This window comes from Celeribacter naphthalenivorans, from assembly GCF_020524585.1.
GTDB lineage: Bacteria > Pseudomonadota > Alphaproteobacteria > Rhodobacterales > Rhodobacteraceae > Celeribacter > Celeribacter naphthalenivorans.
On record NZ_JAIVLK010000011.1, the window covers coordinates 56,511 to 169,339 of the forward strand.

Consider the following 112,829-nt stretch of genomic DNA (forward strand, 5'->3'; position numbering starts at 1 on the left):
ATCCACGGCTCGCCGACCTGTGTCATGGCCTATGAGGGGGCCAAGGGCTGGCTCGTGGGCGAAGAACATCAAGGCATGAAATGCATGTTCACCATGATGAACAACGCGCGTCTGGGCGTCGGTGTTCAAGGCGTCGGCATTGCAGAAGCCGCCACGCAAAAGGCGCTGGCCTATGCGGAAGACCGCGTTCAGGGCAAATCGCCGCTGGGCCGCGAGGGCGCGGGGATCATCGACCACGCCGATGTGCGCCGGATGCTGGCCTCAATGCGCGCGGATACCTATGTGGCGCGCGCGATTGCACTGGCCTGCGGTGTGGCGCTGGACCTTGGGCGCACGGACCCGGACCAACAGGCGCGCGGCGCCTTTCTCATTCCGATCGCCAAAGCCTTCTCCACCGACATCGGGCACGAAGTGGCCCAGATCGGCGTGCAGGTGCATGGCGGCATGGGGTTCATCGAAGAGACCGGCGCGGCGCAATATGCTCGCGACGCGCGGATCACCTCGATCTACGAGGGCACGAATGGCATTCAGGCGATGGACCTCGTGGGCCGCAAATTGATGGACGGCGGGGACGCGGCCTTTGGGATTTTGGACGAGATCGAGGTCTTTGCCGAAGCCGCGCGGGCGACGTTGCCGAACCGCGCGAAAGCCGTCTGGAACGCCGCCGAGACGCTGCGCGAAGGTGTCGAGGCGATGCTGGCGCTGCCGATGAACGACCGATTTGCGGGCGCCGTCCCCTTCCTGCGCGCCTTTGCCCGCGTGTTGGGCGGCTATTATCACCTCAAGGCCGCGATTGCCGAGGGTGGCGATGGTCCGCGCGCGCGGCTTGCAGCTTTCTACATCAACCGTATGCTGCCCGAGCACACCGCTCTTCTGGCGCAGGCGCGTTTGGGGGCGGAGGATATTTATGCCTTGGCCCCAGAGGACCTGACTGCCTGATGACTGACCCGATCCGCACGCCCTTCGAGCCACCAGAACTGGGGGGCGTGGTCGAGATCGAACCCGGCGTGCTCTGGACCCGGATGCCATTGCCGGTGCCGCTGGCCCATGTGAATGTCTATGCCTTCGATGAGGGTGACGGCTGGACCGTGGTGGACACCGGTGTCGACACCCGCAAAAGCCGTGGGCTTTGGGAGGCCTTCATGGCGGGGCCTCTCGGCGGACGACCGATCAAGCGGGTGATCGTGACGCATCACCATCTCGATCATGTCGGTCTCGCGGGCTGGCTGATGACCGACCATGGCGCGGAATTGCTCACAAGCCGGACCTCCTATCTCATGGCACGTATGTTGCGGCTTGATATTCAGGACGCTCCTACGCCTGAAATGTGTGATTTTTGGCGGTCCTGCGGCATGTCGGAGGAAGTCTACGCCAAGCGTCTTTCCGAGCGCCCCTTCAACACCGCCGACGCGGTCAGCTCGCTGCCCTTGGGCTACACGCGGTTGCAGGACGGCGATGAGATTGAGATTGGCGGGCAGATTTGGGATATTCGCACCGGCGACGGCCATGCGCCCGAACATCTGACATTCTGGCGTCGTGACGGGGCTTTGGTCATCGGCGGAGATCAGCTTTTGGGTGGGATTTCTCCGAACCTCGGTGTCTCCGCGACCGAACCCTTGGCCGATCCGGTGGGCGATTGGATTGCCTCTTGCGAGCGTTTCGTGCCCCATGCGCGTGACAGCCAGTTGGTGCTCACCGGGCACAAGCTGCCCTACACCGGCCTGCCCGCAAGGCTCAGCCATTTGATCGACAACCACCGCCACGCTCTGGCGCGTTTGACCGAAGTGCTGTCGGAACCGCGCACCGCTTGCGACTGTTTCGATGTGCTGTTCAAACGTCCGATCAAAGAGGGCGAATACGGGCTCGCGATGGTCGAGGCCATGGCGCATTGTCGTCACCTCGAACGTCAGGGCGTTGTGACTGGACGCCTGCGCGAAGATGGTGCCATCCTGTGGCAAACAGGAGCTTAAACCATGCCCACGCACACATCAGACGAGATTCGCACCACCGCCGAAGCCCATGAAGAGGCCGCGCTGCCGCAGGCCCGTGTGGTCCATGCCGACCCGGAGACCTGCACGGCGGAACAGAAACCCCTGCCCAACGCCATGGTGCGCAAGCCGGTCGAGGAGAAAAGCGCCGCCGAATGGGCCTATGAGCGTCTGATCCTTTATATCCAGAATTTTGAGGAACAACTCGACAGCGAACATGAGATCGCCATGGGCTTTGCCGGTTCCGACACCGGCGTGATGCGGATCGAAGGCATTGGCTTTTTCGATCCCGACATTGTGACCTTTTACGGTTCGGACGAGGCGGGGACCAAGACCCAGCTCATTCAACACGTCACCCAACTGAACGTCATGCTGCGCGCGCTGCCGAAACAGGCGCCGATGGCGCCGCCCGCGCGGATTGGCTTCCGTCTTGTGGCCGATCTGGAACAGGAGCGCGATGTTGAAGAGGCAGAAGGTGACGCCAAGGCGTGACAGGTGTTTGTGAATCGTCTAATTCATAAGAAAACACCCAAACCGGGAGGAGAAACGCACAATGTCAGACCACAAACACGGCGAAATGGATATTTCCGTACAAGAAAAGACCTTTGATGGCTTCATCAAATGGTCGATCGGGGTTGCAGCCGCGTCCATTATCGTTTTGATCATCGCTGCCGTCTTTAACGGCTAAGTTACCACATAGGCCAGGAGCCGAAACTTTGCACATCTTGCATCGAGCCTTTTGGCTCCTGTCGCTTGTCGTTCTCACTGCATGTGGGGCCGCTGAACCGAAATGGGCGCCCGATACGGAGGTCGCGCGGTCGCATTACGTCCACGGCGCGCCCTATCAACTGACGCTTTTCACCGTGATCAACAACCGCCATGGCGGCGGGGGGCATTCGGCACTCATGGTCAATGCGCCGTCCGAGCGGTTGATTTTTGACCCGGCGGGCACGTTTTATCACCCGCATCTGCCGGAGCGGAATGATGTGCATTTCGGCATGAGCGATCCGGCTGTTGCCTTTTACATCGATTACCATGCGCGGGTGAGCTGGCATGTGGTCGAGCAGACCATCGAGGTCAGCCCCGAGGTTGCCACTCTGGCGCTCGCGAAGGTGCAGGCCTACGGCGCCGTGCCCAAGGCGATGTGCGCCAGCAGCGTCTCGGAAATTCTCTCCGGCCTGCCGGGGTTCGAGGGGACGCCGCGCACCATGTCGCCGAAAAAGCTGATGCAATGGTTTGCCGAACAGCCCGGCGTCACCGAGAAAAAGCACTACGATGACAGCCCGGATGACAACGGCCGGCTCATTCAGGCGCCGCCTCTGTTGCTGCCCCGTGGTGGGGCTTAACCCAGAAACGCGCCGAGACCGAAGAACAGGCCAAGCCCCGTAAGGATCGCCCAGAGCACGTTCTTGGTCCAGACCCCGATGATGATTGTCACGGCTGCGCAGAACAGGCGCAGCGGATCGGTGTCGGCCTTGGCCCCGATCAGCATCGGTGCGACCACGGCGGGCAACACCGCGACAGGCGTGTAGCGCAAGAGGCGCAACAGCCACGCGGGCAGGGGGCGATCCCCCACCAGACCCAGAAAAGAAAAGCGGATCAGGAAGGTGCCGATGGCCATTCCGATGATGATGATCCAGATTTGCGTCGGGCTTGCCTCGATCATGCCGCGGCCTTTCTCTTTTCCATCCAGCTTTCCACCTGCGCCCCCACCAAAAGCGCGACCACGGCAGCCACCAAAAGCCCGGTGCCATAGGGCATGAAGCTCAGCGCCAGCACGAGCACGACGGAGGTCAGTGCAGAGGCGACATGCGCCAGCGTCTTGAGCATCGGGGCGACGACGGCCAGAAACGTGATCGGCACGGCGAAATCGACGCCAACGTCGGTGGGGATCATCTCGCCCAAAAGCGCGCCCGCCAGCGTCAAAAGATACCAAGCGATGCCGATTGGAATGGCGACGCCAAAGAAATAGCCGAGTTTCTCGGAGAGGCTGAGATCGGGCTCTTTCTCGAACTTGATGCTCGCCAGTGCATAGGGCTGATCATAGAGCATATAGGCGGCAAAAGCGCGGGTCGCGAGCGAGGCCTTGCCGATATGCGGCGTGAAAGCGGCGGAATACATCCCCATGCGCAGGTTCACGGCCAGAGCGGTGGCCAATACGATCACGGTGGGCGCGTTTTCAGTCATGAGCTGAAGCGCGGCCAATTGCGCGGAGCCGGCGATCACGAGGATAGAAAACCCCATGACCTCGGCGACATTGAGGCCCGCTTGGGTGGCAATCGCGCCGAAAATCGCGGCGAAGGGCCAGATCACGATGTGAAAGGGCAGGCCGTCCTTGGCCCCTTTGAGAAATTGCTGTGTGGCGGGTGAGTAAGACATGAGATCAACGTGTTAGGAACCGCTGCACCCTAGGGGACGGGCGCAGCCTAGGCCAATGGCGAAATGTGAAGACGGGCTTTGCGAATGCTGATGGTCGCGGCTTAGTCGAAAGTGCCGGTCACACGGCCCAAAAGCATGAAGGCGCGTGCAGTGCGGCAATCCGACAGGGCGGCGATTTCTTCATCCGTGGCGGTCTGTTCGAACTCGGCAAAGGTCTTGTCGAATTTGCGCAGGAAATGGTGCACGGCATCGCGGAAAATCGCGTCCTGTTTCATCCGTGCGGACGCCAGCGCCAAAGACGACCGGTCCCGTACCCCGCCCAAAGAGGCGACAGCATGGCCGCGCTCGCCCTTGGCAAAGCGGCGCCAAATCTCGGGTTTGGCACGGTCAGGGCGCAGATCGTCCATATAGATGCCGTCTTGCGACAAAAGCGTCAGAACGTCTTGGGCGGCATGGATCAACTGGCTGACCTTGCGATCCGACAGGGCGCGACGAAGTGCCCGAAAGCCCTCTTTGTCCTCGGCGGTTTCCGGGAAATTCATCGCCTTGATGAAATCCGCGACCGACAGCGGCGGCGCGAGGCTTTCCGAAGGTGTGCCAAGTGCCAGAGAGGCCTGATCCTCGATCAGCGCAGGCGCGGGTATCGCAAGCTTGTCCTCGGCGGGCGTCTGGCCCGGGCGGATCGAGGTGAATGTGGCGAGCGTGCTCTCGGTCTTGCGTTGGGCTGCGGCGATCTCTTCGAGTTTCTTCTCGACAGTGGCGTTCGAACCGCCCTGTTGCCCGGACAGATAAGCTTGCCGCATGGCGGAGATCGCGGCCTGCAAGCGGCGGCTCTCTTCGCGCATCGTGACAGAGGCCCGCACGGCCAAAGCGCCGACCCAGATCATCGCAATCGGCATGAAGATCGCAATGATCATCATCACGAAGCGGATGCTGTCGAATCCGCCTTCGCTTGTGCCTGTCCCAACGATCATAAAATAGCCCGCCGTCATGGCCAGCCACACCAGCGACAGGATCGCGGCGATCATTTCGGTCGCGGTGATTTTCGATGCATCTTCAGGACGCTGATACACACCGAGTTCGATTTTTTTCGGGCTTTCGTCTGCCAAGCTGGCCTCCACGACCGCGTTTTCTCGATCAGATATACGCGATCTTGAGGATTTCGTAGGCTTTTTCTCCGCCCGGGGTGCGAACCTCGACACTGTCGCCTTCGTCCTTGCCGATGAGGGCGCGCGCCAGCGGCGATTTGATGTTCAAAAGCCCGCGTTCGATGTCGGCTTCGTGTTCGCCGACGATCTGATAGGTCTTTTCCTCATCCGTGTCCTCATCGACGATGGTGACGGTGGCGGAAAATTTCACGGCACCCGAAAGTGTTTTCGGATCAATCACATCGGTCAGAGACAGGATGCCCTCGAGCTCCTTGATCCGGCCTTCGATAAAGCTCTGTTTCTCGCGTGCGGAATGGTATTCGGCATTCTCCGAGAGATCGCCAAGCTCGCGGGCCTCCGCAATCGCCTGAATGATCGCCGGGCGCTCCACGGATTTCAGTTTTTTCAGCTCGTCGTTCAGCGCGGTATAGCCCGCGCGGGTCATGAGAATCTTTTCCATAGGGCCACTCATCTGCACGAAAAAAGCACTGCAGTGACCTGTCGGGGTCTCCGCGTGCTTGTGTTGTTTCAGTTTGTCGACCTACCTGACCCGGAATGCGGGGGATTTTCAAGGGGGTTTTCTGGAACGCGTCAGAGACTTTTGTTTCCTCATTTCGCAAAATTCCCGCCCTGCGGCCGTAATTGTGCCCAATTGAAGATGCATCTTGCGAGAAAATCCAAATGCCAAAGGGGCTGCGCGTGATCGGGTTCGCACGATTTTCTTTTGTCTTTTTTCTCTTCGCCCTCGTGGCGACGGTGCTGATCCGTGGCACGACGGCGCATATCCCCGGCATCGTCGGCTTTTCCATTTCGACCATCGTATACATGGGCGCGGGGCCTTGGGTGATCTGGACTTTGCCTTTGTTCGGCTATTTCGCGTGGAAACACCCGCGGCGCTTAGGCGAGGCGGCTTTGGGATTCGCGGCGACCGTCGCACTGGTCTCCGGCTACACGTTGTTCAAGGCGGTGATCCCGACCCTCGTGCCGTTTTGGGCCGATCCGATGCTGGCCGGATGGGACCGGATGCTGCACGGCGGGCGCGATGCCTGGCAGGTGGCGCATGATCTGCGCGGCTGGATCGACACGGATGGTGCGGCCTTCACCTATTCCGGTCTCTGGGGCGCCTTTGCCTTTTCCTTCCCCATGCTTTTGGCTCTGGGCGACAGCGATCCGACGCGCAAAGCCCGTTATCTGAGCCTCTATGCGCTGTCTTGGGTGCTGCTGGGCAATGTCATTGCGACTGTGTTCGCCTCCGCCGGGCCGATCTATGCCGATCTGGTCACGGGCGGCGATCACTTCGCGCCAATGGTGGCGTCGCTGTCCGATCTGACCTTCCCGGGCACGTCCGTCGACCGTGTGCAACAGGCGCTTTGGGCTCAATATATCGAAAAAGGAGGTGCGCAACTTGGCGGCTCCGGCATTTCGGCTTTTCCGTCGATGCATGTGGCGATGGCGACGATCTGGGCGCTCTATGTGTCGGAACGTTCGCGGTTTTATGCCCCTGTCGGCATCGCCTTTGCGGCGACGATTCTGTTCCTCTCTGTCTATACAGGATGGCATTACGCGGTGGATGGCTACGCATCTGTGCTGTTCACTGTCGCAATATTTGCCTTTTTGCGAGTTTTTATGCGTCGTAGGGCCCTCGGGACGTCACGAAAATCGACAGCGCAAATTGACCAAGCCCTCGCATAAAGGTTACTTAGGCCAACAAACGCCGCCAGAGCCAGGGAGAACAGATATGTCAGCAATCGAGCGTGAGGCGATGGAATATGATGTCGTGATTGTGGGGGCTGGTCCTGCGGGTCTGTCTGCTGCGATCCGGCTCAAGCAATTGGACGCCGATCTGAGTGTCGTCGTGTTGGAAAAAGGCTCCGAGGTGGGCGCGCATATTCTGTCCGGTGCGGTTCTGGACCCGGTGGGTCTGAACGCTTTGATCCCGGATTGGAAAGAGCGCGGCGCGCCGATCACCACTGAGGTGAAAGAAGACCATTTCCACGTGTTGGGCGAGGCCGGGTCGATCCGCATTCCGAACTTCCCGCTGCCGCCTCTGATGTCGAACCACGGCAAATACATCGTCTCGATGGGCAATGTTTGCCGCTGGATGGCGGAGCAGGCCGAGGAGCTGGGCGTCGAGATTTTCCCGGGCATGGCGTGTTCCGAGCTGGTTTACGGCGACAATGGCGAGGTCAAAGGCGTCGTCGCAGGTGTCTTCGGGCTTGAGGCCGATGGCACCATCGGGCCGGACAGCGAGCCGGGGATGGAGCTGCACGGCAAATATGTGCTGATTTCCGAGGGCGTGCGCGGGTCTCTGGCGAAAGAGATCATCGCGAAATACGACCTGCAGGCCGGTCGCGACGCGCAGAAATTCGGTCTCGGTATGAAAGAGATTTGGGAGATCGACCCGGAGAAGCACCGCGAAGGCAAGGTCTGGCACTCGATGGGCTGGCCTCTGGGGTCGAACGCGGGCGGCGGTGGCTTTGTCTACCACGCTGAAAATAATCAGCTTTATCTGGGTTTCGTGGTTCACCTGAACTACAAGAACCCGTATCTCTTCCCCTATATGGAATTCCAGCGCTTCAAACAGCACCCGCTGGTGAAGGAGCTTTTGGAGGGCGGCAAACGCGTGGCTTACGGCGCGCGGGCGATCTCCGAGGGCGGCTATCAGTCGATGCCGAAAGCGGCCTTTCCGGGCGGGGCTTTGCTGGGCTGTTCCGTCGGCCTCGTCAACGTGCCGCGGATCAAGGGCAACCACAACGCGATGCTGTCGGGCAAGGCGGCGGCGGAGCACGCCTTTGCGGCGATCCAGGAAGGCCGCTCCGGCGACACGCTCGAAGGCTACGAGACCGAGCTGCGGACGGGCGCGGTCGGCAAGGATTTGAAACGCGTGCGCAACGTCAAGCCGCTCTGGTCCAAGTTTGGCCTCACCGCGTCGCTGGCGCTTGGCGGGTTCGACATGTGGACCAACCAGATTTTCGGGGGGTCTCTGTTCGGCACCGTGAAGCACGGCAAAACCGACGCGCAATCGACCGGCAGGGCCGAGAAATTCAAACCGATCGACTATCCCAAACCCGATGGCGTGATCTCGTTCGACCGGCTCACCAACGTCTCCTTCGCGGCGACCAACCACGAAGAGAGCCAGCCCTGTCACCTGAAACTCAAGGACCCGCAGGTCGCGATTGACGTCGATTACAAACAATACGGTGGCCCGTCGCAGCGCTACTGCCCGGCTGGCGTCTACGAATATCTGACGGAAGAGGGTGAAGAGCCGAAGTTCGTGATCAACTTCCAGAACTGCGTGCACTGCAAGACCTGCGACATCAAGGAAACCAGCCAGAACATCACCTGGACGGTGCCCCAAGGCGGCGATGGCCCGAACTATCCCAACATGTAAGCCTCTCACGGCAACGTGTTTTCCAAGACCAACGACGGGGGCCAACACGGCCCCCGTTTGCATTGCGGTGCGGCGGTTTGGCGGCTAGTCTCAGGGCCACGCAGGAAAATGTCCGAGGAGACCACAGGTGACACAACGCAGCGGCCGCATGATTTCCGCCCTTACGGCCATTGGCCTCTTGCTTGGAAGCAGTGCCGCGCTTGCGCCCGCCTCCGCCGTGGCCGATGCAGGCCCCTATCTGGCCGCGCGCCAGGCGACGATGGACCGCAGCTTTCAGGATCTCGTGACCTATGCCACCCGCGCGTTGGTGACGGATCCGAAAAATCCCGTCCTGCTCGAATCCGTGATTTCGGCGCATATTTCCATGGGAGAATTCGACGCCGCGAAAGGCTATTCCGCGCTGTTGAACCAGATCGAACCGGGCAACCAGATCGCCGCCATGGCCGAGCTGACGCTTTTGGCGCGCGATGGCGATTACGACGGTCTCATCGCGGCTCTTGAAAATGGGCAAAGCATCAGCACCGTGGTGGATGGCCTCATGTTGGCTTGGGCGCATATCGGTCAGGGCGATATGTCCGGCGCTTTGGAATTGTTCGACGAGGGCACCGGTCTCGGCGAAGGCTTCGAACATTTTGGCGCGTATAACAAAGCTTTGGCTCTGGGATTGGTCGGTGATTACGAAGGCGCGTTGGCGATCCTGACCGAGGACGGCGTGCGGGATGCGCGGACCTCTGTGCTGGCGAAGGTCGAAATCCTCAGCCAGCTTGAGCGCAATGGTGAGGCGCTTGAGGTCTTGAACGGTGCCTTCGGCGAGGGCGTGTTGGACCCGGAGCTTGAAGAGATGCGTGCCGCTTTGTCTGCGGGCGAAACCGTGCCGTTCAACGTTGTGCGCAGCGCCAGCGACGGCATTGCCGATGTGTTCTTCGCCGTGGCTGCCGCGCTCGATGGCGGGCTTGATGACGCCTACACCCTGCTCTACGCCCGCATCGCCGAGGCGCTTCGCCCGGATGAGGCCGCCTATGTGCTGAACGTGGCAGCACTTTTGGAGCGTCTGGGAAATTACGATCTTGCCACCACAGCCTATGACAGCATTGCGCAGGACGATCCGGCCTTTCCAATTGCAAATCTCGGACGCGCCGAAACCCTGCGCGCGGCGGGCAAGGATGAGGCCTCTTTGGAGGTGCTGCGGCAACTGACCAAGTCTTACCCCGAGATGGACAATGTCCATATTGCTCTGGGCGATGCCCTGCGCAGCACCGAGCGCTACGAAGAGGCGGTGGAGGCCTATTCCGTGGTGATCGACCGGCACCAGCCGCCAACGCGCGGGCTCTGGCCTCTCTATTTCACGCGCGGTACGGCCTATGAGCGGCTGGGCGAATGGGAGAAATCCGAATCCGACCTGCGTCAGGCTTTGGCGCTCGAACCCGATCAACCGCGTGTGCTGAACTATCTCGGCTACTCGTTTCTGGAGCTGAAAACCAACCTCGACGAAGCGATGGAGATGATCCGCAAGGCCGCCGAGGCGCGGCCGCAAGACGGCTATATCACCGACAGCCTTGCCTGGGGTCTCTACCGTCTGCGCCGCTATGAGGAGGCCGTCGAGCCGATGGAGCGGGCTGTCGAATTGATGCCAGTCGATCCGATCATCAACGACCATTTGGGCGATGTTTACTGGGCCGTGGGCCGGGATCGCGAGGCGCGGTTTCAGTGGCACCGTGCCCTGTCGTTCGAGCCGGAAGAGGATGAGGCGGATCGCATTCGCCGCAAGCTCGACGTCGGGCTGGACCGCGTTCTGATCGAAGAGGGCGAAGAGCCGACGCGGGCAGGGCAGGACGGCTGATGACGGTCAAGGTTTTCGCGCCCGCCAAGATCAACCTGACGCTTCACGTCACCGGCCAGCGCGACGATGGCTATCATCTTTTGGACAGTCTGGTGGCCTTTATCGATTTGGGCGATCAGGTGACGGCGACGCCCGCCGCCACCTCGTCGCTGACTGTGACCGGCCCTTTTACCGAGGGCGTGCCCACGGATGGGACAAATCTGGTGATGCGCGCGGCGGAGCTTGCGGGAGCGCCGATGGAGATGGTGCTCGACAAACACCTGCCGCCTGCGTCTGGCATTGGTGGCGGATCGAGCGATGCGGCGGCCACTTTGCGGGCGGCCGCGCGACTGGGTGCGACGCCGGTTTCAGCGGAAAAGGCCCTGTCTTTGGGCGCCGATGTGCCCGTATGTCTGGCCGCAAAGCCGGTGCGGATGCGCGGGATCGGCGATGATTTGACGTCCGTGACCATGCCTGCGTTGCACATGGTGCTGGTCAATCCGCGTGTCGAAGTGTCGACACCGGAGGTGTTCAAGGCTTTGGCAAGCAAGGAAAATATGGAGATGCCGGGTCTCTTGCCTGACTGGCCCGATAGCCTGTCCTTCATCGATTGGCTCGGCACGCAGCGCAACGATCTGGAACGTCCTGCGGTGAAACTTGTGCCTGAAGTGGCGGCGGCGCTCACAGCTTTGGCCTTGGCGCCCGGTGCGCAGATGGTGCGCATGTCGGGCTCGGGTGCCACTTGTTTTGCGCTGTTCGAAGAGCGGTACAAGGCCGATGCTGCCGCGTTGCAACTGGCCGAGGGCAATCCCTGGTGGTGGGTGAAATCCGCCAGCACGATGCCCGGATGACAGGCTAAAGCGTTTTTCGTTTAATCTGAAACAGATTGAGGGAAAAACGTTGCCACACTGAATTGATATTGCTCTGTTTCTCAGAAAAATTGAGTGCCTCAAGTTTTCTGAGAAACGCTTTAGGGGATCGTCAGATGTTCAAACGTTTGCGTCGCCAGCCGGTGCCGGACATCACATTCACCTCTCGGAGGTCGCAAAGCCTGCCCAAACCGGACGAGGATTTGGCCGTTGTTGGCGATATTCACGGCCAGCTCCGCTGTCTCGATGACATTTTGAATAAGCTTGCGACGCAGGCGCCGCGGGCGCGCTGGGTCTTTGTTGGCGATTTCATTGATCGCGGCGACCACAGCGCAGAGGTTCTGACGCGGCTTCGAGAAATCGAGGTGGAGCGCCCGAACACGATCTGCCTGCGGGGCAACCATGAAGACATGATGTTGCAGTTTCTGGTGGCGCCGGACGCGGCGGGGAACCGTTGGATGCGCCATGGCGGGTTACAGACCATGGCTAGTTTTGGCGCCTTCGAGCTTGGGATCGAGAATTCTGCCGAGGCCTTGGTGCGTGCGCGGGATCAGCTTTTGGAGCGGATGCCGGAAGGGATGGCGATTTGGTTGGCGGAAAGGCCGTTTTCTTTCCAAAGCGGCAATGTGGCCGTGGTCCATGCCGGGGCGGACCCGGACAAACCCATCGCGGAGCAGGATCCAAAGGTTTTGATGTGGGGGCACCGGGGTTTTCGGCGTCAGATGCGGTCAGATCAGGTTTGGATCGTGCATGGCCACACGATTGTCGAGATGCCGCAGGAGCGCAACAGGGTGATTTCCATCGACACGGGGGCCTATGCCACCGGACGACTGACGGCGGCGCTCATCGCGGATGGCCAAGTGGAGTATTTGCAGAGTGCGCTTTAGGCCTTACAGCACGGCTTTTGCGACATCCTGATAGGCGGCTTTCACCAATGAGAGCGCTTTTTCCTCGCTCTGAGCCTGAGCATAGATGCGGAACTCCGGCGCATTGCCCGAGGGGCGCAGGTGCAGCACGTCGCCACTGTCGAAATCGACGCGCAACCCATCGGTGAGGTCCATCGCGGCAATCGTGCCGAAGGGGGCGAAAAAGCCCGCGCGCGTGTCATTGTCGGCGATCAGCCCATCGAGAAAGACCTTCGCCTTGTCGCGGTCAATCTCCTGCACACGGTCGGCGGCGGTGAAGCAGGGCGGCAAGGCGGCGACTCGTTGAGACAGGCTTTGCCCGGCCTGTTTTGCGGCCACCAGAGGGGCGAGGATCGGCAGAATGCAGTCGCGGGTCGGAAGGGGCGACAGCGGGGCTTTGAGCATCGCCTCGAAGCCCAAAAGAAAGCCGCCATTGGCCTCGAACCCAACGACCTCTGGATGTTTGGCCTCGGCCATGCCAGCGATCACGAAAGGCGAGCCGATCTTGGTCAGGATCACCTCGTCGAACTCCGGCAGGCGGCGCACCATGTCGTTGGAGGAGACCGGCGTGACCACAGAGTTTACGCCCAGAACCTGCGCGCTCAGCACGCCAAGAATGTCGCCGGGAATGACCTTGCCGGTCTCATCGGTGAGCATCGGCCGGTCGGCGTCACCATCGGTGGAGGCGATGGCGTCGAGGTGATTGTCCTGACACCAAGCGCGCAGTTTCTCGCGGGTCTCGGGATCGACGGCTTCGGTGTCGACGGGGATGAACGTGTCGGAATGGGCCAGCGGCACGATGTCGGCGCCGAGGCCGGTGAAAATGGCTTCCATCGTGTCTCGGGCCACGGAGGAATGGCGGTAAACACCGATTTTGAGGCCCTTGAGGGCATCCGGACCAAAGGCGTCGATGTAGCGCGCAATATAGTGCGTTTCGGCCTCTGGCGCCTCCTGATAGGTGCCTTGCGCCTTGCCCTCATAGCGGGATTTTTGCGCATAGGCCGCGTTGATCGCCGCCTCGTCGGTTTTCGACACTTCGCCGTCCGCAAGGTAGAATTTCAAACCGTTGCGATCCGCCGGAATGTGGCTTCCGGTCACCATGATCGCGGGGGCTTTGGCCGCCATGGAGGACAGCGCCAGCGCTGGCGTGCCAAGCGCGCCGCAGTCGATGACATCCACACCCGCAGCCCGCGCCGTGGCGCAGATGGTCTCGGCGATGCGCGGCGAAGAGGGGCGCAAATCCTGGCCCACGTAAAGCGTGTCGGGTTTCACCGTGCTGAGGAAAGCATGCACATAATCCGCAACGAGCTCATCCGTCAGCTCGGTGACAAGCCCGCGCAACCCGCTGGTGCCGAATTTGGGAGCCATCTTGTTTACCCTTTCGCGCCTTGGCCGCGGGAATAGACGTCCTCGTAGCGTATGATGTCGTCTTCTCCGACGTAAGACCCGGTTTGCACCTCGATCAAAACCATCGGCACTTTGCCGGGGTTTTCCATCCGGTGGACGGCGCCCAGCGGGATGTAGACGGATTGGTTTTCGGTCACCAATTGAACTTCGTCATCGACGGTGACACGCGCGGTGCCTTCGACCACGATCCAATGTTCAGAGCGATGGAAATGGCTTTGCAGGCTGAGCGCCGCGCCGGGGTGGACGTGGATGCGTTTGACCTGAAACCGCCCGCCGACCACGAGGCTTTCGAACCAGCCCCAGGGACGGTGATCCTTCGGGAATTGCGTGGCCTGATCCGATCCTTTCGCCTTGAGCGCGGTGACGGCTTTTTTCACGTCTTGCGCGCGGGACATGTCGGCGACCAGAACCGCGTCATTCATCGCGATGGCCATGATGTTCTCAAGCCCGATGCCGACCACTTCGAGACGGTCGCTGTCGGAGCGAATAAGGCTGTCTTTACAGTCGATTGCGGTCGCATCGCCGGAGGTGACGACGCCGTTCTCATCGGGGCCCGCTTCGCGCCAGACCGCGTCCCAGCCGCCCAGATCGGACCAGCCACCGTCAAAGGGCACGACGGCGAGGTTGTCGGCCTTTTCCATCACGGCATAGTCGATGGAAATGTCTTCCGCCCCGGACCAGGCCTCCGGGTCGAGACGCAGGAAACCGAGATCGACCTGTGCCATGTCCACGGCCTCCGTGACGGGGGCGGTCAGGGCTGGAGCGTATTTTGTGAAGGCGGCGATGATGTCCGTCGCCTTGAACAGGAAAATCCCGGCGTTCCAGAGGAAGGTGCCTGCCGCGACCATTTCGGCGGCGCGGTCCGCGTCGGGTTTCTCCACGAATTGTTTGAGATCGACGGCGGAGCCAGTGGCGTCCGGTTCAGCGGTCAGTTCGAGATAGCCATAGGCGGTTTCCGCGTGCGTCGGCTTGATCCCAAAGGTCACCAGTTTGCCGGCCTCGAGTGCAGCCAGACCTTTTTCAATCGCAACATGGAAGGCGGCGACATCGGGCACGACATGATCAGACGGTGCCACCAGCATGATGGCATCCGGGTCTTTTTCGACCAGATAGAGTGCTGCGGCAAAGATCGCAGGCGCGGTGTTGCGCCCTTCAGGCTCGATCAGGATAGCACCGGGATCGATGCCGATGGCGGAGAGTTGTTCGGTGACGATGAAGCGAAAGTCTGAGCCTGTGAGCACCGTAGGGGGCGTAAAGTCCAGCTTGCCACTCGCGCCGCTCAGACGTTTGGCCGAAGCCTGAAACAGCGTTTGTTCATCGACCAGTGGGACGAATTGCTTTGGGTAACTCTTTCGCGAAAGAGGCCAAAGCCGAGTTCCAGAACCGCCGCACAAAATAACCGGTGTAATCAATGGCATTCGTTCGTTCCCTGATCCGCAAAAGTCGTTACCTACTCTCTCTCTGATAGATGTGTAACCTGTGTGAAGTCTAGGAGAAGTCGCGTTTAAGGCGAGTGATCTTGCCTCTGCGTTAAATATGCCCAATTCGTAGAATGCATGATCACAAACTCTACGAAACTGCACTTTCAAATCTGGCGGCGTTTACGTTTTGGGGGGACGAATATGTGGGTGGGGTCGCGATCATGCCTCACCGACAGCGCGCTACGCCTTTTCGGATGACTTCCGCGCCGGAGATGCGGGTGACGTTGTAAATCTTGTAGCGCGCCGTGGTCATGTACCATTGACGGAGCGGCTCTGGGAAATGTGCGGCGACCATGTTTGACCAGTGATCGAATTCCGCAGGGCTCAGTTTGGTGCCAAGCCGGTAGGGGCCGTGAAAGGCAAAACTGGCCCGGGGCGACACGCAGACATTGTCGGCGCCGAGAAACATTGTGCAGCTCGAGACGCATTCGCCGCGGCGGATTTCGACCTTTTGTCCAAGGCGGTTGATCTCCGCGATTTCATTATACCGCGCCTTCACGCTTCCGCCCGGATCGCCGGTGATGACAATCGTTGCGCCCGGTTGATTTGACCGCGACTGTGTTGCGTCGGCGGAGGTTCCGGCCAACATAAGGGCGATAAGAAACAGATTTACGCATAGGACGGCAAAGCGCGTGACGGTTTTGATAAGCATGGCAACACCCCTGATGAAAACATCGGGGTGTTCTTCCCCAGCACCGACGCGGATCGGTTCAGCATGGAGTACAACAGAGAAGGACTAAGGAAGTGTTGAGCCCGCTGCGTGTTAGGCTCTCACATGCAAAAGGCACCCCGAAGGATGCCTTACGCACAGCGCCATATAAACGCTTTAGTTCGTGGTCGACGTGGTGGCCGTCGTGGATGTGGTGGAATCCGCGCTTCCGCCACCTGCGAGAGCCGCAACACCGGCCGCTGCGAGGGCAGGCGCGATGAAGGGCACAAAGTTCTGCACATCGCCCACAGGCGGAAGAATGATGCAAGCCGGGCTGTTGGCGTTGGCTGCGAGGCTACAATCGATTGGAGAGGTGGATTGCGCCACCGCGTTGGTCGCTGAGAGCGCGAGGGCTGTGATCGTCAGGAGGGCATATTTGGACATGATGAACTCACAATTTTCGAGGGAGGGCTCCCCCGTACAGCAGGGGAATCTAAATCGTCTTTAGGTTGAGTGTACGCGATTTATCGCAAAAATGCATGAGGAAAGCTTTAATTCCCGCTTTTTTACCGAAAACGGAGGCTTTCAGGCAGGGCGCGTCACATGAACGGCTCAATTCCTGAGCCTGTTGCTTACTCTTTCCCCAGTCGTAAATTCAATCACGTCACCCGTTTGCCGCATTGGCCCCGATCGAGATGATGGTCGGCGTGATTTGATCGATGGTGCGTTTCCACCGTGTGACCGGTTGCTCGGCGATGAACACGATGTCATTCGGGCGCAATTCAAAGCGGGTCGCCAGAGCCAGTGCAGCAACATTGCTGGTGTCCAGTTTCCAGGCCGTCAGGGAGTCGAATTCCATCGGATCTGCGGAGCTGCGCAGGACATAGACTTGGCGGGGGTCTGCCGAGCTTGTCGCGATCCCTCCTGCGCCCTCATAGAGTGCATCAGCGAGGCTGGCCTGACGACCGAGCGGAAGATCGAACCGCCCCTGTGTTTTCACCTCGCCGGTCAGGTAGACATAGTCGCGGTCCGTGGCATCGAATTCGGTGAGCGCGCGATAGTTGTTCCGGGCTTCGTCAAGCTGGGCGCGCCGCAGGCCGACCTCTGCCTGAAGTTGGGCGAGGGCCGTCGAGCGTGCGCCTTGGCGATATTGCGCGAGCTGGATTTGCTGCGCGAAATAGGCGGAGGCCTGATCGAGTTGATAGGTGTCGTCGACGAAAATGCTGTCGCCGGGCTGAAGCACGATTTTCTTGATGCTGCTCTTGGAATAGAGTTCCTCAAGCGGGATTTGGTAGATCGTCCCGTTGCGATAAAGGCGCACGGAGGTGTAATCGAGATTCGTCGCCGTCGTGCCGCCTGCAGTGGCGAGCGCTTCGTCCAGATAAAGCGGGGTCAGGGTGATCGGGACCACACCAGGGGTGCCCACGGCGCCGCCGATCGAGACTTTCTTGGAATTGAACTGCGAGACTTCGAGGCTAAAGGTCGGTTCGATCTGGGCGGAGACCAAGCTTTGGAACAGTTTTGCTTCCGCCTCTTCAAGCGTCATGCCCGCAATGGACACACGCCCGACATCCGGGATTGCGATGCTGCCATCGTCTTGTACGGTGTAGCCCTGACGGCTGTTTTGCGCCGCCAAAAGGCCTGTCAGTTCCTCGATGGAATTGCCGGACGGCGTGGCCAGAAGGATCACATCGCCGACGCCGATCTTGTAGGGTTGTAGGGTGACTTCCGGCGGAAGACGGGTCTCAAGGGCATTCGGGCGGGTCTGAGCCGTATAGGCCGGCTCGGGTACTGCGCCGGTGCCACGAAGGCCGCCGCCTGTGCCGCTTGTCATGTTGAAAACTGCGGGAAGCTCACGCGGGGAGTAGGATGATCTGTTGGCGACAAGAACCGACTGGGGCGTCACGTCCATCACGCGGACTTTTGCTTCATCCGTTGTTCCCGCGACAACGCGCTGACTCTTGTACACTGTCCCGCAGGAGGAAAGCGCTAGGGCGGTAAGAATGGCGACTGCAATACGCATGGATCTTGCCCCTATGTGATCTTATCGGTGTGACAATTCATAGCCAAAAAACGCCTTTCAAACCATTCGGTTTCGATAGCAAAATCGTGGAAGAGGCTTCTGCGCATCACATCCGTGTCCTTAAATGTGTGAAAATTTAAGCAGCATGATCAGTTTGTATAATATTTGCTGCCATAAGCTCCGTAAGCCCCGTAGCTGTCACCGTAGCCATACTCTCTCATGCCTTTCGGATCGATCTGGTTGAGCACCAGCCCGTTGATGCGGACCCCGACCATTTCGAACATGCGCAGGGCGTCCCGTACCTGTGTCTTGGACGTTTTGTCCCAATGCACCGTGAGCAGGAGCGTATCGGCGAGCTGAGCCACGACACGGGCATCCGGCACCACGAGCACGGGCGGCGTGTCGATGAGCACGATGTCGTAGGTCGCACGGGCGGTGTCGATGAAGGTCTTGAACTGTTGCGACGAGAGGATGTCGGCGGCGTTCGCATCGGTTTGCTCGCTGATGAGAATATCCGCGCCGAGCATCGGGTCGTGGATGGCCGCCTCGGTCAGGGTGGTTTCCCCCGAAAGCACGGCCATCATGCCCTTGGCGTCCTTCACGTCGAGATATTGGCTAAAGACCCGGCGCCGAATGTCGCCTTCGACCAACAGGACTTTTTTGCCGAGCCCAACGAAATTCTGCGCCAGTGCAAAGGAGACCGTGGTTTTCCCCTCACCCGGCAAGGCGGAGGAGAGCATGATGACTTTTGGCGATTTGTCCGGGCTGGTCAAAAGCACGGATGTGCGCAGGTTGCGCACGGCCTCTGCGGCGGCGGACGTGGGTTTCGTGGCCAGATACTCGAGCGCCTGTCGGCGGTTCGATGTGGGCAAAAGCGGCAGCTGTCCCATGACGGGGAGGCCGGTTTCCTCCTCAAGTTCGGAGGGCTGACGATAGCCGTTCTGGCGCATTTCTCGAAGCAACACGCCGCCGACGCCAATGATGGTGCCGAGCAGGGCGGACATGACCAGAATAAGCGATTTGCGCGGTTCAGAAGGGCCGTAGGGGAGGACGGCATTCGACAAAATACGGCTGTCTGCCCGCTGAATGCCCTCTTGGGCCGAGGTCTCTTTGAGGCGGCTCAGGAAATATTCATAGAGCAGACGGCTGGCCTCGGCCTCGCGTGTCAGTTGCTGAAGCTGGATCAGCTCATCGCTTTGCCGTGCGATATCCGTTTCGCGTGCACTGACGCTTGTCATCAGGGCCTGAACCTGGGCCTGTGTCCGCTGAACCTGGACATCGGCGAGATTTAAAATCTGGCGGAAACGCGCCTCGAACGCGGGGCTGGGTCCGTTTTCGCGAAAGATCGTTTCAAGGCGCGGATCGTCCGCCAGCGCGATTTTTTCTTCGGGCGATGCGTCTTGTGCGTTTTCCAAGGCGCTCAAACGTTCTGTGTCCGCGGTCAGCGAGGACCGAAGCGCCTGTAGCCGATCGCGCAGCTCTTTCAGCTGACGTTCGAGGGCCTGCACGGTTTCTATGCTCACCACTTCTGAATTGGAGGAAAATTCCGCGACGCGGGCTTCGGCCTGTTCAAGCTCGATCTTGAGGTCTGCAACGCGCGACGTGAGCCATTCGGAGGCGTCGCGGGTCGCTTCGAATTTCACATCCATCTGATAGAGAATGTATTGTTCGGCCATCGTGTCCGCGAGCAATGCGGATTTGGCGGGGTTTTCCGTCTCCAGCGTGATTTGCAGGACATAGGTGTTCGGCAGGTTGCGCACCGAGATCCGGCTCAAAAGCGCATTGATCGCGCTGGTGACCTGTTGCTCTGCGCTCGGCGTGACCGGTGTCGTGCCCGTCACGAGGTTTTTGAGTTTTGTCTTGAGGCTCAGCGGGCGCAGTGCGCCGTTGAATTCGGGGTCCTGTGTCAGATCGGCGGCGTTGACCACGCGTTCGAGAAGTCGACGACTTTTGAGGACCTCGACTTCTGTGTTGATGGCTTCGGATTCGGCGCCGAGGCTCGGCAGGACAGCGCCAAGGTCGATCAGTTGATCCTGTGCCGTATCGAGGAGGACAACGGATGTCGCGCGATATTTCGGGACGGCGATTTTATAGGCGTAAAAGGCCCCAAGTGCCGTGAAGAGTGCAACGCTCACCAGAATCCAAAGTCTTTGGCGCCACATCGTCCTCAGAATGGCGCCAAGATCGATCACATCATCTTCGGCAGACGCGTTTTGCGGAGCTTGTCGTATGGGGCGATCTAGGGACACGTTTTTCTCATTCACTGCAATTTGCCAGTACTCTGCATGTTTGCTGTCATTTGGCGCAAACTCATGCGACTTTCGGGTCTTGGTTTCGGTTATACCATGGCGGGGCGGTCTCTGCCTTTAAAACGATCAGGAAATCAGTGGATTTCCGCTTATTTAGACCGAAGTTGATCCAGGCCTTGTGCGAGGAACCAGGCGTAGGTTTCTTCGATGCCCTGCCCCAGAGGGATTGTGGCTGTCCAGCCGAGGCGGGCCAGACGGCTGACATCCATCAATTTGCGCGGGGTGCCGTCGGGTTTCGATGCATCGAAGTCCAGTGTGCCCTCAAAGCCGGTGACACGCGCCACGGTTTCGGCCAGCTCGCGAATGGTCACATCCGTGCCGGAGCCGACGTTGATGTGGCTGAGCATCGGTTCGGTTTCGCGTTGATAGGTTTCGTCGTCGAGATCCAAAACAAAGAGCGAGGCTTCAGCCATATCGTCGACATGCAGGAATTCGCGCATCGGTTTGCCGGACCCCCAGACTGTCACACGCGCGTCTCCCCGCTGGGCCGCTTCGTGAAAGCGACGGATCAAGGCGGGCAGGACGTGGGAGTTCTCCGGGTGGAAATTGTCGCCGGGGCCATAGAGGTTTGTGGGCATCACAGAACGGTAGTCGACACCGTATTGCCGGTTGTAACTTTCGCAGAGTTTGATCCCGGCGATCTTGGCGATGGCATAGGGTTCGTTCGTGGGTTCGAGCGTTCCGGTCAAGAGCGCGTCTTCGCGCATGGGTTGAGTCGCCAGTTTCGGATAGATGCAGGATGACCCGAGTTGCAAAAGCTTTTTCACGCCCGCTTCATAGGCCGCGTGGATCACGTTGCACTCGATCATCAGGTTCTCGTAGATGAACTGTGCGGGGTAGCTGTTGTTGGCGATGATGCCGCCCACTTTTGCCGCCGCCAAAATGACCTGATCGGGCTTTTCCGTTTGCATGAAATGACGCACGGAAGCCTGATTTGTCAGGTCCAACTCGTCAGATGTGCGGGTGATGAGGATCAAATCTTCGCCCTCGGCCTGCCGGTGTTGCAGGCGGCGCATGATCGCTCCGCCAACCATTCCGCGGTGTCCGGCGATATAAATTTTCTTCGTCATCGATTGCTCTCGTTCAGCTGTTGAAAAGTCTGAATTTTAGGCGCGACGGCAAGAAAAAGTTTCACAACCGACGCGTGTGGCGATCTTTCTCCTTACTTGCGTGACATTTTTTCTGCAGTTGCACAAGGGTGGTGTATTCTGCGCTTGCATAATGGTGACCTGTGCTGCGTAAATACCAAAGTGTCTTAGCGTCACCTTGGGGGTGCTAAGGTCGCATATCAACCCTTGGGCGCGCGCTGGGTGGTCCTTTCTGTAGCTTGAGAAAGCGGTGGTGATTTGAAAGTACAATGCCTCAGTTTGAACTATGCGCCGGAAGAAATCGGGATTGCGGTTTATTCGACAGGGTTCGCGCAGGAGATGTCCGCGCGCGGGCATGATGTGTCGGTGCTTTGTGCGCATCCTTATTACCCGCAGTGGCAACTGCGTCCGGGTTGGCCCAAATACGGCTATCGAGTGATCGAGGCCGGGGAGGTGGGGCCGAAAGTCGTGCATTGTCCGCTTTATGTCCCCAAGGTGCCGACAGCCAAAACCCGGATGCTGCATTACGCAAGCTTTGCCATGACGGCGTTTCCCCGCATGATTTCGGATGCCCTCCGGGGCCGCCCCGATGTCATATTTGTGGTCGCGCCGTCGCTGGTCTCCGCCGTGACGGCTTGGGTGACGGCGCGTCTGACGGGGGCGAAGCTTTGGCTTCATATCCAGGATTTCGAGGTCGAGGCCGCCTTTGCCACGGGGGCAATTGCGCCGGAAAGCCGTCTCGGTCGGGCGGCGCGGGCGTTTGAGGCCTGGATGATGCGCAAATTCGATGTGATCAGCTCCATCTCCGGGCCGATGCTCGATAAATTGCGCAAAAACGGCATTCCCGAAGAGAAGATTTTCGAATTCCGCAATTGGGCGAACCTGAAGAAGGTCAAGGTGATCGAAGGCGTCTCGCCGATGCGTGCCGAGCTTGGGATCGAGACGGACTACGTGGCGTATTACTCGGGCAATGTGGCGGCGAAGCAGGGATTGGAAATCATTCCCGAGGCGGCGCGGCTTTTGGCGAAGCGCGATGATCTGACTTTTGTGATCTGTGGTGAAGGACCTTTTCTGGAGACGCTTAAGCAGAAGGCAGAAGGTCTAAAAAATATCCGCTTTTACCCGCTCCAGCCCTTCGAAAAACTGAGCGATGCGTTAGGCATGGCGGATGTGCATCTGCTGCCGCAGATTGCGGGGGTGGCTGAACTGGTGCTGCCGTCTAAACTGACGAATATGCTGGCGTCTGGGCGCCCTGTTGTCGCCACCGCCTATCCGGAAACGGCTCTCGCCCAAGAGGTCGAGGGCGCAGGCCTTGTGACGGAGCCTGGGAATGCGATTGCTTTTGCTGAGGCGATCGAAGCACTTTTAGATGATCCTGAGCAACGTCTCGCTTACGGTCGCATGGCGCGGACAAGAGCTTTGGAAAACTGGGATATGTCGGCGATTTTGGACCGGCTCGAAACGCGAATGACACATCTCGCCGTTAGGCGCGTATCTGTCGAAGACGTCTAAGTACCACTGACATGCGCTGTAAAACCTGAAGGAAAATGAAACAGATGAAAAAGGCACTGATCACCGGCATTACTGGTCAAGACGGCTCCTATCTGGCGGAGTTTTTGCTTGAGAAAGGCTATGAGGTTCACGGGATCAAACGTCGTGCCTCTTTGTTCAACACGCAGCGCGTAGATCATATTTACGAAGACCCGCACACGGATAAGGCGCGTCTCAAGCTGCATTACGGCGATCTGACCGATACCTCGAACCTCACGCGTCTGTTGCGCGACATTGAACCAGACGAAGTCTATAACCTCGGTGCGCAATCCCACGTTGCCGTGTCTTTCGAGGCGCCGGAATACACCGCCGATGTGGATGCCACCGGCACGCTGCGTCTCTTGGAGGCGATCCGTTTTCTGGGGTTTGAGAAAAAGACCCGGTTTTATCAGGCCTCGACCTCGGAGCTGTTCGGCAAGGTGCAGGAAATTCCGCAGAAAGAAACCACGCCCTTCTACCCGCGTTCGCCCTATGCCGTGGCCAAGATGTATGCCTATTGGATCGCTGTGAACTACCGCGAAAGCTATGGCATGTACGCCTGTAACGGCATCCTGTTTAACCACGAAAGTCCGCGCCGTGGCGAGACCTTCGTGACGCGCAAGATCACGCGGGGCCTGTCCAACATTGCCATGGGGCTTGAGCCCTGTCTCTACATGGGCAACATCGACGCGCTGCGCGATTGGGGGCATGCCAAGGACTACGTGCGGATGCAGTGGATGATGCTGCAACAGGACGCGCCCGAAGATTTCGTGATCGCCACCGGGGTGCAATATTCCGTGCGCGAATTCATCACTTGGACCGCGCGGGAGTTGGGGATCGAGCTGGAATTCTCTGGCGAGGGCGTGGATGAAGTTGCTATCGTTTCTGGGGTGACTGGCGATAAGGCGCCCGCGTTGAAGGCGGGTGATGTCATCATGCGCATCGATCCGCGCTATTTCCGTCCGGCTGAGGTGGAAACTCTGTTGGGGGACCCGACGAAGGCCAAGGAAAAACTCGGCTGGGTGCCGGAAATCACCGCGCAAGAGATGTGCGCAGAGATGGTTGAAGAAGACCTGAAAGCCGCCAAACGTGTGGCGCTTTTGAAAGAGCACGGGCTGGACTTACCGGTGTCTTTGGAGGGGTAGGGTGACAGATTTGTCGACCGGCATGTCTCGTCTCAGTCCTGCGTTTCAGAGGCTGGTTCATGGAACCGGCGCCAATCTTCTTGGCAAGATTTGGATCATGATTGCCCAACTCGTTGCCGTGCCTGTGCTGTCGAAAGCATGGGGCGTGGATGGGTTTGGTGTCTGGCTTATGATCTCGACGATCCCGACCTATTTGGCGCTGTCCGATTTCGGGCTTGGCGTTGCGGCCGGTGTGGATTTGACAGCCTCGATGGAGCGGGAGGATACGGGGGCTGCCGTCACCGCTTTTCAAACCGTGTGGAGTTTTTTGACGCTGGTGACGGTTGCAATCGGGCTGATCTGTGTGGCGGGCGCCTTTGGGTGGGCCGCGCTCTCTGATCAGGGACCGCAAGGCCCCTTTGGGCGCGATGAGATCGCTTGGTCGATCGCCTTTATCGTCATGGCCGCTCTTCTGTCCATGCAGATGAGCATTCGCAAAATCGTGTTTCAGGCCACGCATAAATATGCTTTGGGCACTGCGGTGTTCGATGCGCTCTATTTCGCGGGCTCGCTTGCGGTGCTGATTGGGGTGTTCTTGGGCTTTGGTCTCATCGAGGCCGCCATGACCCAATGCATTGCGCGGTTGATCAGCCTTGTTCTGTTCTCCCGCCTTCTGGTGAAACGCGAGCCGTGGAGTCGGGTCGGTTGGAGGCATGCGGAAAAGGCGACGCTCAAACGCCTGTTTTCGCCGTCACTGTCCGCCTTGACCCTGACCATTGCAAATTCCTTCGGGTTGCAGGGCGTCGTGTTGACCATCGGCTGGGTGTTCGGCCCTGCGGCGGCGGCGGTCTTTGCCACGACCCGGATGCTGACCCGGATTCCGATGCAGTTTTCAGGGCTTTTGACACGCGCCAGCCTGCCTGAGCTGACCCGTTCTCAAGTGGCAGAAGATCATGCGCTGACGGCCCGTTTGATGAAGTTGAACATGGGGCTTACACTTGGTGTCATGATCCCTGCTGCACTCGCCCTCTTTCTGATCGGTCCGACAGTGATTTCCGCGATGTCGCATGGCGAAATTGTGCAAAGCCGTCTCGCGTTTGGTCTTCTGGGGCTTGCGGCGGCGTTTTGTGCCGTCTGGATGACATTGGGCACGCGCCTGATCGCCGTGAACCGCCAGTCCGAATTCGCCTTCCTCGCGCTCGGCCTGTACCTCGCCTGCGCTCTGATGCCGTATGTCTCGCCGAATACGATTGTCCCGGTGCTCGTTGCCTTGGTCGTGGCGGATGCGGCGATTGCTTTGAAGACTATGAGGGGGGCCTAACGGTGGTATATCTTCTGGTTTTCGGCTTGGAACTCCTCTTGTTTGCAGAAGCGGCACGCAGGCTGCATTTGGCTTCGGCTGCGCTGATGACATTTGGCTATATCATTGTTGCGCAAGCTTTCTTTTTATACAGTTCCTTCACGTTCTCTGGCTCATCCTTCTCCGCGGGTAGCCTTGGTACGTTTTACTACAGTCCTGCGTTTGGCGTTTTGTTTTATGGGGTGCTTTATGCATTCATTTATGCGGCCACTCTCGGGATTCAGCAGGAAAAACGTCTGAACTACCAAAAGCTTTCGGAAATAAAGCTGAAAAAGATCTCTCAAATATTGTATCTGCTGATGTTCTTCATTTTGGTCATTCGACTGGGCACGATCGATCTCGGTGTGTTGTGGAGGAATAATACCTACCTCCTGATTGGCAGTTCGGAAGGAATGAGAGTTGGGGGCGCGATACCCGATCTGGCGAAATCAAGCCTCGGCCTTTTGGGGGTTTTGGTCGCGGCCTTAGCGACTGCAAATTATTTGAAGGGAAATTCGGGAGCCGCAATCCTCGGTTTTTTGATGGTTGTTCCCAGCCTGCTGATCTCTCTGGCGAGCGCGTCACGGTCGTCAGGGATGATCTTTATCGCCATTGCGATCAGTTTGCTTTTATTTGGATCATCGCCGCGTCACCGTCTGGCAGCATTGGCTGCATTCTCCCTTTGCGTTCTGATGTTTGTGACTGCGCTTCACGGACGTTCAACCGGAACTTTTGGCATAGCTGCGATCCCAACGCATTTTATTCTGTCTGATGCCGCCCGAGATGTACCGATCTGGAGGATTTTTGTCGGTTCTGTTGTGCAAGGCATTTTCGTCACAACCGACTCTATCCGGTTCGATGCAGAGTTTGCAGAAATATATAAAATCCTTTCCTTTTCTCCTTTTCCATCTTCAATCGACGGTTTCGGAAGTATTCGGACAAGCCATCAGGTAAGGCTTCATCGGTATGTGCCGATGAGTGCGATAGGAGAAGTCTATCACTTCGGGCTTTTGTATATCTTTATCTACGGTTTGACTTTGTTCCTCCTGTATCGAGGAAACGCCAAACTCGATGCGTCAAAAACACCTGTGAAACTGCTCGCAACGTCCGTGTTCATCACGCTTTTCTTTATTGTGGCTCAGACTTACCCAATGCGAAATACCTATCGCCAGTTGCTCATCGCGTTGCTGCTTTTAAACTATGAAAGCATCTTGCGCCCCATACGTCGTTTTCTTGTGAAGGCTAGTCGATCAGGAGCGCGCGCATGACCCGCATCGCTTTTCTCTGGGACAACTTTGGTCCGATGCATGCGGATCGGGTGGATGCCGTTGTTCGACAGTTGGATGGGCGCGCGACATGTCTTGGTGTTGAAGAACGGAAGCACTCCGAAGAGTATGACTGGGTCAGTGAGACACGGGACAGCTTCGAAAAAATCACCCTTCACGACGGGGCAGGCGCGTCCAAAATTCGCAAACTTATCGCGCTGATCAAACTTTCTTTGCGGTATCGCGGGACAAGCTGGTTTCTGTGCAATTACGAGCGCCCGCATGTTGCCGCCTTTGCGTTCTGGCTAACACTGACCGGACGACGGCCTTACATCATGGGCTGCGCGAAGTTCGATGATCTGCCACGAAAACCGGCGCGAGAGCTGATTAAGAAACTCATCCTCCTGCCTTACAAGGGGGCGCTTGGGTCGGGCATTCGCACGCGAGAGTATTTTCGGTTCTTGGGCGTCACTCCGATTGAGGGCGAATATAATACGCTTTCGGTGCAGCGTATTCGCGATCTGGCTGGCAAACCCGCAGCCCCCGAGGGCATGCCCTTTGCGGAGCGCCACTTCACCATCGTCGCGCGGTTCATTCCCAAAAAGAACCTGATGTTGGCTCTTGAGGCCTACGCGCTTTATGCGGCGAGGACGCAGGCGCCGCGCAAGCTGCACCTCTGTGGCAGTGGGCCATTGGACGCGGATATCAAGGCGAAGGTCGAAGACCTCGGTCTCACGGATCATGTGGTGTTTCGGGGCTTTGTGCAAACCGATGAGATTGCCCGGACGCTGGGCGACACACTGGCGTTGATCCTGCCGAGCATTGAGGAACAGTTCGGCAATGTGGTGATCGAGGCGCAGGCGATGGGGGTTCCCGTCATTGTGAGCGAGGTCTGCGGTGCGCGGGATTTGCTTGTGCGCAACTGGCAGAACGGGTTCGTTTTCGAGCCTGACAACGCGGTGGGTCTGTCGCGCTATATGGCGCTTGTGGGCGAGGACGAGGCCCTGTGGCGCGAACTGAGCATCGGGGCCGGACAGACCGCGGAAATCGGAGATGTGGCCTCTTTCGCGCGGGCTGTCGAGGCGCTCGTGTTTCGGGGCGAGGTCTCACCATGACGGATCGTCCGCTTAAGATCGTTTTGATCCTTCCGACCATCACGCGGGGCGGGGGCGGTGTGTCCGAGGCGGCGCGGCTTTTGGCCTGGGAATGGGCACAACGAGATGACACTGAGATCGAAGTTGTCACTCTTCGCTCAAATGGCTTTGAAGAGGCGCGGGCGGATTGGCCCGATATTCCGATCCATACGTTCGAACGCCATCGGCTGCGTGGGTTCGGTTATGCGCCGGAGATGACGCGGTTTTTGAAGGCGCAGGACTACGACATCGCTCATGTGCACGGGCTTTGGATGTATCATTGCCTTGCTGCGCTGCGCTGGAGTGAGACGCATCAGAGGCCCTATGTCGTGACCCCGCACGGGATGTTGGAGGCCTGGATTCTCGCGCGTTCCAAGATGCTGAAAAAGGCGGTGTCTTTGGCGTTTCATTCCCGGTTTCTGAAGCGGGCAAGTCTGTTTCATGTTTTGACGACGAAAGAGACCGAGGACGTCAAAGCCGTGGTGCTGGAGGCCAAGGTGCTTGTGGTGCCGAATTTCGTACCGACCCTGCCGCGCGCCACCCAACGGCCGAAATGGTGGCGGCCTGAGATGGAAGATCGGCGGGTGCTGCTTTTCTTTGGTCGGATACATGACAAAAAAGGCTGGCGCGAATTGGTTTCGGCCTGGGAAGCGCTGTCGGCGTCTGATCCGGGGTTTGCCGACACTGTCCATCTGGTCTTTTGCGGCTGGGTCGATGCCGTCGCGGGCTTTGAGGCGAAGATTTCCGAAGTTGAAAACACCTATCGGAATATCACTTTCGCGGGCCCGCAATATGGTGAGGACCGGCTTTTGAGTTACTCGGCAGCGGATGCGTTCATCTTGCCGTCCAAGAGCGAGGGCTTGCCGATGAGTATTCTGGAGGCCTGGGCGATCGGCTTGCCGGTACTGATGACAGAGGCGTGTAACCTGCCGCTTGGATTTACGCAGGATGCCGCGATCCGCATTGGCGAAAGCGAAGAGGCGCTGCGCGAGGCCTTGCGTGATTTCAAGGCGCTTCCTGAGGCGCGGTTGAGGCAGATCGGCGACAACGGACAGAGGCTTCAGCAAGACGTGTATTCGGCCAAAGCCTGTTCTGAAGCGTTGCGCATGGCCTTTTCTGAGATCGCCAAGAAAGAGGCCGTTTGATGCACTCCATCACCGCCATCATCCTCACCTTCAACGAAGAGCAGCATATCGAACGCTGTCTCCGGTCGCTGGATGGCGTTGTGGAACGTGTTTGCGTGATCGACAGTTGCTCAACGGATCGCACCGTGGAGATTGCCGAGAGCCTTGGGGCGGAGGTGGTGCAAAATCCGTGGAAGAACTACGCGACGCAATTTCAGTTCGGTTTGGATAGCTGTGACATCGCCACGGACTGGACCATGCGCATCGATGCTGATGAGTATCTGGAAGACGGGCTGAGGACCGCTTTGAAGACATGGCTTTCCGCGCCCAATGAGGCGGTGAATGCGCTTTACCTTCGGCGCAAGATGGTCTTCCTCGGGCGCCCGATCACGCATGGTTTTTTCTATCCGGCGATGATGCTGAGGGTCTGGCGCACGGGCGCGGGCCGGATTGAGCAACGCTGGATGGACGAGCATGTCATCGTTGAGAACGTTCAAAGCGAAACCATTGAGGGCGGCGATCTGGTGGATCACAACCTCAACGATCTGTCGTGGTGGGTGGCCAAGCACAACGGCTACGCGACGCGGGAAGTCTATGACATGGTGGAAATCATGGAGCGGGAGCGGACGACGAAAGACGCGGGTATGGAGACGATGAGCGGTCAAGCCGCGCGCAAGCGTTGGCTCAAGGAAAAGGTCTACACGCGCATTCCCTCAACACTGCGGGCGAGTTTGTATTTTGTCTATCGCTACATCTTCGGGCGTGGGTTTCTGGATGGGAAAGAGGGGTTCTTCTTTCATTTCCTACAAGCCTATTGGTATCGCACTCTCGTCGAGGCCAAGCTGTTCGAATTGGAAAAACGCGCCGCAGATCGGGGGCTGACGCCCTATGAGCTTTTGGTGGAAGAGGGTGTGTTGTGAGCCGAAAGGGCGCTGTCGTAGAAGCGTTCCAGGTCGCAAATTTTGTCGGCCCAATTGTATTTGGCCGCGAAGCTGCGCGCTGACGCGCTTATCGTGTTGGCGTGTTGATCCAGGAAATCGCAGACCTGTGCTGCGGCCTGATCCATATCCCTGAAATCAACGGCGATCCCGGCGCCAGAGCTGTTGGCGAACTCCGACATGGGCTCAGCATCTCGGCAAATGATGCCGAGACCTGCGGCCATTGCCTCGATAAACGTAAGGCCAAAGCCCTCATATTCTGAAGCGGAGGCGAAGACGCCCGCCTGCGCCATCGTGGCTTTGAGCGCGGCATCATCCATGGGGGGGCGCAGGTCGAAATGATCTGGCATGTCCAAATCCGCCAGACGTGACTTCAATATGTTTTGCATATCGTCGAACGGACGCCCGGTGATCGTCAGATGGATGTTGTGACCGCGATCCGCACAGGCCTTGACCAGATCGACAAGCAGGTCTGGACGTTTGTTCTGGGAAATGCGGCCCCAATAAATCCAACGATGCAAGTCTTTCTCAGAAAGCGGCTGCTGAGGCGCAAAGGCTGCGACGTTGATGCCATTTTCGAACAGTTCAATGTTGTCGGCGTAGAGGGATGCGTGGGCAAAATCGCTTTTGCTGGCGGCAAGCACCGAATGGTAAGATTTCAAAAGACGCGGGAAGGCCAGTTTCTGGTGTAGCGTCTTGAACTGTGAAAGATTTTTCGTATGCCCGTAAAACCCGTGGGAGCTTAGAACGCGAGGCAGGATGCGTGCATAAAGCAGGACCGACCCCGTAATCGCCATGAGTTGCGGATCATGAACATGCAAAATGTCATACTCTTTGGCAATCTTGCGAAGTCCTGGCGCCAATCCGAGCAGACGATGCCCCAAAAGCGGGATCCGGTAGATCGGAAAGTCACATTCTTCATCGCGGTCCTGACCTTGCGACAGGCCGGTTTCAAGATGTGCGACGGCAACGTCATGTCCGCGTTCTTTCAATTCGCGGCACATGTTGCGTATGACGGCTTCGATGCCTCCAACATTCGGGTAATATGTTGGTGTCACATGAAGTATTCGCATCAGGCAGTTTCTTTCCAGTCGATCAAGCGCTCCTTGATCCGCTTGGCCGGATTGCCTGCATAGACACTCCAGGGCTCAAGGCGCCCGTTCACAACCGCACGTGCGCCGATGACACAGCCCTCGGAGACGATGGTTCCCGGCCCGACAAAGGCTTCTGCCGCGACCCAGGCATGAGGACCGATTTCAATTGCGCGTGTGATCAAGGGGTGATCCCCTTTCGTGTAATCATGCGTGCCGCCGCAGAGGAAGGCGCGTTGCGATACGATCGTGCTCAGATGGAGCCGGATGGGTGCCATGTTGTAGCATTGCACCCCGTCAGCCAGAATGCAGTGAGAGGCCATTTGCAGGTTCGGAGGATACCAAACGCGCGCTGAGCCTCTGACATCCGAATTTCCTTCAATCGTAGCGCCAAACGAACGCAGGAGGAAACGGCGCCACGGTGCGAATTTTTTCGGAGTCCAACTTGCGAAAAGCAACCACGTGATCGACCAAATCGCACGTAGAGCTTTGTGTTTGAACGAAAAATAAGCTCGATTGGCAGGCAGGGTTACCTCTTGGGTATTGTTCATTCTGTCAGGCCGTACTGGTTTCATACACACGGTCGAAAGGCGTGCCGAGGGCGCGGAAATGATCGAAGTCTTTCGCATAAAACCGTGCAATGAAACGGTCAAATGCCTCAAGGTCGCGGTCGTTGAGACCATAGCGTACTTCAGGTTGCAGATTTTCGCGCGCAGTGTCCGTTTTGCGGCTTTTGCGCAAAAGAGACATCGCCGTCATCGCTCCAGGCAGACGCCGCAGCAACTTCTTGATCGTGTTGTTGGACAGGATGGCCCCCACCGGGCCTCCGACAGAAAACTGCTCACTGCTGTTCTCACGGGCAAAATGGAGATCGCGGCCCAGAATGTTCGAAATGTCTGCGGCAAAATCCTTGAAGGCGGAGACGGGATAAGGGCGAATGTCCAGATTTTTTGCGTCGGCGCGTTCCGATTTCAAAAAAATCCACTGCGGGCGAAAAAACGCATATTCGTGATTTTCCATGGCATTTTCTGCAACACCGAGGGCATCAAGCGCCTCAAGAAGCTTTTTGAAAAAGGCGCTGCGTTTGGCTTGATCGGCGAAGCGAATGTCCACATCGCCGTACATTTTGGAATATTGATTTACCGCCGCCAGAAAACGACTTTTGGGGTCGCGGTACAGTGCAAAAAAGGGCAGTGAAAGGGTCGTCTGCCAAATGTCCGGGTAAAAATGCGCGAATTCATCAATGCCGATATGGCTGCGATCAATGATGCGCTCTCCGGTCAGCGGATCGGGATAATTGTTGGCAAAGTCGAAAGGCGTATCGCGCAGGGGTTCAAGAACATCTCGCACAGAGGTTCCCGCCACCTTGGGATTGTGCATGAAAACAAAGCCGAGTTCGCGCGATACAATCATGGGCAGGTAGATCCTTTTTTGCGAAAGCCTATGGCAGATGGGTCTCCTTCCCCGAACATTTCGCGTTTCGCGGGTTTTGTCTAGGTTCGATTCCTCCAAGGCAGGGTTTCTACTCAAGCCGCATGGGGTGCGAGTAGAAACCCCTATGTGAGAGGCCATTTTTTAGGCGCCCTACGTATCGCGCCTCAGTATTGTTGTTGGAGAAATGAGACCAGTGCAGACCGGTCTGCCGCAGGGTTGCTCGCTGTTATGATCGCGCCATAAAGCCTGACATTTGCCATGTAGCCTGTGGTTGCGGGATTGCCAAAGAGGAAAAAGTTTGTGTCTGCGAGGGTCACGGTATTCGTGCCGTTCGCCGAACTGGATGTCGTTTGCTGTACGCCATTCAGATAGAAACGTGATTGCGCATAGGTGTCGCCCGTCGTTCTTTCCCATGATCCGACGGCGTCGACGCCCGCAGTGGCGGGGACAAACAGGTTGTTCCCGTTGTTATGGCGCCAGCCATAATTTCCCGTCCCGAATGTCGCCGCCAAGGCACCATTGCCGACCCCGAGATCAAAGAGACGAATGTCGTCTTTGGCCGTGTTGTTCAGGATTCTATGCGCCGAATGAAAGCACAATGAGGGATCGTTCGTAAGGCTCAAATGGGCTTCGAGGCGGCCGGACACACCATCGGACACAAGCCAATGTGCGGCACCATCGGTGCGATAGGTCGGGCGCGCTGTCGCTGTGTTTTGTTTCAGGTCATACCCGTTTCCGCTCTTGTCGCGCATCGCGCCGACCGGCTGGCCATCCGCCGTCACGGGGATGGTCATCGCGGCATCCTGAAAGAGCGTCGTCAGGTCGCTTGGGTTGTACCATGCGATCAGCCCACTCACGTCTGTCGGGGAAAATCCGACTGAGGTGCGCTGTCGCATCGCGCACCCCATGAGGCCATAATCCAGTCCAAGCATGTTTTTACCCCACCATAAAGGCGTGGATGCCCGTGGCGGTGGTTCCGGTGGCGTTCACCCGGCGGACCCCAACCGGAAGAATGGCAAAATCTGCGACGGCCACCGTCCGGGTTTCCCCTTTTTGCGTGACGATCGACAGATTGCCTGCGCCTTCGACATAAAGCGCGACGGCCACCGTCGCGAAATCCACGGTGTTGGACGGCGTAACCGGGCTGAGATCGATTGCCGGACCGTTCAGAGACGGGGCGCGGTTCTTAAAGGGGTCAGACATTGTAGGGTCCTTTGCTCATGGTTCAGGCCAAGCACATCGCAAGCCGAGACTTCGATGCGGTTCGCCCAAGAGCTAAAGAAAATCCTTTATCAAACATGAAAACCAGCGCGCGTTGGGCACGCAACACGCTGCAATTCTGACACAGGTCTAAGCAGAGTGGCGCTCAACTTAAGGTTGGGGTTCACAGGGGGGCTTTATGATTTATGCTGCAATGCAAAATCATCGCGTGTGGGTGGAACCGTGACCGTATTGCATAAAAGCCTCGGACTTTCGACCTCTCTGCTTCTCCTGAGTATCGGCGCGGCGCATGCTCAGGATGTTGATCTGCGCTTTCCCGTCTCGGAATTCGGCACGCCCGGCCTGATCGACATGCCGACCGGCGAAGTCTTTGAGGACGGCACGTTGCTTTTGTCTTCGGCCTTTCACAGCGGCGTTCAAAAATACACCCTGAGCTTCCAGCTCACGCCCCGTATCTTTGGCTCCTTCCGCTATGCGATCGTCGACAGTTTTGATGGCGGCGATGGCGCGCGCTATGACCGCAGTTTCGATTTTGGCTATTTGCTGGCCGAGGAAACCAGGCTGCGCCCCTCTATGGTCGTTGGGCTTCGCGATTTCGGGGGCACAGGCGTCTATGGCTCTGAATATGTCGCCGCGACCAAACATTTCATGGACGACCGTCTTTCTGTGACAGGTGGGATCGGTTGGGGACGTCTGAGCAGCTATGGTGGGTTTCAGAACCCTCTGGGCGTCATTGCGGATGAATTCAAATCGCGCCCTTTTTCGGGCACCGATACGGGTCAACTTGACTTGGACCAGTGGTTCCGAGGCGATGCAGCCCTGTTCGGTGGGCTTGCCTATCAGCTTAGCCCGCGCTTGTCTTTTGCGCTCGAATATTCCTCCGACGCCTATGAAACAGAGGTCGCCAACGCTGGCTTCGAACATAAGACGCCGATCAATGCCTCGCTCTCCTACGGGTTCGAGAATGGCGGGGCTCTGACGGTTTACGCGTTGCATGGCTCCGAGGTCGGGTTCTTGGCCAGCCTTCCGGTTCATCCGCAAAACCCGAAATATAGCAGCGGCATTGAAGACGCGCCGCCCGCACTTTTGCCGCGTCGCACAGCCGCCGCCATGTCTTGGGATGAGGCCAGCATTCAAACCCGCGAGAGCCGCACCTATGCCGCACTCGAAGCGGAGGGGATCGCTCTTGAGGGCATTTCGGTTGCGGGCAGCACCGCCACCGTGCGTTTCGTCAATGGGCGCTATCCCGCCACGGCTCAGGCGCTTGGGCGCACCGCGCGGGTGTTGGCCAATACCTTGCCAGCGGAGATCACGACCTTTCGTCTCGAAGCGACCGCGAACGGCATGACCACCTCGCGGACCACGCTGCGCCGCTCCGATCTTGAGGAGTTGGAATACGATCTGGACGGCACATGGCGATCTTACACCCGCGCACGGATCGAGGATGCACCGCGCACGGAAACCCAATCTATCGCAGGGGTTTATCCGAAATTCGATTGGCGTCTCTCGCCCTATCTCGACCCGGCCCTGTTCGATCCCGATGACCCCATTCGCGCCGATGCGGGGCTTCAGGCTGAGGCGTCCTTTACCCCGATGCGGGGGCTGATCTTCTCCGGCACGCTGCGTCAGCCGCTCGTTGGAAACCTCGATGAAAGCACGCGCCCCTCGAACTCCGTTCTGCCGCATGTGCGCACCGACAGCGTGTCCTATGCGACGCAATCCGATCTTGAGATCAAGCATCTGACGGCGGAATATTTCTTTCGCCCCGGCACCAACCTCTTTGGCCGCGTCACGGCGGGCTATTTTGAAACCATGTATGGGGGTGTCTCGGGTGAGCTGCTTTGGAAGCCCGTCAATGGCCCGCTCGCGCTGGGCGCTGAGCTCAACTATGCCAAGAAGCGCGAGTTCGATCAGCTGTTCGGCTTTCAGGAGTATGACATCGTGACCGGTCATGCCTCTGCCTATTATGATTTCGGCGGGGGCTATCTGGGGCAGGTCGATGTCGGACGTTACCTCGCGGGCGACTATGGCGCGACCTTCTCCTTGGATCGCGAATTCGACAACGGCTTCCGGGTCGGTGCTTTCTTTACCCTCACGGACGTGTCCTTCGATGACTTTGGCGAAGGCTCTTTCGACAAGGGGATCCGTTTCACGGTGCCGATCGACTGGCTGAGCGGCACGGCGACGCAAGGCGGCTATGGCACGACCATCCGCCCGGTTCTGCGGGACGGTGGTGCGCGTCTCGATGTGCGCAATCGCCTTTACGAGGTCGTTCGCGGCTCGCAAACCAACGAGTTGGAAGACCGTTGGGGCAAATTCTGGAGATGACCGACATGTGGCGCCGCATCCCTCTTGTTGCTGTTCTTTTGACGGGTTTGGCGGCCTGTTCCTCCAATCCTGAGGACAGCCGCTTGCTCAAGGACTATTTTCAAGGCGCCGATGAGGCCGAGCCGAATGCCGCCTTTGTGGCTGCGCGTGACGCCAATGCGCCGACCTATATCGGCTCGCTGCAAACGCAGGAGAACGCCTATACGTTGTTCGCCCGGCAAACCACCAATGCCAAAGGTGAATCCACCTGGGTCTCTCCGGACAACCTGTCTCTGGGGATGGTCGATGGCATGATCATCGCGACCCGTGGCTTTGGCGATGATCAGATGGCCGGGGATGCGCGTCAGACACTGGCTGCGCTCAAAACGGGTCAAAATCGGATCACGGAGCATTTCGTCACCCGTCTCGACGGCGACAATCAGGCGCGCACGCTCGCCTTCCGCTGCGACGTGGCATTCCAAAAACAGGATGCCGTGCAGCTGAGCGAGGCCTACACCGCCAATACGGATTTGTTCCTCGAGACCTGCCGAAACGGTGAGACGGATTTCGTCAATTTCTTTTGGATCGAACGCGGCAGTCGTCAGATCGTCCAGTCGCGGCAATGGATCAGCGACGAAACCGGCGCCTTGGCGCTCCGTTTCGTCAAGTAATCCCTCCGTTAGCGGACGCGGGCGACCACGTAGTCTGCGATGTCTGAGAGCATTTCGACAATCTCGCCATTGGGCAGGGCCTTGAGCGCGTCCTTGGCTTTCGCGGACCACTCCAACGCCACATCGCGCGTGTCTTCCAGCGCGTTGTGACGGTTCAGCAGAGCAATCGCATGGTCGAGATCGCCTTCTTCCTGCTTGCCCTTCTCGATGGTCCGCACCCAAAAGGCGCGTTCTTCATCGTCGCCTTTGGCGATCGCCTTGATCAGCGGCAGGGTCAGTTTGCGTTCGCGGAAATCGTCGCCGATGTTCTTGCCGGTCTGCTCGGAGCCCCAGTAATCCAACAGATCGTCGACGATCTGGAAGGAGATTCCAAGCGCATCGCCATAGTCGAACAGCGCTTTGACCACCGTCTCATCGGCCTCGGCGAGAACGCCACCGACCTCGGTCGCCGCAGAAAACAGCGCCGCCGTTTTGCCACGCACGACTTGCAGGTAGATGCTCTCATCCGTCTTCAAATCCTGCGCTGCGGTGAGCTGAAGCACCTCGCCCTCGGCAATCGTCGCCGAGGCGTTCGACAGGATTTGCAACACGCGCATATTGTCCGCGTCTGTCATCAACTGGAACGCGCGGGCGAAAAGGTAATCCCCGACCAGAACCGAAGATTTGTTGTCCCACAACAGGTTGGCCGTCGGACGCCCGCGACGCTGCGCGCTTTCGTCCACCACATCGTCATGCAACAGCGTTGCCGTGTGGATGAACTCGACCGTCGCGGCGAGATGGACGTGATAGGGACCGTCATAGCCACAGGCCTTGGCCGCCGCCAGCGTCAGCATCGGGCGCAGGCGCTTGCCGCCCGCCTCGATCAAATGCGCGGTCACTTCGGGGATGCGGGGCGCGTGTTTCGAGGACATGCGCTCGCGGATCAGCCTATTCACTGCGTCCAATTCCGGCGCCAAAGCCAGGGCCAGTTTCTCATGCGGCTTGACGGCAGCTTTCTCCAGATCCACTTTCTCCAGCCCCATGTGCGATCCCCCGCTTGCTCTGCTCGACAAACCTTTCGGACTGCCGTTAAATCAATGTGATGAAACAGCTTCTCCGCACCACCGACCCGACCCAGATCGTTTATGCCAAAGCCCTTCTGTCCGGGGAGGATATAGACTGCTTTGAAATGGACGTCCATATGAGCGTCCTTGAGGGCAGCATCGGCATTTTGCCGCGCCGTCTCATGGTGCGCGACGAAGACCTCACTCAGGCGCGGCGCATCCTCAGGGACAATGATTTCGAATTGGAGGATCTGTGAGCACGACAGCCGATCTGAGCTGTGACGCTTTTCTGGGTGGTCTGCTCAACATCCATCAACCGATCAAAGGGTATCGTGCCGGGGTCGATCCTGTGCTTTTGGCCGCGGCCACGCCTGCACGGCACGGTGAAAGCGTGCTTGAGCTGGGCTGTGGGGCAGGGGTCGCCTCTTTGTGCCTGCACGCCCGCGTTGAAAATCTGCGCCTGACTGGTGTGGAGCTTCAACCTTTCTACGCCGATCTCGCGCGCCGGAACGCCGAGGAGAACCGCGCCGATCTCACTGTTTTCACGTCAGATTTACGGTATTTGCCGTCAGAGCTGCGCGCCCAGAGTTTCGATCACGTCATCGCCAACCCGCCCTATTACGAGCGCAGCCGCTCGACGGCGGCCGAGGATGCCGGGCGTGATCTGGCCTTGGCCGGAGAGACGCCTTTGGGGGACTGGGTCGATGTGGCGGCGCGGCGGCTCAAACCGAAGGGCTATCTGACCATGATCCAGAAAGCGGATCGCCTGCCGGAGCTGATCTGCGCGATGGAGGGCCGCTTGGGTTCGATCCGGGTGCGCCCGGTCCAGCCCCGTGTCGGGCGTGTCGCCGAACTGGTTCTGATTCAGGCGCGTAAAGGCGGCAGGGCTGCTTTTGTCCTCGAACCAGCTCTTTTGATGCACAAAGGCGTGCGCCATGAACACGATGGCGAGAGCTACGCAGACGATGTGTTAACGATTTTGCGAGATGGCGCTTCCTTGCCGTGGTCACATTAAGGTTTTGGCAATATTTCGCATGCGACCATCCATGCGTCACATTGTTCCAAAAACAGACCGTGACACGACTCAAAATCTATGGTGCACTTGTTACATAGCTTTTACAAAGCTGTACCTTAACAGAGAGGAGAAGACATGAGCTTGACGTCCCACATCGAGGAACTGAAGAAAAAGCACAAATCCCTCTCGGAGGCCGTCGAACACGCCCAGCGTTCGCCAGGTTCCGATGGCCTTCGGATTGCCGATCTGAAGAAACAGAAACTCCGTATCAAAGAAGAAATTGCCCGTCTTTCCACGACCTGAGGCGCTTTAGGATTGGGTCTGGCGGCTTTGATAAGCGGCCAGTCCTGCGCCCGCTGTGATCAGCAGGGCCGATACAATCAAGGTGGCGCGGGGTTCAGCGATCTTCGCGCCGACCAAAACAAGCGTGGACAGCAAGGGTGCGGCATAGGACGCGGTTCCCAAAAGCTGAATATTTCCGCGCTTCACTCCAATATCCCAGACATAAAATGCGGCACCGACGGGTCCCAGCCCGAGCGCGATCATGCTCGCCCAGCCAAGCTGGGTCGAGGGCCAGACCGTGTCCTCCAGCGCCAGATGCGCGATCAGGGACAGCACGGCCGTGGCGAGGCAATAGATCGTGACGACCATGCTCGACACCGATTGAAACCGGCGCGAAATCACCGAATAGCTCGACCAGGTCAGCGCACAGGCCGCCGCAAGCAGGTAGCCCAGCGTATAGTCCCCGGCAAAAGAGGCGCCTTTCGCAACGATGAGTGCCGCGCCAAGGAACGACACTGCCGCCCCGATCAGATGCAGCGGGCGCAGGTGTTCTCCCGGCAGGAAACCCGAAAACAGTACGATCAGCAAAGGCCAGAGATAGGCGATCAGCCCGGCTTCGGCGGGCGGCGCGGCTTTGAGGGCGGAAAAATAGAGGAAGTGGTAGCCAAAAAGGCCCACGGTGCCAAAGGCATAGATCGACAGAGGCACATCACGTAGCTCATGCCAGCGTTTGCTGACGGTGGTCCAAATGACCCCGATCGCACCGCCGATGGCAAAGCACACCGCATTGAGTTGCAACGCGGGCACTTCTCGCGCGCCGACGGTGAAAAGGGCCAAAAGGGCCCATAGCAGGACGGCGATAAATCCGATGGCGGTGGCTGTTGTTTTTGTCATGCCGGCGATTAAGGCGGATTTTTTCGGGAGAGCAATAAAAAAGGGGCCGCAATCCTGCAGCCCCAATCGCTTATGGCTTTTGCAGTCCCTATCAGGTCAGATACTGACCGCCATTCGCGGTGATGGTCGAGCCGGTGATGAAGCCCGCCTCATCGGAGGCCAGGAACACAACGCAGCGCGCGATGTCTTCCGGCTCGCCCAGACGGCCCACCGGGATGGTCGAAATGATCGACTCGCGCACTTTTTCCGGCACGGCCATGACCATTTCAGTCGCGATATAGCCGGGGCAGATCACGTTTACGGTGATGCCCGCGCGCGCGCCTTCCTGCGCCAATGCTTTGGTGAAGCCGATGTCACCCGCTTTCGCGGCGGAGTAGTTGGCCTGACCGAATTGGCCTTTTTGACCGTTGATCGAGCTGATGTTGATCACGCGGCCAAACTTGCGTTCACGCATGCCGGGCCAGAGCGGGTGGGTCATGTTGAACACGCCCGACAGGTTGGTGTCCATGACCTCCTGCCATTGCTCGCGGCTCATCTTATGGAACGGCGCGTCGCGGGTGATGCCCGCGTTGTTCACCAGAACTTCGACTGGCCCGAGGTCTGCTTCGACCTTGGCGATGCCGTCCGCGCAGGCGTCGTAATCGGCGACGGACCATTTGTAGGTCTTGATGCCGGTTTCTTCGGTGAACTTTGCAGCGGCTTCATCGTTACCCGCATAGGTCGCGGCCACGGTGTAGCCCGCGTCTTTCAAAGCCATGGAAATAGCTGCGCCAATCCCGCGTGACCCCCCGGTCACAAGAGCGACTCTCGACATGATACTCCTCCTTATCAATGGTCTCTTGGCAATCTTGTTATTAAATATATTCTGCAATCGCAACAATATTGCTTATGCGCTTGCAGAATATTTTCAATGCGTCGCCGCGGCCTCTCATAGAGAGGTTGGATGAAGGGGCCATGACGGCCCCCTCAAAATCAATCGCGCTCGAGGCAGACGGCCACCCCCATGCCGCCGCCGATGCAAAGCGTGGCGAGGCCTTTCTTGGCGTCGCGGCGCTGCATTTCAAAGAGCAGCGTGTTGAGGATACGCGCCCCGGAGGCACCGATCGGGTGACCGATGGCGATGGCGCCGCCGTTGACGTTCACGATGGCCGGGTCCCACCCCATATCCTTGTTCACGGCACAGGCCTGAGCCGCGAAGGCTTCGTTGGCTTCGACGAGATCCAGATCTTCGGCCTTCCAACCGGCTTTTTCGAGCGCTTTGCGGGACGCAAAGATCGGCCCAACGCCCATGATCGACGGGTCGAGGCCGGCGGTGGCGTAGGAGGCAATACGTGCGAGCGGCTTGATGCCGCGTTTCTCGGCATTCTCCGCAGACATCAAAAGCGCACCGGCAGCGCCATCGTTGATGCCGGAGGCGTTGCCTGCGGTCACGGTGCCGTCGCGATCAAAGGCAGGGCGCAGTTTTTGCATGTTTTCAATCGTGGCACCGTGGCGGATGTATTCGTCTTGGTCGACGACGATGTCACCTTTGCGGGTTTTCACGGTGAAGGGCGTGATCTCATCGGCAAATTTGCCCGCTTTTTGGGCGGCTTCAGCCTTGTTTTGCGAGGCGAGAGCGAAATTATCCTGCATTTCGCGGGAAATCTGCCACTGGCTGGCGACGTTTTCGGCGGTGATCCCCATGTGGTAGCCGTTGAACGCATCCCAAAGGCCGTCCTTGATCATCGAATCGATGAACTTCATATCGCCCATCTTGTGACCCGCGCGCAGGTTGGCGACATGGGGGGAGAGGGACATGTTTTCCTGACCACCCGCGCAGACGATCTCTGCATCACCCAGCATGATATGCTGTGCCGCGAGCGCGATGGTCCGCAGACCGGAGCCGCACACCTGATTGATGCTCCAGGCTGCCGATTCCTGCGGCAGGCCAGCGTTGATGTGGGCTTGGCGAGCCGGGTTCTGGCCTTGGCCCGCGGTCAAAACCTGACCGAGGATGGTTTCGGACACTTCCCCTTTTTCAATGCCCGCACGCGCAACAAGCGCCTCAAGGACACAGGCGCCAAGCTCATGGGCTGGGGTGTTGGCGAAGGAGCCGGAAAAACTTCCGACGGCGGTCCGTGCTGCGGATGCGATAACGACGTTGGTCATGGTGACAATCTCTCTCCCATTGCTTCAAGGGGAGATTGCCCAAAGGGCGTGAAATTTGCAACAAAGTTGCGCAACTCCCCGCGTCAGGTCTATGCTGCATGCGCAGCATAATCAACCTTCATCAAGGCTCCGAGGCGCTTTGCCGCCGTTTTACATCCTATGCTCAGCCAGCTTTCCGTTGTTCATCGCGATTGCGCCAAACCGGATCGATGGTGGCCGCACCAAAATAGTGACCCTGCATGCAATCGATGCCGATTTCCGTCAGATATTCTGCATCCGCAGAGTTTTCGACGAATTCGGCGACCGTATACATGTCAAAATGTTTCGCGACAGAGACCAGCGCCTGAGTGAGCACTTGGTTGTCCGGGTTCGAGGCAATGCCACGAATGAACTCACCATCGATCTTCACGATGTCGAAATAGAACTCCTTGAGATAGCGAAAGGCCGTGTAGCCAGCGCCGAAATCGTCCAAGGCAAATGAGATCCCCATTGCCTGTAACTCCGACATGAAAACAGACACCAGATCGGGCATGACCATGGCCGAGCTTTCCGTGATTTCGAGAATCAGACGCTCCGCAATGGTCGGCCCCTTGGCCAGCCCCGCCGCAAGTGTCTCTTTCCAGCGCGGATATCCAATGGAGCGCGCGGACATGTTGATCGCCAGACGCAGATCGGGATGTTCGTCGAGGGCGCGCAGGCCAAGTTCGAGGGCCAGACAATCGAGCACGCGGCCTGTCTCGGTGGTTTCGGCCACATCAATGAATTCGCGGGCGGGAATCACGCGTCCGGTTTTATCGAGCACGCGGATGAGGCCCTCGTAAAAGGCGGGACGATCCGGGCGCAAGGTCTGAACAATGGGTTGATAGGCCAGCATCACCTGCTTTTTGCGCAAGGCCTCCTGAACCATCTCCATGGTGTTCCGATCCCGGCTCGCAATCGCTGCGGACAGCGGGCTTCCCAAATCGTTATGGTCATAGAAAGAGTCGTTCATCCCGTCACCTTGTATCGCATTCGCATTCCAGTCTTGAATTTGAACGGTTTGGGATAACGGCGGGTAAATTGTAGGTTTTTATGAGAAATTTCGTAAATTTCTTATCAATTGCCTAAGGCTTTGAGATTCATGGATTTTTGTCCTTGGGCGCAGTGATCGGTACAATATGAGACAGATTTACGTAGAATTGTCGGTTCAATATGTCGCAGCTACCCGTCGGGAATGCGCATGTGTAAAGAGACGTCTTTTCGTGAGAAATGTTGGGCTGGGTCGTCGAACTTAACCAGATAGAAAGCAAGCTTTGGTTCTCTGTTGCAAACAGGACAATGGGAACTGACATGTCGCTCCAATATTCCACAACCAGCTTTGCTGCACATAAAGACGAAGCTCCATTTGAAATCGAAGAGCTGTTTTTTTCGCGAACGGACGAACGCGGTGTGATCGCCGCCGGCAATGAGGTCTTTCGTCGGGTGTCCGAATACTCGTGGGGGGAACTTGTTGGCGCGCCGCATAAGATCATTCGTCATCCGGATATGCCCAAGGGCGTTTTTTACATTTTCTGGGAGCGAATCAAAAAGGGGCTGGCCACAGGAGCCTATGTCAAAAACCGGGCCAAAGATGGCCGGTATTATTGGGTCTATGCCATCATTTCCCCCATTCAGGGCGGTTATGTCTCCGTGCGGCTGAAACCGACGTCGAAAGTGTTCGACAGTGCCAAGGCCGCCTATGCCGACATTTTGAAACGAGAAGAACAAGAGGGCCTTACGCCTGAACAAAGTGCCGCTGCGATCCGGGCCAAGTTACAGGAGATGGGGTTTCCGAGCTACGGGGCCTTTAGCTCCTATGCGATCGCTCAGGAAATGCATGCCCGCGATCATGCGCTGTCGCGTTCAGAGGACAGTCGCCTGCAAAGTCTCAAAAATCTGCTGCCGACGCTGAAATCCTTGGACGAGCAACAGCAATCCCTGTTCGCGTCCTTTGCGAAAATTCGTGGAATTCCATCGAATATGCGAATCGTGGCGTCACGACTGGAACCCGCTGGCGGGCCGATCTCTGCCATTTCACAGAATTACCGGCTGATGTCCGATGAGGTGACGAACCATCTGGGCGGGTTTCGGGTCGAAACCGAAAACAAAAGCCTCTCTGAATCCGTGATCTTGCGGGTGTATCAGGGGCTTTTCATGATGGCGGCCTCGCGTCTTCAGCGAGAGGTTAAAACCGTCGCCTCGGAGGCTTTGTCCCGCGGTACGGAGAAAGATGGATTTCAGCAAGAAGTGGAAATCCTGACCAAGCTTCTGGATGAGTATACGCTTGAGGCGGGACAAGTTTTGATGTCCGTTTTCAATGATGTGACCGCTTTGACGCGGTCCGCCAAGGACCTGCGACAGTTGGTGACCGGGTTGGATTCGATCCGTGTTCTGTGTCGGGTAGAGGCGGGGCGCCTTGGGGCACAGTCGGTCTCTCTGACGCCGGTCATTGACCAACTCGACACGTTTCATGTCGAAATTGACAAGACTTTGGAGCAGATTCTGGAGCTTGCCGATAAAATCAAAACATTGGTCGAAGCGGCCATGCCGCGCAGTTTCAACGGGACACTGCAGTATCAGGCGACTATGGCGCGTCGATAACATATGTCATGAGCGCTTGAGCGGAGGGGGAAAACCACTCCGCATCACCGGTCATGCGCGCGATCTCCTTGCCTTCGGGAGAAATCAGGATCGAAACGGGCAGACCCAAAACGCCCATCTCACGTGCCATGGCGCCTTTGGCGTCGACGCGCAGGGGGAGGGTCTTGATTTCTGCCTTCTCAAAAAAGCTTTTCAGGGCCGGGACGGGATTGTGACCTGTGGCAATCGGCAAGACGGTCAGGCCGCGCTCACCAAATTCCGCAGATAACGCATCCAGCGCGGGCATTTCCTTGCGACAAGGGGCGCACCACGTGGCCCAAAAATTCAAAAGCACATACTGCCCCTGATACTCCGCAAGCGTTTCTTCATTGCCGTCAAGATCCGTAAAGGCCAGCGTGCTGACCTCTTTCGGCTCCGTATGGAACCCTAATTTCTGCATGCTGCCTTCGCGCAGAGCCATCGCGGCCTCGATGTCGAGCGCGGTGGCAGGAATTGCACCCAGGCTCAGGGCCGTATAAAGGGTGGCGACAATCAGCTTTTTCAACATGCGGGACACGTCCATGACCGATAAGAAATCAAACGCGATGTGGGGCGGCCGGTTCGCTGCCGGACCTGACGCCATCATGGAAGCGATCAACGCCTCCATTGATTTCGACAAACGGCTGGCTTCCCAAGACATCGCAGGCTCTCGCGCCCATGCGGCAATGCTCGCCAAACAGGGCATCCTCACTGATACCGATGCCGAGGCCATTCGGGAAGGCCTGCTCACGGTTTTGTCAGAGATCGAAGCGGGCGAGTTCACCTTTTCCACAGCACTCGAAGACATCCATATGAATGTCGAAGCGCGCCTCAAAGAGATCATCGGCGAGGCCGCCGGGCGCCTGCACACCGCGCGCTCGCGCAACGATCAGGTGGCGACCGATTTCAAACTCTGGACACGTGACCAATTCGACGCCGCCATCGCTGGCGTTGAGGCGCTGATCCGGGCCTTGATCGCTCAGGCAGACAAAGGCGCCGATTGGGTCATGCCGGGCTTTACGCATCTTCAGACCGCGCAACCTGTGACCTGGGGCCACCACATGATGGCCTATGTCGAGATGCTGGGCCGCGACCTGTCGCGCTTCAAAGACGCCCGCACCCGCATGAACGAAAGCCCGCTGGGCTCAGCGGCTCTTGCGGGCACCGGCTTTCCGATTGACCGTCACATGACGGCAGAGGCGCTGGGCTTTGATCGCCCGACGGCGAACTCTCTCGATGCCGTGGCGGACCGTGACTTTGCGCTGGAATTCCTGTCCTGCGCCTCGATCTGTGCCATGCATCTGTCGCGTTTCGCCGAAGAACTGGTGATCTGGTCCTCGGCTCAGTTCCGCTTTGTGACGCTCTCGGATCGCTTCTCCACCGGCTCGTCGATCATGCCGCAAAAGAAAAACCCCGATGCCGCCGAGCTGATCCGCGCCAAGATCGGGCGGATTTTTGGCGCCAATGTCGCCCTCATGACGGTGATGAAAGGCCTGCCTTTGGCCTATTCGAAGGACATGCAGGAAGACAAAGAGCAAGTTTTCGACGCAGCCGACAACCTGATGCTGGCTTTGGCTGCGATGACCGGCATGGTCTCCGACATGACCGCCAATATCGACAACCTGCGGGCTGCGGCTGCCTCCGGTTTCTCAACCGCGACCGATCTGGCCGACTGGCTGGTGCGCGAGGCGGGGCTGCCGTTCCGCGATGCCCACCACGTCACCGGCGCGCTCGTCGCTATGGCGGAGAAAAAAGGTGTCGATCTGCCGGATTTGAGCCTTGAAGAGATGAAATCCGTTCACGACGCCATCACGACGGGCGTTTATGACGTCTTGACGGTTGAAAACTCTGTCGCTTCTCGCACAAGCTACGGGGGGACCGCGCCCGCACAGGTGCGTGCTCAGATCAAGCGTTGGAAAGAGGTGCTCGGATGAAACGCGTTGTAATGTCTTTGATGATGGCGCTTGGGCTTTCCGCCTGTGGTGTGGCTGGCGAGCCGGTGAAACCGGATGTCGGCATGTCGACCACTGTGGGCGTGAATTCGAAAGGCGGCGGCTTCACGGATACCTCCATCAATATCCATTTCCCGGCCAATTAAAGTCCTGCGTCGGACACGCTTATCGAAAGACCACCACTTATGGATCACTTCCTCTACAAGAACGGCGTGCTTTACGCCGAAGATGTCCCCGTGTCCGAAATCGCAGCCCAGGTCGGCACGCCGTTTTATGTCTATTCCACGGCGACGCTGACCCGGCATTTCACCCTCTTCGACGAGGCGCTGTCGGGGATGGATCACCTCGTGTGTTTCGCGATGAAGTCGAACTCGAACCTCGCCGTTCTGAAACTCATGGGCGAGCTGGGTGCGGGCATCGATGTGGTTTCGATTGGCGAATATCTCAAGGCGAAAGCGGCGGGTCTTCCGGGCGAGCGCATCGTGTTTTCGGGCGTTGGCAAGACGCGATCCGAGATGCGTCAGGCTTTGGAAGGTGGCATTCGTCAGTTTAACGTCGAAAGCGAGCCGGAACTTGAGGCTTTGAACGAGGTGGCAATCGCGTTGGGCGTTAAGGCCCCCATCGCGTTGCGCGTCAATCCGGATGTCGACGCCAAGACCCACGCGAAAATCGCCACCGGAAAATCCGAGAACAAATTCGGCATCCCGATTGCCACCTGTCGTGAGGTTTACGCCCGCGCCGCCAAGATGGATGGCATTGATGTGGTCGGCATCGACGTGCATATCGGCTCGCAGCTGACGCAGCTTGAGCCTTTTGAGCTGGCCTTCACCAAGGTTGCCGAGCTGACCGAGGCCCTGCGTGCCGATGGTCACAATATTCGCCGTCTCGATCTGGGTGGCGGGCTTGGCATTCCCTACGAACGCTCCAACGAAGCGCCGCCGCTCCCCGTCGAATATGGCGATGTGATCCGGCGCACGGTCGGCCATCTGGGCTGTGAGATCGAGATCGAGCCGGGGCGTCTGATCTCCGGCAACGCGGGCATTCTCGTGTCCTCCGTCATCTATCTCAAACATGGCGAGGGGCGTGATTTCCTGATCCTCGATGCGGCGATGAACGATCTTGTGCGCCCCTCGATGTATGACGCCTATCACGACATCATTCCGGTCGTGGAACCCGAAGCCGCCTCTGATCAGGCGCCGCTCGACATCGTTGGTCCGGTTTGCGAGACGGGCGACACCTTTGCCAAAGCGCGCAATATGCCGAAACTCAGCGAAGACGATCTGGTCGCCTTCCGCTCGGCGGGCGCATACGGCGCGGTGATGGCATCGGAGTATAATTCCCGTCCGCTCATTCCGGAGGTTCTGGTGAAAGGCGATCAATTCGCTGTCATCCGGCCGCGTCCGACCTATGACGAGATGATAAATCGCGATAGCATCCCTGTGTGGCTCTGATGCCTGCGCGGTTCGGCGCGGGTGTTTCGAACTAAAACTGAACCGCCGAATCGAGATGCATGGAACCTGACCGCGACCCAGCTCGACACCTGACGGAGACACTCGATCGCCCGCTTGCGCGGCGCGTTTCTACTGCGCTGCGTGCGACCGGGGCGGGGCTTGTCGTCGAGCGTCTGGCGCAGGCTTTCTGGCCCGCTTTCTCTCTCGTGGTTTTCGCGGCGGGTCTTGCTATGTTGGGCGTGCAAGACGCGCTTCCGCTTTGGGCGCTTTGGTCCGTGCTCGCCGTCTTTGGCCTCGCACTCATCTTGTCTCTTGTCTTCGGGCTGCGTCGTTTGCGGCTCCCGGCACAGGGAGAGGCCATCGCGCGCGTGGATGCGCAGCTGCCGGGGCGACCGTTGCAGGCGCTTTCCGATCACGCGCTGTTCGGCGCGGGCGACACCGCCTCCGAGGCGATCTGGACCGCCCACCGCACTCGCATGATCCAAAGGCTTGCCCCGATCCGCGCCGTCGCCCCGACGCTCAACCTTGCGCCGCGCGATCCGTTTGCGCTTAGGCTCATCGCTTTGACGACCTTGGGCATGGGGCTTGTGTTCGGCTCGTTTGAGCGGATGGGTTCCGTCACCGATCTCGGCGACACGAGGTCTGAGGTCGCGATGGGGCCGATTTGGGAAGGCTGGGTGCGCCCGCCCGCCTATTCCGGCAAGCCGACGCTTTATCTTGGCGACCTCGATCCGAATTTCGAGGTGCCGAAAGGCGCCGATGTGACCCTGCGGTTTTATGGCGAAGACGGCGTGTTGACCCTGCGCGAAACCGTCTCTGGCGATGCGCCTGCGGATCGTCCTGATTTTCAAATCGAACAGCCCGGCGAGATCGAGATCGACGGCCCCACTGGGCGGCTTTGGGATGTGGCGTTGCAGCCGGATACGCCCCCCGTGGCCGAACTCACGGGGCCGATGACCCGCGCGCCTTCGGGCGAAGCGCGACAAGATTTCCGCCTCACCGATGATTTCGGCATCAGCCGCGCCATCCTGACCATCACCCGCGATCTCGACGCGACTGCGCGGCAATATGGCTATGTCCTGCCGCCCGAACCGCGCGATGAGATTTCTGTGCCTGTCATGCTGCCGCAAACCGGGGATCGTCGCGAGATCGAGGGGCTGATCGCGGAAAACCTTGCCCAGCATCCTTTCGCGGGGTTGCCCGTGCGCCTGTCGCTGAGCGCTTGGGACGAGGCGGGGCAGGAAAGCACGGCGGCTCTCGCGGAGAGCATCCTGCCGACGCGGCGGTTCTTTGACCCGCTGGCGGCGGCCATCGTGGATCAGCGGCGCGAACTTTTGTGGAACCGTGAAAATGCGGCGCGTGCGGCGCAGGTGCTGCGCGCGGTCTCGGTCAACCCGAGCGAAATGTTTGACGAGATGACCAGTTACATCCGCCTGCGTGAGGTGATCGGTCAGATCGAAGGGCGCGATGGGCTTTTGAGCGACGCGCAGGTCGAGGACATCGCTGCGACGCTTTGGGACATCGCGCTGGAGCTGGAAGACGGCGAGTTGAAAGAGGCGTTGGCCCGTCTGCAACGTGCGCAGGAACGCCTGAGCCAAGCGATGCGCGACGGCGCCACGCCCGAAGAGATCGAAGAGCTGATGCAGGAGCTGCGCGAGGCGACCCGTGATTACATGCAGCAACTGGCCGAACAGCAGGGCCCCGAAGACGACGGCACGGACATGCCGGATCAGGGGGACCAAGGCCAACAGATCACGCAGGATCAGTTGCAGGAGTTGATTGACCGCATTCAGGAGTTGATGGAGCAGGGCCGCATGGCCGAGGCGCAGCAGCTCATGGATATGTTGGCTGAAATGCTGGAGAACATGCGGGTGACGCAGGGCCAAGGGCAGGGCGGCCAGGGCAATCAGGGCATGCAAGGCCTGCAAGACACGCTGCGCGATCAGCAGGAGCTGAACGACGACACCTTTTCCGATCTGCAAAACCAGTTTGGCGAGGATCAGCCCGGCCAAGAGGGGCAGGGTCAAGAGGGACAGGGGCAAGAAGGCCAGAGCCAAGACGGGCAAGATGCGCCGTCTGGTCAGGACAGCGGCTCAGAAGGTCAAGGCCAGAGCCAAGGTGAAAACCAAGGCGAAGGATCTGGCCGGGAGCAGGGCACGCTGTCCGAACGGCAACAGGCCCTGCGCGATGCACTACGCCAGCAACGCCGCAATCTTCCCGGCGGGCAAAGCGGCGACGAAGACAGTCTCGGTGGGGCTTTGGACCGTGCGGATCGCGCCATGGAAGAGGCCGAGCGGGCGCTGCGCGAGGGCGATCTCTCCGGCGCGCTCGACGGTCAGGCCGAGGCGATGGAGGCGCTGCGTGAAGGCATGCGTCAGCTCGGGGAACAGCAGGCGCAGCAGCAACAAGATCAAGAGGGTCAAGACGGCCAAGGCAACGCGGGCGGCGAGCCGCAGGGCCGCGATCCCTTGGGGCGCAGACCCGGTGACACGGGGCGTTTTGGGTCCGACGATGAATTCTACGAAGGCGAGGATGTCTATCGTCGCGCCGAAGAGCTTTTGGACGAAATCCGTCGCCGCACCGAGGATCGTGAGCGCACAGCAGAAGAGCGCGATTACCTCAACCGCCTGCTCGATCAGTTCTAACGCGTTTTATTAAGTGCCGCTGATCTGGCCCAAGAGCGCAGTCAAACGCGCGCTGGCACCAGAGAGAAGCTGATCCAGCCAGCCGCGGAATCCATTCGCCAGAATGATGTAAGACTCCATCACACCCGCAAGAGCAGGCACTTTGGAGGCGATCACGGGCGCGAGCAGATACAGCAGGACAAGCACCACCGCTGTCAGCACCAGCGTCAAAAACACACTGCGAAATCCCGAACGTTCAGCACGGCTGCGACGGGTGTCTTCGTCAGGGACCGTGCCATCTTCATCCCGCTCGGACGCGGCGCTGAGTGTCGAATTGATTTCCTCGATGTCGGGCAAAAGATCACGCCGCTTGCCGCTCGCGGCCGCGACGCCACCGGCGATGATGCCGGGGTCGGACGGGTCCAGCCCGCGCAGACGCGCCATGCGGTCACGCAGGCTTTTCTTGGCCGCGTCCTGTGACGGTTCTTCCAGCCCGAGATCGGGTTGGGTTTCTAACGTTTCGCCTTCGCTATGGCGCATGGACTGATCGAATTCGACCTCGGCGCGCAGGATGTCACGCACGCTGTCCTTCAGAGCAGAACCCGGTTGCGCGGCGACTTCGGGTTCGTCCTCATCATCCTCTTCGAACGGCGGTGCGACAGGTTCCTCGATCGCGTCAATCTCATCGGCCTCAAAACGCTCTGGCTCAGAGGGCATCTCTACAGGGGCCGGTTCGTCTTCGGGGGCAGGCTCCGTTTCGGGCAAGGCCTCGGCCTGTGTCAGCGCCGAGACAGCATCCTCAATGTCGGCTTCGCTTTCGTAAGCTTCGGCCTCCGGTTTGGCGTCTGCACTGTCCGCAAGAGCGTCCTTCTCCTGCGTCAGGTCATAGCCAAGCTCATCGGCCAGCTCATTGTCCATATGCGCAGGATTCTGAAACCAGGTGTGCCCGCAGTTTGAACATTGCACGTCACGGCCCGTGTCGGGTATGACACGCGCATCGACCTCATATTGAGCTCCGCAATTGGGACAAATTAACCGCATTTCTTCCCCTGCCGCACAGATATGCGCGTGCTCCCCCAAGCATAACCGCGCTGTTTTTCGGAATTCTTAACGTTCAGAGGAAGATTGTCCATGTTTTTGCGACAGTTGCATTGAAAGGTTTTGACCAGTGAGGCAAAACTGTCGCGAAGAAGCGACGCTAAACGGGATGGGTTCGCAGAGGTGACATGTGATCGAGTTTCATGATGCAGGCTACGGCTACGGAGGGCGAGAGCTTTTGACAGAAATGTCCCTGACGCTGGCGCCGGGGTCGTTCCATTTTCTGACCGGACCGTCGGGCGCGGGGAAAACCACCTTTCTCAAACTGTGTTACCGTGAGCTTGAGGCCACCGCCGGTCGCGTGTCGATCTTTGGCGAAGACACCCGCCAGATGGAACGCGATGAGGTGGCCGAGCTGCGCCGTCGGATCGGGGTTGTGCATCAGGATTGCCAATTTCTCGACCATTTGAATCTTGCTGACAATGTCGCTTTGCCGCTGTCCGTGTCGGGCCGGGAGCGCGATGATCGGGATTTGGACGATCTGTTGAACTGGGTCGGCCTGTCGGATCAGGCCAAGGCGCGTCCGCCCGAATTGTCCGGCGGCGAACGTCAACGTGCCGCACTTGCGCGCGCCGTGATCATGTCGCCTGAGATCATTCTTGCGGACGAACCCACCGGCAACGTCGATTGGGAGATGTCCCTGCGTCTGTTGCAATTGTTGATTGAACTCAATCGCATGGGCAAAACCGTGGTGATCGCCACCCATGACCTGCATCTCATTCGTCAGGCCAAGGCGCAGGTGCAGGCCCGCGTGTTGCGGATTTCCAATCGCCGCATCCAACAATCGGGGGCGGATCTGTGAAATCCTTTCTCTTGTCCTTCCTGAATTTCAACGAAAGTGCCTCGGGTCGCGTCGTGCCGCCCTCCGGGTTCACTGCGCAACTCACTGTGATCACGGCGGCGGCCATGGGGTTTCTCGCGGTCTTCGCACTGGCATTGTCCATGGCGACGGGGCGTTTGGCAGATCGTTGGGGCACCGAACTTGCCCGTGGGTCTACCGTGCGCATTTCCGCCCCTGCCGATCAGATCGAGGCGCAAACCGAGGCTGCGCTCAAGGTCTTGGAAACCACGCCGGGCGTTGCCGAGGCGCGGCTCTTGACCGCCGAGGAAGAGACCGCCCTTTTGGAGCCCTGGTTTGGCCCTGATCTGCCGCTCGACACGCTGACTTTGCCGGTGCTGATCGATGTGCAGGAGACCTCTGACGGCTTCGATGCCGAAGGCCTGCGTCTGCGCCTGGCGGGCGAAGCCCCGGGTGCTGTGCTTGACGATCACACCCGTTGGCGTCGGCCACTTGTGCGCGCCGCCGAGCGTCTGCGGCTTTTGGGGGTGGTGTCGCTTTTGTTGATCGCGGGCGTCACCGGTGGCATGATCACACTGGCCGCCAATGCCGCTCTTGCCGCCACGGCGCAGGTCATTCGCACCCTGCGTCTCGTCGGTGCCACGGATCGCTTTATCGCCAGTGCCTTTGTGCGTCGTTTCACCTTCCGTGGGTTTTCCGGCGCTGTCATTGGCACGGTCTTCGGGATGATCGCCGTCGCGCTTTTGCCAAGCGCCGATGAGGCGGGCGGCTTCCTGACGGGGCTCGGATTTTCCGGGATGCAATGGCTCTGGCCTCTGTTGATCCCCGTTCTGGCCGCGCTCGTGGCCTTTGTCGCCACGCGGGTGGCCGCGACCCAAACTCTGAGAAGGCTGATGTGATGCCCTATCCGATCCAGTGGATTTTGTCCCTGATCTTCGTGATCCAGATGTATCTGGCGATGGCCCTTTTGGCGATTGTCTTCACGCCTCTGGCCATCCTCAAACGCGACTATGCCTATCTCGCCTGTCGCACCTATTGCCACTGGGTCCGCCTCTCCGCGCGCTGGCTCGTGGGTCTCAAATCCGAAATCCGAGGCGAAGTTCCCACCGATGAGGTGCTGATCGGCGCCAAACATCAAAGCTTTTTCGACATCATTTTGATCGTTTCGGCGGTGCCGCGTCCAAAATTCATCATGAAAAAGCAACTCGTCTGGACCCCCATCGTCGGCTATTATGCCAAGCGCATTGGCTGTGTCGCCGTGGATCGTGGCAAACGTGGTCAGGCGATCAAGAAGATGATCGCGGATGTGAAATCCGGCGCCTCTCTGCCCGGTCAGCTGATCATTTTTCCGCAAGGCACCCGTGTCGCGGCGGGCGCGCATCTGCCCTATAAGATCGGCACCGGCGTGCTCTATGAACAAACAGAACAGCCGCTCGTGCCCGCCGCCACCAATGTTGGCGTGTTCTGGCCGCGCCATGGCGTCTATCGCAAACCGGGCCTCGCGGTGGTGGAATTCCTGCCCCGGATCGACGCCGGGCGCGAGATGAAAGAGGTGATGGCCGAGCTGGAGACCACCGTCGAGACGGCTTCGGATCGGTTGATGGCCGAGGCGGGCTTTGAGGGGGCGGTCAAAACGTCATAGATCAGTGATCTTGTTGCGCTAGATGGTGGGCATGATGAAATACGTCACAGACATCTCCACCCTCGAAGCCCTCTACGGCACACCGGGTCCCGCAGCCACCGACAAGATCGCGCGCCGCATGACGCCGGAGTTTCGCCTCTGGCTGGACCGCTGCCGCTTTTGCATCCTCTCCACCGTCGGCCCCGAAGGCACGGACGCCAGCCCACGTGGCGACAAAGAGCCGGTGCTGCGCGAATTGGACCCCGGCACGCTCGCGCTGCCCGACTGGATGGGCAACAACCGCATCGACAGTCTGCGCAACATCGTCCGCGATCCACGCGCCTCTTTGATGCTCTTTGTGCCCGGCTCGAACAATGTGGTGCGGATCAACGGGCGGGCCTTCGTCACGCTGGACGACGATCTTCGCCAATCCTTTGAAGTGAATGGCAAACATCCCCGCTCCGTCATCGTCTTTGAAATCTCTGAGATCTACACCCAATGCGCCCGCGCCCTGATGCGTGCGGGGTTTTGGGAGGGGCGCGACGACAGCGAGGGCTTGCCCAGCGTCGGGCAAATCCTTGCGGCCCTCACTGACGGTCGGGTCGGAGGACAAGCCTATGACGAGGAATGGCCCGAACGCGCCGCCAAAAGCATGTGGTAACAAAAAAGGCCGCGCAAATCGCACGGCCTCTTCATTGCAGATCAAGTACTCAAAATCTGGTTTACGCAGCCAGACCCTTAGACCCCATCTCAAGGAACTTCTTGCGGCGGTCCTTGAGGATGGTCTCCGGTTTTTTCTTTTGCAGCGGGGCGAGCATGGCTTCGATCGCCTTGCCCACGGCGGCAATCGTGGCCTCGCGGTCGCGCTGTGCGCCGCCCAGAGGTTCGGGGATGATCTGGTCGATCACGCCGAGTTTCTGCAAATCCTGTGCGGTCAGGCGCAGCGCCTCGGCGGCCTCGCGCATTTTCTCGGCGTCTTTCCAAAGAATCGAGGCGCAGCCTTCGGGCGAAATCACCGAGTAGACCGAATGTTCGAGCATCGCGAGCTTGTTGGAGGACGCAAAAGCAACCGCGCCACCGGAGCCGCCCTCGCCAATGATCACGGAAATCATCGGCACTTTCAGTTTGAGACATTTCGCGGTGGATTGCGCGATGGCCTCAGATTGACCACGCTCTTCCGCGCCTTTGCCCGGATAGGCGCCGGGGGTGTCGACCAGCGCGATGACCGGAAGGCCAAAACGGTCGGCCAAATCCATCAAACGAATGGCTTTGCGATAGCCTTCGGGGCGGGCCATGCCGAAATTGCGCTCGATGCGCGATTTGGTGTCATGGCCTTTTTCCTGACCGATCACCACGACCGGCTGGTCGCCAAAGCGTGCCAGACCGCCCATGACCGCATGGTCATCGGCGAAATTCCGGTCACCCGCCAGCGGCGTGTATTCGGTGAACAGCGCTTCGATATAGTCCTTGCAATGCGGACGATCCGGGTGGCGCGCGACCTGACATTTGCGCCAGGGCGTCAGGCCTTTGTAGAGGTCCTTGAGCATATCGGCCGCTTTCTTATCCAAAGCGGCGGCTTCTTTTTCGACGTCCATCTCTTCGTTGCTGCGGGCAAGGGCGCGCAATTCTTCGGCTTTGCCCTCGATCTCGGCCAAGGGTTTTTCGAATTCGAGATAGTGAGTCATGCGGACCTCCGAACGGTTTCGACCCCGTATATGGCTATTTTCGCGCGCGGGTGCAACTCAGCAAGAAAATACTCCGGGGATTGCCGTCTCGCATGCTCGCAAATCTGCGAAAAGAAACGCCCCGAAGCTTGCACTCCGGGGCGTTATCGCCTCAACGACCGTGCCTCCCCGCACGGACGGAGGGGATTAGCTTTTCGCGATCAATTCGGATTGGGCCACGATGACCTCGGCCTGTTTGATCGAGGCGATGTCGACCAGTCGGCCTTTGTAAACGGTCGCGCCTTCGCCATTTGCCTTGGCCTGTTCCATGGCGGCGAGGATTTCGCGGGCTTCGGTGACGGCCTCCTCGGAGGGCGTAAACACCTCATTGGCCAGCGCAATTTGTTTCGGGTGGATCGCCCATTTGCCGACCATGCCCAGCGTTGCGGAACGCCGCGCCTGCGCCCGGTAGCCCTCGTCATCGGAGAAGTCGCCAAAGGGGCCATCGACCGGCAGGACGCCGTGCGTGCGACAAGCGGCAACGATGGCGGCCTGCGCCCAGTGCCACGGGTCGGAGTAATGCCGCGTGTCGCCGTGCAGCATGTAGTAATTCTCCTGCGTGCCGCCGATGCCGGTGGTTTGCATGCCCATCGAGGCCGCGAAATCCGCCGCCCCAAGGCTCATGGCGACGAGACGCGGAGAGCTGGCTGCGATCTCTTCGACATGGGCGATGCCGGCGGCGGATTCGATGATGACCTCAAAATTGATCTTTTTCGTGCGGCCCTTGGCGCGCTCGATGGCGGTGACCAGCGCGTCGACTGCATAGATGTCTTCGGCGCAGCCCACTTTCGGGATCATGATCTGATCGAGCCGCTCGCCCGCCTGTTCCAAGAGGTCCACGACATCGCGATACCAATAGGGCGTGTCGAGCGAGTTGATCCGCACGGCCAGAGTTTTCTTGCCCCAATCAATTGTGTTGATTGCCTCGATGATATTGGCGCGGGCGACATCCTTGTCCGAGGGTGCCACAGAATCTTCGAGGTCGAGATTGATCACATCCGCCGCGGAAGCTGCCATTTTCGGGAAGAGTTTGGTGTTCGATCCGGGGCCGAACAGCTGGCAGCGGTTCGGGCGATCCACGGGGGTGGGCTGGAGTTGGAAGGACATTGGCGCTCCTCTCGCAATGATATTTCCAAAATGTCGAATGCATTGTTATTATCTTGCGCACCATGTGGCAAGGAAGATTTTGCGCCTGCGGCATATCCCGCGTCGAGGCTGAAAATAAAGTTTTCAAACTGCTTATTTCCTGAACAATGTAATTATTATCCCAAAATATATACTATGCACGGGATATTCTCCCATTCCGTCAGCTTCTCTGACGCAAAATCCGAAGCACCTTGCATCGAATCTCGGTCACTCTGGGTCAAACGCAACCGGAGTGCTGCACCATGATCGAAACACCATATCTTCTTTTCCTCGGCGACGCCCCTGACCAACTGGCTGCGAAAGTGGCGCAAGGGATCAAGGACTGGCGCCCCGAATTCGCCCTCGGCCAGTTCCGCATGGAAGGCTGCAAAGCCGATATGAAGCTGCCGGATATGGACCTGAAGGCGGCGAAAGCCGCAGGTGCGAAGACCCTGGTCATCGGTGTCGCCAACCGCGGCGGCGTGATCAGCCAGGCATGGAAAAAGGTTCTGATCGATGCGCTCGAAGAAGGGTTCGATATTGCCTCCGGCCTGCACAACCTGCTGCGCGAGGAAGAAGACCTTGTGGCGGTCGCCAAGACCTTTGGTCGGACCCTGCACGATGTGCGCATCCCCTCGGTGAAATATCCGATCGCCAACGGTGTGAAACGCAGCGGCAAGCGCTGTCTCGCCGTCGGCACCGATTGTTCCGTGGGCAAGATGTACACCGCCCTCGCGATGGATAAGGCGATGCGCGAAAAGGGCATGAAATCGACCTTCCGCGCCACTGGCCAGACCGGCATTCTGATCACCGGCGACGGTGTGCCGCTTGATGCGGTGATTGCCGATTTCATGGCGGGCTCCATCGAATATCTGACGCCGGACAACGATGAAGATCACTGGGACCTGATCGAGGGGCAGGGCAGCCTGTTCCACGTGTCCTATTCCGGCGTGACCATGGCCTTGGTGCATGGCGGTCAGCCGGATGCGCTGATCCTCTGCCATGAACCGACCCGTGAACATATGCGCGGCCTGCCGGGGTTCTCGCTTCCGACGCTTGAGGCGCTGCGCGATATGGCCCTGCCGCTGGCACAGGTGGCGAACCCGGACTGTAAGGTCGTCGGCATTTCGATCAACACCCAGCACCTCTCTGAGGAAGAGGCACTCGCTTATCTCGCCAAAGTCGAGGAAGAGATGGGCCTGCCCGCCGTCGATCCGTTCCGTCAGGGCGCGGGCCGTCTGGCCGATGCTTTGGCATCACTCTAAAACCAAAGGGCGTCTTCGGGCGCCCTTTTCACAAAACAGGCCCAAATTCAGGACATTCCTATGCCCAAGCTGACCGTCGCTGCAGAGAGTTTTCGTCTGGCCGAGGTGTTCACCATCTCGCGCGGATCGCGCACCGAGGCCAAGGTGATCACGGTGCGCGCCACAGAAGGCGATCAGACCGGTTGGGGCGAATGTGTGCCCTATGCGCGCTATGGTGAGAGCCTCGAGAGCGTCGCCGCCGAGATCGAGGGCCTGCCCGAAGACATCACGCGGGCGACTTTGCAGGAGGCGCTCTCTGCGGGCGCCGCGCGCAATGCGGTCGATTGTGCGTTATGGGATTTGGAGGCCTCCAAGGTCGGGAAACGCGTCTGGGAGATGCTCGACCTGCCTGCGCCGATCCCGATGATCACGGCCTATACGCTGTCGCTGGCTTCTCCCGAGGAGATGGAGCGTTCTGCGGCCAAACACGCGCATCGGCCGCTGTTGAAGATCAAACTCGGCACGCCTGACGACATGGCGCGGCTTGAGGCGGTGCGGCGTGGCGCGCCGACATCGAAGATTATTGTCGATGCGAATGAGGGTTGGACTGCCGAGGTCTATGCAGATCTCGCGCCGCATCTGGTGCGGCTTGGCGTGCAGCTTGTGGAACAACCCTTGCCCGCGGGACAGGACGATATGTTGGCAGAGATTGAGAGACCCCTTCCGGTCTGTGCCGACGAGTCCTGTCACGACCGGGCGAGCCTGCCGGATCTCAAGGGCAAATACGATGTGATCAACATCAAGCTCGACAAGACCGGCGGGCTCACCGAGGCTTTGGAGCTGCGCAAGGCGGCGCGCGCCGAGGGCTATGGCATCATGGTCGGCTGTATGGTCGGCACCTCTTTGGCGATGGCCCCCGCGATCATCGTGGCGCAGGGCGCGCGCGTGGTGGACCTTGACGGGCCATTGCTTTTGGCAGAAGACCGTCCCGAACCTTTGCACTATGACGCGGAGGGCGTTCACCCGCCTCTGCGCGCGCTTTGGGGCTGATGAGAGGGCGGAAGCCCGTATGTAAGGAGAACACCATGACCCGCACCGTTTACGTGAACGGCGACTACCTGCCGGAAACCGAGGCAAAAATTTCCATTTTCGACCGCGGGTTCCTGATGGCGGACGCGGTCTATGAGGTGACCTCTGTCCTGAATGGCAAGCTCATCGACTTTCAGGGCCACGTCGCCCGTCTTCAGCGCTCGCTTTCCGAGCTTGACATGGTGTCGCCGGTGACGATGGACGAGCTGTTGGATATCCACCACCAGTTGATCGAGAAAAACAACCTCGAAGAGGGCGGGATTTACCTTCAGGTGACCCGTGGTGCGGGCGCCGACCGCGATTTCGTTTGGCCGGACCCCGAAGAGGTGAAAGGCGGCATCGTGCTTTTTACCTTTGCCAAGAAAATCACCTCGAACAAAGCGCTCGATGAGGGCATCAAGGTGATCTCCGTCGAGGACCTGCGCTGGGGCCGTCGCGACATCAAGACCACGCAGCTTTTGTGGCCGTCCTACGCCAAGATGCAGGCCAAGAAAGCCGGTGCGAGCGACGCGTGGTTCGTCGAAGATGGGTATGTGACCGAGGGCTATGCCAACAACGCCTATATCGTCAAAGACGGTGTGATCATCACCCGCGAGCTGTCCAACGACATCCTGCATGGCATCACCCGGACCGCGATCCTCAAGTTTGCCAAAGAGGCGCAGATGAAGATCGAGGAACGCCCCTTCACCATCGAAGAGGCTCAGGCTGCGGATGAGGCTTTCGCGACCTCTGCCACGGGCTTTACACAGCCGGTGATCGAGATCGACGGTGTGACGGTCGGCACCGGCAAACCGGGTCCGGTGTCCACGCGCCTGCGTGAGATTTACATCGACGAGATGCCGAAAACGGCGCTGTGATCCGATCTCACAGTGATCTAATGCAAAAGGCCCGCACGTGTGCGGGCCTTTTCTTTTAGTCGGTTTCGCCGCTGAGGCATCCGTTTTCGGAGATGTCCTGACGCCATTGTCGGGTGCGCAGGGTGTCGATGTCTTCGAACTCGGCGCAGACTGTAAAGCTGCCGTCGTCTTGCGGCAGGTAGCGGTAGCCTTCTTCGGGCAACAAAGCCGCCTCGGCCATATTCAGGGAGCAGGTCTCCGTGTTGTCCAAAGTGGCAGGCAGTTCACCGGCTGCGCGCGCGAGGCATTGGGCCTGGCTTTGCAGAGCGATCAAATCCCAATAGCGTTGATCGTCGCGTTTCTCGATCCGCCCGGCCTCCGGACCGCCCACCGTGAGCAGCCCCGCGACCAGAACGCCCGCGACAAGGACGGTGAGCGCCACCTGCGGCCAAGGCTTAGTGTCCATCTTCGGCATCCTTCATGGCGCCTTGGAAATAGCCGAACACAGTGCCCGCGACGGCCGCGACCAACACAAGCTGCGCGATGAATTCAAGCGTCAACTCGCCATTCAAGAGCGCATAAATGGCCCCCAAAAGATCGCCCAGAAGCGCGATGGAGGAAAAGAACAGGGCGCTGTAGCCAAACCATTTGCGAACGACGGAGCGCTTGTGGCTTGGGTCGCGGGCAAGCTTGCGGGACTCCGAGCGTTGCATCAGCATGAACAGCGGGAAGAACACGATCAGTGCCGCGATGGACCAGCGCATGGAGCGGTTGCTCAAAGAGGGGCGCGGCGTGTCGGAGAGCCAGCGTTTGATCAGGTCGAAGCCGAGGTCGACGATGTGCCAAGCGGTCATGCTCAGCGCGACGAACATCAGCGCGTAGAAAAAGGCTTCCCGTGCAGAGACATAGGGGCGCGGACGCGGCACCGGCGGGATGTGATCCGTGTCGGCCCAGGCGCTCAGAGCCTCGCGCACTTCGCTATCGGCCCATCCCGCCTCGCGCAAGGCGGTGGCGATGTCATCGCGGCTCTGGCCGGAGATCAGCGCCTCGCGGGTGAATTGCGCCAGTTGCTCTGCGGGCTTCATTCTTTCAATTCTTTCCCGACATTCTCGGCAAAGGCTTTTTCGAAAGCGGCCTGTTTCTCGGGCGAGGCCTCGGTCTGGCTTTGCGTCTTCCAGTCGTCATAGGGCATGCCGTAATATAGCTCGCGCGCCTCGTCTTTCGACATCTCGATGCCGCGCTCGCCTGCGGCCTCCTGCACCCAGCGCGACAGGCAATTGCGACAGAACCCGGCGAGGTTCATCATGTCGATGTTCTGCACATCAGGGCGTTTGTTCATGAGGTGATCGCGCAGCGTGCGAAAGGCCGCCGCTTCGATCTCCACCATGGTTTTCTCGTCAATCTCGGGCATCTCTTATCCTCTCACGCGTTTCGCATAGGCGGGCGCATTCATGTCGCGCACATCGACGGACAGGCTGCCGACCGTCGGCATGATCTTGTCCATCGCCTTCAGGACAATATCGGAGAGCCGGGCCTTTGTCTCGTCATCGCGACCCGCCAAAAGATAGAGCGTCGCATGGGCGAAGGTATCGGGTTCGGTGCCGATCTTGAAATAGGGCTGCGGCCGGGCGCGGGTTTTCAAGGCGGGGGCGTTGATTTCCACGTCGAGAATGAGCGCGTCGAAGATGGCTTCGCAGAGCGCTTGGATGTCGTGGCTGCGCTCTAGGCCTTCGGAAAAGTCGATGACAACATGGGGCATGGGTTACAATCCGGTTTTATTCAGGGTGTCGGTGAGGATGGGCGCCAAGAGCGCAGCCCAATGGGCCTGGCCTTCGGGCGTTTCAATGAGATCGGAGCGCAGCTCGATCAACAGGTTCAATCGCCCGTGATGCAGCGCATGGCGGTCGATGGCATCCCCCGGCAGGTGGCCGTCATAGGGTTCGTTGTCGCCAATGACCAACCGCTCGCCGATCTTTGCGGCCTCGGCGTGCAAGGCCTCGGAGGCTTCGAGCGCAGCGATGAAGGGGGCGGTAAAGCGTTTGTCGTAAGCTGAGAGAATGCCGATCTGCCAAGGGCGGCGCGGGCGGTTCTTGAGTTGCGGCGTGAAGCTATGGATGGCGCAGATCACCACATCGTCGCGCGCGGCGCAGATCGCCTCATAGGCGTCATGATAGGGGCGATGAAACAGCGCGAGACGCCGTTCGACCTCGGCCGCATCAGCGTGGCGGTTGGCGGGAATGATGGTCCCGTCATAGAGTTTCATCACCAAGGTCGGATCATCCTCGCCCCGGTTCGGGTCGATCACGAGGCGGGAGAAATCCGTGTGGATCATCGGGCTGTCCAAAAGGCGGGCCAACTCGCGGCTCACCCCCAGCGCGCCGATGTCATAGGCGATATGACGTGCCATGTCGTCCGCGCCAATGCCAAGATCGGGACCGATCTCCGGGGGGACGCGATTTGTGGCATGATCGCAGGTGACAAGCCAACGTCCGCTTCGATTTTCACCAAGAGCATGATAAGAAGGGATTAAGGTCATTTTTGCGTCACCTTTCGCTTTCATATCTCCATTAAGCGGTTTCTTGGCGGTGTGCCAGTTGTCATGCGCTAACATTTACTGCATAGAGAGCGTGGCCCGCGAAAATGATGCGATGGAAAGAAAAGGACTATCGGCAGATATGAGACGTCTTCGGAATGTAAAAATCGTGGCCACGCTGGGCCCCGCATCCAATGATTACGACACCATCCGCGCCCTGTCAGAGGCCGGCGCCGATGTGTTCCGTTTGAACATGAGCCATGGCGATCACGAGGAAATTCGTGCCCGTCACGCCATCATCCGCAAGATCGAAACCGATCTCGGTCGCCCCATCGCCATTCTGGCGGATTTGCAGGGGCCGAAATTGCGGGTCGGCAAATTCGGCTCTGGCGCGCATGATCTCGAAGAGGGCGACAAGTTCCGCCTCGATCTCGACGATGCGCCTGGCAACGGGGTGCGCGTGCAGCTTCCGCACCCGGAGATTTTCGCGGCCTTGCAGCCGGGCTCCTCGCTTTTGGTCAATGACGGCAAAATCCGCCTCAAGGTCGAAGACTGCGGTCCGGATTACGCCGATTGCGTGGTCACCGTCGGCGGCACGATTTCCGACCGCAAAGGTGTGAACGTGCCCGACGTGGTGCTGCCGCTGGCGGCTCTGTCGCCGAAAGATCGCAAAGATCTCGAATTCGTCTGCGAGTTGGGCGTGGATTGGGTTGCGCTGTCCTTTGTGCAGCGTCCCGAAGATATGCTGGAAGCCAAGGATCTGGTGAAAGGTCGCGCTTCTGTTCTGGCGAAGATCGAAAAACCTGCAGCTGTCGATGCTTTCGAAGACATCCTCGCGGTGTCCGATGGGATCATGGTGGCCCGTGGCGATCTTGGCGTCGAATTGCCGGTACAGGCCGTGCCGCCGATCCAGAAACGCCTGACGCGCCGCTGTCGCGCGGTGGCAAAACCGGTGATCGTCGCGACCCAGATGCTGGAAAGCATGATCGAAAGCCCGATGCCGACCCGCGCCGAGGTCTCCGATGTGGCGACTGCCATCTACGAAGGCGCCGATGCGATCATGCTGTCGGCAGAATCCGCTGCGGGTAATTATCCGATCGAAGCCGTGACCACGATGAACAACGTGGCCGTGTCGGTCGAAAGCGATCCGGTCTACCGTGATGTGCTCGACGCATCGCGCGCCGGGATCAAGCGCAACACCACCGCCGACGCCATCGTCTCGGCCGCCCGCGAGATCGCGGAAACCACCGATGTCAAAGCAGTGGTCTGCTATTCCGAGAGCGGCACCACCGCCGCGCTCACGGCCCGCGAACGTCCGCATGTGCCGATCATCGCCATGACCTCGCGCCGCAACACCGCGCGCAAGCTTTGCCTCTATTGGGGCATGCATTGCGTGATGACCGGTGAGGTGGAGCGCTTCAAAATGGCCGTGGTCAATGCGGCTCGCGCTGCGCGCACCTCGGGTTTTGCGACCGAAGAAGACAAGATCGTGGTGATTGCGGGCATTCCGTTCAACCAGCCGGGCTCGACCAACATTTTGCGGGTCGCGCCCTGTGAAGAGCGGCTGATCTTCAACACCGATCCGGAATAACGGCACGGTCACGTGGATACGGATTTCCTTCTTGTGGTGGGCGCGGGGCTCATTTTGCTCGCCGTGCCCAATGCCATCAAAGCCTACTCCGAGGTGCGGTCCCCGCGGGTCGCGACCGGCATGGTCGTGGCCGGCGGCGTGATGTTCGTCTCGGCCCTCGTGCTGCACCCGGAGGGCTACCGTTTCGAGGATATCCCGGAGGCTGTTCTGCGCGTGATCTCGAGAATCCGGTCTTTTTTCCATGCGTGAGCATCACAAGGCTTGCTAAATGGTCCTATCGGCTGTAATGGCAGCCGCTCATGGGGCGCGTCCGGCGATATGGCATGCCGAGTCGCGCTATAAACCATCGAACCAAAGGAGATGGAAATGCCTAAGATGAAGACAAAGTCGAGCGCCAAAAAGCGCTTCAAAATGACCGCCACTGGCAAGGTCAAAGCGGGTCAGGCCGGCAAACGCCACGGCATGATCAAACGCACCACGAAATTTATCCGTGACGCACGTGGCACGACCACGCTCTCCGCACCCGATGCGAAGATCGTGAAGTCCTACATGCCCTACAACCGCTAATTAGGGAGAGAGACACATGTCCCGCACCAAAGGTGGTACCGTTACCCACGCCCGTCACAAGAAAGTTCTGAAGGCCGCCAAAGGTTACTACGGCGCCCGTTCGCGGAACTTCCGCACCGCAACTCAGGCCGTCGACAAGGCGAACCAATACGCGACCCGCGACCGTAAGGCTCGTAAGCGTAACTTCCGCGCCCTGTGGATCCAGCGTATCAACGCTGCCGTGCGTTCGCATGACGAAGCGCTGACCTACTCCAAATTCATCAACGGCCTCGCACTGGCTGGCATCGAAGTGGACCGTAAAGTCCTCGCCGATCTCGCCATCCACGAGCCGGATGCGTTTGGTGCCATCGTCGATAAGGCGAAGGCCGCGCTCGCGTAAGCTCTCTAACTTTCTAGAGAACGAACATTTTTGAAGCCGCGGACCTCATGGGGTCTCGCGGCTTCTTGTCTTTTGGGTCTCCCGTGGTATCGAGGCGGGGACCAATGAATACGAGGGGTTCAGATGATTGAGCTGAAGAACAAATACCTCACCGCGATCTTGCAGGCGGGAGATGAGGCCACTCTTGAGGACATCCGTCTTCAGGCCGTCGGCAAAAAGGGTGAAGTGGCGCTCAAGATGCGTGAGCTGGGCAAGATGAGCCCGGAAGAGCGTCAGGTCATGGGGCCGCAACTCAACGCCTTGAAAGACGAGATCAACTCCGCGCTGGCCGCCAAGAAGGTCGCGCTGGAAGACGTCGCACTGGACGCGCGTCTGGCCGAGGAATGGCTCGATGTCACGCTTCCGGGCCGTCAGCGTCCGCAAGGGACGATCCACCCGATCTCTCGCGTCTCGGAGGAAATCTACGCGATCTTCGCCGATCTCGGCTTTGCCGTGGCCGAAGGCCCGCAGATCGAAGACGATTTCCACAACTTCGACGCACTCAATATCGCGCCGAACCACCCGGCGCGCCAAGAGCATGACACCTTCTACATGCACCGCGCCGAGGGCGACGAGCGTGCGCCGAACGTGCTGCGCACCCACACCTCGCCGGTGCAAATCCGCTCGATGATCGCCCAGGGCGCGCCGATCCGCATCATCGCGCCGGGCCGTGTGTACCGGTCCGACTACGACCAGACCCACACGCCGATGTTCCACCAGGTCGAAGGCATGGCCATCGACAAGGACATCTCCATGGCAAACCTGAAATGGGTGCTCGAAGAGTTCTACACCGCGTTTTTCGGCACCAAGGTCAAAACCCGCTTCCGCGCCTCGCACTTCCCCTTCACGGAACCCTCCGCCGAGGTGGACGTGCAGTGCAAATGGGAAAACGGCACCGTGACCGTGGGCGAGGGCGACGATTGGCTCGAAGTCTTGGGCTCCGGCATGATGCACCCCAAAGTCCTGACCGCTGGCGGCATAGACCCGAAAGAGTGGCAAGGCTTTGCCTTCGGCATGGGGATCGACCGTCTGGCGATGCTGAAATACGGCATCCCGGATTTGCGGGCGTTCTTTGACTCTGACCTGCGCTGGCTGCGTCACTATGGGTTTAGCGCTCTGGGCACGCCGACGTTGGCGGGGGGAATTCACGGGTAATGCCGCTACAAAATTCCAAAATTGATGGCGCGTGGGATATGCGTGTCGGAGTTGCTGACCCGGACGCAGTTTTATTCTCTGACTATGGAATCGATAGTTCCAAGTTGCGTAAGACAGCCGAGAAGGCAGTTCTTCAGAGCAAAACAGTGCCGGTCTATGCGGTAGATACCGAAGGGCAAGCCGCGTTCGTTATTTTGGAAGAGATTTCGATGGGTATCTATGCCCTAGGAGTAAAAAAATGAAATTCACACTCTCCTGGCTCAAAGAGCATCTGGAAACCGAGGCGAGCCTCGATGACATCCTTTACGCGCTGACCGATCTCGGGCTTGAGGTCGAAGGCGTCGAGAACCCGCGCGATAAGCTTAAGGGCTTTAAACTCGTGCGTGTCAAAGAGGCCGTGCAGCACCCCGACGCCGACAAGTTGCGGGTCTGTCAGGTCGAGACCGACGAAGGCATGACCCAGATCGTCTGTGGCGCGCCCAACGCCCGTGCGGGGATCACCGCCGTTTTGGCGAAACCCGGCATGTATATCCCCGGCCTCGACATCACGATTTCCGTCGGCAAAATCCGCGGCGTCGAGAGCCATGGCATGATGGCGTCTGAGCGCGAGCTGGAGCTGTCGGACGAGCACAACGGCATCATCGAGCTGGAAGACGGCGAGATCGGCATGGAGTTCGCCGACTGGCTGGCGAAACATCAGCCGTCCAAAGTTGATCCGGTGATCGAGATCGCCATCACCCCGAACCGTCCCGACGCCTTGGGCGTCCACGGCATCGCCCGCGATCTCGCGGCGCGGGGTCTTGGCACATTGAAACCGCTCAAAGTTGAAACGGTCGAGGCGAAATTCCCGAACCCGATCTCGGTGGAGATCACCGAGGCCGCGAAAGACGGGTGTCATGTGTTCGCCGGGCGTCTGATCAAGGGCGTGAAAAACGGCCCCTCTCCCAAGTGGTTGCAGGATCGTCTGACCGCCATCGGCCTGCGCCCGATTTCCGTGCTGGTCGATGTCACCAACTTCTTCACCTACGACCGCAACCGCCCGCTGCACGTCTTTGACGCGGCGACAGTGGAGGGCGGTCTGGTGATCGACCGCGCGAAAGGCGGCGAGGAGTTGCTGGCGCTCGACGAGAAGACCTACAAAATGCCTGAAGGCGCGATGGTGATTTTCTCCGGTGGCAAAGTGGAGTCCATCGGCGGCATCATGGGCGGCGAAGAGACCGGCTGTACGGATGAAACCACGGATGTGTTCGTCGAAGCGGCGTTCTGGAACCATCTCGACATCGCCAAAGGCGGCCGTGCGCTCAAGATCAATTCGGACGCGCGTTACCGCAACGAGCGCGGCATCGACCCGGCCTACAACATGCAGGCTCTGGACGATGCCACCGCGATGATTTTGGAACTTTGCGGGGGCGAGGCCTCTGAGGTCGTGATCGCCGGTGAAGTGCCGGACGTGTCGCGGAGCTACAAACTCGACACCGACCGGGTGCAATCGCTCGTCGGCATGGACATCCCAGCGGCGCGTCAGGTCGCCATTCTGGAGGCCTTGGGTTTCGTGATGGACGGCGATATGGCGCAGGTGCCGAGCTGGCGTCCTGACGTTCTGGGCGAGGCCGATCTGGTCGAAGAGGTCGCCCGTGTCGAAAGCCTGACGCATTTGGAGCCGAAGCCGATGAAACGCCCCTCCGGCGTGGCGAAGCAAATCCTGACGCCGATGCAGGTGCGTGAATCTTCTGCGCGCCATCAGGCGGCAGGGCTTGGGTTCAACGAATGCGTGACCTACAGCTTCATCGACCAGAAATCGGCCGAGCTTTTCGGCGGCGGCACGGATGCGGTGCGTCTGGAAAACCCGATCTCTTCCGAGATGAGCCACATGCGCCCGGACCTTTTGCCCGGTCTTTTGGCGGCGGCGACGCGCAACCAAGCGCGCGGTTTTGCCGATCTGAACCTGTTCGAATGCGGCCCTGCGTTTTTCGGCGGTGAGCCGGGCGAGCAGCGTGCGCAAATCTCCGGCCTGCGGGTCGGCGCGACGGGGGCGAAAGACGTGCACGGCGAGCGCCGCAGCTACGATCTCTATGACGCCAAAGCCGATGCGGAGGCCGTTTTGGCCGCCATCGGCGCGCCCGCCAAGGCACAAATCCTGCGCGACACTTCGCCGTGGTTCCATCCGGGCCGCTCGGGCAAAATCTGCCTCGGGCCGAAAAAGGTTCTGGCCGAATTTGGCGAGCTGCACCCGAAGGTCCTCAAGGAGATGGGCGTCAAAGGCACCGCTGTGGCTTTCACCGTCTACCTCGAAGAGGCCCCGATGCCGCGCGGCACTAAAATCGCACGGTCGGCGTTCTTCACCAACGATCTGCAAGCGGTCGAACGCGACTTTGCCTTTGTCGTCGACAAGGGCGTCAACGCGCTTGATCTGGTGAACGCAGCCGGGGGCGCGGACAAGGCGCTGATCGAAGAGGTGCGCGTCTTTGACGAGTTCATCGGCGGCTCTCTGGGCGAGGACAAGAAATCTCTGGCGATCACCGTGCGCATTCAGCCCACGGGCGGAACGCTCAAGGAGAAAGACCTCGAAGAGCTGTCGGCGAAGATCATCGCCAAGGTCGAAAAAGCCACCGGCGGCACGCTGCGCGGCTGAGGCTCAGGCCATTAGACGGAAAAGAAACGGCGCCTCAGCGGGCGCCGTTTTTTAATGGGATGATGATATAGGGCACATCGCGGGTCACATCGGGGTCTTCGAACCGATAGGGCAGGGTGGCCATGGTCACCGGGCCAAGCTCGGTGGTCTCGGGTGTGAGACCATGGATCGCAAGTTTGCGCGCGATCTTTTCAGGCTCATCGATGCCGATCACGACAATGCGCTCCAGATCATCAGGGATTGAGCCGCCGGGTTGCGCCGGCAAAGCGGTCCATGAGGGGCGCAGATACTTCAAGTTGCCGGGATAGTAGAAATTGAAACTGACGACTGCGGGCGGCATGGCGCCTTCGGGCAGGTCCTGTTCGATGCGTTGCGCCAGAGCCTCGATGTCGAGAGAGTCGCTGCCCGCGCCGCGCAACCGCGTGTCGGCGATGGCGACAATGATCAAAAGCGCAAGACAGGCGCAAAACCGCAGGAAATTGCGCAAGATACGGGGGCTAAGCGTGGGCGCGACCCAAAGCATGAGGCCAAAGGCGAAAGAGATCAGCAAGGGGATGAGCCAGCGCGCCTGAACGTCTGTGACGCCAAAGCCGATCACCGGAACCGCGACGATGGCCAGACCCGCGAGGCCTGACAGAAGCATCCAGCGTGCGAGCAAGGGCGCGGGACCGATCACAAAGATGCGTCGCCCATAGGGAAGGCGCAGACAGATCAGCGTCAGAAGGAGCAGGATGAGCCCGGCCAAGGTTTCCAGCAGCATGGTTGTGACACCAATGAGCGGGCGCGGCAGGGCAGTCAGGTCGGAGGGTCTGTAAAGCGTTTCACTGGTCGAGGTCGCCATATCCGGATGGGTCAAAATCCACCCCATGGGCAAGGCCAGAATAGCACAGGCGATGAGCAGTGTCAGAAGGAGATCTTTGCGCCAGAACACCCGGCGCAGTTCGGGAAAGGCGCCAGCGGTCAGCAAAAGAGGCAGGGGGAAGAGCCAGTAGTTATACTTCGTAATGCCGCCAAGCCCGAGTGCGATTCCGAGAAGAACGGCATGAGACAGCCTGTGCTCGTCTTTTTCCGCAGCCTCCAGACGCCGCGCAAAGACATTCATCGTTGCCGCGATCAGGGCCAGCATCGCGATGCTGTGAGACCCGGCGCGTTGCCCTTCCCAGGAGACATTCGGCAGCAACAACAGCGACAGCGTGACCAGAATGGCGATCCTGACGGGCAAAAGGCGGCGAAACCCATCGAATGTCAGAGCATATGTGACGAAAAGCAGGATGTTTTTCGGAAGCGCGATGGCAAAAGTCGTGGGGCCGAAGAGGTCGAAGGCGAGGGCCTGAAACCAGTTGTAAAGCGGCGTCTGCGGGCCATAACCGAGACGATAGTCCTGCGCGAGGACGAACATTTCCGCTTCGTCGTACTCGAAGGTGCCACCAAGGAGCGTGCGCAAAACGGTGTGAATGGCAAAATAAGCGAAGAGGATGAGGAAAAAGGCGTTGGCGTCTCGCCGGTCGTGCGAGGTCTGCGCGCGTGTCATCATCATTGGTCCACGACCCCAAGGAGCACGCGCAACGGTTGGCTGCGCTCGCTATGATGGAAAGGCAGGTCGATTTGCTGACCGCTGACATAGTTGGCCTGAGCTGCATGAGGCCAATCCACTCGGGCGGCCAGCTCTTGCAGGGAGGCGTCCGTCTTTGAGGAGCGGCTTATGAGCAGAATATGCTCCGTGGTTTCCGCGCGCGCGGAGGCCGGAAGGTCGGAGCGGATGATCCACGTCGGTCTGATCCGGGCAAGATTGCCGCCGACGTAGAAATCCGCGACGATCAGCGTGTCCTGCGGGAGGTTCATCTCTTCGATCTGCGTTGCAAGCGGGGCAAAGTCGAGGTCGCGCCGGGCGCCTTCTTTGTAGCGATCAAGCGACAGCCCTGCGATCACGAGAACCGCCAGAGCGGCGAGTGTCGCGCTATAGCCGATGGCGCTGCGCCGTGACAGGCGAGGCGTGAGCCAGAGGAACACGCCGATCACGAGGGGGAGCACAATCGGCAAGAGCCAGCGCGGCGTGATGTGCCCAACATCGGCCAGCCAAACGAGGATCAGCCCAGCGATGCCCAGAATGACAAATGTGCGCAAAAACAGTGTGGTCACGATATGCGATCCCTCGGCCGATCCCATGACGGCCTCGGCCTTGCGCGAAAAAACCCACAACACCCCGGCCACAAGCGCGGGCAGAAGGGTGAGGATCAGGACCCCCTGAATATAAAGGGAGCCCCCTTCCGGGATGATCTGTTTCGTGTCACCGGACATGTCCATTTTGCCGACGGAGGACAGGGAGAGATCGGGATTTTTGGCCATCCAAAGATAAGGTCCAGCCACAATCACCAGAGCAATAAGAGGGGCAATCAGCGTCCGGCGCGTGAGCATGCGGCGGGTCTGGGCGAGGCTCAGGGTGGCCAAAAGCAATCCGACTGGAATGGCCCAGAAATTATACTTGGCGATCCCGCCCAGCCCAAGCGCCACACCGAACAACACCCAATGCCGCAATTGGCCGGTCTTCAGAGCCCAAAGATAGGCGGCGAAACTCGCGGCGATCGTCGCCAGCAACATGTTGGAATGTGTGGTCGCGCGTTGTGCTTCCCAGGCAATATCCGGGATGAGGAACAGAGAGACTGTCGTCAGCGCTGCCACGCGCGCCGGGACAAAGGCACGTAAGCCGAGAAATAGACAGGCGTAGGTGGCCCAGAGCAACAGGTTCTTGAGCAGGGACAAGGCGAAAAGCGTGTCGCCAAAGAGCGCAAACAAGACGGTTTGCAGCCAATTGTAGAGCGGCAATTGCGGCCCGTAGCCCCATTGCAGGCCCGGTGTCATCAACAGCATCTCTGCCTCATCGGTTTCAAGCGCGCCGCCAAGGATCAACCGCAAGGCCAATTGCGCGAGGAAATAGGCGGTGATGACCGCGAAAAACAGACGCGTGATACGGTGCGTGTCCGCAGGGTGGGAAAGGCGGGCCGAGGATGTCTCTGTCATGGCTGCTCTCTGAGGAGATTTTCGCTCACCCTAAAAGACTTTGTAAAAAAGCTGAATCGCAAATTTCCGGCGATGGCGGGGAGAGGCCTCCGAAGCCGATGGCGCGTGCGACGGCGCCGGATGTGCCTCTCTTGTTTTTCAGGCCTTACTCCGGGCGCGGCGGAATGTTGTTGGCCTTGGCCACCGCAGGCCGCGCATAGAAGCGCTCGACATAGGCCGGTACGTTTTTCAGATCGTGATAGCCCACAACCTCTTTTGCGCCGTAGAATTCCAGCACGTTGATCCAGGGCGCGATGGCCATATCGGCGATGGAGTAGTCGCCCATGATCCAGTCGCGGCCTTCGAGGCGCTGTTCGAGGACGTTCAAAATCCGTTTGGCCTCGTTGATATAGCGATCACGTGCGGTCGGGTCTTCCATCGCGGCGCCTGCGAATTTGTAGAAGAACCCGAGCTGGCCAAACATCGGCCCGACGCCGCCCATTTGGAACATCAGCCATTGGATCGTCTCGTAGCGGGTTTTCGGGTCTTTCGAGAGGAATTTCCCGGTTTTCTCAGCGAGATAAATCAGGATCGCACCGCTTTCGAAGAGTTCGATCTGAACGCCGTCCGGCCCGTTCGGGTCGATGATCGCGGGGATTTTGTTGTTCGGGTTGAGGGCAAGGAACTCCGGGCTTTTGACATCGGCGTCGGCGAGCGTCACGAGATGCGCCTCGTAGTCGAGCCCCATTTCCTCAAGCGCGATGGAGATTTTGACCCCATTGGGCGTGGGGTAGGAATAAAGCTGTAGCTTTTCCGGGGTCTCGGCAGGCCAGCGGGCGGTAATCGGGTGGGTGACGGGCTGGGGCATTCTGAACTCCTTGAGGGGCGGATGTTGCGTGTGTCTGGCTTCAAACTATTGCTTTTGCAGTTTAAAAAAACCGCTGCACATGTGCGCCATTGTGCTATGCAATGTGCAGAGCCGTCTCTCGCAGGTGCGGCATCCTTCTCTAAGTTGTGTGGGGCATTCCAAATGTTAAAAGAATTCAAGGCGTTCATCGCCAAGGGCAACGTCATGGACATGGCTGTCGGCATCATCGTCGGCGCGGCGTTCACCGCCATCGTCAAATCCATGGTCGATGATCTGATCAACCCGATCATCGGGATTTTCACCGGCGGTCTCGATTTCACCAACCGCTACGCTGTGATTTCCGGCGATGTGGCGGCGGGCACCTCTTTGGAGGCGGCGCGCGAAGCGGGGGCGTCGATTTTCGCCTATGGCTCGTTCTTCATGGCCGTGATCAACTTTTTCATCATCGCTTTCGTGGTCTTCATGCTGGTGCGCTACGTCAACAAGGTGAAATCTTTGGCCGAGAAACCGGAAGAGGTTGTGCCTGAGGTTCCCGCCGGTCCGTCCGAGCTTGATGTGCTGATCGAAATTCGCGACTCGCTCAAAAAGTAAGTCGCTTAAGTTTCTGAAACGAAAGGCCCGTTGGAGAGATCCAACGGGCCTTTTTGCTGGCACCTGACGGCGACCAGCATCGGGGACACATCTCTAATACGCAGGCGCGTTCGGTTTCCGCCGCCGCTTGTCGTAAAAAAATAAACGTGAAAGATTATGGTCGAAATGACCGCGTAATCGGGAGAAATGCGCAACATGACGAAGCTCGATGACACAGATCGCCGCATTTTGCGCATTTTGCAGCGGCGTGGCCGCATTTCGAACGCCGATCTGGCGCAAGAGGCCAATGTGTCGAGTTCCGCCTGTCATCGTCGCGTGCAACGGTTGGAGGCCGAAGGGATCATCCGCGATTACGTCGCCCTTCTGGACCCGCGCCATCTCGATCGCCGGGCGACCGTCTTTGTCGAGGTCACTTTGACCAGCCAGGCGGACGATATTCTGGCCGCTTTCGAGAAGGCCGTGCGCAACATGCCGGACGTGTTGGAATGTCATCTCATGGCCGGCAAAGCGGATTACATCCTCAAGGTGGTGTCCGCCGACACCGACCATTTCGCCGAAGTGCACCGCCAACTCGTACGCCTGCCGGGGGTTCAGACGATGCAATCCTCTTTTGCCATGCGCACGGTGTTCAAGACGACGGCCCTCCCGGTTTGATGCCGGTTCAACTGGCTCACGCAACCGGGATTTGGCGAAGCGCTCTTCCCTATGGTAAGGCTAACACAAGCCGCGTTTGGGAGGAGGCGGCGAAAAATGCGCACAAGTCACGCTGATCACATCATTTCTGCGGTCGAATCAGACACGGTCGGGACGCGCCTGACCGCGAGTTGGCGGCGCTCGATGAAGAAACACGGGCTTGATCCGACCCGCACGCCGCAGCCAAGACGGTTCTCCGATCTCGAAATCCAGGAACGTCGCGCGCGGCTCGAAGGCTTTATGGATTTGGCCACGCCCAAGCTCGATCACCTGTTCCAGATGGTCGGCAACACCGGCTGTTCCGTTTTGATGACGGATCGCGACGGGGTCATTTTGGATCAGCGCTCGAAAGATGCCGACAGCGACACGTTTCAGGCCTGGGGCCTTTGGGCCGGGTTCGATTGGTCGGAGCAATCCGAGGGCACCAACGGCATCGGCACCTGTATCGCCGAAGGCCGTAATGTCATCATTCATCGCGATGAGCATTTCATGAGCCGCAACACCGCGATGTCCTGTATGGACTCGCCGATTTTCGGCCCCGACGGCGAATTGATCGCGGCGTTGGATGTGTCCTCCTGTCGCGCCGATCAGACGGAGGCCTACGCCCGTCTGATCGCGGGCGTTGTGGCGCAAACCGCGAAACAGATCGAAGCGGAGGCGTTCCGCGCGGCCTTTCCAAAAGCCCGGATCATCGCAGGGCCAGAGGATCGCCCCGAGGGCGCTGTTTTGCTCGCTGTGGATCAGGACGATCTCGTGATCGGCGCCACGCGGGCGGCGCGTCGGGCCTATGGTTTGGGGCTTGGTACGGTGATCGATCCGCGTCCGGCCTCTGATATTTTGGGGCGCGACAGCTCCGTCTCCGCCCTCGAGCGCGCCGAACGCGCCGCGCTCAAGCGGGCCATTGCGCGGGCGGGCGGCAATATGTCGGCTGCGGCGCGCGAACTTGGGATTGGACGCGCAACCCTTTATCGCCGGATGAAACGGCTCGGGATCGGCGAAAACGGCGAAAATTAACACGCACCTGTCTCAGAGGTGAGACATTGCTGCGCTGCGTCTACTAAAGTCGGGGGTGACCCGAGTGATGTGAGCGGTCACCTTCGAAGAATAGGCTGACGTGGAGGACGTCATGCCAACACTTGAGGAGGACCCCATGAACGTACAAACCGAAGCCAGCGCAAAATATGCGTCGCCTTTCAAATCCCGCTATGACAACTTCATTGGCGGCAAGTTCACCCCGCCGGTCAATGGCCGCTATTTCGACAACACCACGCCGATCACCGGCGAAAAAGTGTGTGAAGTGGCCCGTTCTGACGCGGCTGACATCGAATTGGCGCTGGACGCCGCCCATGCCGCGAAAACCGCTTGGGGCCTGACCAGCGCGACGGAACGCTCCAACATCCTGTTGAAAATCGCCGACCGCATCGAGGAGAACCTCGAAATCATCGCCACCGCTGAGACCTGGGACAACGGCAAGCCGATTCGGGAAACCATGGCGGCCGATATTCCGCTCTCCGTTGACCATTTCCGCTACTTCTCCGGCGTGCTGCGCGGTCAGGAAGGCACGATGTCCGAGATCGACGCGGACACCGTGGCCTATCACTACCACGAGCCGCTGGGCGTTGTGGGGCAGATCATTCCGTGGAACTTCTCCATCCTGATGGCGGCGTGGAAACTTGCCCCGGCTCTGGCTGCGGGCAACTGTATCGTGATGAAACCGGCGGAACAGACGCCTGCCGCGATCATGGTGATGATGGAACTCATCGCCGACCTGCTGCCCGATGGCGTGCTCAACATCGTCAATGGCTACGGCGCCGAAGTCGGCGCACCTCTGGCCCGTTCGCCGCGCATCGCGAAAATCGCCTTCACCGGGTCGACCGCAACAGGCCGCATGATCATGCAATACGCCACCGAGAACCTCATTCCGGTGACGCTTGAGCTTGGCGGCAAATCCCCGAACATCTTCTTCTCCGACGTGATGCGCGAAGACGATGCCTTCCTCGACAAGGCTGTCGAAGGCTTCGTGCTCTTCGCCTTCAACCAAGGCGAGGTCTGCACCTGCCCGAGCCGCGCGCTCATTCAGGAAGACATCTACGAAGAGTTCATCGAACGCTGTATCGCCCGTGTGAAAGCCATCAAGCAAGGCGATCCGCGCGACATCAACACCATGGTCGGTGCGCAGGCGAGCTCCGAGCAGCAGGAGAAAATCCTGTCCTACCTGACCATCGGTCGCGAAGAAGGCGCCGAAGTGCTCGTGGGCGGTGACGCGGCCAAGTTCAACGGCGATCTGGCCGGTGGCTATTACATCCAGCCGACGATCCTCAAAGGCCACAACAAAATGCGTGTGTTCCAAGAGGAAATCTTTGGCCCGGTTGTTTCCGTGACCACCTTCAAGGATGAAGCAGAGGCGCTTCAGATCGCCAACGACACCATGTACGGCCTCGGCGCCGGTGTGTGGTCGCGCGATATGAACACCTGCTACCGCTTCGGGCGTCACATTCAGGCCGGTCGTGTTTGGGTGAACAACTACCACGCTTACCCGGCCCACGCGGCCTTCGGTGGCTACAAACAGTCGGGTGTGGGTCGTGAGAACCACAAGATGATGCTCGATCACTACCAGCAGACGAAAAACATGCTCGTCTCCTACAACCCGAACAAGCTGGGCTTCTTCTAAACCCAGCTCCCGCTAAGCCCGGGTTCCGGGCTTATCCCGGGGCATATGCGCATACCTCCTCCCCCCTTGGGTGCGCATATGCCCCGCTTTCGAAAGTCGGAACGATGCCCCTTGATCGCGTGATCCTCACAGACGCCGCCCGCAGCCTTCTCGATGAGATTGTCGCGGAGCATGGTCCCGTGATGTTCGTGCAGTCGGGCGGATGTTGCGATGGCTCGTCGCCGATGTGCTTCAAGGATGGCGACTATATGATCGGTTCGCGTGACATCAAACTGGGCGAAGTCGCAGGCGCGCCGGTTTGGATTTCAGAGAGCCTGTTCGAGATTTGGCGGCACAGCCAGATGATCCTGGACGCCGGTCCCGGCCATGGCGCGGGGTTTTCGCTGGATACCGGACGCGGTCGCTGTTTTCTGTCGCGCTCTCGTGTGTTCACGGATGAGGAATGGGCTGAGATCGAAGCCGCTGAGGCCTGATCGCCACTTGATGCGCAGCTCTCCCACGTATTAGCTCGAATGCCCGGCACATGGCCCTGACGGTCTTTTTTTTGGTAGAAATACTCATATCACGCGCTCGGCAAACCACTTCCCCATGCGGCTTTCTGTAGACTCCCGCGCCCAAACCCGCTAAACGGCGCTATCTTGCGCCTGTGTTTGGGCGCCCATACGGATTTCCCCTGATGCTGACGCCTCTCTCCGACGCCCTCGCCGAGCGCGGGTTCGACACTTTGACCGACGTGCAAACCGCCGTCACCGCCCCCGAGCTTGCGGAGGCGGATCTTTTGGTGTCGGCCCAGACGGGTTCGGGCAAAACCGTGGGCTTTGGTCTCGCCATCGCGCCGACGCTTTTGGGCGACGCTGAACGGTTCGATCATGCCGGAAGCCCGCTGGCTCTGGCGATCGCGCCGACGCGCGAATTGGCGATGCAGGTGGCCCGTGAGCTTGAATGGCTGTACGGCAAGACCGGCGTGCGCATTTCGACCTGTATCGGCGGCATGGATGCCCGCACCGAACGTCGTAGCCTCGAGCGTGGTGCGCATATCGTGGTCGGGACGCCGGGCCGTTTGCGCGACCACATCACGCGCGGTGCGCTGGATCTCTCCGACATTCGCGCCATTGTGCTCGATGAAGCCGACGAGATGTTGGATCTGGGCTTCCGTGAAGACCTCGAATTCATGCTGGGCGAAGCGCCCGAGGACCGTCGCACGTTGTTGTTTTCGGCCACTGTGTCGAAATCCATCGCCGAGATTGCAAAGACCTATCAACGCGATGCCGTGCGCGTCACCACGATCAGCGAGCGTGAACAGCACAGCGACATTTCCTATCAGGTGATCCAATGTGCGCCGCGCGATTCCGAGCATGCGATCATCAACCTGCTGCGCTATCACGACAGCCAGACCTCCATCGTGTTTGCCAACACGCGCGCTGCCGTCGCACGTCTGACCGCGCGGTTTGCGAACCGTGGGTTTGCCGTCGTCAGCCTGTCGGGCGAGCTGTCACAAGACGAGCGCAGCCATGCGTTGCAGGCGCTGCGCGACGGACGTGCCCGTGTGTGTGTTGCCACCGACGTGGCCGCGCGCGGGATCGACCTGCCCAATCTGGAGCTGGTGATCCACGCCGATCTGCCGACCAACACCGAAGGTCTGTTGCACCGCTCCGGTCGGACGGGGCGCGCCGGTCGCAAAGGTATTTCCGCCCTGATCGCGCCGGATAACGTCTCGAAAAAAGCCGCGCGCTTGTTGAAATGGGCTAAGATCGATGCGGAATGGAAGTATGCTCCGACCGCCGAGGAAATCCTCGCGCTCGATGAGAGCCGTTTGATGGACGATCCGGCTTGGGCGGCTGAGCTGACGGAAGGTGAACTGCAATTCGCCGAGAAACTCCACGACCGTTTCACGCCGGAACAGATCGCGGTCGCCTGTCTGCGCCTCTATCGCGCGGGGCTGTCCGCGCCTGAGGAATTGAACGTCCACACCGCGAAACGCCCGCAAGACCCGCGCGCCGAGTTCGGCCCGTCGGCTTGGGTGTCGCTGTCGGTCGGGCGCAATCAGCGCGCCGAGCCGCGTTGGCTTTTGCCGCTTTTGTGCCGCGCAGGGAATCTGGAGAAAGCCCAGATCGGCAAAATCCGCATGGAGGACGATGAGACCTTTGTGGAGCTGAAAGAATCCGCTCTGACGGGCTTCATGGATCACCTCGGTCCCAATGCGTCGCTCGAAGATGAGATCACCGTGACGGCTCTTCCGGGCGCGCCCGCGTTTGCGCCGCGTCAAAGCCCGGGCGGACGTCCCGGTAAAGGCGCTCCGAATAAGCGCTTCGACAAACCGCGTGGGAATACCTCGTCTCAGGAGTATCTCGAGGGGCAGGAACGTTCGCCGCGCTCTTTTGACAAAAAGCCCGCCGCCAAGAAGCCCTATGAGAAAAAGCCCCGCAAGGAACGCGATGATGCGGTTCATGCGCCTGCCAAGCCTGCGCGTAAACCGCGTGCTGCGGGTGCTGCTCCGGCTGGGGCCGGTAAACCCAAGGCCAAGTTCGAAAAGCCCAAATTTGACCGCTCCAAACCGGCAGGCAAAAAGCCGCATCGCAAAGGGGGCAAACCGCCCGCACGCGGTGGGGACGCCACGCCGCGTCGCAAGGGCTGAGGCGCGGCCTGATCGAAGACAAAAACAAACCCCCGGAGCGAAAGCTGCCGGGGGTTGTATTTTTATATATCCCGTAAGGGATCGTTCGAAACGTCGAACTCGCTCTTAGAGCATGCCTTCGCGCTGAGCTTTTTTACGAGCCAGCTTGCGGGCACGGCGGACGGCCTCGGCCTTCTCGCGCGCTTTCTTCACGGACGGCTTCTCGAAATGTTGCTTGAGCTTCATTTCACGGAAAACGCCTTCGCGTTGAAGTTTTTTCTTCAGAGCCCGGAGGGCCTGATCGACGTTGTTGTCACGAACGCTAACCTGCATGTGGTGTCACCACCTTCCTAAGTTAGATTTGCAAAAATTGCAGGAAGTGGCCGTATAGCAAAGTCATCCTAGCTTGTCTACTATGCCCGAGACCGTGAAGGAGGACAAAGACATGCCAACCACCGCTTATCCCGATCCGACCCGTGAAAAACTGCTCGATGCGGCTTTGATTCACGTGGTTTTCGACGGTTGGGGGCCGGAAACCTTTGCCTCTGCCGTGGCTGATTCGGGGGTGTCCGAGGCACTGGCCAAGGTCGCAGCCCCGCGCGGATCGGTCGATTTGGCGGCGGCCTATCACAAACGCGGCGACCGGGAGATGGTGGCGGCGTTGGAGGCGGCAGACCTGTCGGAGATGCGGTTCCGTGACCGGATTGCCCATGCGGTTTGGATCCGGCTGCAATCAGTTGATCGCGAAGTGGTGCGGCGCGGCATGTCGCTTTTCTCGCTGCCGATCTACGCGGCCGAAGGCACACGGCTGGTGTGGGAAACGGCGGATGCGATCTGGACCTCTTTGGGCGACAGTTCGAATGACGTGAACTGGTACACCAAACGCGCGACGCTGTCGGGGGTCTTTGCCTCAACTGTGCTGTTTTGGCTCGGCGACGACAGCGAAGGGTTTGTCGACACCAAGGCCTTTCTTGACCGTCGCATCGACGATGTGATGCAGATCGAGAAAGCCAAAGCCAGGGTGCGGGGCAACAAAGCATTGTCTGCCATGTTCGCGCTGCCCAATGCGGTCTTGTCGATGGTCAAGGCGCCTGCAGGTGTGGGCCGCAGTGATGTGCCGGGCACGCAGAGTGCGGGAGATGTGGCACAATGAGTTTGCCAGAGATGATGCGTGCGGTCGAAATTTCCGAAGCGGGGGCCCCTGAGGTTCTCAAACCCTGCACGCGCCCTGTGCCGAGGCCCAAAGCCGATGAGATCGTCATCAAACTGGCCTATGCCGGGGTGAACCGGCCTGACGCTCTGCAACGTGCGGGGCTTTATAACCCGCCGCCCGGCGCATCGGACCTGCCGGGCCTCGAAGGCGCGGGGGAGGTGGTCGCCGTGGGCGCTGCGGTCAGCGATTGGCGCATTGGCGATCAGGTCTGCGCGCTCTTGCCCGGGGGCGGCTACGCCGAATATGTCGCGACGCCTGCGGCGCATGCTTTGCCGGTGCCCAAAGGCATGTCTTTGAAAGAGGCTGCCTGCCTGCCCGAGACATTTTTCACGGTCTGGTCGAATGTCTTCATGCGTGGTGGTTTACAGGCCGGAGAGCGGTTTCTCGTGCATGGCGGCTCGTCCGGCATCGGCACGACTGCGATCCAGCTGGCACGGGCCTTTGGTGCGCGGGTGTTTGCCACTGCGGGCTCAGCGGAGAAATGCAAAGCCTGCGCAGGGCTGGGTGCCGAGCGCGTGATCAACTACCGCGACGAGGATTTCGTAGAAGTGGCGAAAGCCGAAGGCGGTATGAACCTGATCCTCGATATGGTCGGCGGTAGCTATATTCCTCGAAACATCAAGGCACTGGCGATGGAAGGCCGCTTGGTCAACATCGCCTTCCTGCAAGGCTCCAAAGCCGAAGTGAATTTCGCGCAGGTGATGATGAAACGCCTGACGCTTACCGGCTCGACGCTGCGTCCGCAATCGGATGAGGCCAAGGCCAAGATCGCCTCGGCGCTTTTGACCAAAGTCTGGCCGCTCATCGAGGCGGGGCAGGTCGGCCCGGTGATGGACAGCACCTATGCCTTGGACGATGCCGCGAAAGCGCATGCGCATATGGAAAACGGCGCGCATATCGGAAAGATCGTTCTCGAAATTTGAGTATTTGAGGCACAAAGGAAACCGCCTCGTCTCCTTTGTGCCAGAAATACTCAGTCGATGGCCTCAAAAAGCGCATCGTCCAGCGTGCAGTCCCGGGTGACATCCGCGCCGCATTTGCGCGGCTCCAGATCGCGGGTCAGGCAGACGCGGACTTCTTGGATGCGTGAGGCTTTGCAGGTCACTGTGATCTCATTGGGCTCAAACGCGGGGTTGTCCTTAAGAAAGGCGTCTTCAATCACGGAGGCGGGGAGTTTCACGTCGTCTTTGAGTTTGCGAAACACCTCGGGGCGGGTGATGCGGTTGTAGGCTTCGCGTGAGAGGGCAAGAAAGTCTTGCGACGAGAGGCCGGAGCAGCGGCCGTGTTTCTTCCATTGATACCAAGCCGCCCCAGAAGTGCCCATGATGTCGGCCATGGCGGCGGTTTCGCGTTTCGACGGATCATGGGCGGTGGTGTTGCAATAAGATGGCCAGCCGCGCTCGTATTGCGGCCAGAGACCGTGCAGCACCCAGCCGAAGTCCTGATCGCATTGCGGCGAATTGCGCGCCTCGCCTTCGAGCGCACACCATGTCGGAGACCAGGACAGCGCCAGCACGTAATAGTCGAAATCCCCCGCAGGTTCGCCATCGGCGAAACCCGGCGTGGCAGTCAAAAGTCCAAGCCCCACTAGGGCACTCACGATGCGGTGACGCATTTTCTCTTTCCTCTTTTCTCGATCCGCACTATACAGCGCCCAAGTTCCCCGACAACGAGAACCGTCCCCAGCCGGGGAAAGCCCTTTGAGGCGACGGGAAAGGTGTATCCGGGGAGAGCCGCATTTTTAAGGAGTGTGACCCATGGCAAAACCGATTATGGCAAAGGCCACCGCTGTTTGGCTGGTCGACAATACCACGTTGAGCTTCAAACAGATCGCCGATTTCTGTGGTCTGCATGAGCTGGAAGTTCAGGGCATCGCCGATGGGGATGTCGCGGGCGGCGTGCGTGGGTTCGATCCGATCGCCAACAACCAGCTGACCGCAGACGAGATCAAAACGGCGGAAGAAAATCCGCTGCACCGCTTGAAGCTCAAGTTCAACGCAGCCGCTCAGGGCGAAGAGAAACGCCGTGGCCCGCGCTACACGCCGCTGTCGAAACGTCAGGACCGTCCGAATTCGATCCTTTGGCTGGTGAAATTCCACCCGGAGCTTTCTGACGGCCAGATCGCGAAACTCGTGGGCACCACCAAGCCGACGATCCAGTCGATCCGCGAACGCACCCACTGGAACATCGCCAACATGCAGCCGATCGATCCGGTGGCTTTGGGCCTGTGTAAACAGACCGAGTTGGACGCTGCGGTTCAAAAAGCGTCGAAAAACCTCGCCGCTGGTATGACGGATGACGAGCGTCGCAAGCTGTTGTCGACCGAAGATTCCCTGTCTGCAGATGCGGACGAGCCGAAAATCTCGACCGCGATTTCCGGGCTGGAGACCTTCTCCCTGTCTCAAGACGACGAGGACGAGCGCGACGAGAGCGTGCCGGATGCCGACAGCTTCTTCAACCTGCCGGATTCGGATGACGAGGACGACGACGCTTAAAAGGCGCCTCCTCTGTAAAAGCAAAACCCGGAGCCTTGGCTTCGGGTTTTTTGTTGTTGGATGAGGTTTTAGAGGCGTTTGCGGGCCGTGAGCGCGGCGGTGATCGTGCCGTCGTCGAGGTAGTCAAGCTCGCCCCCGACCGGCACGCCCTGCGCCAGAGAGCTGATCTCGCAGCGGCCTGACAATTCGTCGGAAATGTAATGCGCCGTGGTCTGGCCATCGACGGTGGCGCCAAGCGCAAGGATCACTTCGCGCACTTGCTCATCGGCCACACGCTGGACCAACAAGGGAATGCGCAGCTCCTCCGGTCCGATGGCATCGAGCGCCGAGAGCGTTCCGCCCAGCACATGATAGCGGCCTTTGAACACGCCCGCGCGCTCCATCGCCCAGAGATCGGACACATCCTCAACAATACACAATTCGCCATTGGCGCGCCGATCGTCGGCGCAGATGTCACAGAGATCGCCGGTGCCGATATTGCCGCAGCGCAGGCATTCGCGCGCGCTGTCGGCGACCTGTTGCATCGACTGCGCCAAGGGCTGCATCAACCGCCCGCGCTTCTGGATCAGGTGCAAAACGGCACGCCGCGCCGACCGAGGCCCAAGCCCCGGCAAGCGCGCCATCAGATCAATCAGATCCTCGATGTCCTGCCGTCCGCTCACGTTTTAGAACGGCATCTTGAAATCAGCCGGAAGGCCAAGGCCCTCGGTCAGGGATTTCATTTCGGTTTCGGATTTCTCGGCGGCTTTCGCCTGCGCATCTTTGATCGCGGCGAGGATTAGGTCCTCGACCACCTCTTTCTCATCGGGATGGAAAATCGACGGGTCGATGTCCAGCGCCGTGAGTTTGCCCTTGGCGGTCGCAGTCGCTTTCACAAGTCCTGCTCCGCTTTCGCCCACCACGGTCATGGTGTCGAGCTTTTCCTGAAGCTCGGCCATATCCTTTTGCATTTGCTGGGCTTTTTTCATCATCCCGGCCATATCGCCGAGGCCGCCGAGGCCTTTCAACATCACGTTTCTCCTAAATCCATGTGGGCCGCGTTCACTCTTCGAACGGGTCCCATTCATCTTCGACTTCCTGAAGCGCCTCAGTGGCGGCCTCAGAGGCAATTTTTTCCGGGGTGCGAACATCGGAGATTTTCGCATCGGGGAACAGCTCGAACACTTTCGCCACGATGGGCTGTTGCATCGCTTCGGCACGGAGCGCCATCTCTTCGGCGTGTTCGATCTCGTAGATCGTGCGGACGTCCTCGGGGGCCTCCGCGATGGTGATCATCCAACGCACGCCGGTCAGGCGGTGAAGCCGGTCGGCCAAGCGTGGCGCGAGGTCCTGTGCGGCTTTGCCCCAAGGCTGAAACTCGATCCGCCCCGGCGCGTAGCGCGCAATGCGCATGTTCTCTTTCGCTTCGATCAAAAGCGTGCCGGCGCGGTGTTCTTCGAGCAGGGCGACGACGCTTTCGAAACTGGTGAAGCGGGCGAGAGAGGCCTCGGGGGCCAGTGCCGTCGCGGTCGCGGCGCCGGACGACATGGTCGCTCCGTGGACCGGGCCGCGGGGTGCCCCCTGTGCGCTTCCCTGCGCATGTGTCGTGCCGCCACCCGCAGGCGCGCCGCCTCCCGCCGGACCCGAAGGCGGCCGCGGCGGCGGGTTTTGTTCGTTCAACTTGCGCACCAAATCTTCCGGCATCGGCAGGTCAGCCACATGGGTGAGCCGGATGATCGCCATTTCAGACGCCATCATCGCGTTGGGTGCGGCGGAGACCTCTTCGATGGCTTTCAACAGCATTTGCCACATGCGCGACATCACCCGCATCGGTAGTTTCTCGGCCATCTCCAACCCGCGCGCGCGCTCGTCGGGGCCAATGGTGGGGTCTTCAGCGGCGGAGGGCGTGATCTTGATCACCGACACCCAATGGGTGATTTCCGCCAGATCGCGCAGCACGGCCAGCGGGTCGGCGCCGTCGGCATATTGCCCGCCCAATTCCTCAAGTGCACCTGCGGCATCGCCGCGCATGATCATGTCGAAAAGATCGAGCACACGGCCCCGGTCGGCGAGGCCCAGCATGGCGCGGACCTGATCGACGGTGGTCTCGCCTGCGCCATGGGAAATCGCCTGATCCAAGAGCGACAGCGCGTCGCGCACAGAGCCTTCGGCGGCGCGGGTGATCAGGGCAAGCGCGTCTTGCGCCACCTCCGAGCCTTCTTTGCCTGCAATCGAGGAGAGGTGGTTCATCATCACCTCCGGCTCGATCCGGCGCAGATCGAACCGCTGACAGCGCGACAGCACCGTCACCGGAACCTTGCGAATCTCGGTCGTGGCGAAGATGAATTTGACGTGGGCGGGGGGCTCTTCGAGGGTCTTCAGGAGCGCGTTGAACGCACTCGTGGAGAGCATGTGCACCTCGTCGATGATGTAGATTTTGTAGCGCGCCGAGGCCGCCCGGTAATGCACCGAATCGATGATCTCGCGAATGTCGCCGACACCTGTGCGCGATGCGGCGTCCATCTCCATCACGTCGACATGACGCCCCTCGGAAATCGCGACACAATGCTCGCAGACGCCACAGGGGTCTGTTGTCGGCATGCCGGTGCCATCGGGGCCGATGCAGTTCATGCCCTTGGCGATGATCCGCGCGGTGGTGGTTTTGCCCGTGCCGCGAATGCCGGTCATGATAAACGCCTGCGCGATCCGGTCGGCGGCAAAGGCGTTTTTCAGGGTCCGCACCATGGCGTCCTGACCGATCAGATCGACAAAGGTTTCCGGGCGATATTTGCGCGCCAGTACCTTGTAGCCGGTGGTGGTGTCGGTCATGCGAGGGCCCTTTTCTGTGTTCCGCTCTAAGGTAAGGGCGGGGACCTCTCCCCGCAACCTCATTTCAGAGCTGCTCACTCGCCACGCCGGGCCTTTTTCGCCTTCATCGTGGTTTTCACCATTTTGGAGAATTTCCGCCCCCGCTCGCGGGCTTCTGCGATGGTCTCGGAGTTGCGGGTGTCCTCGTCCACCAGCTTGCGCCAGCGCTCGACACGGTCGGGATCGAGATCTCCGGCCTCTACCGCGCGGCGCACGGCACAGCCCGGCTCGGTCTGGTGTTGGCAGTCGGAGAATTTGCACTCTGTGGCGAGGTCCGTGATGTCCTCGAACAGCGTCGCGATGCCCTCGGAGGCGTCATGTAGCGCAAGCTCCCGCATCCCTGGCGTGTCGATCAGCCAGCCCCCCGCATGCATCCGGTGCATCGAGCGCGCGGTGGTGGTGTGCCGCCCCTTGGCGTCGTCCTCGCGGATGTCGCCGACCTCGATGTCTTCGCCGGTGAGGCCGCGCGCGATGGTGGATTTGCCCACGCCGGAAGAACCGACCAAAGCAATCGTCTGACCTGTGCCGCAATAGCGCTCAAGCCGGGCAATGTCCTCGGGCGACTTGGCGTTGATCAAGAGGACTTCGGCGCCGTCATAGAGGGCTTTGGCGCGGTCCTCGTAGATCTCTGCGGGCATGTCCTCGGGCTTGTCGGCCTTGGTGATGACGATCACTGGCGTGGCCTCTGCCTCAATCGCGATGGCGAGGTAGCGTTCCAGCCGCGCCTCGTTGAAATCGAGGTTGCAGGACGTGGTGATGAACAGCGTGTCGATATTGGCGGCGATCAACTGTGCCTGCGCCGCGAGGCCCGCGGCTTTGCGGGAGATCACCGTCTTGCGGTCCAACACGCGGATCAGCCGTTCGCCATCGGTGAGGGCAAAATCGCCCACGGCCATGTCGGTCGCAACATGATCGCCCGTAAGCGCGATTTCGCGGCGCTCCAGATCGGGTGTCAGCGCCACGACGGAGCGGCGGCGCACTTCGGAGAGGCGCACGGGCGTGAGGGATTCGACTTCGGTGAGATCGAGCTGGCCGTTGAAAAACTGGGACCAGCCGAGGATATTGAGATTAGATGTCATGAGACTGCCTTGCAAAACGCGAAAGGGCTTCCGCGCCGAACGGGCGGCGGAAGGGAACGGTTTCGGGCAGTCCGATGATGGGAATAGGCCTTAAGCGGCTGCCCGAGGGGCGGTAGCGACAATCATCAATTTCCTCCTCGGCATGCAGTTAAGGTTTAGGTGAGAGGCTGGACAACGACCCAAGCGGGGCTCGTTACGGCTGCTTCCTTCCGGACCTGACCGGGTTGGCGAGGCGCTCGCCCGCGCCAACCTCTCACGGCGTTACATAATGATGACAGTACGGGAAAGCAAGAGGGCGGTTCAACTGCCGAGGCGTCTGCGTTCGTCGCGCAAAAGTCCCGCAAGTCGGTGAAAGTCCGCGCTCCGCGCCGAGCTTTTGCGCCAGGCCAGAACCACTTCGCGCGGTTTGGTGCCGAAAAGCGGCGTCAGGTGAATGTCGGTGTTGCGCGTGACGCCGGCATCAATCGCCAGCTGTGGCAAAAGCGTGATGCCGAGGCCCTCTTCGACCATGGCGACGAGCGTCGGCAGCGATGTGGCCGCAAAGGTTTCGTCCTGTTTCGCGTGGCTCTCCGGGAAGGCCGAAAGCGCGTGACGTTGCAGACAATGCCCGCGCTCCAAAAGCAAAAGCGTCTCATCGTCCAAATCCGGCCCACCGATCGGGCGGTCAGACAATAGCCGGTGCCCCGGTGCTGTGGCCAGTTGGTAATCGTCCTCGAACAGGCTTTCCATCTCCAGATCGCCGGTCTCAAACGGCAGTGCAATCAGGATCACATCCAGCCGCCCGGCGCGTAGCCCCGCGATCAGGTGTTCGGTCAATTCCTCGCGCATGTAGAGCCTCAGATCGGGATAATCCTGACGCAGGCGCGGCAGCAGGCGGGGAAAGAGAAACGGCCCGACCGTCGGAATCGTGCCGAGTTTCAAGGTGCCACGCAGCGTGCCGGATTGGCTCTGCGCCAGCTCCACCATGTCCTGTGCCTCGGCCAGCATCACGCGGGCACGCGCCGCGATCTCTTCGCCCAGAGGGGTCATCAAAACGCTGCGCTTGGTGCGTTCGGCGATGGGGGTGCCGAGGATGTCTTCGAGTTCCTTGAGACCTGATGAGAGGGTCGATTGCGTGACGAAACAAGCCTCGGCAGCACGGCCGAAATGCAGCTCATCGGCAAGAGCGGTGAGGAAGCGAAGCTGGCGCAGGGTGGGCAGGTTCATTGATCGAATTTCTCAATTACTTTGATCTTTTTTATTCGTTTCAACAATGAATTCGCAAGAGCTATCTCTGTGTCATCGAAAGGGCGGCGACGCCTTGGAGCGAAAAACACATATAAAACAAAGGATAACGATATGACCGATCACATCGAAACCATCACGGGCCCGCAGTTGAACAAACCCGCCCCGGCGTTTGAGGCACTGACCACCGATGGCGTCAAAACCCTCGACGATTATAAGGGCAAATGGCTGATCCTCTTCTCCCACCCGGCGGATTTCACGCCCGTGTGCACCACGGAATTCATCGGTTTCGCGGGCAAGCAAGATGAGTTCAACGCCATGGGGGTCGAACTGCTGGGCCTGTCCATCGACAGCCACTATTCCCACATCGCCTGGATGCTGAACATCAAGGAAAACTGGGGTGTCGAGATCAAATTCCCGATCATCGCAGACCTGTCGATGAAAGTGGCTAATGCTTACGGCATGATCCAGCCGGGGGCTTCGGACACGGCGGCGGTGCGGGCGACGTTCATCATCGACCCGAACGGCATCCTGCGCGCTATGGTCTATTACCCGATGAACGCGGGGCGGTCTGTGGATGAGATTCACCGCCTCGTGGTGGCGCTGCAAGCGGCGGATGAGAACAAATGTGCGATGCCGGAGAACTGGAAGCCGGGGGATGCGGTGATCGTGCCGACCCCGCCGACCGCCGCCGCCGCGCAGGCGAAACTGGCCGAGGCACCGGAAGGGCAGAAGGTTGTGGATTGGTACTTCGCGACGCGTCAGCTCTGAACGTTCATGCCGAATGAGAAGGGGCGCCAGATCGGCGCCCCTTTTTGATCTTATCCCCGTGGACGTTCCGCGCACTATCCTTGCGGGCGTTCCGCCCAACCGGCAAAGATTTTCTCCAGCGCCACTACGATGTAGTAAAGCAGGATGCCGAGGAAGGCCAAAGCGATCAGCACGGCGAACATCAGCGGGTAATCCGCGTTGATCTTGCCGCTGTCGAACAGGTGCCCGAGGCCTTTGCCGTGCGGCTCGACGATCTCCATCAGGTTGGTGCCGATGAAAGCCAGCGTCACCGCGACCTTCAACGCGCCGAAGAACTCCGGCAGGGTTTTCGGCAGGGCAATTTTCCAGAAAATCGTCCATTTCGAGGCGCCGAGAGAGCGCAAAATATCACGATATTCCGGCTCCAAAGTCGACAGCCCGATGGAGACCGCGACGGAGATCGGGAAAAAGGAAATCATGAAGGCGATGAGCACGGTGTTCAGATCATGCTGGCCAATGAGAATGAGCGCAATCACCGGCACGACGGTGGCTTTCGGAATGGCGTTAAAGCCGACCAAAAGCGGATAAAGCGCGTCGCGCATGGTGCGGGAAAAGCCCATGATCATGCCGATCAACGTACCGAAGACAACGGCGACCAAAAGCCCGACGACGGTGCGCCAGAGCGTTTGCCATCCGTAAATCAGGAATAGATTCCAATACTTTGCATAGGCCGGGATCAGGTCGGAGGGGGAGGCCATTTTGTAGTTCGGCCATTGGTTCACCCAGACGATGAATTCCCAAAAGACGAGGAAAATGACGATGGCGATCATCGGCGTGGCGATCTTGCGGAAGGTTTTCATTATGCTGCCTCCTCGTCTTTCGCACGCCCTTGCGCGATCTCGATCTGGTGGCGCAGGCGGTGCAAAATCTCGGTCGCCTCGGGGGTGTAAATCACTTCCAGATCGGTGCGCCCATCGAGTTTGACGTTCTCCACATGCTGGGTCGTCGCCGGACGACCCGAGAGCACGATGACCTCATCGGCGAGGTAGACGCTTTCGCGCAGATCATGGGTGATCAGCACGCCGGTGAACGGCTCCTCGGCGCGGAGCGCGTGCATGGTCTGCCAGAGGTCTTCGCGGGTAAACGCATCGAGCGCGCCGAAGGGTTCGTCCATGATCAACACGTCGGGCTTGTGCACGATGGCGCGACACAGAGAGGCCCGCTGACGCATGCCGCCGGACAGCTCAGACGGGCGTTTGTCCTCAAACCCCTCAAGGCCCACAAGCGCCAAAAGCTCGCGCCCGCGCTCCTCTTTTTCGCGTTTGCTCATCTTGTTCGGCACGATCTCTAGCGGCAGCAACACGTTCTGAAGGATCGTCCGCCATTCCAGCATCACCGGGTTTTGAAAGGCCATGCCGACGGTCGAGCGCGGGCTTGTCACCTTTTCACCATGGAGCCAAACCTCGCCCTGATCCGGCTTCATCAGCCCGGCGATGAGCTTCGTCAGTGTGGATTTGCCACAGCCGGACGGCCCGACCACGGCGCAGAAATCGCCTTCGGGGACGGAGATGTTGAGGTCGTCGAGAACGGGCAGGGGGCCGTTGTCGGTCTTGTAGGCGTGGGTCACGCCTTTGATGTCTATGAGATTTGCCATTTTGTCCGCTCTTTTTGCCCGCATGAAAACGGGCGCGAGCCTCTTTGAGGTCCCGCGCCCGCCAAAGTCTTCGCGGTGGATTACTTCAGCATGCGCGCGTCAGTGGCGGGCAGGTAATCTTCGGTGAAATAGAGGCTCGCGTCAGGCTCTGCGTTGAACTCGTAGACCATTTTGAGCTGCTCAAGCGAGCCGGCAAAGCGCTCCGCATCGATCCCGCCCATGCCGTGTTCGGCGACGTAATCGGTGTAGACATTGCCCTCAAGCGCCAGTTCGAGACGGCGGGTCTCAAGGTCCAGATCAGAGGCCGGGTTGTACTTGATCATATATTCGACCGAGGCCTTCGGATCGGCCATGGCGTCTTTCCAGCCCATGGTCACGGCGGAGACAAAATCTTTGACCGCGTCCGGGTTCTCAGAGGCGAAATCGGTGTTCACAATCAACACGTTGCCGTAAAGGTTCACGCCGTAATCCGACATCATGATGGTCGAAATGTCATCTTCCGGCACGCCGAGGCGCACGAGGTTCAGGAAGGACGAAAAGTTAAAGCCAGTGACGGCATCGACCTTGCCCTCGGCCAGCATCGGCTCGCGGGTCGGGAAGCCGACCGGCTCGACAGTGATCGCCTCCATGTCGAGATCGTTCTCGGCGGCAAAGATCGGGAATTGCGCCCATGCGCCATCCGGCGGCGGCGCGCCGAGGATTTTGCCTTCGAGGTCTTTCGGAGCTTCGATGCCCAAAGATTTGCGGCCGACCACGGCGAATGCGGGTGCGTCATAGATCATCATCATGCCGATGACCGGCGCGCCGGGGTTTTGGTCGAGGAATTTTACGAGGCTGTTGATGTCCGCCATGCCGACCGGAAACGCGCCGGTGGCGACTTTCGGAATGGCGTCGAGCGAGCCTTGGCCTGCGGAGATTTCAACGCTCAGATCAGCGTCGGAAAAATAGCCTTTTTCCAGTGCGGTGAAATAGGGGGCCGCGGGGCCCTCGAATTTCCAGTCGAGCGCGAAAGGCATCGCGGTCTCGGCGGTGGCGGCCGTCGCGGTCAGCGCAAAGGCAGCCATGGTGGTGATGGATTTGTAGAGCATGTTTTTCCCCTGAAAAATTCCCTGTGTCATTCCGGCTCAGAATGGCGTGCCATTCAGGCGCCTGCGAGATTGAGGTTCACAATGATGTATACAACCTTAATGCCTGCGTAAAAAAATGGCGGAAAAAATTTATTTGCCCATTTGGTAAACAAAAAACGGCCACGTGATGTGGCCGCTTTGTCGATATGCGCTCAGGTCGGCCAATTCGGCTCAGAGCGTGATGCGGAATTGTGCGAATCCGTCTGTGCCTTCGCCCGCGTCCTCAATGGTCAGGCCTTTGAGATCAGAGAGATGCGTGCGCGCCGCAGGTCCGGTTTGGAACAACACGGTGGTGTCGCCCAGAGGTGCCAGCGACCAGTTGTTGTCGGCAGTCGGATTGACGGTGCCTTGCTCGACGATATAGCGCACGATGATGTCGCGGTTGGTGTCCGGTCCTTCGAAAATCACCGTGGAGCCATCGGCGCCGGGGAAGGTGCCGCCGCCGCCCGCGCGGTAGTTGTTGGTGGCGACGATAAACTCCATGTCGTCGGTCACAGGCGCTCCGTTGAAGGTCAGGTTGACAATCCGCGAGGCGTCCGGGTTCAGCGGCTCGCCGTTGGCATCGAACCGCGAAGGCTGTGAAATGTCGATCTGATAGTCCACCCCGTCGATCACGTCGAAATTGTAGGAGGCGAAATTGGGGTTCAGCAGAACCGCATCTGTCGCGCCTTTCTCGACCTGATTGAACATGCCTGCGGAGCGCTCCAGCCAGCCTTTGAGCTGGGCGCCAGTGATGCGTACCGCGCGGATCGTGTTCGGGTAGAGGTAGAGATCGGCGACATTTTTGATCGCCACATCGCCCGGCGCCACATCGGTGTAATATTCCGGGCCGCCACGACCACCGGCCTTAAAGGGCGCCGCGGCGGAGAGGATCGGCAGGCCTTCGTGCTCCGTGCCTTTCATCATCTCGCCGATGTACCAAAGCTGGGCGTTTGAGACGATCTGCACCGACGGGTCATCGGCAACGAGCGCGAAATAGGAATGCAGCGGCGCATTGGTTTTGCCAACGGCGCGGCGCACATAGGCCAGCGTTTGGTCGTGAATGTCCTGCACGGAGGCCAGAACCGGCTCAACACTTTCCACCAGCGGCGTGATCGAGCGATCTTCTTCGCGGCGCGAGATCGGACGGGTCTCGACTGCGCTGGTCACCACACGCCAGGCTCCGCCTTCATATTCCAAAAGCAAATCCATCACGCCCAGATGCGAGCCCCAATAGCCGCCCATCACGGCGGGTTTGCCATGGATCAGACCCTTTTGGCTGTCGACGGCGGCATAGCCATCGTAGGTCGGAGAGGGGAAGACAAGGTGCGAGTGGCCTGTCAAAAGCGCATCCACCCCGTCGATTTCCGCAAGCGGCACGGAGGCGTTTTCCATGCCCTCGGTATGCTCTGCAGAGCCAATGCCAGAGTGGTTCAGCGCGATGATAAGATCGGCGCCTTTTTCTTTCATCTCAGGCACATAGGCGCGGGCGGTCTCGACGATATCGCGGGCGTTCACATTGCCTTCGAGGTTCTTGCGATCCCACATCATGATTTGCGGCGGCACGAAACCAATGAGACCGATCTTGATCTTATGTGTTTCGCCCGCGCCATCGGTGATCTCGCGATCGAGGATCACATAGGGCGGCAAAAGTGTGACGTCTTCGCGGGGCGTGGCGCCCATTTCTTTGACGACGTTGGCGGAAATCACCGGGTAATTCGCGCCCGCCAGCGCCTTCATCAGAAAATCGATGCCGTAGTTGAATTCGTGGTTGCCCAAGGTCGAGGCGTCAAATCCCAGCGTGTTCATCGCAGTGATGACCGGGTGCATGTCGCCCTCTTTCATGCCGCGCTCATAGGCGATGAAGTCGCCCATCGGGTTACCCTGCAAGAAATCGCCATTGTCCAACAGCATCGCATTGGTCGCCTCGACGCGGATGTCATTGATATGCGCGGCGGTGCGGGCGAGGCCGACCGTGTCTACAGGCTTGTCGGCGTAATAGTCATAGGGAAACACATGAACGTGCAGGTCCGTGGTTTCCATAATCCGCAAATGGGCCTGGTTGGCGCTGGCGCGGGCCGAAAAGGGATGAAGAGCAATCAAAGCAGTTCCTGCGATTGTGCCGGACAGAAAACCCCGGCGATTTATGTGTTTTTTTAGATGGTTCATCTGGCTACTCCATGTCTTGATACGGTGCCTGAGTCTGAGGGTGATGCGACCATCTTTCCGCCACAAGACAAAGATGTGACGTTTACGAATTTACCATTAGAAAACAGTCAGGCAATCCATTTTGGGTTGCCATTTGGGCTAAGCGCGCAACCTTAAATTGTATTATTGTTTTTTGTCGCAAAATGGCAACAGGGAATCTGTGTCGCGATTGCCGAAATGTCGGGGTGTCTTGGTTCCGACGGGCAACCGGGCATAAGCCAATCACATGAAACAGGATTTGGTGCCGCTTGCTGGCGGAGAATTGAACAGAGCTGCGCATCTGAGGGCCAAGGCCGACGTGATGCGGGGGCAGGTGGATGCACTTGTGATGCCGATCTGGCGCGGGCATGTGCCGACGGATGCGGAGGGCGCCTTGGCGCTGCTCAGTGCCGCGCGCTTTGATGCGGCTGAGGCGCAGGAGCTTTTCCTCGGCCTTCTGCCCGGCGGTCAGCCGGTTTTTGCCCACGATGTCAGTGCCTTCGAGCCACTGGTCGCAGATGACGATGCCGCGCGCCCTTCGCCGTGGTCGAGCGCAAGGCTGATGTTTGCGGAACTGGACGGGCTGACATTCCGCGATCTGCGGGCGGTGATGACCACGCTCACGCCACTTGAGGCGGAGATGGCGGGCACGGCGCGGGGACTTTTCGAATGGCACCGTAGTCACGGGTTTTGTGCGGCCTGTGGCGCGAAGTCGGACATGTCTCAGGCCGGCTGGCAGAGGGACTGCCCTGCTTGCGGGGCCTCGCATTTCCCGCGCACCGATCCGGTGGTGATCATGCTGGTGACCCGTGGCAATTCCGTCCTTTTGGGGCGCAATGAAAATTGGCCGGAGCGGATGTATTCCCTGCTTGCGGGCTTCGTCGAACCGGGCGAACCCATCGAGGCGGCCGTGCGGCGCGAGGTTTTCGAAGAGGCAGGCGTGCGTGTCGGCAAGGTTTCTTACGTCACCAGCCAGCCTTGGCCCTTTCCGGCGTCTTTGATGTTGGGCTGTCGCGCGGAGGCGGAGAGCACGGAGATCATCATCGACCCGGTGGAGATCGAAGACGCCCGCTGGGTGCGGCGTGAAGAGTTGGCTCTGGCGATGGCTGGACAGCACCCGGAGATTTCCCCCGCAAGAAAAGGCGCCATCGCGCAAGTTCTGATGGCCAAGTGGCTTGCGGATGATTGGGAATAACGGAATAACCTATCTGCGGAAGGTAACAGGTGAGCAGGCATGAAATTCTCGACGCGTCAGGACATTGAAGCCCCGGCAGAGTTTGTTTTCGAACATTTCACGGATTTCGAAGGGCTCGAGCGTCAGGCCATGCGCCGTGGGATCGAGGTGGCGCGCAAGTCGCCGCATCAGCCGCGCGATGTCGGAGCTGGCTGGACGCTCAAAGTGCCGTTTCGCGGTAAGATTCGCGACCTCGATGCCGAGATCGTCGAATGCGACGCGCCGAACATGCTGGCCGCGACGGCGGTCTCCGGCGGGTTGAATATGGAGATCAAGTCCGAGCTTGTGCCCCTGTCGCCGCAGCGCACACGGGTGACCATCGGCTATGAGGTGCGGCCCAAGACGTTGTCGGCGCGCATCCTCGTGCAATCGGTAAAATTTGCGAAAGCGACCCTGCAGAAACGCTTTGAGAAGCGGATTAAGAAATACTGCGAACACCTGTCGGAGCAATATCAGGGTGCGCCGAAGCGCTAAAGCGTTTCTCAAAAACTTGAGGCACTCAATTTTTGAGAAACGCAGCAATATCAATTCAGCGTGGCAACGTTTTTCGCTCAATCTGATTCAGATTAAACGAAAAACGCTTTAACCCTGTTTCGCTTTGGGAGTCTCAGGTCCGGCGCGGGTCGGCCGGGTAGACGCCCAGAATTTCCACCATTTCCGTGAAATAGCGCAGCTCATCCAGCGCCAGGCGGACGTTGTCGTCCTCCGGGTGACCTTCGATGTCGGCATAGAATTGCGTCGCGGTGAAGACGCCGTCGACCATGTAGCTTTCCAGTTTCGTCATGTTGATGCCATTGGTCGCGAAACCGCCCATGGCTTTGTAGAGCGCGGCGGGGATGTTGCGGACACGGAACATGAAGGCGGTGACCATCTTGTCGGCGCGGCGTTCATAATTCGGCTCGCGGGCCATGATCAGGAACCGCGTGGTGTTGAGTTTGTGGTCTTCGATATGACGGGCCAGAACATCGAGGCCGAAAATCTCGCCCGCAAGCTCGGAGGCAAAAGCACCGATTGCGGGATTGCCTTCTTCCTTGACCGACCGCGCGGCGGCGGCATTGTCGGACCAGTTGACGGTGGTGATGCCATGTTCGCGGATAAAGCCACGGGCCTGTCCCAAAAGCACGGACATGGCGCGGGCGGTTTTGATGTCGGAAATCTGTGTGCCGGGAAGGCCCAGAAGGTTCACATGCACCCGCACAAAGGTCTCGTCGATGATATGCAGACCGGAGTCGGGCAAAAGATGATAGACGTCCTGCACCCGGCCATAGGTCGAATTTTCGACCGCGATCATGCCGAGATCGGCGGCACCGGAGCGCACGGCCTCCATCGCGTCCTCAAAGGTCGGGCAGGGCAAGGGGTCGTAATCGGGACGGGCATCGGCGCAGGCTTGATGCGAATAAGAGCCGGGTTCCCCCTGAAATGCGATGCGAGCGGCCATTTTTATCCCTTTTCCTGCGTTTGAACTGCGCTAACTTGTCCGGGTTTCGGTCTTATACCTTGAAATGAATCATGGGAAGCGGGTAGATATCGCGCGACGAACCTATAGGAACGGAACGCAATATGTTCAACACTATGACCCTTACCAAGATCGTGGGCGGCGTATGCGGCACATTCTTGATCTTCCTTCTCGGCAACTGGGCCGCCACTTCCATCTATGCCATGGACGCCACCGGACATGACGGTGAACAGGTTCAGGCCTATGTTATTGCCACCGGCGATGACGATGCTGTGGAAGAAGAAGCGGTCGAAGTGAGCTTTGACGAACTTTTGGCTTCTGCCGATGCGGCGAAAGGCGAGAAAGTCTTTGGCAAATGCAAAGCCTGTCACAAGATTGACGGTTCGAACGGTACGGGGCCGCACCTCGATGGCGTGTTCGGGCGTGCGCTCGCCGCAGTTGGCGACTTTTCCTACTCGGACGCAATGGCGACCCATGGCGGCGTTTGGGATGCTGAGGCTCTGAACGCCTATCTGGAAAGCCCGAAAGACGCCGTGCCGGGCAACAAGATGTCCTTTGCCGGTCTGAAAAAGGTCGAAGATCGCGCCAACATCGTGGCCTATCTTCAGTCGATCTCCGGCTAAACGACGCTCTCCGCGCATCGCGTGCAGATTATGAGACCCCCGCTGGCCGCACCAGCGGGGGTTTTGTTTTGTGCAGAGCTTGGGATCGGCGCCTTCGATCACGTAAATTCGAGCGCATGTAACTTGCATCCCGGTGGTCCGGCACATTACCGTCTGTTGCAAGACACCCTGACGTCCTCAACGCCTCCCGGAGACCCGAATATGATCCAACGCCCCTTCGCCCGCGTCTTTCCTCTCATGGCAACGCTCGGCCTTATGTCCGGGGCGGCCTTGGCCCAGGAGGCTCAGAACGCTGCGGACAGCGATGGGGCCGACAAGATCATCACCTCGACCTGGTACTCAGACTGGGATGAGGCGAAATATGCCGAGCCTTTCGATCATCTCGATTACGTCAATCCAGACGCCCCGAAAGGCGGCGAGATCATTCTTGGCACTGTGGGCACTTTCGACAGTCTGAACCCCTTTTCCACGCTGTCCGGCACGCCCGCCTCTCTGTCGTCTTCGATGTATGAGCGTTTGATGGTCGGGACCGCGGATGAGTATAAATCGGCCAGCTATTGCGTGCTTTGCGAGACCATCGAATATCCGGAGAGCAAGGATTGGGTGATTTTCCACCTGCGTGACGATGTGACCTTTTCCGACGGCACGCCGATGACGGCTGAGGATGTGGCCTACACCCACAATAAATTCATCGCCGAGGGCACGCCGTCCTGGCGCGCAGGCGTGTCCGCTATGATCGAAAAGGTCGAGGCGCTCGATGAGCACACCGTCAAATTCACCTTTCAACCGGACATTCCGCGCAGCGGCTTGATCGGTCAGGCGGGCGCGACTCTGGTGATGAAAAAGGCGTGGTTCGAAGAGACAGGCCACCGGCTCGATGAAAAGCGCTATGAGACCTCGCCGGGCACCGGGCCCTATATGCTGACCTCTTATGATCCCGGCCAATGGGTTCAATACACCCGCAATCCCGACTATTGGGGCGCGGAGCATCCGTTCAACGTCGGGCGCAACAACCTAGACACCATTCAGGTGACCTATTTCGGCGATACCATCGCGGCGTTCGAGGCCTTCAAAGCCGGGGACATCACCTTCCGCCAGGAAAACTCCTCGCTCGTCTGGGCGACAAATTACGATTTTCCGGCGCTTGAGAATGGCTGGGTGAAAAAGGAAACCCTGCATAACGGCAGCATTCCCGGCGCCACCGGGTTCCTGTTCAACTTGCGGCGCGAGAAATTGCAGGACCGCAATGTGCGTTTGGCGCTGGGGCTGATGTACAACTTCACCTGGACCAACGAGACGCTGCAATACGGGTTGTTTGCCCAGCGTGAAAGCTTTTGGCAAACGCCGGAGCTGATGGCGACCGGCCTGCCGGAGGGCAAGGAGCTTGAAATTCTCGAAGGCGTCAAAGACGATCTGCCCGAGGCGATTTTTACCGAAGAAGCCTTTTTGCCGCATAGCTCCGGCGACCGCTCTTTGGATCGTCGCAATATGCGTCAGGCCACGGCTTTGCTGGCAGAGGCAGGTTACACTCCGGGCGATGATGGCAAAATGCGCAATGCTTCGGGCGAGGTCCTGTCCCTCGAAATCCTGCATTTCAGCCCGACCTGGGATCGGCTCATCAAACCCTATGTCGAAAACCTGACCGCGCTGGGCGTGGATGCCCGATACAACCGGATCGACCCGAACCAATATCAGGCTCGTAAGCAAAGCTTTGACTACGACATGATCTTCGACGGCTATTCTAATGGCTTCGAAGAAGGCGCCGGGTTCTTGCAAAAATACGGCTGTGAGGAAGTGGACGATATTTTCAACCCGGCGGGCTATTGCAACCCGGCGATTGAAACGATCGGCAAGGAAATCCTGAACGCCGAGACCTATGAGGACATGGCGGCGATGGTCAAAGCCGCTGACCGGATCATGCGCTATGATTATTTCATCGTGCCGGCGCATATGAACGACAGCTATTGGGTCGCCTATTACGACATGTATGAGCACCCCGATGAGGACACGATGCCGCCGCTCGATCTGGGGTTTTTGGATTTCTGGTGGGTGAATGCCGACCGCGAAGCGGAATTGCGTGCGGCAGGCGCGTTGAAGTAAAGACGCTGAGAAAACAATAAAGAGCAGGACGGTTCATGGGAGCCTATATTCTACGGCGTGTGTTGTTGATCATTCCGACGCTGATCGGGATCATGGTGGTGAACTTTGCGCTGACGCAATTCGTGCCGGGCGGTCCAGTCGAACAGGTGCTTGCCAATTTGCAGGGCGAGGGAGACGTGTTCGAGACGATCACCGGCACCCAAGCCGATGCGGGCAGCGCGAATACGACCGAAAACACCGCCTATCAAAGCGAATACGCCGGTGCGCGGGGCCTTCCGCCCGAGTTCATTGCCGATCTGGAACGGCAATTCGGCCTCGACAAACCGCCGCTCGAGCGTTTCCTCACGATGATGTGGAACTACATGCGCTTCGATTTCGGAGAGAGCTATTTCAAATCCGAGGGCGTGCTCGATCTCGTTTGGGACAAGCTTCCTGTGTCGATTTCCTTGGGGCTTTGGGCGACCCTGATTTCCTATATGGTTTCCATCCCTTTGGGCATTCGCAAGGCCGTGCGTGACGGCTCGCGTTTTGACACATGGACTTCAGGCATCATCATCGCCGCCTATGCGATCCCGAGCTTTCTCTTTGCGATCCTGCTTTTGGTTTTGTTCGCGGGGGGGTCGTATTGGCAGATTTTCCCTCTACGCGGTCTGACCTCTCCCGATTGGGATCAGATGTCTGTGCTGGGCAAGATTGGGGACTATTTCTGGCACATTGCCCTGCCGGTTCTGGCCTCCGTGATCTCGTCCTTCGCGACGCTCACGCTTTTGACCAAGAACTCCTTCCTCGATGAAATTCGCAAACAATATGTGGTGACCGCTAAGGCCAAGGGGCTGCCTGAATCCCGCGTCCTCTACGGCCACGTCTTCCGCAATGCGATGATGATCGTGATCGCGGGCTTTCCGGGGTTGTTTCTGGGTGTGTTCTTCGGCGGATCGGTGATCATCGAGACGCTGTTCTCTCTCGATGGTTTGGGGCGTCTGGGCTATGAGGCCGCTCTCGCACGCGACTATCCGGTGATCTTCGGCACGCTGTTCTTCTTTGGCCTCATTGGTCTGCTGATCGGGATTTTGTCGGATCTGATGTATGTCTTTGTCGACCCGCGGATCGACTTTGAGCGGAGGGACACATGAAGATGTCCGAACTCAATCGCCGTCGCTGGCGGAATTTTAAATCGAACCGCCGCGCCTATTGGTCGCTGATCATTTTCTCGATCCTCTTTGGCCTGTCGCTCTTTGCCGAGTTCCTCGCGAACGACAAGCCGATCCTCGTGCAATATCGCGGCGGCTATTACATGCCGATCTTCAAATTCTACCCGGAAACCGAGTTCGGCGGCGATTTCAGGACCGAAGCCGTCTATCGCTACCCCGAGGTGCAATGTCTGATCGAGACCGGCGGCATGGTCGACTGTTTCGACGATCCCGAAGCCTATCTCGAAGACGCCCAAGATGGCGTGGTCAATGGCGAAGAGATCGAGAAGGGCTGGATGGTCTGGCCGCCCATTCGCTATTCCTACAACACGCAGGTCGAGGGACCGGGGGCCGCGCCCTCGCCGCCGACGCGGCAGAACTGGCTGGGCACCGATGACACCAAACGCGATGTGGTCGCGCGGGTGATCTACGGTTTCCGCCTGTCGATTTTCTTCACCCTCGTGGTGTCGCTGGCCTCCTCGCTCATCGGCGTCATTGCGGGCGCGATTCAGGGGTTTTTCGGCGGACGCACCGATCTCATATTCCAGCGCGTGTTGGAAATCTGGGGCGCGATGCCCGCGCTCTATGTGATCATCATCCTCTTCGCCATATTGGGACGAAGTTTCTGGCTTTTGGTCTTTGTCACCATCCTTTTCGGCTGGACCGCGCTTGTCGGCGTGGTGCGGGCCGAATTCCTGCGGGCGCGGAATTTCGAATATATCCGCGCGGCGCGGGCCTTGGGCGTTGGCAACTGGACGATCATGTTCCGCCATATGTTGCCCAATGCGATGGTGGCGACCTTGACCATGCTGCCCTTCATCGTGACCGGCAATATTGGCATGCTGGCCTCTCTCGATTTTCTGGGCTTTGGCCTGCCGTCCTCGGCGCCCTCTCTGGGTGAGTTGACGCTACAGGCGAAACAGAACCTTCAGGCGCCTTGGCTCGCCTTCACCGCCTTTTTCACCTATGCCATCATGCTCTCGCTTCTGGTCTTCATTTTCGAAGGCGTGCGGGATGCGTTTGACCCGAGGAAGACCTTTCGATGAGCCTTTTAGAGTACAAAGACCTGCGGGTCGGCTTTCGGCAGGACGGCCAGGTGGTCGAGGCCGTGAAAGGCGTGTCTTTCTCGGTGGAGAAGGGCGAAACCGTGGCGCTCGTGGGCGAATCCGGTTCCGGCAAATCGGTGACGGCGCTGTCCTGTGTGAATCTCTTGCCCGACACGGCAGTCACGCAAGGCTCGATCACCTATCAGGGGCAGGAGCTTGTCGGCGCGTCCGAGAAAGAGCTGCGCAAACTGCGTGGCAATGACATCAGCTTTATCTTCCAAGAGCCGATGACCTCTCTCAACCCGTTGCATACGTTGGAAAAACAGCTCTCCGAAGTGCTGCTCATTCACCATGGCATGACGGGTGTGGCTGCGCGTGAACGTGTGATTGAACTGCTTACTCAAGTCGGCATCCACGAGCCGGAGAGCCGTCTCAAAGACTATCCGCACCAACTGTCCGGCGGACAGCGGCAGCGGATCATGATCGCCATGGCCTTGGCCAATCGCCCCGAGTTGCTGATCGCGGACGAGCCGACCACTGCGCTCGATGTGACCATTCAGGCGCAAATTCTCGAACTTCTGGCCGAGCTGAAACAAAGCCTCGGCATGTCGATGCTTTTCATCACCCATGACCTGAACATCGTGCGCAAATTCGCCGATCGGGTCTGTGTCATGAAGAATGGCGAGATCGTCGAGACCGGTGTCACGACAGAGATTTTCGACAATCCGCAGCACCCCTACACGCAGATGCTTTTGGCCGCCGAGGCCACCGGTCATCCCGATCCCGTGCCCGCCGAGGCCGAAGTCGTGGCGGAGACCAAAGACCTGCGCATCTGGTTCCCGATCCAGCGCGGGTTTCTGCGTAAAACGGTGGGCTATGTGAAGGCGGTGAATGCCGCGACGCTCTCGGTCCGGGCGGGGGAAACCGTGGGGATCGTGGGTGAATCCGGGTCGGGGAAAACGACGCTGGCGCTCGCCATGATGCGGCTGATTTCCTCGCAAGGGCCGGTGGTTGTGCTGGGCCAAGACGTCCAGGGCTGGTCCAACCGCAAACTCCGCCCGCTGCGCGCCGATATGCAGATCGTGTTCCAAGACCCCTTTGGTTCGCTGTCACCTCGGATGACGGTGGAACAGATCATCGCTGAGGGGCTGGGCGTGCATCATGTCGAGGGGTACGCCTCCAATGAGCAGGCGGTGATCGACATCATGCGCGAGGTCGGCCTCGATCCCGAGACCCGGCACCGCTATCCGCATGAATTCTCCGGCGGTCAGCGTCAGCGCATCGCCATCGCCCGCGCGATGATTCTACGCCCCCGTCTGGTGGTTCTGGACGAGCCGACCTCTGCGCTCGATATGACGGTTCAGGTGCAGATCGTCGAGCTGCTGCGTCGTCTGCAGGTCAAGCACAAGCTGGCCTACCTGTTTATCTCTCACGACCTGCGTGTGGTGCGCGCGTTGTCGCATCAGGTTCTGGTGATGAAACGTGGCGATGTGGTCGAGATGGGCACGGCGGAAGAAATTTTCGAGGCGCCGAAAGAGGCATACACTCGGGCTTTGGTCAGTGCTGCGCTCGATCTCAAGGTGGAAGAGGGCGCGGGCGTCTGACGCCTTGCCTCTTCCTGTGTCGGACATGAAAAAGGCGACCTGCAAGGGTCGCCTTTTTTGTATTCTCTGCGTTGGTTTCTGACGATCAGGACGGTCCAACCGTCGAACATTCCGTGCCACGGGCTTCTAGGCGACGACAGGTCATCGCGGCCATATCCTCTGTCATGCCGAGGAAGTTCGCGTCAAAGCCACGGTTGGTCCGTACCACTTTGCGCAGCGCACCATCGAGCATTTCGATCTCTGTCAGAGCGGTCTTCAAAAGCTCCTTACGCGCGGCATATTCGGAATTATAGGTGCCGATGTTGATCCCCCAATAGCGGTTGCCGGAGGTCGAGATTCGCGTGACGATTTCCGGCGCGACCTCTGGCACCACAGCCGAGGCCATTGCGGTTTCTGTCGGCATGAGGGCTGCGGCTGTCGGCTCAACTGACGCAAGCTGGATCTGCTCCGGGCGGGGCAGGGGGGAGATGCTGGGGGCAGCCGTAGCACTGGCCGCGACAAGGGTCGGCGTCGGCGCCTGCTGCGCCCGCGCGGTTTCTGCCAGAAGCGTGGTGGCCTCATCGGCGGCGCTGGTCGCGGCGGCCAGAAGAGCGGCCTCTTCTTCGGCCTTGGCAAGCGCATTGAGCACATCGTCAGAGGCGGCGAGGAGCATTTGCTCCTCCTCCGGTGCCAAGCCTTGCAGCGGGCGCGGTTTCGGCAGCGGGCTCGACGTTATCTTGATGTTCACGCGAATGACCTTGGAGGCCACGCGCGGATCGTCTTGGGTGCCTGCGACCATGACGGCACCGCCGACCTTGCCGAGATAGGGCGGTCTTGCGGGTTTCGAGACGGCCACGCGGCTGGGCGCACGTTTAAAGCCCAAATCCATCAGCTCCGTCACTTTGGCGTTGCGCGACACGGTGGAGCGCCCGCCGAACACGGTGGTGATGATGCGCTCGTCGCCGCGGTGCGCAGACGCCACGAGGTTGAACCCGGCGGCCGAGGTATAGCCCGTCTTGATCCCGTCCGCGCCGGCGTAGGAGCTTAAGAATCGCGAATTGGTATGGGTGACGGTGCGCACGCCGGCATCGGCGGTCTGGCGCGAGAAAATGTTGTAATATTCCGGGTAATCGTAGAACAGGTGACGCCCCAGAACGGTCATGTCACGGGCGGTCGACAGGTGACCGGCCTCCGTCAGACCGTGCGCGTTCTTGAACGTCGTGCGCGACATGCCAAGTTCCTTGGCGGTGCGGTTCATGCGGCGGGCAAAGGCGGCCTCAGACCCTTCGATGGCTTCGCCGATGGCGGTGGCGGCATCGTTGGCGGATTTCACGGCGGCGGCACGGATGAGATAGCGCAGCTTGATCTGCTGGCCCTGCTTGAGGCCAAGTTTCGACGGCGGCTCAGAGGCGGCATTGCGGGACACGGTGACCAAGTCGTCCAGCCCGATCTCGCCATGTTCAATGGCCTCAAACGCGATGTAGAGCGTCATCATCTTGGTGAGAGAGGCCGGGTGCAAGCGCGTGTCGGCGTTGGTGGCATGAAGCACCTTGCCGTTGCGGGCATCCATCACGAGGGCCGCATATTCGGCCGCCATGGCGCGCGACGTCACAGAGACCGTCACCGCGAATGCGATCAGTAGGAGAGGAAAAATACGCCTTGAAACGGCACGCAGGATACCCCGCGCTTGCACGTTGCTCTTCATGATAACTCTGCCTCGTCATGCCGGATCATTTCGCCCAGCTTATTGACGTTAAGGTAGCACAAGCTTTCGTGCGAGAAAACAATGAATTTTCAAGGGTTTTCAGAGGGTGCTGACTTGCAACGCCAAATGTGGTGTGTCGGGGCTATTGTGCTACCAAATCAGGCGGTGTTTGGGCTCAAGTTTTTTGAATCGCCTCAATGAGTGCGGGCAATTCGGTCAGGCGCGGCAATTCGTGAAAGCGCGGATGTCCGGCTGGCGCCTCTGCGTGTTCGATTTCCCAAGTGAAATTATGCGGCACGAAAACACCCCAGGCCCCGGCCTCAATCGGCGGAATCACGTCGGATTTCATCGAATTTCCGACCATCATGGCGCGTTCGGGGGCGACATTGTGGCGGGCGAAGATTGTGCTGTAGACGGCGGGCGTCTTGGCGGAGACCACCTCGATCCCATCGAAAAGTTCGCCCAACCCGGATTGCGCCAGTTTGCGCTCCTGATCCAAAAGATCGCCTTTGGTGACCAAGAGAATCTCGTAGTCCTCGGCCAGCGCGCCGACGGTTTCTTCGACGCCCTCAAGCAAGTGAATCGGATGGCGCAGCATCTCTTGCCCCGCAGAAATCAGCTCTTGGATCACAGAGGCAGGCACCCGTTCCTCGGTCACCTCAATCGCGGTTTCGATCATCGAGAGGACAAATCCCTTGATCCCGAATCCATAGGCCCCAAGGTTGCGACGTTCGGCGGCCAGAAGCCGCTCAGAGAGATGATCGGGCTCGGTGAAATCGGCCAGTAGGGCGGCAAAACGCTCCTGCGTCATGCGGAAAAACTGTTCGTTTTCCCAAAGCGTATCGTCGGCATCAAAGGCGATTGTGGCGAGTTTTTCGGTCATCCGGTCGGCGCTCCTTTACCGGTTTGGGCATAACGCTCTTTATTCATGCGCAAAAGGGGCTATATATCGGCAAAGGTGAACCCAAACCCCAGAGACGCGACAATCGGAGGCCCGAGTGATCCTCGCACCGCAGATGATGGCTGACAATGACGACCGTTCGGATGAGGACGGCGATGTCGGTCTTGCGCTCAAACCCAAGCCCAAGACAAAGCGCCCGCCGCTTTACAAGGTCATGTTGCTCAACGACGATTACACGCCGATGGAGTTCGTCGTGCTGGTGCTTGAACGATTCTTCGGCATCGGACATGCGCAGGCGACCGAGATCATGTTGACCGTGCACAAAAAGGGCCTCGCCGTGGTTGGCGTGTTCCCGCATGAGATCGCGGAGACCAAGGTCACGCAGGTCATGGATTTCTCCCGTCGCCATCAGCATCCGCTGCAATGCACCATGGAAAAGGAATAGGCGTTTCGCCTTTCTGACATGGTGTCCCCGCGTCTCTCCCTTCTGCTAGACGGAGCCGTCCCGGCCCGTGTCGTGGTCTATAGACCGCGCTCCGACGCTGAACTTTCCGCGCTAAAAGGTGCTGAGGTGCAGATCGTGCAGGGCTTTAAACCCGATGTCGACGCCTTCAAAGCGCAAGGCTATGAGGTCGTGACCGAAGCAGACGGTCAATTCGATCTCGCCATCGTCGCGGTGCCGCGGGCCAAGGCCGAAGCGCGTGCCTTGATTGCCGATGCTGCCCTGCGCGCGGATCAGGTCATCGTTGACGGGCAAAAGACCGATGGCATCGACAGCATTTGGAAAGACATCAAGAAAAGGGTCGAGACCCAGGTCGTCTCGAAGGCGCATGGCAAGGCGATCCGGTTTTCGGGTGGCGCGTCGGGTGGCGATTTCTCGGACTGGGCCAATCCCGGCCCGCTTCATTTGATCGAGGGCTTTACCACCCGTCTAGGCGTCTTCTCCGTTGACCGCATTGACAAGGCGTCCGAGGCGCTGGCCGAGGCTTTGCCCGCGAAACTTCCCCCCCGCATCGCCGATCTCGGTGCGGGCTGGGGCTATCTGTCCCGCGCGATTCTGGCGCGCGAAGGCGTGAAAGAGCTGCATCTCGTGGAGGCCGAAGCCGCCGCCATCGCCTCCGCCAAAGACAATATCACGGATGACCGCGCGCAGTTTCATTGGGAAGACGCCACCAAATTCAAACCGCCGCATCTCTTGGACGCGGTGATCATGAACCCGCCGTTTCACACCACGCGGGCGGCGGACCCGGCGCTGGGTCAGGCCTTTATCGCGGCGGCGGCCGGCATGCTCACGCCGCAGGGCCAGCTTTGGCTGGTCGCCAACCGGCAACTGCCCTATGAGGCGACACTTGCCTCTCTCTTCGGCACGGTCGATGAGATTGCCGTCACCGGCGGTTTCAAATTGCTTCACGCTGCGAAACCCCTTCGCAGAGCGGCCACAAAACCCTAAGGTCGCTGTTAACGGAAACAGGGAGTCTCTGATGAGCTTTTCGATTGAGGGCAAGGTGGCCATCATTACAGGTGCCGCCAATGGTGTCGGTCTGTCCGTCGCGCGGCATTTTCTGGAACAGGGCGCCTATGTGATGTGCGCCGATATGGATGAGGCCAGCCTGATCGCCGAATATGGCGAAGAGGCGGAGGCCGAAGAGACCAAAATGGCCTATTTCGCCGGGGATTTGCGCCAAAAACTGACCATCGCCAATCTGCTTTCTGCGACGATTGATGCCTTCGACGGGGTCGACATCCTCGTGAATGCCTCGCGTCAGGTGTTGATGAGCGATCCTCTCTCGGTCGAGGAGGACAATGTTTCCGATCTTCTGGAGCAGAACCTGATGACTTCGCTGCGTCTGACGCAACAGGTGGCGAAATGGATGATCAAGAACTCTGAGAAATCCGATGACGACGAAGGCTTGGTCGGCTCGATCGTCAACCTGTCGTCGATTGCGGCGCGGCGGTGTCAGCCGGAGCTTTTGGCCTTTTCCATCTCATCTGCGGCGGTCGATCAGATGACCCGTGCCATGGCCGTGTCTCTCGCGCCGCATCGCATCCGGGTGAATGCGGTGGCCTTCGGGTCGGTGATGAGTTCGAGCCTCAAGGACAGATTGGCCGAAAACCCGGATTTTCGGGGCGAGATTGTGTCAAAGACACCCCTCGGCCGCGTCGCCCCCGCCTCGGAAGTGGCGGAGACGGTGCAATATCTGACGTCGGATTGTTCCGGGTTTATGACCGGGCAAATCCTGACGGTCGACGGTGGCCGGACCCTGGTGGATCCGGTGCTTGCGCCCACGCACTGAGCCTTACTCAGGATATTGAATTTTGCAGGAGTCGACGGCGGCCTGCGCCTGAACCGAAAGCTGCGCCTCTTTCTTTTTGAGAGCGGCGAGTTTTGCGGCCTCGGCATCGAGGTCGATGGATTTTGGCACGCGTCGGGTTTGGATGTCGGGCTCACGGCAATAGATCGCCTTACCCTCATCCGTGGTGCCACAGCGGCGAATGTCGTAGTCGACATATTGTTTTTCGACCAAGGCATAGCCGCGTGACAGATTGCCCTCGGCTTCGGCGATAAAACCTTGCACCTGACGCAAATCTTTGGTCGCGCGCGAGATGCACATCTGTTGTTCGGAACAGGCCGCGAGAAGCGGCACAATGGCGAGGGGAATGAGCCAACGCATAACGAGTCTCCTTTTGACATTCTACGCCACCATAGCGCCTTTCCGCCGCAGGGGAAGGGAACTTGCCGCCGCCACAGGATTGCTGTTACCTCTGGCATGCTGCGCAGAAAGAGAAGGACCACGCCGGATGAGCCACGAGATGACGACCGAAAAAGAACGCGCGAGCGCGTGGTTTCGCAACCTGCGCGATCAGATTGTCTCGGCTTTTGAAGCCCTCGAAGACACGCAGTTGAGCGGTCCTTTCGCCGGGCATCATGCGGGCCGGTTCGAGGTGACCGAGACCGAGCGCGAGTCGGAAGACGGCTCGGACGCGGGCGGCGGATTGATGTCCGTCATGCGTGGCGGGCGCGTGTTTGAGAAGGTCGGCGTCAATGTCTCCACCGTTTACGGTACTCTGGGAGAACGTGCCCAAATGGCGATGGCCGCGCGCAAAGGTTTGCCGGGGATGAAGGACGATCCGCGGTTTTGGGCGGCGGGCATTTCTTTGGTCGCGCATATGCAGAACCCGCATACGCCCGCTGTGCACATGAACACCCGGATGTTCTGGACCCCGCATGGCTGGTGGTTCGGGGGTGGGTCGGATTTGAACCCCTGCATCGAATATTCTGAGGACACGGCGGCGTTTCATGCGGTGCAAAAAGACCACTGCGACGCGCATGATCCCGACTATTACCCGCGCTTCAAAGCCTGGGCGGACGAGTATTTCTACATCCCGCACCGGGGCCGCGCGCGGGGTGTCGGCGGCATTTTCTACGACGATCTCAACACAGGAGATTGGGAAAAGGATTTCGCCTTTACCCAAGACGTCGGCCGCGCCTTCCTTCCGGCTTTTCTCGGTGTGACAGAAAAACGCCGCGACATGCCGTGGTCGGAGATGGACAAAGATCGCCAACTCGTCCACCGGGGCCTCTATGCCGAATACAATCTTGTCTATGACCGGGGCACGAAATTCGGGCTCGAGACCGGGCACAACCCGGATGCGGTCCTGATGTCCCTGCCGCCGATGGCGAAATGGGTGTGATCTGAATGTTCGGCGAGGGGCTCTGGGCTTTTCTTCTGACCTCTGTGGCGATTGAAGCGACGCCGGGGCCGAACATGGCCTATCTCATCGTGCTGGCCGCGATCGAGGGGCGCCGCGCGGGCTACGCCGCAGTCGCCGGTGTGGCACTTGGGTTGTTGATCGTCGGGGTCTTGGCGGCGATGGGAGTGGCGGCTTTGATCTCTGCTTCGCCCCTGGCGTTTCAGGTGCTCAGATGGGCTGGCGTCGCCTATCTTTTGTGGCTGGCTTATGACGCCTGGCGTCCGGAAAAGGCGGAGCCCAACGCCTTTGCGGGCAAAAACGCCCGCTATTTCCGGCGCGGGTTGATCGTCAACCTGCTGAACCCGAAGGCGGCGGTGTTTTACGTGGCGATGCTGCCGCAATTCGTCTCGCCGGGTGGGCCGATCCTGACACAGACCATAACGTTGTCGGTGATCTATGTGGCGGTGGCGACGCTTGTGCATCTGAGTCTGGTGACGCTCGCCGATCTGGCGCATGGCACTTTGACCGATCCGAAACGCCGCCAAATCGTGAGACGCGCGATGGCGCTCGCTCTGGTCGCCATCGCCCTGTGGTTCGCGATCAAAACCGCCTGATCAGACGGTCTCTCTCAACGTCTCAATCATCAGGCTGACGTTGTCCGGGTCCGCATCCGGCGTGATGCCATGGCCGAGGTTGAAAATATGCGGGCCTTTCGAGAAGGCCTCGCGCACATGGCGCACCTCGTCGATCAGGGCCTGACCGCCTGTCACCATATGCGAGGACGCCAGATTGCCCTGCACGCAGCCGTCCACCTGCACATGTTCGGCGCCCCATTCGGGCGTCACGGAATTGTCCAACGCAACGCAATCGACGCCGGTTTTCTTGTGGAAGCCGATGTAGCCGTCGCCCGCCTCGCGCGGGAAACCGATCACCGGGATGTCGCCATGGCGGCGCTTCAATTCGCGGGTGATGATCCGCGCTGGCTCGACTGCGTATTTCTCGAAGGCATCGCCTTTGAGGCTTCCCGCCCAGCTGTCGAAGATTTTCACCACTTCGGCACCCGCACGGATTTGCATGTCGAGATATTCGATGGTCGAAACGGTCAACAGGTCGATGACTTTCTCGAACAAGGCATTGTTGCCTTCGCGGAGCGCATGCGCAGGTCCCTGATCCGGCGTGCCACGGCCCGCGATCATATAGGTCGCGACGGTCCAGGGCGCACCCGCAAAGCCGATGAGCGTCGTTTCTTTTGGCAGCTCGGTCGAGAGGATTTTCAAGGTCTCATAGATCGGCGACAGCTTGTCGTGGATGTCGTCCTTGCCCTTGAGCTTGGCGAAATCCGCATCTTCGGTGATGGTCGAGAGGCGCGGGCCTTCGCCGGTGACGAACCAGAGATCGGCACCCAAAGCCTGCGGCAGCAAGAGGATGTCGGCAAAGAGGATCGCGGCGTCAAAGCCAAAGCGCCGGATCGGCTGCAAAGTCACCTCGGCGGCCAGATCGGAGTTGTAGCACAGCGACAGGAAGTCCCCGGCCTCGGCCCGCGTCGCGCGATATTCCGGCAGATACCGCCCGGCCTGACGCATCATCCAGATCGGCGGAACCTTTTGCGTTTCGCCTTTCAGAGCTTTCAGGATCGTCTTGTCGGTCATCTGGGCCTCCCATTCATGCTGCCCCGCACTGGTCCCTGCCTTGCGCGGATTTGTCAAGCGCACAAGGCACTTTCCCCGCTTGTCACTTCTCTTGTTGTCAGGCCGATCTGCCGCAGGTAAGCCTTGGCCATGACATTGACGCTTCCGACCCCCGCTCAACCGCTTAAAATCGGCACCCGTGGCTCCCCGCTTGCGCTGGCGCAGGCCTATGAGACGCGCGCGCTGTTGATGCAGGCTTTCGATCTGCCCGAAGCGGCGTTTGAGATTGTCGCGATCTCCACGCGGGGCGACCGGGTACAGGACCGCGCGCTGCGCGAGCTGGGCGGCAAGGGCTTGTTCTCGAAAGAGATCGAAGACCGGCTGTTGAACGGCGAGGTCGATATTGCGGTGCATTCGACGAAAGACATGTCGGTGGAACAGCCCGCGGGGCTGGTGCTCGGCACGTTTTTGGAGCGCGAAAACCCCTTTGACGCCTTCATCACGCTGGATGGCAAGGCGCTTGCCGATCTGCCGCAGGGCGCGACCGTTGGGTCGTCGTCCCTGCGCCGCAAAGCGCAGCTCTTGAACAAACGCCCCGATCTCAAGGTCGTCGAATTCCGCGGCTCGGTTCAGACCCGGTTGACCAAACTCGAAGAGGGCGTGGCCGACGCCACCTTCCTCGCCATGGCTGGGCTCAACCGTCTGGGCTATGACGACGTGCCGCGTCAGGCAGTCACCGCCGAAGAGATGCTCCCCGCCGTGGCGCAGGGCGCGATTTCCATCGAACACCGCGAGGCTGACAGCCACATCGCCGAGATGCTCGACGCGCTGCACCATGTGCCGACGGGGCAGGCGATGGCCTGTGAACGCGCGTTTCTGGCGAAACTCGACGGCTCCTGCCAAACCCCGATCGCGGGTCTGGCGCAGATCGACGGCGGCACCCTGCGTCTGCGTGGAGAGATTTTGCGCACGGATGGCTCGGAGAGCCTGATGGATGAAATCTCCGGCCCTGTCGAAGATGGCGCGGCGATGGGCGTCGAACTGGCGACGAAGCTCTTGGAACGTGCGGGCGCCGGGTTCTTTGACTGGAAATAACGCTTAAGCCCTTTCGCCCGGAACCAAGCCGCAGGCGCCGGGCGAGCGCCTGCCCGTTCCGGCGGTCTGGCGCTTTGCGACTTGAGTACAGAGTTCAAGCCTCTTTCGGATGACGCTTGCATAAAGTGCTTCAGATATATGCCGGAGCGCCAGCCCACGGTCAGGCGCGCGCCTTGTAAGCGATAGTCCTGATCGGCCTTTCTCAGGGCAGCGTTTTACCCGGATTCAAAATCCCCTTCGGATCGAAGGCCGCCTTCACCGCGCGCATCATCTCCAAAGCCACCAGGTCCTTGCGCCGCCGCATCGACGGCAGTTTCGACAGCCCGATGCCATGTTCGGCAGAAAAACTGCCGCGCATGTCTTTGACGATGTCCTCCACTGCTTCCATCAACGGATCGGCCAGATCATCCGTGCTCGGATAGACCGTGTAATGAATGTTGCCATCGCCCAGATGGGCCACGACACAGGTGCCGAA

The 112,829-nt window shown here is 59.4% G+C and carries 114 protein-coding genes and 1 other RNA gene (2 of these 115 cut by a window edge); 64 read left to right on the top strand and 51 right to left on the bottom strand.

Annotated features, from left to right (window positions below):
- From LC094_RS19915 to LC094_RS19935, 5 genes are all read left to right on the top strand, one after another.
- Positions 1-939, top strand: partial view of an acyl-CoA dehydrogenase gene (locus tag LC094_RS19915; RefSeq protein WP_226554529.1) — the 3' portion only. It extends 771 nt beyond the left edge of the window; the window shows 939 of its 1,710 coding nt (coding positions 772-1,710); the start codon falls outside the window, past its left edge; the stop codon is at positions 937-939.
- Positions 939-1,970: an MBL fold metallo-hydrolase gene (locus tag LC094_RS19920; RefSeq protein ID WP_226554530.1), complete on the top strand. Its 1,032-nt coding sequence runs from the start codon at positions 939-941 to the stop codon at positions 1,968-1,970. Before LC094_RS19915 ends, LC094_RS19920 begins: the two co-directional genes overlap by 1 nt.
- 3 nt (positions 1,971-1,973) lie before the next feature.
- Positions 1,974-2,480, top strand: coding sequence for a DUF6173 family protein (locus tag LC094_RS19925; protein ID WP_226554531.1), 507 nt, complete (start codon positions 1,974-1,976; stop codon positions 2,478-2,480).
- A gap of 61 nt (positions 2,481-2,541) precedes the next feature.
- Complete coding sequence (locus LC094_RS19930) at positions 2,542-2,676, top strand: aa3-type cytochrome c oxidase subunit IV (RefSeq protein ID WP_167602729.1); 135 nt, start codon at positions 2,542-2,544, stop codon at positions 2,674-2,676.
- Positions 2,677-2,704: 28 nt separating this feature from the next.
- Positions 2,705-3,334, top strand: a complete 630-nt coding sequence (locus tag LC094_RS19935) for a hypothetical protein (RefSeq protein ID WP_226554532.1) — start codon at positions 2,705-2,707, stop codon at positions 3,332-3,334.
- Here the strand turns inward: LC094_RS19935 and LC094_RS19940 are convergent.
- The 4 genes from LC094_RS19940 to greA all read right to left on the bottom strand — a co-directional run bounded on the left by LC094_RS19940 (position 3,331) and on the right by greA (position 5,975).
- Positions 3,331-3,654: an AzlD domain-containing protein gene (locus tag LC094_RS19940; protein ID WP_226554533.1), complete on the bottom strand. Its 324-nt coding sequence runs from the start codon at positions 3,652-3,654 to the stop codon at positions 3,331-3,333. The genes LC094_RS19935 and LC094_RS19940 overlap by 4 nt on opposite strands.
- The gene (locus LC094_RS19945; RefSeq protein ID WP_226554534.1) at positions 3,651-4,367 is read right to left on the bottom strand and encodes an AzlC family ABC transporter permease; all 717 of its coding nucleotides are present in this window, start codon (positions 4,365-4,367) and stop codon (positions 3,651-3,653) included. Before LC094_RS19945 ends, LC094_RS19940 begins: the two co-directional genes overlap by 4 nt.
- Before the next feature lie 101 nt (positions 4,368-4,468).
- Complete coding sequence (locus LC094_RS19950; protein WP_226554535.1) at positions 4,469-5,476, bottom strand: hypothetical protein; 1,008 nt, start codon at positions 5,474-5,476, stop codon at positions 4,469-4,471.
- 28 nt (positions 5,477-5,504) lie between these two features.
- Positions 5,505-5,975, bottom strand: coding sequence for a transcription elongation factor GreA (gene greA / locus LC094_RS19955; protein WP_226554536.1), 471 nt, complete (start codon positions 5,973-5,975; stop codon positions 5,505-5,507).
- Positions 5,976-6,214: 239 nt separating this feature from the next.
- Between greA and LC094_RS19960 the strand changes: the two genes are divergently transcribed.
- The 5 genes from LC094_RS19960 to LC094_RS19980 all read left to right on the top strand — a co-directional run bounded on the left by LC094_RS19960 (position 6,215) and on the right by LC094_RS19980 (position 12,481).
- Positions 6,215-7,207 (top strand): phosphatase PAP2 family protein, encoded by a 993-nt coding sequence (locus LC094_RS19960; protein ID WP_226554537.1) that lies wholly within the window; start codon positions 6,215-6,217, stop codon positions 7,205-7,207.
- A 46-nt stretch (positions 7,208-7,253) separates the two neighbouring features.
- On the top strand, positions 7,254-8,906 hold the full coding sequence (locus LC094_RS19965; RefSeq protein ID WP_226554538.1) for an electron transfer flavoprotein-ubiquinone oxidoreductase: 1,653 nt from the start codon (positions 7,254-7,256) through the stop codon (positions 8,904-8,906).
- A gap of 127 nt (positions 8,907-9,033) precedes the next feature.
- A complete protein-coding gene (locus LC094_RS19970; protein WP_226554539.1) occupies positions 9,034-10,746 on the top strand; it encodes a tetratricopeptide repeat protein in 1,713 nt (570 codons plus the stop codon).
- Positions 10,746-11,576, top strand: a complete 831-nt coding sequence (locus LC094_RS19975; protein WP_226554540.1) for a 4-(cytidine 5'-diphospho)-2-C-methyl-D-erythritol kinase — start codon at positions 10,746-10,748, stop codon at positions 11,574-11,576. The genes LC094_RS19970 and LC094_RS19975 overlap by 1 nt, the downstream gene beginning before the upstream one ends.
- A gap of 134 nt (positions 11,577-11,710) precedes the next feature.
- Positions 11,711-12,481: a metallophosphoesterase family protein gene (locus LC094_RS19980; RefSeq protein ID WP_226554541.1), complete on the top strand. Its 771-nt coding sequence runs from the start codon at positions 11,711-11,713 to the stop codon at positions 12,479-12,481.
- Between the two features lie 3 nt (positions 12,482-12,484).
- Here the strand turns inward: LC094_RS19980 and LC094_RS19985 are convergent, their stop codons facing one another.
- The 7 genes from LC094_RS19985 to fcl form a co-directional block, all read right to left on the bottom strand.
- Positions 12,485-13,867: a phosphomannomutase gene (locus LC094_RS19985; protein WP_226554542.1), complete on the bottom strand. Its 1,383-nt coding sequence runs from the start codon at positions 13,865-13,867 to the stop codon at positions 12,485-12,487.
- Between the two features lie 5 nt (positions 13,868-13,872).
- On the bottom strand, positions 13,873-15,324 hold the full coding sequence (locus LC094_RS19990; RefSeq protein ID WP_226554543.1) for a mannose-1-phosphate guanylyltransferase/mannose-6-phosphate isomerase: 1,452 nt from the start codon (positions 15,322-15,324) through the stop codon (positions 13,873-13,875).
- Between the two features lie 229 nt (positions 15,325-15,553).
- Positions 15,554-16,039 (bottom strand): hypothetical protein, encoded by a 486-nt coding sequence (locus LC094_RS19995; RefSeq protein WP_226554544.1) that lies wholly within the window; start codon positions 16,037-16,039, stop codon positions 15,554-15,556.
- Between the two features lie 174 nt (positions 16,040-16,213).
- Positions 16,214-16,480, bottom strand: a complete 267-nt coding sequence (locus LC094_RS20000) for a hypothetical protein (RefSeq protein WP_226554545.1) — start codon at positions 16,478-16,480, stop codon at positions 16,214-16,216.
- A gap of 220 nt (positions 16,481-16,700) precedes the next feature.
- Positions 16,701-17,948, bottom strand: coding sequence for a polysaccharide biosynthesis/export family protein (locus LC094_RS20005; RefSeq protein WP_226554546.1), 1,248 nt, complete (start codon positions 17,946-17,948; stop codon positions 16,701-16,703).
- A 260-nt stretch (positions 17,949-18,208) separates the two neighbouring features.
- Positions 18,209-20,308, bottom strand: coding sequence for a GumC family protein (locus tag LC094_RS20010; protein WP_226554547.1), 2,100 nt, complete (start codon positions 20,306-20,308; stop codon positions 18,209-18,211).
- Positions 20,309-20,457: 149 nt separating this feature from the next.
- Positions 20,458-21,438, bottom strand: coding sequence for a GDP-L-fucose synthase (gene fcl, locus LC094_RS20015; RefSeq protein WP_226554548.1), 981 nt, complete (start codon positions 21,436-21,438; stop codon positions 20,458-20,460).
- Positions 21,439-21,714: 276 nt separating this feature from the next.
- Between fcl and LC094_RS20020 the strand changes: the two genes are divergently transcribed.
- The 7 genes from LC094_RS20020 (at position 21,715) to LC094_RS20050 (ending at position 29,891) form a co-directional block, all read left to right on the top strand.
- The gene (locus LC094_RS20020) at positions 21,715-22,968 is read left to right on the top strand and encodes a WcaI family glycosyltransferase (protein WP_226554549.1); all 1,254 of its coding nucleotides are present in this window, start codon (positions 21,715-21,717) and stop codon (positions 22,966-22,968) included.
- Positions 22,969-23,012: 44 nt separating this feature from the next.
- Positions 23,013-24,131, top strand: a complete 1,119-nt coding sequence (gene gmd / locus LC094_RS20025; RefSeq protein ID WP_226554550.1) for a GDP-mannose 4,6-dehydratase — start codon at positions 23,013-23,015, stop codon at positions 24,129-24,131.
- Between the two features lie 97 nt (positions 24,132-24,228).
- Positions 24,229-25,431, top strand: a complete 1,203-nt coding sequence (locus LC094_RS20030; protein ID WP_226554551.1) for a lipopolysaccharide biosynthesis protein — start codon at positions 24,229-24,231, stop codon at positions 25,429-25,431.
- Positions 25,432-25,433: 2 nt separating this feature from the next.
- A complete protein-coding gene (locus LC094_RS20035) occupies positions 25,434-26,717 on the top strand; it encodes a hypothetical protein (RefSeq protein WP_226554552.1) in 1,284 nt (427 codons plus the stop codon).
- Entirely contained in the window at positions 26,714-27,829 is a 1,116-nt protein-coding gene (locus LC094_RS20040; RefSeq protein WP_226554553.1) for a glycosyltransferase, read from the top strand. The genes LC094_RS20035 and LC094_RS20040 overlap by 4 nt, the downstream gene beginning before the upstream one ends.
- On the top strand, positions 27,826-28,992 hold the full coding sequence (locus LC094_RS20045; RefSeq protein WP_226554554.1) for a glycosyltransferase: 1,167 nt from the start codon (positions 27,826-27,828) through the stop codon (positions 28,990-28,992). Before LC094_RS20040 ends, LC094_RS20045 begins: the two co-directional genes overlap by 4 nt.
- Positions 28,992-29,891: a glycosyltransferase family 2 protein gene (locus LC094_RS20050; RefSeq protein ID WP_226554555.1), complete on the top strand. Its 900-nt coding sequence runs from the start codon at positions 28,992-28,994 to the stop codon at positions 29,889-29,891. The genes LC094_RS20045 and LC094_RS20050 overlap by 1 nt, the downstream gene beginning before the upstream one ends.
- On the opposite strand, the gene LC094_RS20055 is transcribed toward LC094_RS20050, so the two are convergent.
- The 5 genes from LC094_RS20055 to LC094_RS20075 form a co-directional block, all read right to left on the bottom strand.
- The gene (locus tag LC094_RS20055) at positions 29,858-30,982 is read right to left on the bottom strand and encodes a glycosyltransferase family 4 protein (protein ID WP_226554556.1); all 1,125 of its coding nucleotides are present in this window, start codon (positions 30,980-30,982) and stop codon (positions 29,858-29,860) included. The two genes, LC094_RS20050 and LC094_RS20055, sit on opposite strands and share 34 nt — an antisense overlap.
- Positions 30,982-31,278: an LbetaH domain-containing protein gene (locus LC094_RS20060; RefSeq protein ID WP_226554557.1), complete on the bottom strand. Its 297-nt coding sequence runs from the start codon at positions 31,276-31,278 to the stop codon at positions 30,982-30,984. Before LC094_RS20060 ends, LC094_RS20055 begins: the two co-directional genes overlap by 1 nt.
- Before the next feature lie 277 nt (positions 31,279-31,555).
- A complete protein-coding gene (locus LC094_RS20065) occupies positions 31,556-32,413 on the bottom strand; it encodes a hypothetical protein (RefSeq protein WP_226554558.1) in 858 nt (285 codons plus the stop codon).
- Positions 32,414-32,598: 185 nt separating this feature from the next.
- Entirely contained in the window at positions 32,599-33,366 is a 768-nt protein-coding gene (locus tag LC094_RS20070) for a LamG domain-containing protein (protein WP_226554559.1), read from the bottom strand.
- 4 nt (positions 33,367-33,370) lie between these two features.
- Complete coding sequence (locus tag LC094_RS20075; RefSeq protein ID WP_226554560.1) at positions 33,371-33,637, bottom strand: spike base protein, RCAP_Rcc01079 family; 267 nt, start codon at positions 33,635-33,637, stop codon at positions 33,371-33,373.
- Positions 33,638-33,877: 240 nt separating this feature from the next.
- Here LC094_RS20075 and LC094_RS20080 point away from each other — a divergent pair, with 240 nt between their 5' ends.
- On the top strand, positions 33,878-35,983 hold the full coding sequence (locus LC094_RS20080; protein WP_226554561.1) for a YjbH domain-containing protein: 2,106 nt from the start codon (positions 33,878-33,880) through the stop codon (positions 35,981-35,983).
- On the top strand, positions 35,980-36,633 hold the full coding sequence (locus tag LC094_RS20085) for a YjbF family lipoprotein (protein WP_226554562.1): 654 nt from the start codon (positions 35,980-35,982) through the stop codon (positions 36,631-36,633). The genes LC094_RS20080 and LC094_RS20085 overlap by 4 nt, the downstream gene beginning before the upstream one ends.
- An 8-nt stretch (positions 36,634-36,641) precedes the next feature.
- Here LC094_RS20085 and LC094_RS20090 read toward each other — a convergent pair whose 3' ends face one another.
- Positions 36,642-37,655 carry a polyprenyl synthetase family protein gene (locus LC094_RS20090; RefSeq protein WP_226554563.1) on the bottom strand — a complete coding sequence of 338 codons (1,014 nt, stop codon included), beginning with the start codon at positions 37,653-37,655 and terminating at the stop codon, positions 36,642-36,644.
- Positions 37,656-37,714: 59 nt separating this feature from the next.
- On the opposite strand from LC094_RS20090, the gene LC094_RS20095 reads away from it, so the two are divergent.
- From LC094_RS20095 to LC094_RS20105, 3 genes are all read left to right on the top strand, one after another.
- The gene (locus tag LC094_RS20095) at positions 37,715-37,933 is read left to right on the top strand and encodes a putative signal transducing protein (protein WP_226554564.1); all 219 of its coding nucleotides are present in this window, start codon (positions 37,715-37,717) and stop codon (positions 37,931-37,933) included.
- A complete protein-coding gene (locus LC094_RS20100) occupies positions 37,930-38,691 on the top strand; it encodes a tRNA1(Val) (adenine(37)-N6)-methyltransferase (protein WP_226554565.1) in 762 nt (253 codons plus the stop codon). The genes LC094_RS20095 and LC094_RS20100 overlap by 4 nt, the downstream gene beginning before the upstream one ends.
- Positions 38,692-38,826: 135 nt before the next feature.
- Positions 38,827-38,994 (top strand): YdcH family protein, encoded by a 168-nt coding sequence (locus tag LC094_RS20105; RefSeq protein ID WP_226554566.1) that lies wholly within the window; start codon positions 38,827-38,829, stop codon positions 38,992-38,994.
- A 6-nt stretch (positions 38,995-39,000) separates the two neighbouring features.
- On the opposite strand, the gene yddG is transcribed toward LC094_RS20105, so the two are convergent.
- The 4 genes from yddG to LC094_RS20125 all read right to left on the bottom strand — a co-directional run bounded on the left by yddG (position 39,001) and on the right by LC094_RS20125 (position 43,006).
- Positions 39,001-39,867: an aromatic amino acid exporter YddG gene (gene yddG, locus LC094_RS20110; RefSeq protein ID WP_226554567.1), complete on the bottom strand. Its 867-nt coding sequence runs from the start codon at positions 39,865-39,867 to the stop codon at positions 39,001-39,003.
- A 91-nt stretch (positions 39,868-39,958) separates the two neighbouring features.
- Positions 39,959-40,681 carry a beta-ketoacyl-ACP reductase gene (gene phbB / locus LC094_RS20115; RefSeq protein ID WP_226554568.1) on the bottom strand — a complete coding sequence of 241 codons (723 nt, stop codon included), beginning with the start codon at positions 40,679-40,681 and terminating at the stop codon, positions 39,959-39,961.
- 158 nt (positions 40,682-40,839) lie between these two features.
- The gene (locus tag LC094_RS20120) at positions 40,840-42,015 is read right to left on the bottom strand and encodes an acetyl-CoA C-acetyltransferase (protein WP_226554569.1); all 1,176 of its coding nucleotides are present in this window, start codon (positions 42,013-42,015) and stop codon (positions 40,840-40,842) included.
- Between the two features lie 163 nt (positions 42,016-42,178).
- Entirely contained in the window at positions 42,179-43,006 is an 828-nt protein-coding gene (locus tag LC094_RS20125; RefSeq protein WP_226554570.1) for an EAL domain-containing protein, read from the bottom strand.
- Positions 43,007-43,344: 338 nt separating this feature from the next.
- Between LC094_RS20125 and LC094_RS20130 the strand changes: the two genes are divergently transcribed.
- Positions 43,345-44,634 (top strand): PAS domain-containing protein, encoded by a 1,290-nt coding sequence (locus LC094_RS20130; RefSeq protein ID WP_226554571.1) that lies wholly within the window; start codon positions 43,345-43,347, stop codon positions 44,632-44,634.
- On the opposite strand, the gene LC094_RS20135 is transcribed toward LC094_RS20130, so the two are convergent.
- On the bottom strand, positions 44,618-45,313 hold the full coding sequence (locus LC094_RS20135) for a TlpA disulfide reductase family protein (RefSeq protein WP_319003312.1): 696 nt from the start codon (positions 45,311-45,313) through the stop codon (positions 44,618-44,620). The genes LC094_RS20130 and LC094_RS20135 overlap by 17 nt on opposite strands.
- On the opposite strand from LC094_RS20135, the gene argH reads away from it, so the two are divergent.
- The 4 genes from argH to LC094_RS20155 are packed head-to-tail and all read left to right on the top strand — an operon-like array spanning position 45,195 to position 50,700.
- Positions 45,195-46,586: an argininosuccinate lyase gene (gene argH / locus LC094_RS20140; RefSeq protein WP_226554572.1), complete on the top strand. Its 1,392-nt coding sequence runs from the start codon at positions 45,195-45,197 to the stop codon at positions 46,584-46,586. The two genes, LC094_RS20135 and argH, sit on opposite strands and share 119 nt — an antisense overlap.
- Positions 46,583-46,750 (top strand): argininosuccinate lyase, encoded by a 168-nt coding sequence (locus LC094_RS20145; protein ID WP_226554573.1) that lies wholly within the window; start codon positions 46,583-46,585, stop codon positions 46,748-46,750. Before argH ends, LC094_RS20145 begins: the two co-directional genes overlap by 4 nt.
- 39 nt (positions 46,751-46,789) lie before the next feature.
- On the top strand, positions 46,790-48,055 hold the full coding sequence (lysA, locus tag LC094_RS20150) for a diaminopimelate decarboxylase (RefSeq protein ID WP_226554574.1): 1,266 nt from the start codon (positions 46,790-46,792) through the stop codon (positions 48,053-48,055).
- A gap of 59 nt (positions 48,056-48,114) precedes the next feature.
- The gene (locus tag LC094_RS20155) at positions 48,115-50,700 is read left to right on the top strand and encodes a DUF4175 domain-containing protein (RefSeq protein ID WP_226554575.1); all 2,586 of its coding nucleotides are present in this window, start codon (positions 48,115-48,117) and stop codon (positions 50,698-50,700) included.
- Between the two features lie 9 nt (positions 50,701-50,709).
- Here LC094_RS20155 and LC094_RS20160 read toward each other — a convergent pair whose 3' ends face one another.
- The gene (locus LC094_RS20160) at positions 50,710-51,720 is read right to left on the bottom strand and encodes a zinc-ribbon domain-containing protein (RefSeq protein WP_404815057.1); all 1,011 of its coding nucleotides are present in this window, start codon (positions 51,718-51,720) and stop codon (positions 50,710-50,712) included.
- Positions 51,721-51,907: 187 nt separating this feature from the next.
- Between LC094_RS20160 and LC094_RS20170 the strand changes: the two genes are divergently transcribed.
- Genes LC094_RS20170 through LC094_RS20185 form a run of 4 tightly spaced genes read left to right on the top strand, consistent with a single transcriptional unit; the run spans position 51,908 to position 54,858 of the window.
- Positions 51,908-52,579, top strand: a complete 672-nt coding sequence (locus LC094_RS20170; protein WP_226554576.1) for a cell division ATP-binding protein FtsE — start codon at positions 51,908-51,910, stop codon at positions 52,577-52,579.
- Positions 52,576-53,475 carry a cell division protein FtsX gene (locus LC094_RS20175; protein ID WP_226554577.1) on the top strand — a complete coding sequence of 300 codons (900 nt, stop codon included), beginning with the start codon at positions 52,576-52,578 and terminating at the stop codon, positions 53,473-53,475. The genes LC094_RS20170 and LC094_RS20175 overlap by 4 nt, the downstream gene beginning before the upstream one ends.
- Positions 53,475-54,218 (top strand): lysophospholipid acyltransferase family protein, encoded by a 744-nt coding sequence (locus tag LC094_RS20180; protein WP_226554578.1) that lies wholly within the window; start codon positions 53,475-53,477, stop codon positions 54,216-54,218. The genes LC094_RS20175 and LC094_RS20180 overlap by 1 nt, the downstream gene beginning before the upstream one ends.
- Before the next feature lie 34 nt (positions 54,219-54,252).
- Positions 54,253-54,858 carry a pyridoxamine 5'-phosphate oxidase family protein gene (locus tag LC094_RS20185; RefSeq protein WP_226554579.1) on the top strand — a complete coding sequence of 202 codons (606 nt, stop codon included), beginning with the start codon at positions 54,253-54,255 and terminating at the stop codon, positions 54,856-54,858.
- A gap of 61 nt (positions 54,859-54,919) precedes the next feature.
- Here the strand turns inward: LC094_RS20185 and LC094_RS20190 are convergent, their stop codons facing one another.
- Complete coding sequence (locus tag LC094_RS20190) at positions 54,920-55,882, bottom strand: acetyl-CoA carboxylase carboxyltransferase subunit alpha (protein WP_226554580.1); 963 nt, start codon at positions 55,880-55,882, stop codon at positions 54,920-54,922.
- 186 nt (positions 55,883-56,068) lie between these two features.
- Positions 56,069-57,028, bottom strand: a complete 960-nt coding sequence (locus tag LC094_RS20195; protein WP_226554581.1) for an L-malyl-CoA/beta-methylmalyl-CoA lyase — start codon at positions 57,026-57,028, stop codon at positions 56,069-56,071.
- Between the two features lie 281 nt (positions 57,029-57,309).
- Between LC094_RS20195 and dgcN the strand changes: the two genes are divergently transcribed.
- From dgcN to LC094_RS20210, 3 genes are read left to right on the top strand one after another with little or no spacing between them, the layout of a single operon-like run.
- Positions 57,310-58,311, top strand: a complete 1,002-nt coding sequence (gene dgcN / locus LC094_RS20200; RefSeq protein WP_226554582.1) for an N-acetyltransferase DgcN — start codon at positions 57,310-57,312, stop codon at positions 58,309-58,311.
- A 60-nt stretch (positions 58,312-58,371) separates the two neighbouring features.
- Positions 58,372-59,340: an N-acetyl-D-Glu racemase DgcA gene (gene dgcA, locus LC094_RS20205; protein ID WP_226554583.1), complete on the top strand. Its 969-nt coding sequence runs from the start codon at positions 58,372-58,374 to the stop codon at positions 59,338-59,340.
- Between the two features lie 35 nt (positions 59,341-59,375).
- The gene (locus LC094_RS20210) at positions 59,376-60,236 is read left to right on the top strand and encodes a D-amino-acid transaminase (RefSeq protein ID WP_226554584.1); all 861 of its coding nucleotides are present in this window, start codon (positions 59,376-59,378) and stop codon (positions 60,234-60,236) included.
- A gap of 55 nt (positions 60,237-60,291) precedes the next feature.
- On the opposite strand, the gene LC094_RS20215 is transcribed toward LC094_RS20210, so the two are convergent.
- The 5 genes from LC094_RS20215 to LC094_RS20235 are packed head-to-tail and all read right to left on the bottom strand — an operon-like array spanning position 60,292 to position 62,751.
- A complete protein-coding gene (locus tag LC094_RS20215; protein WP_226554585.1) occupies positions 60,292-60,681 on the bottom strand; it encodes a hypothetical protein in 390 nt (129 codons plus the stop codon).
- Positions 60,671-61,300 carry a DUF5671 domain-containing protein gene (locus LC094_RS20220; protein WP_226554586.1) on the bottom strand — a complete coding sequence of 210 codons (630 nt, stop codon included), beginning with the start codon at positions 61,298-61,300 and terminating at the stop codon, positions 60,671-60,673. The genes LC094_RS20215 and LC094_RS20220 overlap by 11 nt, the downstream gene beginning before the upstream one ends.
- On the bottom strand, positions 61,297-61,626 hold the full coding sequence (locus LC094_RS20225) for a DUF1244 domain-containing protein (protein ID WP_264186607.1): 330 nt from the start codon (positions 61,624-61,626) through the stop codon (positions 61,297-61,299). Before LC094_RS20225 ends, LC094_RS20220 begins: the two co-directional genes overlap by 4 nt.
- 3 nt (positions 61,627-61,629) lie before the next feature.
- Positions 61,630-61,974, bottom strand: coding sequence for a 5-carboxymethyl-2-hydroxymuconate Delta-isomerase (locus tag LC094_RS20230; protein ID WP_226554587.1), 345 nt, complete (start codon positions 61,972-61,974; stop codon positions 61,630-61,632).
- Between the two features lie 3 nt (positions 61,975-61,977).
- On the bottom strand, positions 61,978-62,751 hold the full coding sequence (locus LC094_RS20235) for an N-formylglutamate amidohydrolase (RefSeq protein ID WP_226554588.1): 774 nt from the start codon (positions 62,749-62,751) through the stop codon (positions 61,978-61,980).
- Between the two features lie 139 nt (positions 62,752-62,890).
- Between LC094_RS20235 and pyk the strand changes: the two genes are divergently transcribed.
- From pyk to pheT, 7 genes are all read left to right on the top strand, one after another.
- The gene (pyk, locus tag LC094_RS20240) at positions 62,891-64,339 is read left to right on the top strand and encodes a pyruvate kinase (RefSeq protein ID WP_226554590.1); all 1,449 of its coding nucleotides are present in this window, start codon (positions 62,891-62,893) and stop codon (positions 64,337-64,339) included.
- Between the two features lie 12 nt (positions 64,340-64,351).
- Positions 64,352-64,588: a hypothetical protein gene (locus tag LC094_RS20245; protein ID WP_226554591.1), complete on the top strand. Its 237-nt coding sequence runs from the start codon at positions 64,352-64,354 to the stop codon at positions 64,586-64,588.
- 117 nt (positions 64,589-64,705) lie between these two features.
- Positions 64,706-64,906, top strand: a complete 201-nt coding sequence (gene rpmI / locus LC094_RS20250; protein ID WP_009572394.1) for a 50S ribosomal protein L35 — start codon at positions 64,706-64,708, stop codon at positions 64,904-64,906.
- A 16-nt stretch (positions 64,907-64,922) separates the two neighbouring features.
- Positions 64,923-65,285: a 50S ribosomal protein L20 gene (gene rplT / locus LC094_RS20255; RefSeq protein WP_167602670.1), complete on the top strand. Its 363-nt coding sequence runs from the start codon at positions 64,923-64,925 to the stop codon at positions 65,283-65,285.
- A gap of 123 nt (positions 65,286-65,408) precedes the next feature.
- On the top strand, positions 65,409-66,479 hold the full coding sequence (pheS, locus tag LC094_RS20260) for a phenylalanine--tRNA ligase subunit alpha (RefSeq protein WP_226554593.1): 1,071 nt from the start codon (positions 65,409-65,411) through the stop codon (positions 66,477-66,479).
- On the top strand, positions 66,479-66,721 hold the full coding sequence (locus tag LC094_RS20265; RefSeq protein ID WP_226554595.1) for a hypothetical protein: 243 nt from the start codon (positions 66,479-66,481) through the stop codon (positions 66,719-66,721). Before pheS ends, LC094_RS20265 begins: the two co-directional genes overlap by 1 nt.
- Entirely contained in the window at positions 66,718-69,111 is a 2,394-nt protein-coding gene (gene pheT / locus LC094_RS20270; protein WP_226554596.1) for a phenylalanine--tRNA ligase subunit beta, read from the top strand. The genes LC094_RS20265 and pheT overlap by 4 nt, the downstream gene beginning before the upstream one ends.
- A 34-nt stretch (positions 69,112-69,145) precedes the next feature.
- On the opposite strand, the gene LC094_RS20275 is transcribed toward pheT, so the two are convergent.
- From LC094_RS20275 to LC094_RS20285, 3 genes are all read right to left on the bottom strand, one after another.
- Positions 69,146-70,648 carry a glycosyltransferase family 39 protein gene (locus LC094_RS20275; RefSeq protein WP_226554597.1) on the bottom strand — a complete coding sequence of 501 codons (1,503 nt, stop codon included), beginning with the start codon at positions 70,646-70,648 and terminating at the stop codon, positions 69,146-69,148.
- Positions 70,645-72,129 (bottom strand): ArnT family glycosyltransferase, encoded by a 1,485-nt coding sequence (locus tag LC094_RS20280; protein WP_226554598.1) that lies wholly within the window; start codon positions 72,127-72,129, stop codon positions 70,645-70,647. The genes LC094_RS20275 and LC094_RS20280 overlap by 4 nt, the downstream gene beginning before the upstream one ends.
- A 145-nt stretch (positions 72,130-72,274) precedes the next feature.
- On the bottom strand, positions 72,275-72,976 hold the full coding sequence (locus tag LC094_RS20285; protein ID WP_226554599.1) for a glutathione S-transferase N-terminal domain-containing protein: 702 nt from the start codon (positions 72,974-72,976) through the stop codon (positions 72,275-72,277).
- Between the two features lie 162 nt (positions 72,977-73,138).
- Here LC094_RS20285 and mscL point away from each other — a divergent pair, with 162 nt between their 5' ends.
- The 6 genes from mscL (at position 73,139) to LC094_RS20315 (ending at position 79,566) form a co-directional block, all read left to right on the top strand.
- On the top strand, positions 73,139-73,567 hold the full coding sequence (mscL, locus tag LC094_RS20290) for a large conductance mechanosensitive channel protein MscL (RefSeq protein WP_226554600.1): 429 nt from the start codon (positions 73,139-73,141) through the stop codon (positions 73,565-73,567).
- A gap of 195 nt (positions 73,568-73,762) precedes the next feature.
- Entirely contained in the window at positions 73,763-74,221 is a 459-nt protein-coding gene (locus tag LC094_RS20295; RefSeq protein ID WP_167602660.1) for an Lrp/AsnC family transcriptional regulator, read from the top strand.
- A 96-nt stretch (positions 74,222-74,317) separates the two neighbouring features.
- Entirely contained in the window at positions 74,318-75,274 is a 957-nt protein-coding gene (locus tag LC094_RS20300; protein WP_226554601.1) for a GAF domain-containing protein, read from the top strand.
- A 136-nt stretch (positions 75,275-75,410) separates the two neighbouring features.
- On the top strand, positions 75,411-76,931 hold the full coding sequence (adh, locus tag LC094_RS20305; protein WP_226554602.1) for an aldehyde dehydrogenase: 1,521 nt from the start codon (positions 75,411-75,413) through the stop codon (positions 76,929-76,931).
- A 104-nt stretch (positions 76,932-77,035) separates the two neighbouring features.
- Positions 77,036-77,404 carry a DUF779 domain-containing protein gene (locus LC094_RS20310; RefSeq protein WP_226554603.1) on the top strand — a complete coding sequence of 123 codons (369 nt, stop codon included), beginning with the start codon at positions 77,036-77,038 and terminating at the stop codon, positions 77,402-77,404.
- Positions 77,405-77,607: 203 nt separating this feature from the next.
- The gene (locus LC094_RS20315; RefSeq protein WP_226554605.1) at positions 77,608-79,566 is read left to right on the top strand and encodes a DEAD/DEAH box helicase; all 1,959 of its coding nucleotides are present in this window, start codon (positions 77,608-77,610) and stop codon (positions 79,564-79,566) included.
- Positions 79,567-79,671: 105 nt separating this feature from the next.
- On the opposite strand, the gene rpsU is transcribed toward LC094_RS20315, so the two are convergent.
- Positions 79,672-79,878 (bottom strand): 30S ribosomal protein S21, encoded by a 207-nt coding sequence (gene rpsU / locus LC094_RS20320; RefSeq protein WP_058263026.1) that lies wholly within the window; start codon positions 79,876-79,878, stop codon positions 79,672-79,674.
- A gap of 112 nt (positions 79,879-79,990) precedes the next feature.
- Here rpsU and LC094_RS20325 point away from each other — a divergent pair, with 112 nt between their 5' ends.
- Both LC094_RS20325 and LC094_RS20330 read left to right on the top strand, forming a co-directional pair.
- Positions 79,991-80,698 carry a COQ9 family protein gene (locus LC094_RS20325; RefSeq protein ID WP_226554606.1) on the top strand — a complete coding sequence of 236 codons (708 nt, stop codon included), beginning with the start codon at positions 79,991-79,993 and terminating at the stop codon, positions 80,696-80,698.
- Complete coding sequence (locus tag LC094_RS20330) at positions 80,695-81,681, top strand: NAD(P)H-quinone oxidoreductase (RefSeq protein ID WP_404815059.1); 987 nt, start codon at positions 80,695-80,697, stop codon at positions 81,679-81,681. Before LC094_RS20325 ends, LC094_RS20330 begins: the two co-directional genes overlap by 4 nt.
- A gap of 50 nt (positions 81,682-81,731) precedes the next feature.
- Here the strand turns inward: LC094_RS20330 and LC094_RS20335 are convergent, their stop codons facing one another.
- Positions 81,732-82,373 carry a ribonuclease T2 gene (locus LC094_RS20335; protein ID WP_226554608.1) on the bottom strand — a complete coding sequence of 214 codons (642 nt, stop codon included), beginning with the start codon at positions 82,371-82,373 and terminating at the stop codon, positions 81,732-81,734.
- 142 nt (positions 82,374-82,515) lie between these two features.
- On the opposite strand from LC094_RS20335, the gene LC094_RS20340 reads away from it, so the two are divergent.
- Positions 82,516-83,253 carry a DUF1013 domain-containing protein gene (locus LC094_RS20340; RefSeq protein ID WP_226554610.1) on the top strand — a complete coding sequence of 246 codons (738 nt, stop codon included), beginning with the start codon at positions 82,516-82,518 and terminating at the stop codon, positions 83,251-83,253.
- A gap of 68 nt (positions 83,254-83,321) precedes the next feature.
- Here LC094_RS20340 and recR read toward each other — a convergent pair whose 3' ends face one another.
- From recR to LC094_RS20370, 6 genes are all read right to left on the bottom strand, one after another.
- On the bottom strand, positions 83,322-83,915 hold the full coding sequence (gene recR, locus LC094_RS20345) for a recombination mediator RecR (RefSeq protein ID WP_226554611.1): 594 nt from the start codon (positions 83,913-83,915) through the stop codon (positions 83,322-83,324).
- Between the two features lie 3 nt (positions 83,916-83,918).
- Complete coding sequence (locus LC094_RS20350) at positions 83,919-84,263, bottom strand: YbaB/EbfC family nucleoid-associated protein (RefSeq protein ID WP_167602651.1); 345 nt, start codon at positions 84,261-84,263, stop codon at positions 83,919-83,921.
- Between the two features lie 31 nt (positions 84,264-84,294).
- Entirely contained in the window at positions 84,295-86,124 is a 1,830-nt protein-coding gene (locus LC094_RS20355) for a DNA polymerase III subunit gamma/tau (protein ID WP_226554612.1), read from the bottom strand.
- A gap of 11 nt (positions 86,125-86,135) precedes the next feature.
- Entirely contained in the window at positions 86,136-87,179 is a 1,044-nt protein-coding gene (rsgA, locus tag LC094_RS20360) for a ribosome small subunit-dependent GTPase A (protein WP_226554614.1), read from the bottom strand.
- Positions 87,180-87,336: 157 nt separating this feature from the next.
- Positions 87,337-87,435, bottom strand: an RNA gene (gene ffs / locus LC094_RS20365) — signal recognition particle sRNA small type.
- A 44-nt stretch (positions 87,436-87,479) separates the two neighbouring features.
- Complete coding sequence (locus LC094_RS20370; protein ID WP_226554615.1) at positions 87,480-88,385, bottom strand: hydrogen peroxide-inducible genes activator; 906 nt, start codon at positions 88,383-88,385, stop codon at positions 87,480-87,482.
- Positions 88,386-88,517: 132 nt separating this feature from the next.
- Here LC094_RS20370 and LC094_RS20375 point away from each other — a divergent pair, with 132 nt between their 5' ends.
- Positions 88,518-89,174 carry a peroxiredoxin gene (locus tag LC094_RS20375; protein WP_226554616.1) on the top strand — a complete coding sequence of 219 codons (657 nt, stop codon included), beginning with the start codon at positions 88,518-88,520 and terminating at the stop codon, positions 89,172-89,174.
- Positions 89,175-89,248: 74 nt separating this feature from the next.
- Here LC094_RS20375 and LC094_RS20380 read toward each other — a convergent pair whose 3' ends face one another.
- From LC094_RS20380 to LC094_RS20395, 4 genes are all read right to left on the bottom strand, one after another.
- The gene (locus LC094_RS20380; RefSeq protein ID WP_226554617.1) at positions 89,249-90,013 is read right to left on the bottom strand and encodes an ABC transporter permease; all 765 of its coding nucleotides are present in this window, start codon (positions 90,011-90,013) and stop codon (positions 89,249-89,251) included.
- Positions 90,013-90,807 carry an ABC transporter ATP-binding protein gene (locus LC094_RS20385; protein WP_226554619.1) on the bottom strand — a complete coding sequence of 265 codons (795 nt, stop codon included), beginning with the start codon at positions 90,805-90,807 and terminating at the stop codon, positions 90,013-90,015. The genes LC094_RS20380 and LC094_RS20385 overlap by 1 nt, the downstream gene beginning before the upstream one ends.
- A gap of 80 nt (positions 90,808-90,887) precedes the next feature.
- Entirely contained in the window at positions 90,888-91,895 is a 1,008-nt protein-coding gene (locus tag LC094_RS20390) for an ABC transporter substrate-binding protein (RefSeq protein ID WP_226554620.1), read from the bottom strand.
- A gap of 210 nt (positions 91,896-92,105) precedes the next feature.
- Positions 92,106-94,082, bottom strand: a complete 1,977-nt coding sequence (locus LC094_RS20395) for a bifunctional 2',3'-cyclic-nucleotide 2'-phosphodiesterase/3'-nucleotidase (protein WP_226554622.1) — start codon at positions 94,080-94,082, stop codon at positions 92,106-92,108.
- Between the two features lie 265 nt (positions 94,083-94,347).
- Between LC094_RS20395 and nudC the strand changes: the two genes are divergently transcribed.
- Complete coding sequence (gene nudC, locus LC094_RS20400) at positions 94,348-95,295, top strand: NAD(+) diphosphatase (protein ID WP_226554623.1); 948 nt, start codon at positions 94,348-94,350, stop codon at positions 95,293-95,295.
- Between the two features lie 39 nt (positions 95,296-95,334).
- On the top strand, positions 95,335-95,808 hold the full coding sequence (locus LC094_RS20405) for an SRPBCC family protein (protein ID WP_226554624.1): 474 nt from the start codon (positions 95,335-95,337) through the stop codon (positions 95,806-95,808).
- A 133-nt stretch (positions 95,809-95,941) separates the two neighbouring features.
- On the opposite strand, the gene LC094_RS20410 is transcribed toward LC094_RS20405, so the two are convergent.
- Positions 95,942-96,772 carry a prephenate dehydratase gene (locus tag LC094_RS20410; RefSeq protein WP_226554625.1) on the bottom strand — a complete coding sequence of 277 codons (831 nt, stop codon included), beginning with the start codon at positions 96,770-96,772 and terminating at the stop codon, positions 95,942-95,944.
- Between the two features lie 122 nt (positions 96,773-96,894).
- Between LC094_RS20410 and LC094_RS20415 the strand changes: the two genes are divergently transcribed.
- The 5 genes from LC094_RS20415 to LC094_RS20435 all read left to right on the top strand — a co-directional run bounded on the left by LC094_RS20415 (position 96,895) and on the right by LC094_RS20435 (position 103,353).
- Complete coding sequence (locus LC094_RS20415) at positions 96,895-97,413, top strand: c-type cytochrome (RefSeq protein ID WP_226554626.1); 519 nt, start codon at positions 96,895-96,897, stop codon at positions 97,411-97,413.
- Positions 97,414-97,614: 201 nt separating this feature from the next.
- Positions 97,615-99,513, top strand: coding sequence for an extracellular solute-binding protein (locus tag LC094_RS20420; RefSeq protein WP_226554627.1), 1,899 nt, complete (start codon positions 97,615-97,617; stop codon positions 99,511-99,513).
- Positions 99,514-99,548: 35 nt separating this feature from the next.
- Entirely contained in the window at positions 99,549-100,646 is a 1,098-nt protein-coding gene (locus tag LC094_RS20425) for a microcin C ABC transporter permease YejB (RefSeq protein WP_226554628.1), read from the top strand.
- Positions 100,643-101,749 (top strand): ABC transporter permease, encoded by a 1,107-nt coding sequence (locus LC094_RS20430; RefSeq protein WP_226554630.1) that lies wholly within the window; start codon positions 100,643-100,645, stop codon positions 101,747-101,749. The genes LC094_RS20425 and LC094_RS20430 overlap by 4 nt, the downstream gene beginning before the upstream one ends.
- Positions 101,746-103,353 (top strand): ABC transporter ATP-binding protein, encoded by a 1,608-nt coding sequence (locus LC094_RS20435; RefSeq protein ID WP_226554632.1) that lies wholly within the window; start codon positions 101,746-101,748, stop codon positions 103,351-103,353. Before LC094_RS20430 ends, LC094_RS20435 begins: the two co-directional genes overlap by 4 nt.
- 85 nt (positions 103,354-103,438) lie before the next feature.
- Here LC094_RS20435 and LC094_RS20440 read toward each other — a convergent pair whose 3' ends face one another.
- Positions 103,439-105,037, bottom strand: coding sequence for a D-alanyl-D-alanine carboxypeptidase family protein (locus tag LC094_RS20440; protein ID WP_226554633.1), 1,599 nt, complete (start codon positions 105,035-105,037; stop codon positions 103,439-103,441).
- 175 nt (positions 105,038-105,212) lie between these two features.
- Complete coding sequence (locus tag LC094_RS20445) at positions 105,213-105,920, bottom strand: HAD family hydrolase (protein WP_226554634.1); 708 nt, start codon at positions 105,918-105,920, stop codon at positions 105,213-105,215.
- A gap of 136 nt (positions 105,921-106,056) precedes the next feature.
- On the opposite strand from LC094_RS20445, the gene clpS reads away from it, so the two are divergent.
- From clpS to LC094_RS20460, 3 genes are all read left to right on the top strand, one after another.
- A complete protein-coding gene (gene clpS, locus LC094_RS20450; protein WP_226554718.1) occupies positions 106,057-106,383 on the top strand; it encodes an ATP-dependent Clp protease adapter ClpS in 327 nt (108 codons plus the stop codon).
- A gap of 126 nt (positions 106,384-106,509) precedes the next feature.
- On the top strand, positions 106,510-107,388 hold the full coding sequence (locus LC094_RS20455; RefSeq protein ID WP_319003313.1) for a methyltransferase: 879 nt from the start codon (positions 106,510-106,512) through the stop codon (positions 107,386-107,388).
- A 31-nt stretch (positions 107,389-107,419) separates the two neighbouring features.
- Positions 107,420-108,232 carry an SDR family NAD(P)-dependent oxidoreductase gene (locus LC094_RS20460; RefSeq protein WP_226554637.1) on the top strand — a complete coding sequence of 271 codons (813 nt, stop codon included), beginning with the start codon at positions 107,420-107,422 and terminating at the stop codon, positions 108,230-108,232.
- Positions 108,233-108,235: 3 nt separating this feature from the next.
- Here the strand turns inward: LC094_RS20460 and LC094_RS20465 are convergent, their stop codons facing one another.
- Positions 108,236-108,610, bottom strand: coding sequence for a hypothetical protein (locus LC094_RS20465; protein ID WP_226554639.1), 375 nt, complete (start codon positions 108,608-108,610; stop codon positions 108,236-108,238).
- Between the two features lie 127 nt (positions 108,611-108,737).
- Here LC094_RS20465 and hemF point away from each other — a divergent pair, with 127 nt between their 5' ends.
- Together hemF and LC094_RS20475 are read left to right on the top strand one after the other, a co-directional pair.
- Positions 108,738-109,631: an oxygen-dependent coproporphyrinogen oxidase gene (gene hemF, locus LC094_RS20470; protein WP_226554640.1), complete on the top strand. Its 894-nt coding sequence runs from the start codon at positions 108,738-108,740 to the stop codon at positions 109,629-109,631.
- Positions 109,632-109,636: 5 nt separating this feature from the next.
- Positions 109,637-110,245, top strand: a complete 609-nt coding sequence (locus LC094_RS20475) for a LysE family translocator (RefSeq protein WP_226554641.1) — start codon at positions 109,637-109,639, stop codon at positions 110,243-110,245.
- Here LC094_RS20475 and hemE read toward each other — a convergent pair whose 3' ends face one another.
- A complete protein-coding gene (gene hemE / locus LC094_RS20480) occupies positions 110,246-111,280 on the bottom strand; it encodes a uroporphyrinogen decarboxylase (RefSeq protein ID WP_226554643.1) in 1,035 nt (344 codons plus the stop codon).
- A 129-nt stretch (positions 111,281-111,409) separates the two neighbouring features.
- Here hemE and hemC point away from each other — a divergent pair, with 129 nt between their 5' ends.
- Positions 111,410-112,354: a hydroxymethylbilane synthase gene (hemC, locus tag LC094_RS20485; protein ID WP_226554645.1), complete on the top strand. Its 945-nt coding sequence runs from the start codon at positions 111,410-111,412 to the stop codon at positions 112,352-112,354.
- A 202-nt stretch (positions 112,355-112,556) separates the two neighbouring features.
- On the opposite strand, the gene LC094_RS20490 is transcribed toward hemC, so the two are convergent.
- Positions 112,557-112,829, bottom strand: the end of a protein-coding gene (locus LC094_RS20490) for an FAD-binding oxidoreductase (protein ID WP_226554647.1). 1,122 nt of this gene lie beyond the right edge of the window; only the last 273 of its 1,395 coding nucleotides appear in the window; the start codon falls outside the window, past its right edge; the stop codon is at positions 112,557-112,559.

Bases quoted from the DNA above. Each gene is read 5' to 3' on its own strand.
- LC094_RS19920 (WP_226554530.1), top strand. From the start codon at position 939: ATGACTGACCCGATCCGCACGCCCTTCGAGCCACCAGAACTGGGGGGC.
- LC094_RS19925 (WP_226554531.1), top strand. From the start codon at position 1,974: ATGCCCACGCACACATCAGACGAGATTCGCACCACCGCCGAAGCCCAT.
- LC094_RS19930 (WP_167602729.1), top strand. From the start codon at position 2,542: ATGTCAGACCACAAACACGGCGAAATGGATATTTCCGTACAAGAAAAG.
- LC094_RS19940 (WP_226554533.1), bottom strand. From the start codon at position 3,654: ATGATCGAGGCAAGCCCGACGCAAATCTGGATCATCATCATCGGAATG.
- LC094_RS19945 (WP_226554534.1), bottom strand. From the start codon at position 4,367: ATGTCTTACTCACCCGCCACACAGCAATTTCTCAAAGGGGCCAAGGAC.
- greA (WP_226554536.1), bottom strand. From the start codon at position 5,975: ATGGAAAAGATTCTCATGACCCGCGCGGGCTATACCGCGCTGAACGAC.
- LC094_RS19965 (WP_226554538.1), top strand. From the start codon at position 7,254: ATGTCAGCAATCGAGCGTGAGGCGATGGAATATGATGTCGTGATTGTG.
- LC094_RS19975 (WP_226554540.1), top strand. From the start codon at position 10,746: ATGACGGTCAAGGTTTTCGCGCCCGCCAAGATCAACCTGACGCTTCAC.
- LC094_RS19980 (WP_226554541.1), top strand. From the start codon at position 11,711: ATGTTCAAACGTTTGCGTCGCCAGCCGGTGCCGGACATCACATTCACC.
- LC094_RS19985 (WP_226554542.1), bottom strand. From the start codon at position 13,867: ATGGCTCCCAAATTCGGCACCAGCGGGTTGCGCGGGCTTGTCACCGAG.
- LC094_RS19990 (WP_226554543.1), bottom strand. From the start codon at position 15,324: ATGCCATTGATTACACCGGTTATTTTGTGCGGCGGTTCTGGAACTCGG.
- LC094_RS19995 (WP_226554544.1), bottom strand. From the start codon at position 16,039: ATGCTTATCAAAACCGTCACGCGCTTTGCCGTCCTATGCGTAAATCTG.
- LC094_RS20000 (WP_226554545.1), bottom strand. From the start codon at position 16,480: ATGTCCAAATATGCCCTCCTGACGATCACAGCCCTCGCGCTCTCAGCG.
- LC094_RS20005 (WP_226554546.1), bottom strand. From the start codon at position 17,948: ATGGACGTGACGCCCCAGTCGGTTCTTGTCGCCAACAGATCATCCTAC.
- fcl (WP_226554548.1), bottom strand. From the start codon at position 21,438: ATGACGAAGAAAATTTATATCGCCGGACACCGCGGAATGGTTGGCGGA.
- gmd (WP_226554550.1), top strand. From the start codon at position 23,013: ATGAAAAAGGCACTGATCACCGGCATTACTGGTCAAGACGGCTCCTAT.
- LC094_RS20030 (WP_226554551.1), top strand. From the start codon at position 24,229: ATGATTGCCCAACTCGTTGCCGTGCCTGTGCTGTCGAAAGCATGGGGC.
- LC094_RS20040 (WP_226554553.1), top strand. From the start codon at position 26,714: ATGACCCGCATCGCTTTTCTCTGGGACAACTTTGGTCCGATGCATGCG.
- LC094_RS20045 (WP_226554554.1), top strand. From the start codon at position 27,826: ATGACGGATCGTCCGCTTAAGATCGTTTTGATCCTTCCGACCATCACG.
- LC094_RS20050 (WP_226554555.1), top strand. From the start codon at position 28,992: ATGCACTCCATCACCGCCATCATCCTCACCTTCAACGAAGAGCAGCAT.
- LC094_RS20055 (WP_226554556.1), bottom strand. From the start codon at position 30,982: ATGCGAATACTTCATGTGACACCAACATATTACCCGAATGTTGGAGGC.
- LC094_RS20060 (WP_226554557.1), bottom strand. From the start codon at position 31,278: ATGGCACCCATCCGGCTCCATCTGAGCACGATCGTATCGCAACGCGCC.
- LC094_RS20065 (WP_226554558.1), bottom strand. From the start codon at position 32,413: ATGATTGTATCGCGCGAACTCGGCTTTGTTTTCATGCACAATCCCAAG.
- LC094_RS20070 (WP_226554559.1), bottom strand. From the start codon at position 33,366: ATGCTTGGACTGGATTATGGCCTCATGGGGTGCGCGATGCGACAGCGC.
- LC094_RS20075 (WP_226554560.1), bottom strand. From the start codon at position 33,637: ATGTCTGACCCCTTTAAGAACCGCGCCCCGTCTCTGAACGGTCCGGCA.
- LC094_RS20085 (WP_226554562.1), top strand. From the start codon at position 35,980: ATGACCGACATGTGGCGCCGCATCCCTCTTGTTGCTGTTCTTTTGACG.
- LC094_RS20090 (WP_226554563.1), bottom strand. From the start codon at position 37,655: ATGGGGCTGGAGAAAGTGGATCTGGAGAAAGCTGCCGTCAAGCCGCAT.
- LC094_RS20095 (WP_226554564.1), top strand. From the start codon at position 37,715: ATGAAACAGCTTCTCCGCACCACCGACCCGACCCAGATCGTTTATGCC.
- LC094_RS20105 (WP_226554566.1), top strand. From the start codon at position 38,827: ATGAGCTTGACGTCCCACATCGAGGAACTGAAGAAAAAGCACAAATCC.
- yddG (WP_226554567.1), bottom strand. From the start codon at position 39,867: ATGACAAAAACAACAGCCACCGCCATCGGATTTATCGCCGTCCTGCTA.
- phbB (WP_226554568.1), bottom strand. From the start codon at position 40,681: ATGTCGAGAGTCGCTCTTGTGACCGGGGGGTCACGCGGGATTGGCGCA.
- LC094_RS20120 (WP_226554569.1), bottom strand. From the start codon at position 42,015: ATGACCAACGTCGTTATCGCATCCGCAGCACGGACCGCCGTCGGAAGT.
- LC094_RS20125 (WP_226554570.1), bottom strand. From the start codon at position 43,006: ATGAACGACTCTTTCTATGACCATAACGATTTGGGAAGCCCGCTGTCC.
- LC094_RS20130 (WP_226554571.1), top strand. From the start codon at position 43,345: ATGTCGCTCCAATATTCCACAACCAGCTTTGCTGCACATAAAGACGAA.
- argH (WP_226554572.1), top strand. From the start codon at position 45,195: ATGACCGATAAGAAATCAAACGCGATGTGGGGCGGCCGGTTCGCTGCC.
- LC094_RS20135 (WP_319003312.1), bottom strand. From the start codon at position 45,313: ATGTCTTGGGAAGCCAGCCGTTTGTCGAAATCAATGGAGGCGTTGATC.
- LC094_RS20145 (WP_226554573.1), top strand. From the start codon at position 46,583: ATGAAACGCGTTGTAATGTCTTTGATGATGGCGCTTGGGCTTTCCGCC.
- lysA (WP_226554574.1), top strand. From the start codon at position 46,790: ATGGATCACTTCCTCTACAAGAACGGCGTGCTTTACGCCGAAGATGTC.
- LC094_RS20155 (WP_226554575.1), top strand. From the start codon at position 48,115: ATGGAACCTGACCGCGACCCAGCTCGACACCTGACGGAGACACTCGAT.
- LC094_RS20160 (WP_404815057.1), bottom strand. From the start codon at position 51,720: ATGCGGTTAATTTGTCCCAATTGCGGAGCTCAATATGAGGTCGATGCG.
- LC094_RS20180 (WP_226554578.1), top strand. From the start codon at position 53,475: ATGCCCTATCCGATCCAGTGGATTTTGTCCCTGATCTTCGTGATCCAG.
- LC094_RS20185 (WP_226554579.1), top strand. From the start codon at position 54,253: ATGAAATACGTCACAGACATCTCCACCCTCGAAGCCCTCTACGGCACA.
- LC094_RS20190 (WP_226554580.1), bottom strand. From the start codon at position 55,882: ATGACTCACTATCTCGAATTCGAAAAACCCTTGGCCGAGATCGAGGGC.
- LC094_RS20195 (WP_226554581.1), bottom strand. From the start codon at position 57,028: ATGTCCTTCCAACTCCAGCCCACCCCCGTGGATCGCCCGAACCGCTGC.
- dgcN (WP_226554582.1), top strand. From the start codon at position 57,310: ATGATCGAAACACCATATCTTCTTTTCCTCGGCGACGCCCCTGACCAA.
- dgcA (WP_226554583.1), top strand. From the start codon at position 58,372: ATGCCCAAGCTGACCGTCGCTGCAGAGAGTTTTCGTCTGGCCGAGGTG.
- LC094_RS20210 (WP_226554584.1), top strand. From the start codon at position 59,376: ATGACCCGCACCGTTTACGTGAACGGCGACTACCTGCCGGAAACCGAG.
- LC094_RS20215 (WP_226554585.1), bottom strand. From the start codon at position 60,681: ATGGACACTAAGCCTTGGCCGCAGGTGGCGCTCACCGTCCTTGTCGCG.
- LC094_RS20220 (WP_226554586.1), bottom strand. From the start codon at position 61,300: ATGAAGCCCGCAGAGCAACTGGCGCAATTCACCCGCGAGGCGCTGATC.
- LC094_RS20225 (WP_264186607.1), bottom strand. From the start codon at position 61,626: ATGCCCGAGATTGACGAGAAAACCATGGTGGAGATCGAAGCGGCGGCC.
- LC094_RS20230 (WP_226554587.1), bottom strand. From the start codon at position 61,974: ATGCCCCATGTTGTCATCGACTTTTCCGAAGGCCTAGAGCGCAGCCAC.
- LC094_RS20235 (WP_226554588.1), bottom strand. From the start codon at position 62,751: ATGACCTTAATCCCTTCTTATCATGCTCTTGGTGAAAATCGAAGCGGA.
- pyk (WP_226554590.1), top strand. From the start codon at position 62,891: ATGAGACGTCTTCGGAATGTAAAAATCGTGGCCACGCTGGGCCCCGCA.
- rpmI (WP_009572394.1), top strand. From the start codon at position 64,706: ATGCCTAAGATGAAGACAAAGTCGAGCGCCAAAAAGCGCTTCAAAATG.
- rplT (WP_167602670.1), top strand. From the start codon at position 64,923: ATGTCCCGCACCAAAGGTGGTACCGTTACCCACGCCCGTCACAAGAAA.
- pheS (WP_226554593.1), top strand. From the start codon at position 65,409: ATGATTGAGCTGAAGAACAAATACCTCACCGCGATCTTGCAGGCGGGA.
- LC094_RS20265 (WP_226554595.1), top strand. From the start codon at position 66,479: ATGCCGCTACAAAATTCCAAAATTGATGGCGCGTGGGATATGCGTGTC.
- pheT (WP_226554596.1), top strand. From the start codon at position 66,718: ATGAAATTCACACTCTCCTGGCTCAAAGAGCATCTGGAAACCGAGGCG.
- LC094_RS20275 (WP_226554597.1), bottom strand. From the start codon at position 70,648: ATGATGATGACACGCGCGCAGACCTCGCACGACCGGCGAGACGCCAAC.
- LC094_RS20280 (WP_226554598.1), bottom strand. From the start codon at position 72,129: ATGACAGAGACATCCTCGGCCCGCCTTTCCCACCCTGCGGACACGCAC.
- LC094_RS20285 (WP_226554599.1), bottom strand. From the start codon at position 72,976: ATGCCCCAGCCCGTCACCCACCCGATTACCGCCCGCTGGCCTGCCGAG.
- mscL (WP_226554600.1), top strand. From the start codon at position 73,139: ATGTTAAAAGAATTCAAGGCGTTCATCGCCAAGGGCAACGTCATGGAC.
- LC094_RS20295 (WP_167602660.1), top strand. From the start codon at position 73,763: ATGACGAAGCTCGATGACACAGATCGCCGCATTTTGCGCATTTTGCAG.
- LC094_RS20300 (WP_226554601.1), top strand. From the start codon at position 74,318: ATGCGCACAAGTCACGCTGATCACATCATTTCTGCGGTCGAATCAGAC.
- adh (WP_226554602.1), top strand. From the start codon at position 75,411: ATGAACGTACAAACCGAAGCCAGCGCAAAATATGCGTCGCCTTTCAAA.
- LC094_RS20310 (WP_226554603.1), top strand. From the start codon at position 77,036: ATGCCCCTTGATCGCGTGATCCTCACAGACGCCGCCCGCAGCCTTCTC.
- LC094_RS20315 (WP_226554605.1), top strand. From the start codon at position 77,608: ATGCTGACGCCTCTCTCCGACGCCCTCGCCGAGCGCGGGTTCGACACT.
- rpsU (WP_058263026.1), bottom strand. From the start codon at position 79,878: ATGCAGGTTAGCGTTCGTGACAACAACGTCGATCAGGCCCTCCGGGCT.
- LC094_RS20325 (WP_226554606.1), top strand. From the start codon at position 79,991: ATGCCAACCACCGCTTATCCCGATCCGACCCGTGAAAAACTGCTCGAT.
- LC094_RS20330 (WP_404815059.1), top strand. From the start codon at position 80,695: ATGAGTTTGCCAGAGATGATGCGTGCGGTCGAAATTTCCGAAGCGGGG.
- LC094_RS20335 (WP_226554608.1), bottom strand. From the start codon at position 82,373: ATGCGTCACCGCATCGTGAGTGCCCTAGTGGGGCTTGGACTTTTGACT.
- LC094_RS20340 (WP_226554610.1), top strand. From the start codon at position 82,516: ATGGCAAAACCGATTATGGCAAAGGCCACCGCTGTTTGGCTGGTCGAC.
- LC094_RS20350 (WP_167602651.1), bottom strand. From the start codon at position 84,263: ATGTTGAAAGGCCTCGGCGGCCTCGGCGATATGGCCGGGATGATGAAA.
- LC094_RS20355 (WP_226554612.1), bottom strand. From the start codon at position 86,124: ATGAGGTTGCGGGGAGAGGTCCCCGCCCTTACCTTAGAGCGGAACACA.
- rsgA (WP_226554614.1), bottom strand. From the start codon at position 87,179: ATGACATCTAATCTCAATATCCTCGGCTGGTCCCAGTTTTTCAACGGC.
- LC094_RS20370 (WP_226554615.1), bottom strand. From the start codon at position 88,385: ATGAACCTGCCCACCCTGCGCCAGCTTCGCTTCCTCACCGCTCTTGCC.
- LC094_RS20375 (WP_226554616.1), top strand. From the start codon at position 88,518: ATGACCGATCACATCGAAACCATCACGGGCCCGCAGTTGAACAAACCC.
- LC094_RS20380 (WP_226554617.1), bottom strand. From the start codon at position 90,013: ATGAAAACCTTCCGCAAGATCGCCACGCCGATGATCGCCATCGTCATT.
- LC094_RS20385 (WP_226554619.1), bottom strand. From the start codon at position 90,807: ATGGCAAATCTCATAGACATCAAAGGCGTGACCCACGCCTACAAGACC.
- LC094_RS20390 (WP_226554620.1), bottom strand. From the start codon at position 91,895: ATGCTCTACAAATCCATCACCACCATGGCTGCCTTTGCGCTGACCGCG.
- LC094_RS20395 (WP_226554622.1), bottom strand. From the start codon at position 94,082: ATGAACCATCTAAAAAAACACATAAATCGCCGGGGTTTTCTGTCCGGC.
- nudC (WP_226554623.1), top strand. From the start codon at position 94,348: ATGAAACAGGATTTGGTGCCGCTTGCTGGCGGAGAATTGAACAGAGCT.
- LC094_RS20405 (WP_226554624.1), top strand. From the start codon at position 95,335: ATGAAATTCTCGACGCGTCAGGACATTGAAGCCCCGGCAGAGTTTGTT.
- LC094_RS20410 (WP_226554625.1), bottom strand. From the start codon at position 96,772: ATGGCCGCTCGCATCGCATTTCAGGGGGAACCCGGCTCTTATTCGCAT.
- LC094_RS20415 (WP_226554626.1), top strand. From the start codon at position 96,895: ATGTTCAACACTATGACCCTTACCAAGATCGTGGGCGGCGTATGCGGC.
- LC094_RS20420 (WP_226554627.1), top strand. From the start codon at position 97,615: ATGATCCAACGCCCCTTCGCCCGCGTCTTTCCTCTCATGGCAACGCTC.
- LC094_RS20425 (WP_226554628.1), top strand. From the start codon at position 99,549: ATGGGAGCCTATATTCTACGGCGTGTGTTGTTGATCATTCCGACGCTG.
- LC094_RS20430 (WP_226554630.1), top strand. From the start codon at position 100,643: ATGAAGATGTCCGAACTCAATCGCCGTCGCTGGCGGAATTTTAAATCG.
- LC094_RS20435 (WP_226554632.1), top strand. From the start codon at position 101,746: ATGAGCCTTTTAGAGTACAAAGACCTGCGGGTCGGCTTTCGGCAGGAC.
- LC094_RS20440 (WP_226554633.1), bottom strand. From the start codon at position 105,037: ATGAAGAGCAACGTGCAAGCGCGGGGTATCCTGCGTGCCGTTTCAAGG.
- LC094_RS20445 (WP_226554634.1), bottom strand. From the start codon at position 105,920: ATGACCGAAAAACTCGCCACAATCGCCTTTGATGCCGACGATACGCTT.
- clpS (WP_226554718.1), top strand. From the start codon at position 106,057: ATGGCTGACAATGACGACCGTTCGGATGAGGACGGCGATGTCGGTCTT.
- LC094_RS20460 (WP_226554637.1), top strand. From the start codon at position 107,420: ATGAGCTTTTCGATTGAGGGCAAGGTGGCCATCATTACAGGTGCCGCC.
- LC094_RS20465 (WP_226554639.1), bottom strand. From the start codon at position 108,610: ATGCGTTGGCTCATTCCCCTCGCCATTGTGCCGCTTCTCGCGGCCTGT.
- hemF (WP_226554640.1), top strand. From the start codon at position 108,738: ATGAGCCACGAGATGACGACCGAAAAAGAACGCGCGAGCGCGTGGTTT.
- LC094_RS20475 (WP_226554641.1), top strand. From the start codon at position 109,637: ATGTTCGGCGAGGGGCTCTGGGCTTTTCTTCTGACCTCTGTGGCGATT.
- hemE (WP_226554643.1), bottom strand. From the start codon at position 111,280: ATGACCGACAAGACGATCCTGAAAGCTCTGAAAGGCGAAACGCAAAAG.
- hemC (WP_226554645.1), top strand. From the start codon at position 111,410: ATGACATTGACGCTTCCGACCCCCGCTCAACCGCTTAAAATCGGCACC.